Origin of the sequence: Shewanella marisflavi (genome assembly GCF_002215585.1) — a bacterium.
GTDB lineage: Bacteria > Pseudomonadota > Gammaproteobacteria > Enterobacterales > Shewanellaceae > Shewanella > Shewanella marisflavi.
Map to the genome: position 1 here is coordinate 346,030 of NZ_CP022272.1, position 115,343 is coordinate 461,372.

109 protein-coding genes and 1 tRNA gene (2 of these 110 only partly in view) are annotated in these 115,343 nt (G+C 51.3%); 76 read left to right on the forward strand and 34 right to left on the reverse strand.

Features of this window, described 5'->3' with window-relative positions; genetic code table 11:
- The 6 genes from dapF to CFF01_RS01610 form a co-directional block, all read left to right on the forward strand.
- Window positions 1-67, forward strand: the 3' end of a protein-coding gene (gene dapF / locus CFF01_RS01585) for a diaminopimelate epimerase (RefSeq protein WP_033539113.1). The gene continues 773 nt to the left of window position 1, outside the view; 67 of the gene's 840 nt are visible here — the last part of the coding sequence; its start codon lies beyond the left edge, outside the window; it ends in the stop codon at window positions 65-67.
- A complete protein-coding gene (locus CFF01_RS01590; RefSeq protein ID WP_033539112.1) occupies window positions 64-702 on the forward strand; it encodes a DUF484 family protein in 639 nt (212 codons plus the stop codon). The genes dapF and CFF01_RS01590 overlap by 4 nt, the downstream gene beginning before the upstream one ends.
- Window positions 703-709: 7 nt before the next feature.
- Window positions 710-1,603: a tyrosine recombinase XerC gene (xerC, locus tag CFF01_RS01595; RefSeq protein WP_088903626.1), complete on the forward strand. Its 894-nt coding sequence runs from the start codon at window positions 710-712 to the stop codon at window positions 1,601-1,603.
- 1 nt (window position 1,604) lies between these two features.
- Window positions 1,605-2,315 (forward strand): HAD-IA family hydrolase, encoded by a 711-nt coding sequence (locus tag CFF01_RS01600; protein WP_198387149.1) that lies wholly within the window; start codon window positions 1,605-1,607, stop codon window positions 2,313-2,315.
- 135 nt (window positions 2,316-2,450) lie between these two features.
- On the forward strand, window positions 2,451-2,915 hold the full coding sequence (locus CFF01_RS01605; protein ID WP_088903628.1) for an Sbal_3080 family lipoprotein: 465 nt from the start codon (window positions 2,451-2,453) through the stop codon (window positions 2,913-2,915).
- A gap of 137 nt (window positions 2,916-3,052) precedes the next feature.
- The gene (locus CFF01_RS01610; RefSeq protein WP_408640507.1) at window positions 3,053-3,625 is read left to right on the forward strand and encodes a HupE/UreJ family protein; all 573 of its coding nucleotides are present in this window, start codon (window positions 3,053-3,055) and stop codon (window positions 3,623-3,625) included.
- Between the two features lie 49 nt (window positions 3,626-3,674).
- Here the strand turns inward: CFF01_RS01610 and ric are convergent, their stop codons facing one another.
- The 5 genes from ric to prmA all read right to left on the reverse strand — a co-directional run bounded on the left by ric (window position 3,675) and on the right by prmA (window position 8,912).
- Window positions 3,675-4,397: an iron-sulfur cluster repair di-iron protein gene (gene ric, locus CFF01_RS01615; RefSeq protein ID WP_088905844.1), complete on the reverse strand. Its 723-nt coding sequence runs from the start codon at window positions 4,395-4,397 to the stop codon at window positions 3,675-3,677.
- 373 nt (window positions 4,398-4,770) lie between these two features.
- Window positions 4,771-6,297: a leucyl aminopeptidase gene (locus CFF01_RS01620; protein WP_088903630.1), complete on the reverse strand. Its 1,527-nt coding sequence runs from the start codon at window positions 6,295-6,297 to the stop codon at window positions 4,771-4,773.
- A gap of 290 nt (window positions 6,298-6,587) precedes the next feature.
- The gene (gene fis, locus CFF01_RS01625; protein ID WP_011864135.1) at window positions 6,588-6,893 is read right to left on the reverse strand and encodes a DNA-binding transcriptional regulator Fis; all 306 of its coding nucleotides are present in this window, start codon (window positions 6,891-6,893) and stop codon (window positions 6,588-6,590) included.
- 17 nt (window positions 6,894-6,910) lie between these two features.
- Complete coding sequence (gene dusB / locus CFF01_RS01630) at window positions 6,911-7,879, reverse strand: tRNA dihydrouridine synthase DusB (protein WP_088903631.1); 969 nt, start codon at window positions 7,877-7,879, stop codon at window positions 6,911-6,913.
- Window positions 7,880-8,030: 151 nt separating this feature from the next.
- A complete protein-coding gene (prmA, locus tag CFF01_RS01635) occupies window positions 8,031-8,912 on the reverse strand; it encodes a 50S ribosomal protein L11 methyltransferase (protein WP_033539105.1) in 882 nt (293 codons plus the stop codon).
- 355 nt (window positions 8,913-9,267) lie between these two features.
- On the opposite strand from prmA, the gene CFF01_RS01640 reads away from it, so the two are divergent.
- From CFF01_RS01640 to CFF01_RS01660, 5 genes are all read left to right on the forward strand, one after another.
- On the forward strand, window positions 9,268-9,990 hold the full coding sequence (locus CFF01_RS01640; RefSeq protein ID WP_033539104.1) for a fumarate reductase cytochrome b subunit: 723 nt from the start codon (window positions 9,268-9,270) through the stop codon (window positions 9,988-9,990).
- A gap of 153 nt (window positions 9,991-10,143) precedes the next feature.
- Complete coding sequence (locus CFF01_RS01645; RefSeq protein WP_033539103.1) at window positions 10,144-10,815, forward strand: fumarate reductase cytochrome b subunit; 672 nt, start codon at window positions 10,144-10,146, stop codon at window positions 10,813-10,815.
- Between the two features lie 46 nt (window positions 10,816-10,861).
- The gene (locus CFF01_RS01650) at window positions 10,862-12,868 is read left to right on the forward strand and encodes a fumarate reductase flavoprotein subunit (protein WP_088903632.1); all 2,007 of its coding nucleotides are present in this window, start codon (window positions 10,862-10,864) and stop codon (window positions 12,866-12,868) included.
- Window positions 12,865-13,596: a fumarate reductase iron-sulfur subunit gene (locus CFF01_RS01655; RefSeq protein ID WP_033539101.1), complete on the forward strand. Its 732-nt coding sequence runs from the start codon at window positions 12,865-12,867 to the stop codon at window positions 13,594-13,596. Before CFF01_RS01650 ends, CFF01_RS01655 begins: the two co-directional genes overlap by 4 nt.
- Window positions 13,597-13,771: 175 nt before the next feature.
- Window positions 13,772-14,683, forward strand: coding sequence for a LysR family transcriptional regulator (locus CFF01_RS01660; protein WP_088903633.1), 912 nt, complete (start codon window positions 13,772-13,774; stop codon window positions 14,681-14,683).
- A gap of 41 nt (window positions 14,684-14,724) precedes the next feature.
- Here CFF01_RS01660 and rho read toward each other — a convergent pair whose 3' ends face one another.
- Both rho and trxA read right to left on the reverse strand, forming a co-directional pair.
- Window positions 14,725-15,990, reverse strand: a complete 1,266-nt coding sequence (gene rho, locus CFF01_RS01665) for a transcription termination factor Rho (RefSeq protein ID WP_033539099.1) — start codon at window positions 15,988-15,990, stop codon at window positions 14,725-14,727.
- Window positions 15,991-16,222: 232 nt separating this feature from the next.
- The gene (gene trxA, locus CFF01_RS01670; RefSeq protein WP_088903634.1) at window positions 16,223-16,549 is read right to left on the reverse strand and encodes a thioredoxin TrxA; all 327 of its coding nucleotides are present in this window, start codon (window positions 16,547-16,549) and stop codon (window positions 16,223-16,225) included.
- A gap of 171 nt (window positions 16,550-16,720) precedes the next feature.
- On the opposite strand from trxA, the gene rhlB reads away from it, so the two are divergent.
- The 3 genes from rhlB (at window position 16,721) to CFF01_RS01685 (ending at window position 22,228) form a co-directional block, all read left to right on the forward strand.
- Window positions 16,721-18,028 (forward strand): ATP-dependent RNA helicase RhlB, encoded by a 1,308-nt coding sequence (gene rhlB / locus CFF01_RS01675; RefSeq protein WP_033539132.1) that lies wholly within the window; start codon window positions 16,721-16,723, stop codon window positions 18,026-18,028.
- Window positions 18,028-18,963: a Ppx/GppA phosphatase family protein gene (locus CFF01_RS01680; protein WP_088903635.1), complete on the forward strand. Its 936-nt coding sequence runs from the start codon at window positions 18,028-18,030 to the stop codon at window positions 18,961-18,963. Before rhlB ends, CFF01_RS01680 begins: the two co-directional genes overlap by 1 nt.
- Before the next feature lie 286 nt (window positions 18,964-19,249).
- Window positions 19,250-22,228, forward strand: a complete 2,979-nt coding sequence (locus CFF01_RS01685) for a TonB-dependent receptor (RefSeq protein WP_033539096.1) — start codon at window positions 19,250-19,252, stop codon at window positions 22,226-22,228.
- A gap of 57 nt (window positions 22,229-22,285) precedes the next feature.
- On the opposite strand, the gene CFF01_RS01690 is transcribed toward CFF01_RS01685, so the two are convergent.
- Window positions 22,286-22,822 (reverse strand): thioredoxin family protein, encoded by a 537-nt coding sequence (locus CFF01_RS01690; protein ID WP_033539095.1) that lies wholly within the window; start codon window positions 22,820-22,822, stop codon window positions 22,286-22,288.
- 253 nt (window positions 22,823-23,075) lie between these two features.
- Window positions 23,076-23,657, reverse strand: a complete 582-nt coding sequence (locus tag CFF01_RS01695; RefSeq protein ID WP_088903636.1) for a nucleoside triphosphate pyrophosphohydrolase family protein — start codon at window positions 23,655-23,657, stop codon at window positions 23,076-23,078.
- 358 nt (window positions 23,658-24,015) lie between these two features.
- Between CFF01_RS01695 and nhaC the strand changes: the two genes are divergently transcribed.
- Window positions 24,016-25,536, forward strand: coding sequence for a Na+/H+ antiporter NhaC (gene nhaC / locus CFF01_RS01700; RefSeq protein WP_088903637.1), 1,521 nt, complete (start codon window positions 24,016-24,018; stop codon window positions 25,534-25,536).
- A 107-nt stretch (window positions 25,537-25,643) separates the two neighbouring features.
- Here nhaC and CFF01_RS01705 read toward each other — a convergent pair whose 3' ends face one another.
- Genes CFF01_RS01705 through CFF01_RS01715 form a run of 3 tightly spaced genes read right to left on the reverse strand, consistent with a single transcriptional unit; the run spans window position 25,644 to window position 28,695 of the window.
- Window positions 25,644-26,264, reverse strand: a complete 621-nt coding sequence (locus CFF01_RS01705) for a TlpA family protein disulfide reductase (RefSeq protein WP_088903638.1) — start codon at window positions 26,262-26,264, stop codon at window positions 25,644-25,646.
- Window positions 26,265-26,266: 2 nt separating this feature from the next.
- Window positions 26,267-26,704, reverse strand: a complete 438-nt coding sequence (locus CFF01_RS01710; RefSeq protein ID WP_088903639.1) for a cytochrome c-type biogenesis protein — start codon at window positions 26,702-26,704, stop codon at window positions 26,267-26,269.
- A complete protein-coding gene (locus CFF01_RS01715; RefSeq protein ID WP_088903640.1) occupies window positions 26,704-28,695 on the reverse strand; it encodes a heme lyase CcmF/NrfE family subunit in 1,992 nt (663 codons plus the stop codon). The genes CFF01_RS01710 and CFF01_RS01715 overlap by 1 nt, the downstream gene beginning before the upstream one ends.
- Window positions 28,696-29,132: 437 nt before the next feature.
- Between CFF01_RS01715 and CFF01_RS01720 the strand changes: the two genes are divergently transcribed.
- From CFF01_RS01720 to CFF01_RS01770, 11 genes are all read left to right on the forward strand, one after another.
- Window positions 29,133-31,172, forward strand: a complete 2,040-nt coding sequence (locus CFF01_RS01720; RefSeq protein WP_088903641.1) for a cytochrome c3 family protein — start codon at window positions 29,133-29,135, stop codon at window positions 31,170-31,172.
- Window positions 31,173-31,259: 87 nt separating this feature from the next.
- A complete protein-coding gene (locus CFF01_RS01725) occupies window positions 31,260-31,685 on the forward strand; it encodes a rhodanese-like domain-containing protein (RefSeq protein WP_088903642.1) in 426 nt (141 codons plus the stop codon).
- 84 nt (window positions 31,686-31,769) lie between these two features.
- Window positions 31,770-32,555: an FKBP-type peptidyl-prolyl cis-trans isomerase gene (locus CFF01_RS01730; protein ID WP_232479488.1), complete on the forward strand. Its 786-nt coding sequence runs from the start codon at window positions 31,770-31,772 to the stop codon at window positions 32,553-32,555.
- Window positions 32,556-32,583: 28 nt separating this feature from the next.
- Entirely contained in the window at window positions 32,584-33,276 is a 693-nt protein-coding gene (locus CFF01_RS01735) for a tetratricopeptide repeat protein (RefSeq protein ID WP_088903644.1), read from the forward strand.
- A 60-nt stretch (window positions 33,277-33,336) separates the two neighbouring features.
- Window positions 33,337-34,041, forward strand: coding sequence for a 4Fe-4S dicluster domain-containing protein (locus CFF01_RS01740; RefSeq protein ID WP_088905845.1), 705 nt, complete (start codon window positions 33,337-33,339; stop codon window positions 34,039-34,041).
- A gap of 2 nt (window positions 34,042-34,043) precedes the next feature.
- Window positions 34,044-34,991, forward strand: coding sequence for an NrfD/PsrC family molybdoenzyme membrane anchor subunit (gene nrfD, locus CFF01_RS01745; protein WP_088903645.1), 948 nt, complete (start codon window positions 34,044-34,046; stop codon window positions 34,989-34,991).
- Window positions 34,992-35,046: 55 nt separating this feature from the next.
- The gene (locus CFF01_RS01750; protein ID WP_088903646.1) at window positions 35,047-35,535 is read left to right on the forward strand and encodes a nitrous oxide reductase accessory protein NosL; all 489 of its coding nucleotides are present in this window, start codon (window positions 35,047-35,049) and stop codon (window positions 35,533-35,535) included.
- Window positions 35,536-35,668: 133 nt separating this feature from the next.
- The gene (nosD, locus tag CFF01_RS01755; RefSeq protein ID WP_232479489.1) at window positions 35,669-36,892 is read left to right on the forward strand and encodes a nitrous oxide reductase family maturation protein NosD; all 1,224 of its coding nucleotides are present in this window, start codon (window positions 35,669-35,671) and stop codon (window positions 36,890-36,892) included.
- Entirely contained in the window at window positions 36,889-37,812 is a 924-nt protein-coding gene (locus CFF01_RS01760) for an ABC transporter ATP-binding protein (RefSeq protein ID WP_088903648.1), read from the forward strand. The genes nosD and CFF01_RS01760 overlap by 4 nt, the downstream gene beginning before the upstream one ends.
- A complete protein-coding gene (locus CFF01_RS01765) occupies window positions 37,809-38,660 on the forward strand; it encodes an ABC transporter permease (protein ID WP_088903649.1) in 852 nt (283 codons plus the stop codon). The genes CFF01_RS01760 and CFF01_RS01765 overlap by 4 nt, the downstream gene beginning before the upstream one ends.
- 181 nt (window positions 38,661-38,841) lie before the next feature.
- Window positions 38,842-40,122, forward strand: a complete 1,281-nt coding sequence (locus CFF01_RS01770; protein WP_088903650.1) for a winged helix-turn-helix domain-containing protein — start codon at window positions 38,842-38,844, stop codon at window positions 40,120-40,122.
- Window positions 40,123-40,182: 60 nt separating this feature from the next.
- Here CFF01_RS01770 and fre read toward each other — a convergent pair whose 3' ends face one another.
- Window positions 40,183-40,881, reverse strand: coding sequence for an NAD(P)H-flavin reductase (gene fre / locus CFF01_RS01775; protein WP_033539093.1), 699 nt, complete (start codon window positions 40,879-40,881; stop codon window positions 40,183-40,185).
- 134 nt (window positions 40,882-41,015) lie between these two features.
- Window positions 41,016-42,497 (reverse strand): 4-hydroxy-3-polyprenylbenzoate decarboxylase, encoded by a 1,482-nt coding sequence (gene ubiD / locus CFF01_RS01780; protein WP_088903651.1) that lies wholly within the window; start codon window positions 42,495-42,497, stop codon window positions 41,016-41,018.
- Between the two features lie 167 nt (window positions 42,498-42,664).
- On the opposite strand from ubiD, the gene CFF01_RS01785 reads away from it, so the two are divergent.
- Window positions 42,665-43,141 carry a hypothetical protein gene (locus tag CFF01_RS01785; protein WP_088903652.1) on the forward strand — a complete coding sequence of 159 codons (477 nt, stop codon included), beginning with the start codon at window positions 42,665-42,667 and terminating at the stop codon, window positions 43,139-43,141.
- 28 nt (window positions 43,142-43,169) lie between these two features.
- Here the strand turns inward: CFF01_RS01785 and lepB are convergent, their stop codons facing one another.
- On the reverse strand, window positions 43,170-43,856 hold the full coding sequence (gene lepB, locus CFF01_RS01790; RefSeq protein ID WP_088903653.1) for a signal peptidase I: 687 nt from the start codon (window positions 43,854-43,856) through the stop codon (window positions 43,170-43,172).
- Window positions 43,857-44,018: 162 nt separating this feature from the next.
- Between lepB and yjjG the strand changes: the two genes are divergently transcribed.
- Together yjjG and CFF01_RS01800 are read left to right on the forward strand one after the other, a co-directional pair.
- Window positions 44,019-44,696 (forward strand): pyrimidine 5'-nucleotidase, encoded by a 678-nt coding sequence (gene yjjG / locus CFF01_RS01795; protein ID WP_033539090.1) that lies wholly within the window; start codon window positions 44,019-44,021, stop codon window positions 44,694-44,696.
- 210 nt (window positions 44,697-44,906) lie between these two features.
- Window positions 44,907-44,997: transfer RNA gene (locus tag CFF01_RS01800), tRNA-Ser, on the forward strand.
- A gap of 536 nt (window positions 44,998-45,533) precedes the next feature.
- On the opposite strand, the gene CFF01_RS01805 is transcribed toward CFF01_RS01800, so the two are convergent.
- Entirely contained in the window at window positions 45,534-46,400 is an 867-nt protein-coding gene (locus CFF01_RS01805; protein WP_088903654.1) for an AraC family transcriptional regulator, read from the reverse strand.
- 446 nt (window positions 46,401-46,846) lie between these two features.
- Here CFF01_RS01805 and CFF01_RS01810 point away from each other — a divergent pair, with 446 nt between their 5' ends.
- Complete coding sequence (locus CFF01_RS01810; protein WP_088903655.1) at window positions 46,847-47,518, forward strand: Crp/Fnr family transcriptional regulator; 672 nt, start codon at window positions 46,847-46,849, stop codon at window positions 47,516-47,518.
- Between the two features lie 41 nt (window positions 47,519-47,559).
- Here CFF01_RS01810 and tsgA read toward each other — a convergent pair whose 3' ends face one another.
- The 6 genes from tsgA to hslV form a co-directional block, all read right to left on the reverse strand.
- On the reverse strand, window positions 47,560-48,735 hold the full coding sequence (gene tsgA / locus CFF01_RS01815; RefSeq protein ID WP_088903656.1) for an MFS transporter TsgA: 1,176 nt from the start codon (window positions 48,733-48,735) through the stop codon (window positions 47,560-47,562).
- A 79-nt stretch (window positions 48,736-48,814) separates the two neighbouring features.
- Window positions 48,815-49,519, reverse strand: coding sequence for a purine-nucleoside phosphorylase (gene deoD, locus CFF01_RS01820; protein ID WP_088903657.1), 705 nt, complete (start codon window positions 49,517-49,519; stop codon window positions 48,815-48,817).
- A 203-nt stretch (window positions 49,520-49,722) separates the two neighbouring features.
- Window positions 49,723-50,157, reverse strand: coding sequence for a DUF3859 domain-containing protein (locus CFF01_RS01825; RefSeq protein ID WP_088903658.1), 435 nt, complete (start codon window positions 50,155-50,157; stop codon window positions 49,723-49,725).
- A gap of 21 nt (window positions 50,158-50,178) precedes the next feature.
- Entirely contained in the window at window positions 50,179-50,574 is a 396-nt protein-coding gene (locus CFF01_RS01830; RefSeq protein ID WP_033539084.1) for a gamma-butyrobetaine hydroxylase-like domain-containing protein, read from the reverse strand.
- A gap of 77 nt (window positions 50,575-50,651) precedes the next feature.
- Window positions 50,652-51,977, reverse strand: a complete 1,326-nt coding sequence (hslU, locus tag CFF01_RS01835) for an HslU--HslV peptidase ATPase subunit (protein WP_033539083.1) — start codon at window positions 51,975-51,977, stop codon at window positions 50,652-50,654.
- A gap of 55 nt (window positions 51,978-52,032) precedes the next feature.
- Window positions 52,033-52,557, reverse strand: a complete 525-nt coding sequence (gene hslV, locus CFF01_RS01840) for an ATP-dependent protease subunit HslV (RefSeq protein WP_033539082.1) — start codon at window positions 52,555-52,557, stop codon at window positions 52,033-52,035.
- 577 nt (window positions 52,558-53,134) lie between these two features.
- Between hslV and CFF01_RS01845 the strand changes: the two genes are divergently transcribed.
- On the forward strand, window positions 53,135-54,829 hold the full coding sequence (locus CFF01_RS01845; protein ID WP_088903659.1) for a hypothetical protein: 1,695 nt from the start codon (window positions 53,135-53,137) through the stop codon (window positions 54,827-54,829).
- 107 nt (window positions 54,830-54,936) lie between these two features.
- Here CFF01_RS01845 and CFF01_RS01850 read toward each other — a convergent pair whose 3' ends face one another.
- The 3 genes from CFF01_RS01850 to priA form a co-directional block, all read right to left on the reverse strand.
- On the reverse strand, window positions 54,937-55,512 hold the full coding sequence (locus tag CFF01_RS01850; RefSeq protein ID WP_088903660.1) for an SPOR domain-containing protein: 576 nt from the start codon (window positions 55,510-55,512) through the stop codon (window positions 54,937-54,939).
- A gap of 14 nt (window positions 55,513-55,526) precedes the next feature.
- Entirely contained in the window at window positions 55,527-57,272 is a 1,746-nt protein-coding gene (gene argS, locus CFF01_RS01855) for an arginine--tRNA ligase (RefSeq protein ID WP_088903661.1), read from the reverse strand.
- Window positions 57,273-57,411: 139 nt separating this feature from the next.
- Window positions 57,412-59,607, reverse strand: coding sequence for a primosomal protein N' (gene priA, locus CFF01_RS01860; RefSeq protein ID WP_088903662.1), 2,196 nt, complete (start codon window positions 59,605-59,607; stop codon window positions 57,412-57,414).
- Between the two features lie 280 nt (window positions 59,608-59,887).
- On the opposite strand from priA, the gene CFF01_RS01865 reads away from it, so the two are divergent.
- The 35 genes from CFF01_RS01865 (at window position 59,888) to CFF01_RS02035 (ending at window position 98,555) form a co-directional block, all read left to right on the forward strand.
- Window positions 59,888-60,625 (forward strand): LysM peptidoglycan-binding domain-containing protein, encoded by a 738-nt coding sequence (locus CFF01_RS01865; RefSeq protein ID WP_157704921.1) that lies wholly within the window; start codon window positions 59,888-59,890, stop codon window positions 60,623-60,625.
- Between the two features lie 187 nt (window positions 60,626-60,812).
- Window positions 60,813-61,025, forward strand: a complete 213-nt coding sequence (gene rpmE, locus CFF01_RS01870) for a 50S ribosomal protein L31 (protein ID WP_088903664.1) — start codon at window positions 60,813-60,815, stop codon at window positions 61,023-61,025.
- A gap of 155 nt (window positions 61,026-61,180) precedes the next feature.
- Window positions 61,181-61,951, forward strand: coding sequence for a thermonuclease family protein (locus tag CFF01_RS01875; protein ID WP_088903665.1), 771 nt, complete (start codon window positions 61,181-61,183; stop codon window positions 61,949-61,951).
- A gap of 179 nt (window positions 61,952-62,130) precedes the next feature.
- Window positions 62,131-63,378 (forward strand): malic enzyme-like NAD(P)-binding protein, encoded by a 1,248-nt coding sequence (locus CFF01_RS01880; RefSeq protein ID WP_088903666.1) that lies wholly within the window; start codon window positions 62,131-62,133, stop codon window positions 63,376-63,378.
- 172 nt (window positions 63,379-63,550) lie between these two features.
- Window positions 63,551-65,461: an RNase E specificity factor CsrD gene (csrD, locus tag CFF01_RS01885; protein WP_088903667.1), complete on the forward strand. Its 1,911-nt coding sequence runs from the start codon at window positions 63,551-63,553 to the stop codon at window positions 65,459-65,461.
- Between the two features lie 237 nt (window positions 65,462-65,698).
- Window positions 65,699-66,580, forward strand: coding sequence for an MSHA biogenesis protein MshI (locus CFF01_RS01890; protein ID WP_088903668.1), 882 nt, complete (start codon window positions 65,699-65,701; stop codon window positions 66,578-66,580).
- Window positions 66,581-67,186, forward strand: coding sequence for a PilN domain-containing protein (locus CFF01_RS01895; RefSeq protein ID WP_088903669.1), 606 nt, complete (start codon window positions 66,581-66,583; stop codon window positions 67,184-67,186). It begins immediately after the preceding gene.
- The gene (locus tag CFF01_RS01900) at window positions 67,183-67,839 is read left to right on the forward strand and encodes an MSHA biogenesis protein MshJ (RefSeq protein WP_088903670.1); all 657 of its coding nucleotides are present in this window, start codon (window positions 67,183-67,185) and stop codon (window positions 67,837-67,839) included. Before CFF01_RS01895 ends, CFF01_RS01900 begins: the two co-directional genes overlap by 4 nt.
- The gene (locus CFF01_RS01905; RefSeq protein ID WP_198387107.1) at window positions 67,820-68,146 is read left to right on the forward strand and encodes an MSHA biogenesis protein MshK; all 327 of its coding nucleotides are present in this window, start codon (window positions 67,820-67,822) and stop codon (window positions 68,144-68,146) included. Before CFF01_RS01900 ends, CFF01_RS01905 begins: the two co-directional genes overlap by 20 nt.
- On the forward strand, window positions 68,147-69,826 hold the full coding sequence (gene mshL / locus CFF01_RS01910; RefSeq protein WP_088903671.1) for a pilus (MSHA type) biogenesis protein MshL: 1,680 nt from the start codon (window positions 68,147-68,149) through the stop codon (window positions 69,824-69,826).
- A 5-nt stretch (window positions 69,827-69,831) separates the two neighbouring features.
- Window positions 69,832-70,737 (forward strand): ExeA family protein, encoded by a 906-nt coding sequence (locus tag CFF01_RS01915; RefSeq protein WP_033539069.1) that lies wholly within the window; start codon window positions 69,832-69,834, stop codon window positions 70,735-70,737.
- The gene (locus tag CFF01_RS01920; RefSeq protein ID WP_088903672.1) at window positions 70,734-71,924 is read left to right on the forward strand and encodes a tetratricopeptide repeat protein; all 1,191 of its coding nucleotides are present in this window, start codon (window positions 70,734-70,736) and stop codon (window positions 71,922-71,924) included. The genes CFF01_RS01915 and CFF01_RS01920 overlap by 4 nt, the downstream gene beginning before the upstream one ends.
- The gene (locus tag CFF01_RS01925) at window positions 71,921-73,681 is read left to right on the forward strand and encodes a GspE/PulE family protein (protein ID WP_088903673.1); all 1,761 of its coding nucleotides are present in this window, start codon (window positions 71,921-71,923) and stop codon (window positions 73,679-73,681) included. Before CFF01_RS01920 ends, CFF01_RS01925 begins: the two co-directional genes overlap by 4 nt.
- Window positions 73,682-73,683: 2 nt before the next feature.
- Window positions 73,684-74,901, forward strand: a complete 1,218-nt coding sequence (locus tag CFF01_RS01930) for a type II secretion system F family protein (protein ID WP_088903674.1) — start codon at window positions 73,684-73,686, stop codon at window positions 74,899-74,901.
- 40 nt (window positions 74,902-74,941) lie between these two features.
- Window positions 74,942-75,433, forward strand: coding sequence for a hypothetical protein (locus CFF01_RS01935; RefSeq protein WP_088903675.1), 492 nt, complete (start codon window positions 74,942-74,944; stop codon window positions 75,431-75,433).
- A 73-nt stretch (window positions 75,434-75,506) separates the two neighbouring features.
- On the forward strand, window positions 75,507-76,142 hold the full coding sequence (locus tag CFF01_RS01940; RefSeq protein WP_198387108.1) for a type II secretion system protein: 636 nt from the start codon (window positions 75,507-75,509) through the stop codon (window positions 76,140-76,142).
- A 65-nt stretch (window positions 76,143-76,207) separates the two neighbouring features.
- Window positions 76,208-76,720, forward strand: coding sequence for a type II secretion system protein (locus CFF01_RS01945; protein WP_088903676.1), 513 nt, complete (start codon window positions 76,208-76,210; stop codon window positions 76,718-76,720).
- A 17-nt stretch (window positions 76,721-76,737) separates the two neighbouring features.
- Entirely contained in the window at window positions 76,738-77,250 is a 513-nt protein-coding gene (locus CFF01_RS01950) for a type II secretion system protein (RefSeq protein ID WP_088903677.1), read from the forward strand.
- Window positions 77,251-77,396: 146 nt separating this feature from the next.
- A complete protein-coding gene (locus CFF01_RS01955; protein ID WP_088903678.1) occupies window positions 77,397-77,846 on the forward strand; it encodes a type II secretion system protein in 450 nt (149 codons plus the stop codon).
- Window positions 77,836-78,387 carry a type II secretion system protein gene (locus CFF01_RS01960; protein ID WP_088903679.1) on the forward strand — a complete coding sequence of 184 codons (552 nt, stop codon included), beginning with the start codon at window positions 77,836-77,838 and terminating at the stop codon, window positions 78,385-78,387. The genes CFF01_RS01955 and CFF01_RS01960 overlap by 11 nt, the downstream gene beginning before the upstream one ends.
- Window positions 78,387-79,202: a PilW family protein gene (locus CFF01_RS01965; protein ID WP_088903680.1), complete on the forward strand. Its 816-nt coding sequence runs from the start codon at window positions 78,387-78,389 to the stop codon at window positions 79,200-79,202. The genes CFF01_RS01960 and CFF01_RS01965 overlap by 1 nt, the downstream gene beginning before the upstream one ends.
- Entirely contained in the window at window positions 79,192-79,629 is a 438-nt protein-coding gene (locus CFF01_RS01970; protein WP_088903681.1) for an MSHA biogenesis protein MshP, read from the forward strand. The genes CFF01_RS01965 and CFF01_RS01970 overlap by 11 nt, the downstream gene beginning before the upstream one ends.
- A 433-nt stretch (window positions 79,630-80,062) precedes the next feature.
- Complete coding sequence (locus CFF01_RS01975; protein ID WP_232479490.1) at window positions 80,063-82,333, forward strand: DUF6701 domain-containing protein; 2,271 nt, start codon at window positions 80,063-80,065, stop codon at window positions 82,331-82,333.
- Window positions 82,334-82,498: 165 nt separating this feature from the next.
- Window positions 82,499-83,548: a rod shape-determining protein gene (locus CFF01_RS01980; RefSeq protein ID WP_011864209.1), complete on the forward strand. Its 1,050-nt coding sequence runs from the start codon at window positions 82,499-82,501 to the stop codon at window positions 83,546-83,548.
- Between the two features lie 135 nt (window positions 83,549-83,683).
- On the forward strand, window positions 83,684-84,565 hold the full coding sequence (gene mreC / locus CFF01_RS01985) for a rod shape-determining protein MreC (protein WP_033539057.1): 882 nt from the start codon (window positions 83,684-83,686) through the stop codon (window positions 84,563-84,565).
- Window positions 84,562-85,050, forward strand: a complete 489-nt coding sequence (mreD, locus tag CFF01_RS01990; protein WP_033539056.1) for a rod shape-determining protein MreD — start codon at window positions 84,562-84,564, stop codon at window positions 85,048-85,050. Before mreC ends, mreD begins: the two co-directional genes overlap by 4 nt.
- 2 nt (window positions 85,051-85,052) lie before the next feature.
- Window positions 85,053-85,640 carry a Maf family protein gene (locus CFF01_RS01995; protein WP_088905848.1) on the forward strand — a complete coding sequence of 196 codons (588 nt, stop codon included), beginning with the start codon at window positions 85,053-85,055 and terminating at the stop codon, window positions 85,638-85,640.
- A gap of 99 nt (window positions 85,641-85,739) precedes the next feature.
- Window positions 85,740-87,242, forward strand: coding sequence for a ribonuclease G (gene rng, locus CFF01_RS02000; RefSeq protein WP_033539055.1), 1,503 nt, complete (start codon window positions 85,740-85,742; stop codon window positions 87,240-87,242).
- Window positions 87,242-91,483: a YhdP family protein gene (locus CFF01_RS02005; protein ID WP_088903683.1), complete on the forward strand. Its 4,242-nt coding sequence runs from the start codon at window positions 87,242-87,244 to the stop codon at window positions 91,481-91,483. Before rng ends, CFF01_RS02005 begins: the two co-directional genes overlap by 1 nt.
- Window positions 91,407-92,261, forward strand: a complete 855-nt coding sequence (locus CFF01_RS02010; RefSeq protein ID WP_088903684.1) for a carbon-nitrogen hydrolase family protein — start codon at window positions 91,407-91,409, stop codon at window positions 92,259-92,261. Before CFF01_RS02005 ends, CFF01_RS02010 begins: the two co-directional genes overlap by 77 nt.
- 31 nt (window positions 92,262-92,292) lie before the next feature.
- Window positions 92,293-93,741, forward strand: coding sequence for a metalloprotease TldD (gene tldD, locus CFF01_RS02015; RefSeq protein WP_088903685.1), 1,449 nt, complete (start codon window positions 92,293-92,295; stop codon window positions 93,739-93,741).
- Window positions 93,742-93,878: 137 nt separating this feature from the next.
- On the forward strand, window positions 93,879-95,282 hold the full coding sequence (locus tag CFF01_RS02020) for a TolC family protein (protein WP_088903686.1): 1,404 nt from the start codon (window positions 93,879-93,881) through the stop codon (window positions 95,280-95,282).
- Window positions 95,272-96,243 (forward strand): HlyD family secretion protein, encoded by a 972-nt coding sequence (locus CFF01_RS02025; protein WP_088903687.1) that lies wholly within the window; start codon window positions 95,272-95,274, stop codon window positions 96,241-96,243. Before CFF01_RS02020 ends, CFF01_RS02025 begins: the two co-directional genes overlap by 11 nt.
- Window positions 96,244-96,255: 12 nt before the next feature.
- Window positions 96,256-97,413: an ABC transporter permease gene (locus CFF01_RS02030; protein ID WP_088903688.1), complete on the forward strand. Its 1,158-nt coding sequence runs from the start codon at window positions 96,256-96,258 to the stop codon at window positions 97,411-97,413.
- Window positions 97,410-98,555, forward strand: a complete 1,146-nt coding sequence (locus CFF01_RS02035; RefSeq protein ID WP_088903689.1) for an ABC transporter permease — start codon at window positions 97,410-97,412, stop codon at window positions 98,553-98,555. Before CFF01_RS02030 ends, CFF01_RS02035 begins: the two co-directional genes overlap by 4 nt.
- Window positions 98,556-98,583: 28 nt before the next feature.
- Here the strand turns inward: CFF01_RS02035 and yjgA are convergent, their stop codons facing one another.
- Window positions 98,584-99,123, reverse strand: a complete 540-nt coding sequence (gene yjgA / locus CFF01_RS02040) for a ribosome biogenesis factor YjgA (protein ID WP_033539126.1) — start codon at window positions 99,121-99,123, stop codon at window positions 98,584-98,586.
- A 150-nt stretch (window positions 99,124-99,273) separates the two neighbouring features.
- Here yjgA and pmbA point away from each other — a divergent pair, with 150 nt between their 5' ends.
- From pmbA to CFF01_RS02080, 8 genes are all read left to right on the forward strand, one after another.
- Window positions 99,274-100,614, forward strand: a complete 1,341-nt coding sequence (pmbA, locus tag CFF01_RS02045; protein ID WP_088903690.1) for a metalloprotease PmbA — start codon at window positions 99,274-99,276, stop codon at window positions 100,612-100,614.
- A gap of 182 nt (window positions 100,615-100,796) precedes the next feature.
- A complete protein-coding gene (locus tag CFF01_RS02050; protein ID WP_088903691.1) occupies window positions 100,797-101,144 on the forward strand; it encodes a metalloregulator ArsR/SmtB family transcription factor in 348 nt (115 codons plus the stop codon).
- A 4-nt stretch (window positions 101,145-101,148) separates the two neighbouring features.
- Complete coding sequence (arsB, locus tag CFF01_RS02055; RefSeq protein ID WP_088903692.1) at window positions 101,149-102,183, forward strand: ACR3 family arsenite efflux transporter; 1,035 nt, start codon at window positions 101,149-101,151, stop codon at window positions 102,181-102,183.
- 41 nt (window positions 102,184-102,224) lie between these two features.
- On the forward strand, window positions 102,225-103,235 hold the full coding sequence (locus CFF01_RS02060; protein WP_088903693.1) for an ArsJ-associated glyceraldehyde-3-phosphate dehydrogenase: 1,011 nt from the start codon (window positions 102,225-102,227) through the stop codon (window positions 103,233-103,235).
- Between the two features lie 4 nt (window positions 103,236-103,239).
- Entirely contained in the window at window positions 103,240-104,469 is a 1,230-nt protein-coding gene (gene arsJ, locus CFF01_RS02065) for an organoarsenical effux MFS transporter ArsJ (protein ID WP_088903694.1), read from the forward strand.
- A gap of 179 nt (window positions 104,470-104,648) precedes the next feature.
- Entirely contained in the window at window positions 104,649-104,897 is a 249-nt protein-coding gene (locus tag CFF01_RS02070; protein WP_088903695.1) for a PspC domain-containing protein, read from the forward strand.
- Between the two features lie 336 nt (window positions 104,898-105,233).
- Window positions 105,234-106,760 carry a M20 family peptidase gene (locus CFF01_RS02075; protein WP_088903696.1) on the forward strand — a complete coding sequence of 509 codons (1,527 nt, stop codon included), beginning with the start codon at window positions 105,234-105,236 and terminating at the stop codon, window positions 106,758-106,760.
- Window positions 106,761-106,941: 181 nt separating this feature from the next.
- Window positions 106,942-108,315 carry an alanine/glycine:cation symporter family protein gene (locus tag CFF01_RS02080; RefSeq protein WP_088903697.1) on the forward strand — a complete coding sequence of 458 codons (1,374 nt, stop codon included), beginning with the start codon at window positions 106,942-106,944 and terminating at the stop codon, window positions 108,313-108,315.
- Window positions 108,316-108,574: 259 nt separating this feature from the next.
- Here CFF01_RS02080 and CFF01_RS19195 read toward each other — a convergent pair whose 3' ends face one another.
- The 4 genes from CFF01_RS19195 to CFF01_RS02100 form a co-directional block, all read right to left on the reverse strand.
- Window positions 108,575-108,748 carry a hypothetical protein gene (locus CFF01_RS19195; RefSeq protein WP_011864234.1) on the reverse strand — a complete coding sequence of 58 codons (174 nt, stop codon included), beginning with the start codon at window positions 108,746-108,748 and terminating at the stop codon, window positions 108,575-108,577.
- A 339-nt stretch (window positions 108,749-109,087) separates the two neighbouring features.
- Window positions 109,088-109,780 (reverse strand): TorF family putative porin, encoded by a 693-nt coding sequence (locus tag CFF01_RS02090; protein WP_033539038.1) that lies wholly within the window; start codon window positions 109,778-109,780, stop codon window positions 109,088-109,090.
- 242 nt (window positions 109,781-110,022) lie between these two features.
- On the reverse strand, window positions 110,023-110,295 hold the full coding sequence (locus CFF01_RS02095) for an HU family DNA-binding protein (protein WP_088903698.1): 273 nt from the start codon (window positions 110,293-110,295) through the stop codon (window positions 110,023-110,025).
- Window positions 110,296-110,578: 283 nt separating this feature from the next.
- On the reverse strand, window positions 110,579-110,983 hold the full coding sequence (locus CFF01_RS02100; protein WP_088905849.1) for a hypothetical protein: 405 nt from the start codon (window positions 110,981-110,983) through the stop codon (window positions 110,579-110,581).
- A gap of 190 nt (window positions 110,984-111,173) precedes the next feature.
- On the opposite strand from CFF01_RS02100, the gene CFF01_RS02105 reads away from it, so the two are divergent.
- Window positions 111,174-111,683: a DUF4240 domain-containing protein gene (locus CFF01_RS02105; RefSeq protein ID WP_088905850.1), complete on the forward strand. Its 510-nt coding sequence runs from the start codon at window positions 111,174-111,176 to the stop codon at window positions 111,681-111,683.
- A 21-nt stretch (window positions 111,684-111,704) separates the two neighbouring features.
- Here the strand turns inward: CFF01_RS02105 and CFF01_RS02110 are convergent, their stop codons facing one another.
- Both CFF01_RS02110 and CFF01_RS02115 read right to left on the reverse strand, forming a co-directional pair.
- Window positions 111,705-112,004 (reverse strand): hypothetical protein, encoded by a 300-nt coding sequence (locus CFF01_RS02110; protein WP_088903699.1) that lies wholly within the window; start codon window positions 112,002-112,004, stop codon window positions 111,705-111,707.
- Between the two features lie 198 nt (window positions 112,005-112,202).
- Window positions 112,203-112,508 carry a hypothetical protein gene (locus CFF01_RS02115; protein ID WP_088903700.1) on the reverse strand — a complete coding sequence of 102 codons (306 nt, stop codon included), beginning with the start codon at window positions 112,506-112,508 and terminating at the stop codon, window positions 112,203-112,205.
- A gap of 250 nt (window positions 112,509-112,758) precedes the next feature.
- Here CFF01_RS02115 and CFF01_RS02120 point away from each other — a divergent pair, with 250 nt between their 5' ends.
- A complete protein-coding gene (locus CFF01_RS02120; protein ID WP_088903701.1) occupies window positions 112,759-113,280 on the forward strand; it encodes a DUF3016 domain-containing protein in 522 nt (173 codons plus the stop codon).
- 16 nt (window positions 113,281-113,296) lie between these two features.
- Here the strand turns inward: CFF01_RS02120 and CFF01_RS02125 are convergent, their stop codons facing one another.
- Both CFF01_RS02125 and CFF01_RS02130 read right to left on the reverse strand, forming a co-directional pair.
- A complete protein-coding gene (locus CFF01_RS02125) occupies window positions 113,297-115,069 on the reverse strand; it encodes a bifunctional diguanylate cyclase/phosphodiesterase (protein ID WP_088903702.1) in 1,773 nt (590 codons plus the stop codon).
- Between the two features lie 76 nt (window positions 115,070-115,145).
- On the reverse strand, window positions 115,146-115,343 hold the 3' portion of the coding sequence (locus CFF01_RS02130; protein WP_033539033.1) for a hypothetical protein. 114 nt of this gene lie beyond the right edge of the window; only the last 198 of its 312 coding nucleotides appear in the window; its start codon lies off the right edge, out of view; the stop codon is at window positions 115,146-115,148.

The window sequence follows — 115,343 nt, forward strand, 5'->3', positions numbered from 1 at the left end:
CGAAGGTAAGCCCTTATGGATGACTGGGCCTGCTGAACATGTATACGATGGACAGATACAGCAATGAATGATGCGATGAATGAAAAAGCCGAGTTGCCCTTTGATGAAGTCTTGATCCGCGAGTATCTGCTGGATAACCCCGACTTCTTTGCGCGCTATCCCGAGTTGCTGTTGGCGATGCGTATTCCCCACGAGCAGCGTGGCGCCGTGTCACTGGTGGAGCGTCGTCAGGAGATGCTTCGGGCCAGGGTGACTCAACTGGAAGAGGAGATCACCTCCTTGCTGGCCATGGCATCGCGTAACGAACAGATCTACATGTTCAATACCGCACTGTCGCTCAGGTTGTTGCAGGCCGAAGATCTTGGTGATTTAAGGCAAATTCTGTCAAATGAGTTACAGCAGCAGTTTCATTTTACCCATGTCAGATTGATCACAGTGCATGATATCGACAGCGAACTGTCTAATATCTGGAGTGAGCGTTTGAAACAGGGTTACTACTTCGGTCGCCTGACACAAACTGAGTCCAAGCGTTTATTTGGCTGCGAAGTGGGGTCTGTGGCTTTGTCACGTTTGTCGCAGCAGTGTGGCCAGGTGATCTTTGCCATCGCCAGCCAAGATCCTACCCATTTTCATCCCGAAATGGATAACCTGCTGCTGGATCAGCTCAAGCAGTTACTCGACCACCTCTTACCTAAGCTGTGATCCCTGAATGTCTGCCGACTGGGCCAAAGAGTTTGAATCTTATCTCGCCAATGAGCGACAGCTTTCCCCTCATACGTTAAGAAATTACCGGTTCGAACTGAGCCGGGTAAGGGAGCTACTGCCAAATGAGATGCCTTGGGGCGAGGTGAGTGATGAGCAGCTGCAAGCCGTACTTAACAAATTACATCGTAAGGGATTGGGGCCACGCTCTATCGCCCTCACCTTGTCGGCTCTGAAGCAGTTTTTTCATTATTTGCAGCAAGAAGGCTATATCACTCAAGACCCTAGTCTGAATCTCAGCGCGCCAAAACAGCATAAACCCCTACCAAAGAATATGGATCTGGATTCGGTTACGCATCTTTTGTCTATCGAGGGAGACGATCCTTTAGCCCTGCGTGACAAGGCGATCATAGAGCTGTTTTACTCATCTGGTCTGCGTCTGGCTGAGCTGGCTGCCCTGAATACGTTAGATATCGCCAGCGGTGAGCATCAGGTAAAGGTGATGGGTAAGGGGAGTAAAGAGCGAATAGTGCCTATAGGTCGTGTGGCGCTGAGCGCGATTGCCGATTGGTTAAAGGTAAGGGCCACGCTGCCTTGCGAAGACGATGCACTGTTTGTCACCGCAAAGGGCAAGCGTCTTGCCCACAGAAGTATTCAGGCCAGATTAAATAAGTGGGGGCAACTGCAGGGGCTCAATGCCAAGGTGCACCCTCATAAGCTGCGCCACTCTTTTGCGACCCATATGTTGGAATCCAGTGCCGATCTGCGGGCGGTGCAGGAACTGCTGGGCCATGCCAACCTATCGACGACTCAGGTATATACCAGTCTGGACTTTCAACACCTTGCCAAGGTGTATGACGGAGCTCACCCCAGAGCCAAGAAGCGAGGTGGCAATGGTTAGTGTGGCGATACGACTGCGGCCTTTTCGTGCCATCAGCTTCGATCTCGACGATACCTTGTATGATAATCGCCCCATCATCATGGCCGCAGAGCAGCGGCTACTTAATTACCTCGCAGAGCACCATCCGCTTACCCAAGCCTGGGAGCTGGAGGATTGGCAAGTGCTCAAACGTCAGCTCATTGAGCAGTGTCCCTCGCTGGCTCATGATACCTCGGCGTCGCGTCTGGTGACCTTAGAGCAGGGGTTGATGACTTTAGGTTATACCAAGACCGAGGCGGCTAAAGGCGCCCAGCTGGCGTTAGCCTATTTTGTGCGCCAGCGCTCCGATTTTGTTGTCGCCGATGAGGTATTAGGCAAGCTAGAAAGACTCGCTGAACGCTATCCGCTGATCGGTATCACCAATGGTAATGTCGACGCTCACCGTATCGGTTTAGGGGGGCTATTTGAGTTTGTGCTGCATCCAGGCAATGGTACACGCATGAAGCCTTATCCTGATATGTTCTATCAGGCTTGCCATCGTCTCGACATAAGCTGTGATCAGCTCTTACATCTGGGTGACAGCTTTAAGGCCGATGTTCAGGGGGCGCGCCGCGCCGGTTGTCAGTCAGTTTGGCTTAATCCCGCTTTTGATAGAGAGCCAGCTGAGCCTGGGATGGGCTGTTTGCCTCATATCACCATCACCTCGCTATCAGACTTGTCACTTCTCATTTAATTATTGTGGTAGGTGAAGTTGTTTGCTGAGTACTGTTGTGCTCGTTTGAGTTTTATCTGTATCATAGCGCGGCAACAAAACCTTAACATTGTATAAGTAATCAGTGATTTAGAAGAGATAGCGACAGGGAGTTCCATGAAAAAAATATTTCTAGTCTTTACCGTATTAATGATGACAACCGCCTGCTCTATTAAGCAAAGGATTGACCCTGTTCAGGTTGGGCGCTCCGATGAAGTGTGTATTCAAAAAAATCCAGATGTACGTCAAGGTTTCCTCGCCGAAGTTGAGAAAGTGCTGACAGAGAAACAGATAAAATATCGTGTTTTAGAGCAGTTAGATGCTGCACAGCAATGTGAGTGGACTGCAACCTACACCGCTAACTGGGCTTGGGACTTGGCCTTATACATGGTGTATGCCGAAATCAAAGTTTTCCATCAGGGACGTCTTGATGGGGAAGCAATATATGATGCTCGTAGGGGCGGGGCCAATATGAATAAGTTTATTGATGCGGAGCCCAAAATTAGGGAGCTCATCGAAGAGTTGATAAAGCAAAAGCAAGCTTCATTGCTTTGGTCTCCGTTACAGCAAGTTGCCATTTAATTTTCGCAAGGCTCCCAGTGGGGAGCCTTTTTGTTTGTATAGCAATGAATCATGGGTTCTTTGCGCTGTATCACAACTCGACTTAATTTATTAACCTATTGTCTTTTATCTGATTTCAAGGATTGAGAGGGTAAATGATGAAAAGGTTACTGCCTGTGTTGCTCGCGGTTTGGGCGCCGTCCGTGTTTGCTCATGAGATCACTGGCGGGGCAGGCTTTATGACGGGATTCAATCACCCCGTACTCGGATTTGATCATCTGTTGGCCATGTTGAGTGTGGGTTTGTTGAGTACTCAGCTTGGGGGACGGGCGATTTGGACTGTGCCTTTAGCCTTTATGGCCTTCATGTTGTTTGGTGGGATATTGGGGCTCTATGGTGTTGCGCTGCCCTTTGTGGAGTTAGGCATTGCATTGTCTGTATTGCTACTGGGCTTGGCTATTGCTTTAGGCAGGCAGATTCCTCTGCTGCTCGCCATGGGGTTTGTCGGTCTGTTTGCTATCTTTCATGGTCATGCCCACGGCGCCGAGATGCCAGCGCTGACCAGTCCGGTGCTTTATGCCTTAGGTTTCCTCAGCGGCACCGCCGTTATCCACCTGCTGGGCGTGTCGCTTGGCTTCATCATGCAGCAACTGAGCGGTAAACTGCCCCTGCTGCGTCTTAGTGGCGGAGCCATCGCTTTAATTGGTGGCTATCTGATAGTGGGCATCTAAAGCGCTTTGTTGAGGTATTCCGATAATGGAGCACCTCATCATTCGGCGATTAAATGGCCAATGCCTTAGGGAAGAGAATGTTGTTTTCGATGTGTATGTGCTGGCGCAGATCGGCGGCAAACTCTTCCAGGGTGGCGTAACAGATACGCCAGGTGGTGCAGGCATGTGCTGGCGGCGTAAAGTCGTTGGTGAGGGTTCTTAGGCGCTCAATAATTTCACTCGCTTGGTCATGCTCATGTTCCATGGCGTTGATCGGATTACCGATATGACCGAAGCAACCGTTGACCTGTTCACCATTTGCCATAGCGCGAATGGCTGGAAAGAGGATCTGCTCCTCTTTCATCAGATGGGGCACAAGATCTTCGATCAGTGCGCGTATCCAACCTGCGAAAGGTTTAATTTCGTCATAATGCTCGCTATGGGCACGCACCATCTTCTGGCTATATTCAATTAGTAATGGAGCTTTTTCTCTGACGAAACTGTGATGGGTCGCTTCGATGTAGTCGAGCAGTTCTGATAAAGGTAACTGATCTAAACCTTGCTGCTTCTCGCCTTCGATTCCGAGTGCCATTAATGCTTCAATGAGTTGCGCTTCATCGACGTCAAAACGCTTAATTGCGCGCTCTAGAGATATCCCGCCCCCACAGCAAAAATCGATACCAAACTGGCTGAACAGATGTGCACTGCGAAAATCATTAGCAACAATTTCGCCAACGCGAGAGGCAAGTAGGTGTTCTTTAGTTTGAGGCATGTGGTGCTCCGATATTTGCATGAGTTTAAGTGACCGCTTAAAGCCGTATGTTATTTGCATATTTTGTTCGCCTCAATAATTACCTGAGTAAAATGCTCGGGTAATCACACTTTTCTCCATAAAATATCTCAATCTAGGTAGAGTCAAATGTTGCGCTTAGCATGTGCGGTTTGAACCGCCGCGACTTAACTTAGTGATGCTACCTATCTTGTATCGCATGGGGCACCAGCGCAGTGAGAGTAAGCACACTCGTCATAGGCAAGTGAGCGATGCTAGGGGAGTGTAAACCCAAGGTTAGGTATTGAAAATGCTAGCTTAAAGCTTGATAAAGAAAAGCCCTACAATGTAGGGCTTTGCTATGAGTCTTAGTAAGGGTTAACGTTATGGCTAAAGCTTACTGAGATTGACTCATGATCCAGTGGCTTAATAGACGCACACCATGGCCGGTGCCGCCAGCGGGCGTAATGCCTTCATCTTTGGCTGCGAGTGCGCTACCCGCAATATCAAGGTGTGCCCATTTGGTCTCGCCGCTAAATTGCTTTAAGAACACCGCCGCAGTGGTCGCGCCGGGGCCGCCATAGCCCGCATTTTTGAGATCGGCAATCGGGCTCTTTAACAGATCATCATAGGCCAAAGGCAAACGCCATAGCTTTTCATCAACGGCGCTACCTGAGAAAGTTAACTCATCGACTAAGGTGTCATCGTCACTAAATACCGCGGTATAACGTTTCCCTAATGCCCTTACTTTTGAGCCTGTTAAGGTGGCAATATCTACCATCACTTTAGGTTGGTAGTGTTTTCGCGCGTACCACATGCCGTCCGCAAGGATGAGTCGTCCCTCGGCATCTGTGTTGAGCACTTCTACACTGAGTCCTTCAGCCGTCATCAGTACATCACCGGGGGCAAAAGCGGTATCTGAAACCATGTTTGCCGCCATAGGCATCACGCCGACCACATTGGCTTTCGCTTTTTGCAGCGCCATCGCCTTAATCGTGCCGAGTACCGCTGCTGCGCCTGCCATGTCAGATTTCATGCGTGATATGGAGTCGCCCGTCGCTTTGATGTTGTAGCCGCCAGAATCGAAGGTGATGCCTTTGCCGACTAATGCGATAGGCGCATCGTTATTACCTTGCCAATGGGCAATGACTAAGCGCGATCCCGCTTGTGAGCCGCGACCAACTGCATGGAGTGCACCCATGCCTAATTTTTCAATTTGCTTGGCATCTAAGATGGTGATCTTGACCCCTAATCTTTTGAGTTCTTTTGCAGCGTTGGCAAAATCGACTGGCGTCATAGCACTTGGCACCTCAGAGGTGAGGTCACGTGCTAGAAATACCCCTTTTTCAATGGCGGCGAGTTGCTGGTATCTATCAGTCGCTGCGCTAGGGTTGGCAACGCTTACCGTGTAGTACTTTTCGGCAGGCTTTTTCTCGGTGAGATATTTATCGAACTGATAAGCGCGTAGGTTAATTCCGTGAGCCAGCTCGGCGGCGAAATTGGCGTTGCCCATCCCATTGCTTATGTCTGTTGTCAGTAGGTGGATATTCTCATTATCAGTGCTGCGCAAGTGAGCGGTGATCTCTGCGCCGAGTTTATTGATGTTACCAGGCTGCTTTGCTTCACCAACACCAACCACAAGTAAGCGTTTAGCCTTAATACCGTGTGGCGATAAAATTTCAACGAGTTGTTTTGCCTCGCCGGTAAAACCTTGCAGTGCTAATGCATTGGCTATCTGTTGCTTAGACAGATCATTAAGTTGTGCGAGTTGAGGGGAGGTGTGTTCACCCGCTTGAAAGGCGACTAAGGTGTCGACTGTTTCAGGCTGATGGTCGATAAACTGAAAGGTTTCAGCATTTGCAGCCCCAATATTGAGTAGGCTAAGGCATAGTACAGAGGGTAAAAGAGTTTTTTTAGTTAGCATAATTGTCTCTATGTGGGAGGTGTTTCATTTTTTTAGTAATTATTGCGAGTGATTTTCATATGCTTTGGGTGGGATAACTCGTCACCAGTCTTGTAACAAGTGAGCTAAATATCCCTAGCATGCATCACAAGGTTTGCTAGTGTACAAAATGAAAATTAGCCGAAGCTGAAGAGGTACCAAGTGCCAGGATATGTGCGGACGGTAGCGCTGGGATGGGGGAAGCTAGAAAGCAAAACGGGCTTCCCATTGCTGAGAAACCCGTTTCAATACAACATGCTAAAACGTGAGTTTTAGTTCATGCCATATTTTTTCAATTTCTTGCGCAGGGTACCACGGTTGATACCTAGCATGTTGGCAGCGCGAGTTTGGTTGCCACGGGTGTGCTGCATGATGATATCTAGTAGAGGTGCTTCAACTTCACATAACACCATTTCGTAAACTTCTTCGGCTTCCTGGCCGTCCATTTGAGCGAAAAAGTTAGTTACGGCGCGCTTAACAGCGTCACGCAGTAACTGAGGCTTGATAGTGCCGTTAGCGGTTTCGATTTTGCCTACGGTAAGCTGATGAGCTTCTGGTTGAGTTGTCTGATCAAACATTCGTATTCTGCTCTTTATTAATTCTTTACTAATTCATCAAAATAACGCTCCAACATGGAACGTTGTTCTTCAACAGTTTCCAGCCGATTGAAGTCGGCTCTGAAAGGTCTCTGCGCTTCTTGGTCCAGATACCATCCAACATGCTTTCTGGCGATACGTAACCCTTTGTACTCGCCGTACAATGCATATAAGTTTTTGAGGTGTTCCAGCATCACCTGACGCTTTTCGTCCACTTCAATGGGCGCTAGCTTTTTACCTGTTTCCAAGTAATGTTGGATCTCTCTGAATAGCCAAGGTCGTCCTTGAGCACCTCTTCCTATCATCACGGCATCTGCACCTGTATGTTCCAGCACGAAGCGTGCCTTCTCTGGGGTACAGATATCGCCATTTGCCACAACAGGAATAGAGACATTCTGTTTTATCGCGCGAATCGTGTCGTACTCGGCTTCGCCTTTGTACATGCACTGTCTCGTACGGCCATGGACCGCGAGTGAGGCAATGCCACAATCTTGTGCAATTTGGGCTATCTGAACGCCATTTCTGTGTTCAGGCGCCCAACCTGTGCGAATCTTCAGGGTCACAGGCACATCCACAGCGGCAACAACAGCCTGTAAAATCGCTTTTACTTGCTCTGGTTGCTGCAGTAGTGCTGAACCTGCCAGCTTCTTATTCACTTTCTTTGCAGGACATCCCATGTTGATATCGATGATCTGCGCGCCCTGTTGTACGTTAACAACGGCGGCATGGGCCATCATATCGGGGTCGGCACCTGCAATTTGTACTGAGCGAATCCCATCTTCACCAGCGTGTGCCATGCGCTGTCGGCTCTTGTCGGTATCCCAAACCTCGGGATTAGACGAAAGCATCTCTGATACGGCTAAGGCGGCGCCATAGCGTAGGCAGAGATTTCGGAAGGGTTGGTCGGTGACTCCTGCCATGGGAGCCACGATCAGCTGATTCTTCAGTTGATAGGGTCCAATCTGCATTTATCATCACACCTTGCGCTTCAAAGGGGCGCTATAGTACGCCTTTTTCAAGCCTGTGAAAAGGTCAATAAATGACCTGAGAGCAACTTTTTTACTTGACTTTTGTAAGCTGAGAAGTCTGTGGCGGCCTTGCGGCCGCTGGCTTTTACCGCTATTTACGTGTGCCTGTCAAGCGGCTCCAATCCTCTTTGTGAACTGGTGCGTCCATGTCAAACCACTGGGCATAATGCTGACTGATCTCGTCGGCTTGCTCCTTGAGTAGACCCGAGAGTGCCAGTAAGCCACCTGGCTGTACCTTTTCGGCAATCAGAGGTGCCAGTTCGCGCAGCGGACCTGCGAGTATGTTGGCTACTAATACTTCGGCCTTGAGGTCGGCTGGCTGATCTTCTGGTAGATAGAGTGCCAGCTTATCGGCGACCTGGTTGCGCTCGGCATTAGCCTTAGAGGCTTCGATAGCCTGATAGTCGATATCAATGCCGGTGACTTTTGAGGCCCCCAGTTTAAGTGCAGCGACCGCGAGAATGCCTGAACCGCAACCGAAATCGATCGCTTCTTTGCCTTCAAGATCGAGTCCATCTAGCCATTCTAAACACAGCGCCGTAGTTGGGTGTGTGCCGGTGCCGAAGGCGAGGCCTGGGTCTAACATTACGTTGACGGCTTGTGGGTCTGGCACTTCTCGCCAGCTTGGGCAGATCCATAGGCGACGGCCAAATTGAATAGGGTGAAAGTTGTCCATCCACTCTCTTTCCCAATCCTTGTCTTCGACCTGTTCTATCTTATGGCTAAAGTCTGCACCTAAATAAGGCTGTAGCTTGAGCATCTCAACCACGGGCGCCAGATCATAATCTGCCTCAAACAGGGCGGTGATCACTGTGTGGCTCCACAACGGGGTTTCACCTAGGTTAGGCTCGTAGATTGGGGTGTCCTTACCATCTTCATAGGTGATCGACAGTGAGCCCAGCTCCATCAGCATGTCGCTGAGTTGCTCGGCGTGTTGGTTATCTGTGTCTATCTTTAACTGGATCCAGGCCATGGGATCTTCTCTCTAAGGTCAATATAAGTTCAATAATGGCCTTATTGTAAACCAAGCATTGTACAAAGACCGAGGAATCTGCACTTAAACTGACAAACTGGGATTTAGCGACTAAATTCAATCGGTTAATCTGACGGTTTTTGTATTGATTGTATTGTTTGAAATGGCCGTTTAAATCATTGATTAATATTGGCTAATTGGTTTTACCTTTGTTTTGTTTTGGGTGATTGTTTGTGATCGGTATCAAATGTTTTGCTATGCCTGGGTGAGTTGCCTCACGCTTTTTAGGCTTATTGGTAGGCAGCTCAATTCTTGTTGGTATGGTGTAGATCCCGACACTAGGCGCAGAAAGATCATGAAGGTTAAAAGCTTGCAATATCACCACACTCATTACGCTGCTTTGGGCAGTCCCTGGTCAGCTAAGGCCGATAAAATACAGAGTGCCACCGGCATTTTGCTGGGTTGCTTTTTATTGGCGCATTTGCATTTTGAGTCGAGCATTCTCTTTGGTAAAGAGACCTTCTATCACGTAGTGCAGTTTCTCGAAGGTGGCATGTTTAGTAGCACAGGTCACGGTATGCCTATCGTTACTAAGGTGTTCTCCATCTTTATCATGCTGGTGGTGATGTTGCATGCGGCGGTGGCATTACGCCGCTTCCCGGCGCAACTCGGCCAATGGCGAGCGCTGCGCAATCATATGCAGGGGATCAAACATAAAGACAGCCATGCCTGGTTCTGGCAGTTGGTGACCGGGTTTATTCTGTTTTTCCTGGCGCCGGTGCATATTTTTACCATGATCACCAATCCAGAGATTGGTCCGCATCTGTCGGCGGAGCGTGTTTATCATGCTAATGCCTGGCTACTTTATGCGTTATTGTTACCGGCAGTAGTGATCCACGCCATGATAGGCCTGTACCGCGTAGCGGTGAAATGGGGACTAGTTCGTCAGCGTAAGGGGTTAAGAAAGGCGGTTAAAGTATTGATTGTTTACCTGATGACCCTAGGTATATTGAGTCTGGTTTCTTATATCATGATAGGTCAATCACTGACCTTGCCAGTTACACCATTTGTGCCATAACTGTGTAAGCCCTAGGTAGATTAGCAATTTATAAAATATCGGATTGTGTTTTGATCTATCTCACGGTTTTTGTTGGGTTTGTGAGCGACATTAAGGCTAGCGTTTGTCTATTTAGTCAGTCACGCCCCTTTCCCACTATTCACAGGAGTGCCTATGTCGCTGACAAAGAAAAATAATAATGTAAGCGGTTGGCTCGATATGAGTCAGAGTGTTACCGGTGTCATCTTAGCCCTGTTTCTATGGACGCATCTGATTTTAGTGTCATCTATTCTGCTTGGTGCCGATGCCATGACTTTTGTGGCCCGTACCATGGAGTTGAGTTTCCTAAGTGCTGACGGTCATGGCTATCCCTGGGTGGTGTCGGTCATTGCCATCATAGTGGCGTTATTGGCTCTGCTTCATGTGTTGGTCGCCATACATAAGATGCCGCTGAACTTGCAGCAACAAAGGGCACTCAGAAAGCAGATGAGCGTGATCCACCATGACGATACCAAGTTATGGGTATGGCAGGCGATCACAGGTGTGGGCATTTTTTTGTTGTTGCCTGTGCATTTATGGTTAATTGGTAGTGCGCCTGAAACCATAGGCCCTGTGGGTAGTGCCGATCGCATCTGGAATCAAGGGGTGTGGATGGTCTATCTGCCTCTGCTCTTGTGTGTCGAATTGCATGCCGCCATTGGCATCTATCGTGTGGCCATTAAATGGGGGGCTAGACGAGCCATCGACGCCCGCGCCCGAATTAGAAAAATAAAAACCATAGTGAGTGTGGTGTTTGTGGTGATTGGTTTGGCCTCTTTGCTGGCCTTCCTGCCCTACGCCAGTTAATCGATTTGAAAGTAATGTGATCTCTCATCCCTCGTAAGGAGCAAGTGTGAAACTGATATATACCGATTCTCTAGTCGTTGGTGCCGGATTGGCCGGACTAAGGGTCGCCATCGCGTCGAAAGAGCGCGGCTTGGATACCCTGGTACTATCGCTGATCCCCGCCAAGCGTTCGCATTCGGCCGCGGCCCAGGGAGGCATGCAGGCCAGTCTGGGGAATACCGTTAAAGGCATGGGAGATGATGAGGACGTACATTTCCAAGATACGGTAAAGGGATCGGACTGGGGCTGTGATCAGGAAGTGGCGCGCATGTTTGCACACTGCGCCCCTAAAGCGGTGCGTGAGCTGGCCAACTGGGGCGTGCCCTGGACACGTGTCACCAAGGGGCCTCGTCAGGTGGTTGTTAATGCCGAGAAGGTCACCATCGAAGAGGCAGAAGAGGCTCATGGTCTGATCAACGCCCGTGATTTTGGCGGCACCAAGAAGTGGCGCACCTGTTATACCGCAGACGGCACCGGCCACTCGCTGCTCTACGCCGTCGACAACAAGGCGATCTCTCTCGATATCCCGGTACATGAAAGGGTTGAGGCGCTGGCACTGATCCACGATGGCAAGCGTTGTCATGGAGTCGTGGCCAGATGTTTGATCACAGGTGAACTGCGTGCCTATGTTGCTAAGTCGACCACTATTGCTACCGGCGGTTATGGCCGTATTTATGAGGTCTCCACCAACGCGATCATCTGCGAAGGAATAGGGCAGGCGTTGGCGCTGGAAACTGGCGTGGCGACACTGGGGAATATGGAAGCGGTGCAGTTTCACCCAACGGCGATTGTGCCTGTGGGGATTCTGACTACCGAAGGTTGCCGTGGTGACGGCGGCTTGCTCAGAGACAAAGATGGCCACCGTTTCATGCCAGACTATGAGCCGGAGAAGAAGGAATTGGCCTCGCGTGATGTGGTGTCTCGCCGCATGACTGAGCATATGCGTAAAGGTAAAGGGGTCGATAGCCCTTATGGTCCACACCTATGGCTGGATATTACCCTGCTTGGTCGCAAACACGTGGAAACTAACCTGCGTGAAGTCAAAGAGATCTGCGAGAACTTCTTAGGCATAGATCCAGCGAAAGATTGGATCCCCGTGCGTCCGACCCAGCACTACTCTATGGGCGGTATTCGTACCGATGCCAAGGGGCAGAGCCCGCAGCTAAAGGGTCTGTTTAGCGTAGGCGAAGCGGCCTGTTGGGATATGCACGGTTTTAACCGTCTGGGGGGCAACTCGCTGGCGGAAACAGTTGTTGGCGGCATGATTATTGGTAAGTATGTGGCCGACTTCTGTGAAGAGAATACGCTCGAGATAGATACCTCACTTGCTGAGCGTTTCGTGGCTCAGGTGCGTGATGAAATTGATGGCCTGGTCGAGGGGCAGGGCACTGAATCTGCATTTGAGATCAAGCGTGAGATGCAGCGCATTATGATGGATTATGTGGGGATCTTCCGCAATGGCCCTGAGCTGACCAAGGCGGTTAAAGAGTTAGAGGCGCTGCTTATTCGCTCGCGCAACCTTGGCCTTAAGTGTAAGAAGCGTCATGCCAACCCAGAGCTGGTGGAAGCCCTTAGGGTTAAGCGCATGCTGAAGGTAGCGTTAACCGTTGCCTGCGGCGCCGAGGCCCGCACCGAGAGTCGTGGTGCCCATGCCCGTGAGGATTATCCTCAGCGTAACGATAAAGAGTGGCTTAACCGCACGCTCTCCTCCTGGCCAAGCGTTGATGCGACGCGACCAAAGCTGGATTATGAGCAGCTGGATGTGATGAAGATGGAGCTGCCACCTGGCTATCGCGGTTATGGCATCAATAACGCGATTGCGCATCCAGATACCGAGAAGCGTGAAAAGGAGATCGTTGAGATCCTCAGTAGCCTGGGTGATAACGCCGATCGCTATGAGCGTCAGCACGCCTTGATGCCATTTGAAGTACCAGAATCCCTTAGAGAGAAGAATGAGCGTTTGCATGATAAGCCGCTCGGAACTAGCAAGCAGCTTGGAGAAGAAAGCAAATGAGTCAGGGCCGTACACTAACTTTTAATATCTTTCGTTATGACCCTCAGGTGCCAGACGATAAGCCCAAGATGGTCAAGTATCAGCTGGAAGAGGCGCCGGGCATGACAGTCTTTATTGCGCTGAATATGTTGCGGGAGCAGCAAGACCCCTCTTTGCAGTTCGATTTTGTCTGCCGCGCCGGGATCTGCGGCAGCTGCGCCATGGTGATTAATGGTTATCCAACCTTGGCCTGCCGTACGCTAACCAGCAAATATCCTAAGGGTGAGATCACTTTAATGCCCCTGCCTGGCTTCGAGCTGATCGGCGACCTGTCGGTCAATACCGGTAAGTTTATGCGCGAGCTGGCGGAGCGTCTCAAGCTTTGGCTACATCCGAGAAGCGACGAGGTGGACATTCATCGTATCGAGGCGCCTATGGCGCCAGAAGAGGCCGCTAAACTTTATGAGCTGGAGCGCTGTGTCGAATGTGGCGTTTGTGTCTCGGCCTGTGCCACTAAGCAGATGCGCGACACCTTTGTCGGTGCTGTGGGCATGATGAAGATCGCCCGTTTTGAGCTCGACAGCCGTGACGCCCGTAGCGTAGAAGATTTCTACCATGTGATTGGTAATCAGGATGGGGTATTTGGTTGTATGACGCTGCTGGGCTGTCAGGACAACTGCCCTAAAGATCTGCCTCATATGCAGCAGATTGCCTATCTCAGGCGCAAGATGGCGACCGCGCTAGTATAAGTCGATAGTGCTAAGCCATTTGTGCCAACCTCTGTTAAAAAGCCTGCTTAAGCAGGCTTTTTATTGTCATTTATTTACTTTTATCAAAAATATTTTGATAAAAGTAAGGTTTTTGACCAGTCTATGCTTAATTGGGGCACAGACAGAGGACGCCTGAGACGGCGGGAATGTGGCGATGCAAGTTAATGATCTATTGTTATTTGTGCGAGTTGCCGACTGTGGCAGTTTGACCGCGGCAGCGGTGGAGTTGGAGATCTCTGCGGCGGTGGCCAGTGCTGGGCTGAAACGGTTGGAGAGGGAGCTAGATACAGTGCTTTTTATTCGTAGCACCCGAAGCCTGCGGCTGACGGATGCGGGTGAGCGCTACCTCAGTTATTGTCGCCGTGCGCTGGAGGATCTGAGGTTAGGGGAGCAAGCCCTTGCTTCTGCCAAGTCGCAGATCGCCGGTAAGCTTAGCATAGCGCTTCCTTCTGATGCCGGGCGTAACTTTATCTTGCCCTGGCTGGACAGCTTGATGGACGAATACCCCAGGTTACAGCTAAGGCTACATCTCGCAGACAGTCTGACCAATTTTTATCATGACAAGATAGATGTGGCGCTGCGTAGCGGGACGCCCAAAGATTCGAGCCTGGTCGCCTTTAAGATCTGTCCTTCACAGCGTATCTTATGTGCCTCGCCTGAGTACCTTAAGGCCCATGGTCGCCCAGAGAGCCTTAGGGATCTGGAACATCATAACTGCTTGTTCTTTATGTTAGATGAACGAACCCATGATCAATGGTGTTTCTATAAGGATGGAGAGACTCATAAGGTGCAGGTATCGGGTAACCGTACTTGCAACGATGCCGAGGTGGCACGTAAATGGGCGTTGGCGGGTAAGGGGATCGTCTATAAGTCCTCGCTGGATCTGGCTGAGGATTTGGCCGCGGGGGCCTTGGTGCCGCTAATGAGACAATATAGTGGCGAGAGTGCCGACCTGTATCTGGTGTGCCCTGGCCGGCAACATGTGACGCCTGTGGTGCTGGCCCTGCGAGATGACTTGCGGCGCCGCTGTCAGCAAAGGCTCAAGACTTTTGAGGCAGCGCTATAAAAAAAGCCGCATTAAGCGGCTTTTTTATTCTGAATATGTCTTTATGACTTCGCGCGTTTCATCGCGGTAAAGAACTCTTCATTGGTCTTGGTCATGGCTAGTTTGTCGATGAGGAATTCCATGCCGCTGACTTCATCCATAGGATTGAGGATCTTACGCAGGATCCACATCTTCTGAAGCTCTTCCGGTGTGGTCAGCTTCTCTTCGCGACGTGTACCTGAGCGGTTGAAGTCGATGGCCGGGAAGACACGCTTTTCGGCGGCCTTACGAGACAGGTGAAGTTCCTGGTTACCGGTACCCTTAAACTCTTCGTAGATCACTTCATCCATCTTAGAGCCTGTATCAACCAGTGCGGTGGCGATAATGGTTAAGCTGCCGCCGTGCTCGATGTTACGTGCTGCGCCGAAGAAGCGCTTAGGACGATGTAGGGCGTTAGCATCCACACCACCGGTAAGAACCTTACCAGATGAAGGGATCACTGTGTTGTAGGCACGCGCCAGACGGGTAATAGAGTCCAGCAGGATCACCACATCTTTCTTGTGTTCAACTAGACGCTTGGCCTTCTCGATTACCATTTCGGCAACCTGTACGTGACGGCTTGCAGGCTCGTCGAAGGTTGAGGCAACAACTTCACCTTTCACCAGACGCTGCATCTCGGTCACTTCTTCAGGACGTTCGTCGATCAGCAACACCATGAGCACAACTTCTGGGTTGTTGTAGGTGATGCTTTGAGCAATGTTTTGTAGCAGCAGGGTCTTACCGGCCTTTGGTGGCGCGACGATTAGGCCACGCTGTCCCTTACCTATAGGTGAACAGAGGTCGAGAATACGGGCGGTAATATCTTCGGTTGAACCGTTACCACGTTCCATACGGATACGTTCTTCTGCATGAAGTGGGGTTAAGTTTTCGAAGAGGATTTTGCTGCGGGAGTTTTCGGGTTTGTCGAAGTTAACTTCGTTGACTTTCAGTAGTGCGAAATATCGCTCGCCTTCTTTAGGGGGACGGATTTTACCGAAAATGGTATCACCGGTGCGCATGTTGAAGCGGCGAATCTGACTCGGTGAAACATAAATATCATCTGGTCCCGCTAGGTAAGAACCGTCTGCACTTCGCAGGAAACCAAAACCGTCTTGCAGGATTTCTAATACCCCGCCACCGAAAATATCTTCACCGCTTTTGGCGTGGGCTTTAAGGATTGCGAAAATAATGTCCTGTTTGCGGGCTCGGGCCATGTTATCGATTTTCATTTCCTGAGCCAGGATGACCAGGTCCGAAATCGACTTCTCTTTTAATTCTGATAAATTCATTGTGGTGGGTCTTGTATATTGCGAGACAAAGCTATCTATAGACTAATAGCAATTAAAGTTGTTTGGATATTAATCGAAATAGCGAGGTGTGGTTAATGAGAAAGTTTCTGGTTATTAAAGTAGCACTATCGAAGCGAGGCGTCTAGAAATTTAGCGACCCTCGACACAATTACTTGGCTAAGCTGTGTCGAGAATCACTTTCTATGACAAAAATGTCATAGTGGTCGAGGCATTATAGTTGTGCGTCGATGAACTCTTTCAGTTGAGTCTTAGAAAGCGCGCCCACTTTAGTGTCGGCCAGCTCACCGTTTTTGAAGATAAGCAGTGTTGGGATACCACGTACACCGTATTTAGCTGGTGAAGCGTTGTTTTGATCCACGTTTAGCTTAGCGATAGTTACCTTGCCTGCGTACTCGTCTGCAACGTCATCTAGGATTGGCGCAATCATTTTACAAGGGCCACACCATTCAGCCCAGAAATCAACAAGGACTGGGAGGTCTGATTTTAAAACGTCGTTTTCAAAGCTGTCGTCGCTTAAGGTAATAATTTTATCGCTCATGATGTTCTCCAGTTAGGTTGCCATTGCTGGTTTGTTAATGGCTTAAGCTGTATATTGGGTCTGAAATTCGCTTTTCAAGAGTTATTCGCGGCTTTCAACGGTCTTTTTTTATTAGCCGTTATTTCAAACGATCGAGTTCCTTATTGCAACCCTAACTGGTATGCTTGCGCTATGAGCGAAACACATTTAACAAATCAAAAGTTTGCCGACTTTTCTCTACATCCAGAGATACAACAGGCACTAATCGAAAGCGGCTTTGAATATTGCACGCCTATCCAGGCATTATCATTACCGATTTTACTCCAGCATAAAGATATCGCAGGTCAAGCACAGACAGGTACAGGTAAAACTCTGGCTTTTCTGGTCGCCACTTTCAATCATCTGCTAACCACTCCGATCCCTGAGGGACGTCAAACTAATCAGCCTAGAGCCATAGTGATGGCGCCGACTCGCGAACTGGCCATTCAGATCGCCAAGGACGCTAATTTACTGGCAAAACATACCGGCCTTAAGGTGGGTATTGTCTATGGTGGCGAGAGCTACGATGTGCAGCGCAAGGTGTTAGATAAAGGCGTTGATATCTTGATTGGTACCACGGGACGTATCATAGATTACGTGCGCCAGGGTGTCATTAACCTCAATACCATTCAGGCAGTGGTATTAGATGAGGCCGATCGCATGTTCGATCTTGGCTTTATCAAAGATATTCGCTTCCTTTTCAGACGCATGCCAGATGCCAATGCGCGTTTGAACATGTTGTTCTCGGCAACTTTATCGATGAAGGTGCAGGAGCTGGCTTATGATCATATGAATGATCCTGAGAAAGTGGAAATTGCCCCAAGCGAAAAAACCTCGAAAAATATTACTGAAGAGATCTTCTATCCTTCACAGGAAGAGAAGATGCGCTTGCTGCTGACCTTGATTGAAGAAGATTGGCCTGAAAAAGCGATTGTATTCTCTAACACTAAGCACAGCTGCGAAAATCTATGGGCGCATCTAGAAGGTGACGGTCATCGCGTTGGTTTGCTTACTGGTGATGTGCCACAGAAGAAGCGTATTCGCATTCTTGAGCAGTTCACCTCTGGCGACTTAGATATCTTAGTGGCAACCGATGTTGCGGCGCGTGGATTACATATTTCTGATGTGTCGCACGTTTACAACTATGATCTTCCAGATGATTGCGAAGATTATGTACACCGTATCGGTCGTACCGGACGTGCAGGTCAAAAAGGGGTCTCTATCAGTTTCGCTTGTGAAGAGTACGCCCTCAACCTGCCGGCTATCGAGAGTTATATTCAACATAGCATTCCTGTGACCAACTACGACAGCGAGGCGCTGCTCGATGATATTCCACCACCGGTGCGCATTCATCGTAAGCATGCCCCACGTCCTGCCGGGCGCTCTGGTAGCGGTAAACCCCAAGGTGGTCGTCCGGGCGCACGCCCAAGACGCCATGATAGGACGCGTAGACACAGTTAATGAAGCACAACTGCGTCAGCTCCTTATATGCGGCCATTACATTAGGCTCGAATAGTTTCAATATGCTGGTGGCGAAAACTCATGCCGGCAAGCCAAAAGTAGTGGCCAAGTATAAGCGTAAGGTGCGCCTTGCCGAAGGCATAGGTGCCGACGGCGTGCTATGCCCCGAGGTGTTTGAACGTGGTCTGGATTGTCTGCAGATGTTCTCGCAGATGCTAGATCATGAAGGTGTCAGTCGAGACAATATTGCCGTTATCGCTACGGCTACCCTGCGCAGTATTAGCAACGCAGAAGCCTTTTGCGATGCTGCATTACCTATACTCGGTCAACCTATAGAGATCATTTCTGGTCTGCGCGAAGCAGAGCTTATCTACCAGGGGATGGTTGCCACCACCCAGGGGGAGGGGCGACGTTTAGTGATCGATATCGGCGGTGCCAGTACTGAGTTCATCATAGGTGATGGCAGTAAGGTGCTGCTAAAGACCAGTCTGCCCATGGGCTGTGTCACCTTTAATGACAAGTTTTTCAACAGCTTTCCCTTTCAGCAACTGGATTTCGATGCGGCGCAAGGCCAGGTCGAAGCGGCGTTGGGTGACTATCGTAAGCAACTGACCGATTATGGCTGGCATGGTGTCGTAGGTGCCTCAGGCACGGTACAATCTGTGGTTGAACTGCTTAATGATCGTGGCTTGTCAGCCACCATTACTCCCCAGGTGCTAGGTCAGCTCAGGGAAGAGGTATTAGCGCAAACCGATGTCAGCATGCGCGACATTCGCGGCCTGCATAGCGAACGGGCTCCCACTTTTGCCGCTGGACTTGCCATCTTGTCAGCCCTATTTAACCTGCTCGACATTCAGTCGTTAAATCTCTCTGGCGGCGCGCTAAGAGAAGGTGTGTTACATCAACTTGCCCAGCGCGTGCAGGCAGCGCATTAAGTTTTATTCGACAATTCCTGACATCTGTTTAAACCTTGGTGATCTTACTTTCGCCGTATATCCCCCCATCGTTATCCAGTAAAATATTAATTTTCAGCCACTTATATTAATTTTTTCTCTCTCTATCTTGCCGATTACTTTCTCTAAATACATTTGTATATTGGAGATTGTATAAAATATGTATTCTGTGTTATGTTTTTGTTGCGTTCAGGGACTGTACCCATAAACCCCACAATTAATTGCCTTGGACGTCTGCAAAATAATAAAGAGAAGGGAGATAAAACTTATGTCAGGAAGTAACGCGAGTAAGCGTTTTGCGCCGAGAATGACCCTAGCGGCAATCGCTGTAGGCTCGGTGCTAATGCTATCTACGCCTGCAGTTATGGCGGCCGATGGCTTCGGTACGATCAAAGGGCATATCACCAGTTCTGTTGGCGCCGATGTCAACAATGCCAAGGTGATCATCAGACACGAAAGCAAAGGGATAGTGAAGGAGACGACCACAGGCGCCAATGGTAGTTTCTCATTGAAAGGCCTGCCAATTGGTAATTACACCATCACTATTGTTAAAGATGGCTTCTACCAGGTACAAGAGCAGCATGTGGCTGTGACTGTGGGTAATGCCCTGACCTTTGATGTGGCGCTAGATGCACAGAACAGTGAAGTGGAGCGCATCGCGGTCACAGGTGCACGTATTAGCCGTGTGGATACCTCAAGCACCACCAACTCTCAGGTGATCTCAATCGAGGAGCTGAATCAACTGCCAGTTGAGTTAGACTCAACCTCAATTGCCCTCTTAACCCCAGGTGCGGTAGCGGGTGATAACGGTTTTGGCGGCGTGGCCATTGCCGGTTCGTCGGTGGCGGAGAATGGCTACTACTTGAATGGTTTAAACATTACCGATCTGCGTAAGGGCATGGGCGATATCGATCTGCCTTGGGAAGCTATTGCGCAAACTGAGGTACAAACCGGTGGTGTGTCGGCAGAATATGGCCGATTCATCGGTGGTGTAGTCAACTTGGTGTCTAAGTCGGGTGACAATGAGTGGACGTTTGGTGCCAAGGCCGAAATTGCCCCAGATGCTCTGGCCGAGCCTATGCCACGTATGAAAGATGACGGTAGCATAGAAAAGGTATCTGATGCCTATTGGCAGGAAACCGAATATAACCTTTGGGCGTCAGGTGCGATTGTTGAGGATAAGTTGTTTTTCTACGGCCTGTGGAATCCCTATGGTGAGGAAGAGACAGCCTATAGTGAGACCACGCTGCGTGATAAAGAGTGGGATACCAACCGCTGGTTTACTAAGGTCGATTGGTTTATCCATGAAGATCACTCCCTTGGTGTGATGGCTTTTAGTAACGAAGGGGATTATGCCAGTACTCAGTATCGCCGCGCAGAAGATGGTAGCCGCGGAGAAGCGATTGGTCTGACCGAAAGCACCTACGGAGGCATCGGCTGGAACGCGCAATACACGGGTTATCTCAGTGACGATGTGACCTTATCGGCCATGTATGGTGAGATCACACAATCGACCAAGGACAACTCAGGCACGCTGGATCAATCAACCTATGAAGATTACCGCTCTGGCAGCTATCAGCGTCTTGGTGACTGGGTGGGTTATGGTTCCTCTGAAACCGAAGATAAGCGAATCACTTATCGTATCGATCTTGACTGGGTGGTCGGAGACCATACCCTGCGTGCAGGTTATGACTACGAGCGTTTAGAGATCGCCGATTTCTATACACCGAACGGCGACGGTTGGTATGAGTATTACACCGCAGGTGCCGATAACGCCTATGGCTTAGCCGAAGGGACAGAATACGCGGATCTGCGTATCTGGGGTAAGGCAAGTGAGACTGAAAACGTACACACCGCCCTCTATGTGTCAGACACCTGGATGGCAACCGATACGGTGACAGTGAACCTTGGTGTGCGTTATAGCGAGTTCAGCAATACTACCGGTTCTGGCGAGAAGTATGTTGACCTAGATGGCCAATTTGCACCGCGTCTGGGTGTGACCTGGGATGTGGTGGGTGACGGCTCAAGTAAGCTGTATGCCTCATATGGTCGATACTTCCAGCCTGTATCGCCTAACACTAACCTACGTATGGCGTCTGCTGCCTACGATTCACATATCGTGAGTCATCTTAACGGCGTAAATGCCGATGGTTCGCCGATCTTAGGTGATGAGATCTCTCGCCGCGTGGTGGCCGACGGCACTGTACCCGATGCCGACCAGTTGTTTAACAACAAGGCGGGGTCTATGTATTCGGATGAGTTTGCCCTGGGTTTCCAGCAGCAGCTTAACGATGACTGGGCCGTGGGGATCCGCGGTGTCTATCGCGACCTGAAGCAGTCGATTGAAGATGTCTCCTTTAACTACGGGATGAACCAGTGGATCAAGGAAAACTATGATTCTTCTTGGTATGCAGGTAATGGTGAGACCCGCGCCGAAGACTACTTCGTTGGTGGTTGGTTCCCGACGCTCACTAACCCCGGCATCGGCACTGAGATCAATTATGATGTGGATGGTGACGGCGTTAAAGAAACAGTTAATGTAACCGCAGATCAGATGGGCTTCCCAGAGGCGACTCGCACCTACAAGGCGATTGAGCTTAGCTTTAGCGGTAACGTGACCGAAGACTTTACCCTGAACGGTTCATATACCTGGTCTAAGAGTGAAGGTAACACAGAAGGTCTGGTGCGTTCAGATAACGAGCAGGCGGATCCGGGTTGGACGACCTCTTTCGATTACCCTGAGTTGATGGATAACGGTGAAGGTTATTTGCCAAACGACAGACGTCATAACTTTAAGCTCTACGGTGTGTATCACATCACAGATGACTTGAGTGTTGGTTTTAACTCTTACCTGCAATCTGGCCGTCCAATCAATGCCTTTGGTGTGCATCCAGCGGATCAAGGTTATTGTGTGCAGGCGATTGCCATCGATGGCACCTGTTATGGTCGTGACTGGTACGGCGCGTCATCTTTCTATGCTGATGGTGTAGCGGCACCGCGTGGCAGCATGGGACGCACAGATTGGGTCTACAACATAGATCTTAACCTGTCTTACACCATGGACTTTGAAACTGCGGGACGCCTGAACTTCAAGTTGAATGTGTATAACCTGTTCAACTTCGATGGTATTACCGGTGTGGATGAGCAGTATGAACTCGACAGTGGCGATAAGAACATTCGCTACGGTTATGCCGATAGCTTCCAGAGCCCAAGGTATGTTCGTGCATCAATACGTTACGATTTCTAATCGTTATGGATAGCAAAAAGGCCGCATTTGCGGCCTTTTTTATGTCATGAAGCGGGATTACTTAAGGATCTTCGCTAAATCCACTTCTAAAGAGATCTCCGGACGTTCAACGATGCGGCCAATCTCTTTGCCATCTTGCTTAACGATGAAGGTTGGAATGCGGGTAAAGTCATACTTGGCCGCCAGACCTTCAGGGTCTTGCTTCTTACGGTCTACCCCAATGTAACTCACCTTGATGTTAGGGTTGTTAAGCGCTTCAATGATGCGGATAAAGCGTGGGGTTTCTCGGTGACAATCTGGGCACCAGGTACCTATGATGACCACAATCTCAGTTGGTGTTTGCAGCTGCTTTAGTGGTTCGATCGCCTTAGTGTCGACCTGATACTCAGCGTAGCCTTGAACGAAATCTTCTAGTTCAGTGACTAAGGTTTGGGCTTGAACTTCGCCGGTTAGTATCACTTCCTGTTTCTCCTCACTGCAGGTGGCGATAAAGCCTTCCTGCTTTTCATCGAATGCACAGCCATTATTTGCCAGTGCCTGAGTGCTAAAGAATAGCGCTGTAGTGGCAAGTAATGCTTTAATATTTTTGGTCATAGATAGTACCTCAGGCCAGTAGACAAAAACCAGAATCGATAATCAAATTCATCTTGTCTCTATTCAATCATCTAAGTGGCACCGAGAGTAGCATCAATGCGGCTAGCTGTTAACTGGATCACGCCAAGGAGATAAGCTTGCTGCTAGGGTTCACACCTTTGTAATGCAAATTATTGTATTTCATGCAATTAACAACAAGCTATTAACTTGGGCAGATTGAGGCTTCGGCAGTTGCCGACGCCTCACGCTAGGTTTATGTGTTGCTCACCAGTTTGCTAAGGTCGGCAGGGCGGTAGTAGACAGATTTGAGCACCTTACCCTGGCGCACGACTTTACCGGCCATCTCCACATCCTTAGCACATTTGGCGATGATGAAATCGCCCTTGCGGCTGCCGACAATCTCTACTCCCTGCTTGGCGTAGTGAGCGATAGTCTCTTCCAGCTCTTGCTCGTTACGGCAAACCTTACTCATGTTGCTCGAGTGCACCTCGTCCCAACAACGGATGAAGTCGATGTCACGATTCTTGGCCACGTGGAGCAGGAGATCGATCACATAGCTGATCTCCAGGCGATCATTAACTTGCTTGGCACCGAGATGCACCAGGCGGCCCATGAGTACATAAACCGAATCGACAATCGCGTCAGCCTGTTCAACGCGGCAGTCGGCTTCGGCCAGTTCGGTCAATTCTTCGATGGCGAGCGAGGTGTGCAGTGTATCGGCCTGTTCATCCAGAGTGCTTGCATCTTCGATAGGCAGATCGAACGTTGCGCGGAACTGGTGAATGTCGCGGTAAAGGTGGTCGTATAGGGGCTGATCGAGTGCGGTCAGTTTCATCGCTGGGCCTTAAGTGTCAGTTTGAGTGGCGGCAATTTTAATTTAATGGGCGGCCAATTGAAAGGTGATGTCCAGTGAGCAACAGGTGCAAGGGCGTGAAGTTTTTTACCTTGTGCTGAAATAGAGAGATATGTGGTTTTCCTGCATAACTAGCCTGTAATTAACTGATGAGATGAATGGTTACGCTCGCTTATGCTTAATCTCTGTGTTAAAGCCTGAGTAAACGCCCTTTGTGGTCTGGACTGAATTGTTAAAAATGTGTAACTATGTTCGGCCCCTGTGGTGAATACACCGCTTTGGCTTATTTACACCTGGGGTGAAAAATTGGGAAAAACCATAATTATAATAAGGACTAACCATGACTTCTCATCAGCAGTCGCCAGGCTCTCATGGCAGAGATGCGAGTAACGCTCCCACAGGTAAACACAAGCAGCCGACGCTTCTCGATGCCTTGATCCCCATCATCGCCTTAGTGTGCATGCTCACCGCGTCTGTGTATCTGTTCTCGTCTGACAGCTCCTACGGCGCCAACCAGATAGCCCTCATCATGGCAGCCTGTATTACCTTGGTTATCGGGGTGAAAAATGGCTACAGCTGGAAGGAGATGGAAGCGGGTATCGTTAAGAGTGTCTCCTTAGCCACCGGCGCCCTGTTGATCCTGTTCTCGGTCGGCTCGCTGATCGGTACCTGGATCTTATCGGGTACTGTGCCCACCATGATCTTCTATGGCATGAAGATCTTAAACCCAGAGTATTTCTATGCCGCTTCCTGCCTACTGTGCGCCGTGGTGGCCCTGAGTATAGGTAGTTCCTGGACGGTGGCCGGTACCTTAGGTATCGCCTTAATTGGTGTGGCTGGTGCCATGGGGCTCAGCGTCGAGATCACCGCAGGGGCGATTATCAGTGGTGCCTATTTTGGTGACAAGATGTCGCCCATGTCTGACACCACTAACCTGGCACCAGCCGTTGCTGGCACTGAGTTGTTTAGCCATATTCGGCATATGGTGTGGACCACTACGCCCAGCATATTGTTGGCATTGATAGGCTTCCTGTTTATCGGTCTTAACAGTGACAGTAGCGGCGCAGTGACGGATCTGGCCGCGACCATGTCGCGCATCGAAGCTCAGTATAATCCTGGCCTGCATCTGCTACTGCCCTTGCTGGTGGTCTTAGTGTTGGCCTACAAGAAGTTGCCCGCTTTTCCGACAGTTATCTTGGGGACTTTGGCCGGTGCCATCTGCGCGGCACTGTTTCAGTTCGATGGAGTGATCAAGTTTGTCAACGATGACAGCCTGCCCACTATGGTCGCATTAGTAAAAGGCATATGGGTGGCTATGTTTGATGGCTATACCGCCGATACGGGAGATAAGACGCTCGATAGTCTGCTGAGCCGTGGCGGCATGAGCAGTATGGTCAATACCGTCTGGTTGATACTCTGCGCCATGGCCTTTGGTGGCGTGATGGAAAAAACCGGTCTGTTACAGCGTCTACTGCAAGGGGTATTAGGCTTAGTAAAATCCAGCGGTAGTCTGATTATTACTACCTTGGCCAGCTGTATCGGCGCGAACCTGATCACAGGTGATCAGTTTATCGCTATCTTGCTGCCGGGTCGTATGCTCAAGGTCGAGTATGAGAAGCATGGTCTGGCGCCGGTTAACCTGAGCCGGGCTCTGGAAGACTCGGCCACCATCACCAGCCCTTTGGTACCTTGGAATACCTGCGGTGCCTACATGGCGAGCACCCTAGGGGTTGCGACCATCGCCTATCTGCCCTTTGCCTTCTTTAACTTAGTCTGTCCCTTTATCAGCGCGGCGTATGCCTATTATGATTTCAAGATTGAACGACTAGAGGAGAATGAAGGCATGGAGGCCGTGGTTTAAATTAGCCCTTGGCGTCGGGACAAAAAAATCCGCCCGGTGAAATTACTGGCATAGTGCCGGGCGGGAGCAATAAAGTGATGGTTGGCGGCGCTTAAGGGCGCCATTGCTTAATGAATGCTTTTAGCTTTGTTCGGCTTGGCATATTTGGCGGTGAGCTGTTCCAGATAGGGTTGTACCGCCTTGTCGCCCCAGTCCAGATAGCCTCTTAGAAAACCTATCAAATTGCCTTCGCCATCGAAGGCGTAAGTGGCTGGGACTATGTTGGCGGGTAGCATCTTTTCCACCTGCTTCTGGGGATCGATCAGCGTGGGGTAACCCGTTAGCTGGTGTCGAGCTAGGAAGGCTCCCACCTCATCGTGGGCCTCATCGATGGACAAAGGCAGTACCACCAGATCTTTGTCGAGATTATCCTGTCTTATCTTATCCATCATGGGGATCTCCTTGATGCAGGGAGCGCACCAGGTTGCCCATAGATTGATTAAGACGAGCTTGCCCCGGTAGTCGCTCAATTTGACCTGATCACCACTCAGACTCTCGAATGTGGCCTCGTCGACTTTACGGGCGCTGGTCATCTCCACGAAGCGCGACATAATCATTGGCTTGGGTAAGTTTTCGCCTGTGTCATACACCTTGGCGCTTGGCATGACGGCAAGTGCGCTGCTTGTCGGTGTCATTAGGGCCAGTGCTGTTAGAGTGATAGCGAGCAGGGGAAGCAGTCGTTTTTTCATGGTCATTGTTCCTGGAGGCTGTGAATCGGAGCGCGTCTGCGAACCTGCCTGAGATACCACAAAATAACGACACCGAGCAGGCCTAGCGGCGCAAAAAAGAGGAGGGCTGTACCGATACTTAGGTTAGGCATATAGCGAATACGTTCGCCATAACGGGCCACCATGAAGTCGATAATTTCATCGGGCGTCTTGCCCTGCTCCAGCTGCAGATAGATCTCCGCTTTAAGCTCATTGGCGATTGGGCTTTGTGAGTCCTGCAGGCTTTGATTGGTGGCCATGGGGCAGCGCAAGACGGCTGCAATCGCAATCGCTTGTCGCTTGAGCTGTGCGGGCGTGTTCCAAGATGTTGCCTCTTCAGCTGGTACTCGTGCCTGAGTGGCGCCAAGGAGATTGGTTAGCGCGATCACAAGGAGCAGTAACATATTTATTCTTGACATCATCAGACTCCTTTCGCCGCCAGTTGGGGTGAGTGGGTTCGTGATAATTGACGAGCCTTGTGCGGCAGTAGCAGGCTTAAGCCTGCAAACATCATGATAAGGGCACCTATCCATATCCAGCCAATCAAGGGTTTGTAGCTGATGCGGATTAGAAACTCCTCTTCGCTTAGTCGATTGCCCATGGAGATGTAGAGATCGGCAAATAGGCTGCGATGGATCCCGGCGGCAGATATCTGCATGGCGTTGCTGTTAAAGGTTTGGCGCTGGGGATAGAGGTAGGCCAGATGCTGGTCGAGTCTGTCTCTTACCTCTATCTTGGCTTGGAGCGCACTGTAACTTGTGTGTGAAACCGTTTCTGTTGCGTGGTAGATAAAGGTATAGCCCGCCACCTCTTTGCCTTGGCCCGGCCCCATCCTGAGCAGCTCCTCCTGCTGAAAATAGCTGGAGCAGGTGGCGCCCAGTATGCTTAGGGCAACCCCTAGGTGAGCAAAGCACATGGCGTAGCTGCGCCTGTTACCGCTAGTGGCTGTGAGTACGCTTAGACGTCTATGTAGGTAGAGGCCCGTACAGCCGAACAGCCAGAGGCTGGCGAAACTGCCAAACAGAAAGTGAGCGGCAAAATCTGTCAGCAAAAGATAGTTAAGGGCGAGGCTCACAAGCAGGCTGACAAATGCGAGCAGTGCTAATTGTCTCAGAAGTCCTAGGGTAGGCTCTTGCCAACGCATTAGAGGCGCAGCGCCCATCAGCAGACTAATAAGCCAGGTCAGCGGAATGAAGAGGCTATTAAAGTAGGGGGCACCTACAGAGATGCTCTGTTGGGTGATTACCTCATAGAGGAGTGGATAACAGGTGCCCAGTAAGACGGATATCGCGGCAACCAGCAACAGGAGATTGCCCAGCTGCATCAAACTTTCCCGGCTCAGCGCGTTAATGTTTATCTCTCTGGTCAGGCGGGGCAGCTGGTGAAGCAGCAAGGTAAATCCGCAGATAGAGACCAGAGCGAACAGAGTTAACATGGCGCCGCCGCGTAGGGGGTCGGCGGCAAAGGCATGTACCGACTGCACCACGCCAGAGCGTACCAAGAAGGTCCCCAGCAGACAGAGGCTAAAGCCTAATATCGCCAGAAACAGGCTAGTACCATGAAACTTGTCTCGTCGCGCGCCCAAGATTAATGAGTGCATCAGTGCCGTGGCAACCAGCCAGGGAATAAAGGAGGCATTCTCAACTGGATCCCAAAACCACCACCCACCCCAACCCAGTTCGTTGTAAGCCCACCAGGATCCAAAGGCATTGCCGCCGGTCAACATGGTCCAGGCCAGTATTGCCCAGGGGCGCATCTGCTTGCAGTGGTGCTTCAAGGGTTGACTGTCATCCAGTAGGGCAGCGATGGCCGCGGCGAAACAAACCGCCAGTCCCACATAACCGATAAATAGTAGCGGCGGATGCAGGATAAGACCTATATCTTGCAATATGGGGTTGAGATCGCGCCCCTCTACTGGGATGCCAGGTAAGAGTCTGGCGAATGGGTTTGAGCCTATAAGCAAAAATGCGATTAGTCCGGCCTGGATGGCTCCAAGGACGGCGTAGAAGTAGTGAAAAAATGGCCCAGTGTTGCAGACCTTTAGGCTGATCACACAACTCCAGATGCTGATGGCGGTTATCCAAAATAGCATGGAGCCTTCATGGCCGCCCCAGACGGCGGCGATCTTGTAAAGGCTGGCCAGCTGCGTATTAGAGTTGTTTGCCACATAGCTTACGGAAAAATCGTTATTGAGAAACAGGCATATCAACATAAATAGGCTAGCCAACAGTGCCAGGGCGTTTAGCTTAATAAAGAGAGGCTGGTAGCTTTCCAGCGTTAGTCTGGCGCGGCAGGCAAGCATGACGGGGCTCATGGCCGTGAGAAAATTCAGGGTTAAGGAGATAATAAGAAGTAGTAAGCCAATTTCTGCGGTCATGGTCTCGCCTTCAGCCAATGGATCCAACTTACTCATCAACTCATTTCTGATGGATAAGTTTGTTCTGTTTCTGTTTTGGCTTCACCTTAGGCGAACTTGTGGGCGGATTCTGTGAGCTATCGCAGGGTCTTTTTTACCTGTTTTTCCTCTCAATATTTTTCATAATTCAAAAAGCCGCTTGAGCTTTTTTGAGATCTAAAAATCCCTGTTTTAAAACTAAAAAATCACATTGGCGAGATGATTAAGTCTATGTTTTATATGGTTTTACATCTAATCATAACTCATGAAGATTTCCCTGTGCGCCAGCTCAATTTTTTTCTCTTTTGTCTGTGAAGAATACTGAAATTGCTCAGTTGTATAAGTCGTTCGGTTAACGATTAGGTTTATTCCAATTAATTCCCGCCAGCGAAAAGGATGAGCTGATTTGGAATTAAACATAAACAGATAAAACTAAAAATATTTAGGAGTGAATGATGAGACGATGGAAACACAAGGTAGCCTTAAGTGCGCTATTTTGTTTCGGTGCCATTGCCAATGTGAATGCCGCTGGTGGTAAATACAACAGCGTGCCCGAGATGGGCAAGACCGCCAAAGAGGCGATAGCAAACTATCAGGGCACGGAACAAGTTAATGGTGTCAAAACCCTTCAAGACTATATTGTTCAAGAAGCCGAGTTGTTTGATTTCCTGTTTGAAAACCACCCTATGTTCAAATATCAGGAAGCGGGCAATTTGGTAGGCGACTATCACATTAGTGACCGGGGGGAAGAGTATCTGGATACGGGTCACAGCCCGGATTACAGCAAGAAGGCGGGCAAACCCAGGGCAGTACAGTACAGGCTGGGGGCCAAGTCGATTCTGGACTATCCCAACAACTTCGTAGGCCCAGAAAAGTGCGCCGAATGTCACGCGACTCAGTATGAGAAGTGGAGCCGTTCTCGCCATGCCAAGACGATTCGTTTCCCAGGGGATCACCCTGAGGTAGATAACGATCTCAACAAGACAATGTACGGCACTAAGGACACATCAATTCTACCCGACGGCATCACGCCGGATGTGATCTATGCGACCGTAGGTACCCCCAGAACCAAGTATGGTTTTATCGATGCTTGGTTGGTGCGTGGTTCTTACCATATCGAGGGTGGTTTGCTAAAGGATGGTACGGGCAAGATGGTCGCCGGTGCTAACCAGTTCTCGCGGGGGTGGGCCGAGTGGCTTACGCCTGAGATGGCCAAGAAGATCAATGCCGTGATCCCTGAATTCCCAACCACACTGGAAGCCTATGGCGGTTCGGGTTCTCACCAGTGGGGCATGAGCTCCTACGGTGCCAAGTATCGTAAGGAGATGCTGTTCCAACCCGCCAGCTCTTACTGTGAGGTTTGCCATACCTTTAAGTTCGACTTTAAGACCAAGCAGGAATATTTCGACGCCCTAGGTGATCCTAAGAAGCTACAGGAACACACCATCAGCAAAGGGATTGCCTGTGAAGAGTGTCACGGCGCTGGCGGTCACTTAGATGGCGGTACCGGAGGCATGCAGTCTAATTGCGAACGCTGTCACCAACGTTTCCAGTATGACCCAGTCATGGCCGAGACCCCGGCTGCCCAGGAAAAACCAGAGTTGGCCTTTGGCGTGAAGATGAAGTCGCTCTGTCCTTCTTGTGGGACCGAAGGTTCGCAGATGTATGGCTCTGCGCACTATGAAAAAGGGATGCGTTGTACTACCTGTCACGATCCGCACGAGGTCACCGACGGTACCTGGATGTCGGGTATCACCAAGCCTAAGTTGAAGAAAGACTGTAAGGACTGCCACGAGGCGCAGACTGTGATTGCCAGCAACACAGACACCCACGCTAATCAGACCTGTCAGAGCTGTCACATGCCTAACATGGGTAGTTGTGAAAACTTCAAGGCAATGCAGTTCCCCGATCAGGCCGGCTTCGATGCGGTGCGTAAGTCGCATATGTGGAAGATCGACGTCGACCCTGAGCGTAAGACACTCAATCCGCCGGAAGGTCAGCCAAGAATCCAAGGACCTAAGGGGGCCAAGGGCTGGACAGTGGCCAAGAACGAAGAGGGTCGTACCTACCTGGATCTCATGTGGTCTTGTGCTCGCACCTCAATCTCAGATCACGACGTGGTGGAAAACAAGGGTTGTCATAGCCAGTTCCAGTCTGAACTCGAGACAGGCTTGCACTACAAGGATCAACTTGAGATCTACGGCGAAGTGATGAAGTGGCAGAAGCCGATCAAAGAGGTCTTTGGTCAGGTAGAGCAGGCGCTGGTGCGTATCGACCAGTTGCTTGAGGTCACTAAGTTGTCCACCGAAGACAAGACTCAGGTGCTGATGCTGGCAGAAAAGGCCCAGTCCACTGTTGATCTGATCAAGCAAGACGGTTCTTGGGGGGTCCATGGCTTCCGTTACAGCCAGAAACGCCTTGATGCGGCTCTCACTTATGTGACTCAGGCGCAGAAGATCTTAGATGGCAGCGGCTATTCGGCCAAGGCTCACTAAGTCTCTAACACCGATGAGATTGATTTTTCGGTGATTCACTAACCACTCGGCGCCTCGCCAGGCGCCGAGTATCAGGGGAGAGAGAAGATGAAATCGAAACTAGGAGTGTCACTGGCCCTGCTGCTGGGTCTGACCCCGCTATGTAGCATCGCGGGCGGCGGCGCCGAAATGGCACCGGCTCACAGGTACGAGCATAGCCTGCATACCATTAGCCTAGCACAGGCAGAAGCCTTGCTGGCGCAGGGAGATGTCTATTTCTTTGACGTCAACACCTTGGAACTGTGGGCTGAGGGGTATATCCCAGGGGCCGTCTACTTCAATGTCGATAACTGGAAAACCTTGCTGCCTGAGAATAAGGCGGCGCGCATGGTGTTTTACTGTGCCAATCGCCTCTGCAATGCCAGCGAAATCGCGGCCCATCAGGTGATGAAGCTGGGCTACACCAATGTGATGCAGATGCACGATGGGATCTATGGCTGGCGCCTGTCGGGTAGAACCATTGAAAAACCATAATAAACAGCGTCTTGCCTAATATTTTGAGCGATAGGCATTTTGAACAAAAGACATTTTGAGCAATAGATGATTGAGAGTGTGAATATGAAAGCGAATCTACTGAAATCTTGTCGTGTCACCACCTTAGCCCTGGCCTGCACCTGGTCATTCTTTGCCGTGGCTAGCGAGTCGTCCCAGGAGGTTGAAGATGCCTCCTATGCATTAGGTGCATCTGTCGGTCATTACATCTCCGGCAAGATCTATAACCAGATAGACCTAGGTGCTGAAGTCAAGGTAGAGACAGTGATCCAGGGGGTTATTGATGCCCTCAAGGGTGAAGGCAAGATGTCTAACGAAGAGATACTGACCCATCTTAATGCCCGGGCCGAGTGGCTCAACAATGCCAAGGCCGCCAGACTCGAAGCCTTGGCCAGCAAGCATCTGGCCGAGGGGCAAGCCTATCTGGCGGCCAATCAAGCCAAGGCTGGGGTTAAAGTGACTGAGTCGGGCCTGCAGTATGAGGTGATCAAGCAGGGTGAAGGCCCTAAGCCGGTCGAGTCCGATGTCGTCACCGTGCACTATGTAGGTAAGCTGCTCGATGGCACCGAATTTGATAACTCATACGAGCGGGACGAGCCCAATCGTTTCGCTCTGTTGTCGGTGATCGACGGCTGGAAAGAGGGGATTGCTTTGATGAATGTGGGCTCTACCTATCGCCTGACAATTCCTGCCGAACTTGCCTATGGCAAGGAGCTGGTAGGTGTGATCCCGCCAGGCTCTACCCTGATTTTCGATGTCGAACTGCTTAAGGTGGAAGCCCCTGGCGAAAACGCCCACGGCATGGGCCTGAGCGGTATGGGCATGGGCGGCATGATGGGTATGGGTCACTAGTTTAGGTTATCGGCAGTAGGTGCTTGTTATGAATAGTTTAGTGTTCGTCATGGCGGTAACTCTGGTCTGTTTTATTGTGCCCATTTGGCGCCACTATTTCATTCAAGAGGCTAACGCACAGGCTGGCGATGCGACCATCCCTGCTAGGAAGCAGACCCTGACACCTATTGTGGTGACAGGCATGCTACTGCTGATACCACTCACCCTCTATGGCCAACTGGGTCGTTTTAACGACTGGCATACAGGCCAGATAGACGAAAACATAGATTATTTGATCGCCGCCGACATCAACAAGAATGCGCGCATCTTGAATGATACCCCCTTAGATAGGCTGGCCTTGCTCAATCTGGCCAATGCCTATGCCGAAGGCGGCCGCTACGGCGAGGCGGTAGATGCGCTAGATAAATTACTGGTCATAGCACCCGATGCCGAGCTGTATGGCATGAAGGCGACGGCGCTCTATTACCGTGATAACCGCGCCATGAGTCTGGAGGTCTCCCTTGCGATATCTCAGGCACTGGCGCTCGATCCTAAGGAAGTGCAGTCACTGCTGCTTTTGGCGACCCACGCTTATTTGAATAGGGATTTTCAACAAGCGATCGTCTATTGGCGTCAGTTACTGGACAGCGATAACCCCAACATAAACCGAGCATCGATTAATAGTGCGATTGTCAACGCTGAGCAGAAGATGGCTAACCGTACCGTGACTGCATCTGAGTAAAAGTCACCAAAATGAAAGATTCAATGAGGTCGGCATGAGTGCCGACGGATGGAGGATGCTGTGAGTGAAAATATAGAGAGACGGAGGTTCCTGAAATGCTTAGGAGCCGGCTCTTTGATGTTGGCGCCCTTGGGGTGCAGCGTTAAGGAGCAGACTGACCAAGCCGAATCGCCGCACTATGTGATGGTGTTCGATCAAAACAAATGTGTGGGGTGTGGCGGCTGCAAGGAGGCCTGTAACAAGGCCAATAACCTGCCTGAGGGACGTTCGCGGGTGATACTGGAGCAGCAGTCCTCTGCCGTTGCCGGTCAGGCTTGCCCCCATTGTGGTAAGACGGATTGTGACTGTCAGCGCAAGTATGTGCGGGTCTCCTGTCAGCAATGCAAGAACGCCCCCTGTGTTTCTGTGTGTCCTACAGGTGCGGCCCATAGAGATCCCAACACAGGCATAGTCACCATGGATGCCAGCAAGTGCGCTGGCTGTAAATACTGTATCGCCGCCTGTCCCTATAACGCCCGCTATATCAATAGCGAGACGGATGTGGCCGATAACTGTGACTTCTGCCTGCAGAGCAAGTTGGCCAAGGGAGAATTGCCGGCCTGCGTGCAGGAGTGTCGCTACGACGCCCTGATCTTTGGCGACGCTAACGATCCTAATTCCTATGTGAGCCGCCTGCTTGCGGTGAAGGATTCGGTACGGGTCAAAGCCCATCTAGGGACTGAACCGAGCCTGCGTTACATACCTATCGTGAAGTTGGGGGTATAGAGATGGACGGAACACTCGAATTTACCATAGGCCTCTCGGAAGGGGTCGCCTGGCCCTGGCCTATCGCCGTTTACCTGTTCTTTGCAGGTATCTCGGGGGGGGCGTTATCCGTCGCCCTGTTTATCCGCTTTTATAAGCAGCAAAGCGAGAATACTCCCTTCCTGAAGGCATCGGCGCTGATCGCCTTTATTACCATCGCCTTGGGCATGCTCTGTCTGGTGTTGGATCTGACCAATCCGCTGTTTTTCTGGCGTATCCTGGTCTATTACAACCTGAACTCAGTCATGTCGGTCGGGGTGATCGCCCTGTCCGCTTATATTCCGCTGGTGGCCTTAATCGCCCTTTTCGCGCTTGAGGAGGAGATTAGGCGATTACCAATATTGGCGGCGCTCGTTCCCCTCGTCGACCGGCTCAAACCCTGGCGTCGTCATAGTGAGGCTGTAGTACTGGTGTTGGCGCTAGCGGTATGTGCCTACACGGGCTTCTTGATCTCGGCGCTGATCCGCTTCCCCATCATCAACACTTCTGTGTTACCGGCTTTGTTTGTGGCCTCCGGTCTGTCGGCCGGTGCGGCGGCGGCCAAGATGCTGGCTGTGGGGCTGTTTAAGGAAGATAGGCACAGTAGCGATATGCAGATCTTGCATGGCGCCGAGTGGCCAATCATGTTTGCCGAAGCCTTGTTCCTCTTCATGATCATCATGTCGCTGGTGACAGGCAACGCTGGTGCCCAGAGCGCCTTTGAGGCCTTCCAAACCGGCAGCTGGGCAATAGTCTTCTGGCTAGGGGTTGTAGGTGTTGGATTCGGCGGCCCTTTGCTGCTGAACTTTGCCACTGGTAAGCGTTATAGCCATTCGGCCCAGGCCTTCTACCTCTCAGGCCTGTGCGCCGTGAGCGGCATGATGTGTCTGCGGATGTTTATCCTCTATGCTGGTCAGAACTTTGGCATCTGATCGCATCAATCGGCCCCTGTGTGACAGGGGCTGATTCCCAGATATAGGAGTCACAATGAGAGCCGTTATTTTTATCTTTATCTGTACCCTATTGATGTCGGGGTGTGGCGCTGCCGAAATCGACACTCATAACCATGATGGCTTAGTGATAGGTAATCATGAGCGCTGCCACATGTGCGGCATGATGGTGAAGCAATACCCGGGGCCTAAGGGCAGTCTGTACCTTAAGGGTAAGGAGATGCAGCCCAAGTTCTGCTCGACCCGGGATATGTTTATGTTTGCCTTGCAGCCCGAGAATCGCCGCCAGGTTGAAGCCCTCTGGGTGCACGATATGGCCGCAACCGATTGGCAGCATCCCGAGGATGAGCATTTCATCGACGGGACTCAGGCCTGGTATGTCTATGGCTCTAATCGCAAGGCGGTGATGGGCGTTGCCGTAGCGCCTTTTTCTACTCTTGCCGCGGCCGAGGCTTTTGCTGACCAATATGGCGGCGCGGTATTTGAATATGACGAGATCAACCTTGAGTTACTGTCCGCAAAATAGCCTGCGCCTGTCGCATGGGCTATCTCGACGCCTATGGCTGACGACAGAACAGATTTTAAGCTTGTGCCTCTTCTGCCTGCTGTGTTCAGTGTCTCTTTTGGCGTGGCCATCGGATGCGCCTCGGGTGATCCGGGTGGCAAATAGTGAGGCGCTGCGCTCAGCATTGAAAACCATGCCTAGGGATAGTGAGATACGACTGCTGCCGGGGCGTTATCTGGGCCGCTTCGAACTCGACAAGCCGCTGACGCTGCGAGGTGAATCCGGCGCTATTATCGATGCCCAGGGAGAAGGTTCGGCGCTGGTCGTTAGCGCGGCGGGGGGGACTATTACCCAGCTGAGCATTCTCAACTGGGGGCGGGATCTCTATCAGAAAGACGCCGCCATTCGCTTGCTGCCCGGTGCAAACGACGTGGCCGTTATCGCCAATGAGTTGAGCGGTCCCGGATTTGGCATCTACGCCAGTGAGGTCAGTAATCTTAAGCTGCAGGACAATCAGATCCAGGGGGAGGCCGAATCCTTCTTGCTGGATAGGGGGGATGGCATTCACCTGCTAAAGGTGAACGCTCCTCTCATCAAAGGCAATCGCATCCGCAATGTGCGTGACGGTATCTATTTAGAGTCAGGCGTTGGTAGCCGCGTCTATGGCAATCACCTGTCCGAGCTTCAGTATGGTCTGCACTATATGTATACCAAGCAGGATGAGGCCATGGACAACCTGGCGAGTCGGGTTAGTGGTGGCTACGCCCTGATGAACTCGGAAGGTATTCGACTGGTGTTTAATCGTGTGCGTGATGCCCTGGAGTTTGGGGTGTTGCTCAATCTTACTCATGACGCCGAGATCCAGGCCAATCTGATTGAAGCGACTCAGATGCCCAATAGTGTGGCGGGGGATCTCTTTAGCGAGGGGAAGGGATTGTTTGTTTATGGCGCGAAACGCAATCAGATCAGCGGCAACTATATTGCTGGCTGTCAGATAGGTATCGCGATGGCGCTGGGCGGTGAGGATAACTTTGTTTATCAAAACCATTTTTTGGCTAATGCTACTCAAGTGCGCTATGTGGGCGAGCAGAGAGTCGAGTGGAGTTTTCAGGGACGGGGAAATTATTGGAGCGACTACCAAGGCTGGGATCTCGATGGTGATGGCATAGGCGATAGCCTGCATCTGCCCAACGACAGTTTGGATCGCCTCTTTTGGCTGTATCCAGAGGCAAGATTTTTAATGGAAAGTCCGATAGTGAAATTATTGAAGTGGCTGGATAGCCAGTTGCAAGGTGAGCATTCGGCTGGCGTGGTCGATAGCTATCCCGTGATGACGCCACCACGTCACGCTGCGCCTGCCGCTTGGGAGGCACTATGAGTCAGACGGCGGTGACCTTTAAACAGGTGAGTCACTATTTCGATGAGCTACGAGCCTTGAATGCTCTTAGCTTCTCTTTGCCAAAGGGTAAGCTGATGGCGCTGCTGGGCCATAACGGTGCTGGCAAGTCGACGCTGATCAAGATGATTCTCGGTCTGCTGCATCCCACAATTGGGGAAGTAAGCGTGCTGGGAAGCGGCATAGCATCAAAGAGAGTCGCGACGGACATAGGCTACCTGCCAGAGAATATTAGTTTCTACGATAAGTTAACCGGCCATGAGGTGCTGAGCTATTTCGCCGCGCTAAAGGGACTCTCAGCACGGATGGTTGGCCCGCTGCTGGAAGAGTTTGGTCTGGCCTATGCCCAGCATAAGGCGGTGAAGGGCTACTCCAAAGGGATGAAGCAGCGTCTAGGGTTTGCTCAGGCGATTCTGGCGCAGCCTAAGCTACTGTTATTGGATGAGCCAACAGTGGGGCTGGACCCCCAGGCATCACAGTTTATCTATCACAAGCTTAAGCTGCTTACGGCCCAGGGCTGTACGGTAATTGTGTGTACCCACGAGTTACAGTTGGTGGAGCAGCAGCTGGATCTGGCCCTATTGCTGGGTAGAGGCAAGAGACTGGCCTTCGGTACGCTCGATGAGCTAGTGACAAGTTGCGATTTGGGCGTACGTATGGAGCATCCGGCCCTGTCCAGTCTGGTAGCGACGCACCCCTTACTGCAATTATTTTACTTAGACGGAGGCTTGTATTGTCCCGTCTCACAACGCGAGGTGTTGATGAAGTACTTGATCGTAGAGTGCCAACTGTTTGATGTAAAAGTAGATTGCCCGGATTTGGCCCAAGTGTACCATGCCAAGATGGTACAGATGCAGGCCATGAGTGAGCTGGGGCTGAGCCTTACCCCGGGAGACCTATGATGTTGGTGATAGCAAAGCGGTTTGGTTTGGGCCTCATCAGGGTGATCGCTGCCAAGGAGATGAAGGACAGCGTACGAAATCGCTGGGTGATGGTAGTGTTTGCCATCTTCTGGCTGTTAGCCCTTTGCATGACCTTTGCCGGCAGCGCCGTGAGCGGCACCTTGTCGCTGCCAAGCTTGAACAGTGTGGTGGCCTCTTTGACCACTATCTCGGTATTTATCATTCCTCTGGCGGCTATATTGCTCAGTTATGATGCCTTCGTAGGAGAGGAGGAGGCGGGCACTCTCCAGCTGCTGCTTACCTATCCGGTAAGCAAGTCAGAGATCCTCACCGGTAAACTACTGGCCCATTGTGGGGTGATCTTCACTGCTATCGCCAGCAGTTATGGGACGAGTGCCGCCATGCTGATCTTGTTTGGGCGCGGTGATGCCTGGAGTGAGGTTCTGCAGGCGTTCTTACTGCTGATCGTCAGCAGCTGTCTGCTGGCGGTGATCTTCATTCTGATCAGCTACTTGGTCAGTCTGAAGTCGGCGGAGAAGGCCAGGGCCGTAGGCAGTTTGTTAGCCCTCTGGTTTGCGCTGGTGCTTATCTATGATCTGCTGTTGTTGATCCTCTTGGTAGCCGATCTCGGTAATGTGGGTCAGTGGCTGGTGAATTTGCTGATTATGTTGAATCCCACCGATCTCTACCGAGCTATCAATATGCTCGCCGGTAGTGCCCCACTTGGTAGTTTAGGCCTGCTGGCTCAGTATGAATGGAGCCTGCCACTATTGTTGACAGCCTGTGCAACCTGGTTCTTTTTGCTGTTCTATTGGACTCGTCGTGTGTTTATTCACAAGCTGGTGTAGCTCTGGCCTTGAGACTTGGACGCGGGGATTTGGGCGCTAGTTCACACTCTGGGCAGGCGTCTGGAATCCTGGCCTGGGATTTGAGTGAGTAATCACGGTAATTTTGGAGTAATGTTAATAAAATGCCAATGATAACAATAAGATGTTTCTAATTAATCATTAGGAACTATTGAGGTGTCAGGTGTTAAAAATTACGCCATATCTTGAGTTCGATGAAGAAGCGCACCAACTACACGATCGTACCTGTGGCGCTACGATAGGACTGAGTTTTTCGGAGTCAGCAATATTGGCGCATCTGTTGTCACAGCCCGATGCCATCTGTGACAAGGAAGCCTTGATCGCCGTGGGGTGGCCCGACCGTGTGGTGGCGGCTACCTCTCTAACACAGTGCATCAGCATCCTGCGTAAGAAGCTGGAACCATTTCCCGAAGTCCAACTGAAAACCGTTGCCCGACGTGGCTATCAGTTGCATGTCTCACCCAAGTCTCACGTGACCATGTTGGCGGTCAATGATGCCGGGTCGATAAAAGATGCGCTTATCGATGTCTCCCTGATGGTCAAGGTTAGCGGTATTCTGATCTTACTGGGGATAGTGGCGATGCTCTGGTATCAGAGTGATTATCATCAGGTAATGAAACATGCAGCCAAATTGGCATCTAACAAAGAGATAGATATTAATCTCGGTGGCAGTCAGCGGCCTTTGACCCTGATACATCCCAAGGGGGTCAGTAGCCTACACCCCTCTATGTGGCAAAAGCATATTGCGCCGGAAAGCAACATCATAACCGGATTCGATAATTTCAGCGGTTTTGCCTTTACCGATGGTAATCACTACTCGATGGCGGTTTGCGATCTGGATGAAGATGGTGAGTGTCGCCGGGATAAGATAATCAATCTAACGGCAATCGATTTGGCGCCTGCAGGGCTCAATATGCAGGAATTTACCGAGCTGAGTAAGCGGATGGAAGAGCGGATACGCTACAACCGCATCTTGATCCCCCCCAGTGAAACTGTCGGCGACCTGGTGGAGCATCACTACAATGGTGATGTTTATTTCCCCGTGGCTGACGAGTTACTGGTGCGAGCCGACATAGGGATCTCTCTAGTGTATGAGCAACCCTTAAGCGGCAAGTTTTACTCCCGTGCTTGTATTACAGATCAGGACTGCCTGACGACGCCTATCAAGTATCAGATCCGCGGTGAGTTCGAGCAGTATCGCCAGAAGCTCGGAGAGTTGGAGGTTGATGTCTTCCATGTGAAAGTCAGGCAGAAAGATCTTATCATGCCAGATGTAGTAAGCGCTTCGGCGATGCATTTCTATCGCGAGATCCGCAAGCATAACATTCGCGACGAGGAGTTATTTTATCTGCGTGTGCATGCCGAAAATGGCACGGCAGTCTGGGTGGTGCCTCTGCTAGGCAACCTAGTGGCTTGGACCAAATATGAGAAGGTGGCCCTATAGCCGCGCTAAAGTCATAGTTAAATTTAGCCCTGACTAAGTGTCAGGGCTAAATTGAGTGTGCTATTTGATAAAGGCGAAGGCGTCACCATAGAGATGCTGCTCTTCGACGCCTATTTCACGAAACACTTCGCGGGCGGCGCCAACCATGTCGAAACGTCCGGCGATATAGATGTCATAGCCGTTGAGGCTGACGTAGTCCTGTTTTATCTGGGCCAGCAGGTTGGCTGTCTTACCCTGCCACTCGGGTGTCGATTCTTCAACCACAGGGACAAAGTTCAGCCAAGCGTTATCTTGGTGCCATTGGCGGGCCAATGATTCGTAGTACATGGCGTCCTGGTTACGACAGCCCCAGTAGAGAGTGGTTTCTACTTTCTGCCCTAAGGCGATCATCTGCTCGACGATGCTCTTGATGTAAGAGAAGCCAGTGCCACCGGCGATCAGTAGACGGGGTCTGTGGCTTTCGCTACGCAGGAAGGCTTCGCCGCCCGGAGCCTCAATGTCGATATACTCGCTCTGTTGCAAGCGTTCAACTACCTGCATGGGGTAGCTCTCGCTGACCGCTGCGCCGATATGCAGTTCGATTTGATCGCTGCCTGGCGCCGAGGCGATAGAGAAGGGACGTTTATCTTTTTCACCCATTACGACGCAAAGGTACTGACCAGCCTGAAATTCGAAGCTGGTTTCTGGGGTTAATGCTACCTGATAAACGGCATCATTAAAGGCGGTAACATGTTCAACTTTACAGCGTATGGTGTTCATTGGTTTTCCTTTCAGCCCCTCTCTGTGGAGGTTTAGCACCTTTGAATACCTGATTAATTTGTTCAAGTATTCAAAGGGTTAACTTTTTTAATTTGTTTTTTAAATTCAGATGATTAGTTTACGTCTGATATTGATTATAGTGTCGGTGCATCATCTATGCCCAAGGCATCCCAGATCTCATCGACACGTTGTTTGACGGATTCATCCATCACAATGGGGGTACCCCATTCACGGTCGGTTTCCCCTTCCCACTTGTTGGTGGCATCCATTCCCATCTTAGAGCCAAGACCTGCCACCGGGGAGGCGAAGTCCAGATAGTCGATAGGAGTGTTGTCTATCATGACGGTATCTCGCTTAGGATCCATCCGGGTCGTAATAGCCCAGATGACATCGTTCCAGTCGCGGCAGTTAACATCCTCATCCACTATGATGATGAACTTGGTGTACATGAACTGGCGCAGGAAGGACCATGCACCCATCATTACCCGTTTGGCATGTCCAGGATACTGCTTGCGAATGGAGATCACCGCCATGCGGTAGGAGCAGCCTTCTGGTGGCAGATAGAAGTCGACAATCTCCGGGTATTGCTTACGCAGAATAGGCACGAACACTTCGTTCAGTGCCACACCTAACATAGCTGGCTCATCGGGTGGCCTGCCGGTATAGGTACTGTGGTAGATGGCATCGCGTCTATGGCTGATATGGGTCACGGTAAAGACTGGGAATTCATCGGTTTCGTTGTAGTAACCCGTGTGGTCGCCATAAGGCCCTTCTTCGGCCATTTCACCAGGCTCAATATAGCCTTCCAGAATGATCTCGCTGGTGGCTGGTACCTCTAGATCACAGGTCAGTGCCTTACATACCTCGGTGCGTTCACCGCGCAGCAGGCCGGCAAAGGCATACTCGCTCATGGCGTCGGGCACTGGGGTGACGGCGCCTAAGATGGTGACGGGATCGGCGCCCAGCGCCACCACCACAGGATAGCGTTCGCCTGGGTGTTGTTCCTTAAAGTCTTTGAAGTCCAGCGCACCGCCGCGATGATCTAGCCAGCGCATGATCAGCTTGTTCTTACCCAGCAATTGTTGGCGGTAGATGCCGAGATTTTGTCTTTTCTGCCTCGGCCCTTTGGTGATGGTTAATCCCCAGGTGACCAGTGGCGCAACATCGCCTGGCCAGCAGTGCTGAATAGGTAATTGGGTCAGATCCACATCATCGCCGCTGATCACTACCTCCTGGCAAGGAGCGTTGCGCACCGTCTTAGGGGGCATATTCAGGGCTTGTTTGAACATGGGGATCTTGGAGATGGCATCTTTAAAGCCGCGAGGTGGCTCGGGCTCCTTGAGGAAGGCCAGCAGCTCGCCCACATCGCGTAGGGCTAGCGGGTCTTCTTTGCCCAGGGCCATAGCTACGCGTTTAGGGGTGCCAAACAAGTTTGCAAGCACAGGCATTGTCTTTCCGACAGGATTTTCAAACAGCAGCGCCGGGCCTTTTGCCCGCAATACACGATCGGCAATCTCTGTCATCTCCAGATGGGGATCCACAGGGTGAGCGATGCGCTTTAGTTCGCCATTGGTTTCGAGGTGATCGATAAAACTGCGTAAATCCTTAAAACTCATGTGGAAATACTCGTGCTAAGAAAAATGTGATATGGCGCGCACTATACCATTTATGGGCGTTATTCCCAAATAGCTTACATCGGCTTTGCGACCCTAATGCGGCGAGATTTGCAGTGATTATAATTAAGGCTAAGATGTCGATGTTGTTCTTAAGATGAGGTGGCAATATGAAGCACAAGATAAGGCCTTTGTTGTTAGTCAAGGGAGCGCTGTTGCTGAGCCTGTTGCCGCTAAGCCTAATGCCTGCCTGGGCGCTTAAGATAGATGACCAATTTCATGTCAGTTCTGATTTCGGCGTCAATGCCGGTTGGGAATATCGTCACGATTGGGATAGAGGCTACTATGACCCTTGGCGCTGGCGTATCGGCATAGGCACTGGTTTTCCCTATTGGCGTCATAATCACTATGGCTATTGGCGTGACCGCTGGCGTTACCCTTATCGTTACGAGCCGAGAAAATATCGTAAGCCAAAACCTATTGCACCGCCGCAGCAAGTCACCACCAGTCTTACTCAGAGTGATGCCATTAAGAGCTTGCCTGCCAATGCTAGGGTGAGAATCAAAGAGGGCAGGACGGTTTACGAATGGCAAGGGGTAGAGTATGTCTACGATTGGAATAGTGACAGCTACGTAAAGCTTGAGTAGCTGCCAACTTGATGATTCTCTTTCGTGACTATATGGGCATTAGCCAGCGCTCGTTCCTAAACCAATAATAGTGCTCGGGAGCGTTTGAAAAAGCCACCCTGTGAGCCTTACCTGTGATCTCTTCGCGCGGGATGAAGCCGATAACACGGGAGTCGGCGCTGGCGTCGCGATTATCCCCAAGTGTCAGGTAGTGCCCCTGGGGGACAGTCACAGGGCCAAAATTGGCCAGCCTTGAGGGGGAAGCATTTAATCTTATGGCGTGGGGCTTGCCGGGCAAGGCCTCTTGTATATCGCTAAAGGCTTTTCGCTCGTCGCTAAAGGCGTCTCGCCAGTCGGTCACGGTTTGCAATGATGCTTCATAGTTTACAGCCTGACCATTGAGGTAGAGGCGATTATTGCGCATCGACACAGTATCGCCAGGCAGGCCTATGATGCGCTTGACTAGCTTCTTGTCGGACACCGCCGAGTCGAAGGTGATGATGTCGCCGCGTTCGGGCTCGGCTAGCTTAACTAAGGTGATATGGGTGAAGGGAAGGCGCAGATCGTAGGCCATTTTATTCACCAGTATGCGGTCGCCCTGCACTATGGTGGGCAGCATAGAACCACTAGGCACATGGTTCCAGTCGGCGACGGCGCTGCGAAACACCAACATCAGGCCGATAAAAAGAATGAACTGGCGGTGTTGTTTCACTTGTCGCATCACTTTTTTTAGCATAACCACTCCTTGGAAAATTCAGTGTCTTACCATCAGACGCTTCACCGTCCAAGAGGTTCCTGCTGCGTTATCCCATAAGCGTAAGCAAATATTTTTGCTCAGCTAAGCTTGGCATTGATATAGTGCTGCCCCTTGTCCTGAGGTCATAACCATGGAGAGAGAATGAAGTACCAGTGGATATTGTTTGATGCCGATGAAACTCTGTTTCATTTCGATGCCTTTAAAGGATTACAGCTGATGTTTTCGCGCTTCGGTGTAGAGTTCACCCTTGCCGATTTCCAAGAATATCAAACAGTGAACTTACCCCTTTGGGTAGACTATCAAGATGGCAAGATCAGTGCCCGTCATCTGCAGGTGACCCGTTTCGAGCGCTGGGCTGAGAAGCTGTCTGTGACTGCCGAGCATCTCAACGCTGCTTTTCTCACGGCGATGGCCGATATCTGTACTCTACTGCCCGGTGCTGCAGAGCTGGTCGATGCCCTCTATGGCAAGGTACAAATGGGGATCATCACCAATGGCTTTACGGATCTTCAGAAGGTGCGTTTAGAGCGTACCGGCCTGCTGCATGCCTTTTCACCTGTGGTGATCTCCGAAGAGGTGGGGGTGGCTAAACCCGATGTAGCGATTTTTGAGCACGCGCTGTCGCAGATGGCTCATCCACCCAGAGAGCATGTATTGATGGTGGGGGATAATCCCCATTCAGATATTCAGGGGGGTATCAATGCCGGATTCGATACCTGTTGGCTAAACCATGCCAGTCAACCAGCGCCAGAGGGAATTACACCACATTATCAGGTGGCCTCACTCAGCGAGTTGCAACAGTTGCTGACCAAGGGGTGATGTTTATAGGGGGCTTACATCGACAATCTTAAAGGGCATTTTGTGCATATAAGTACACTCGGCATGGGTGTTTTAGCGCCCAAATATCACTAAAAAGGTTGTTTTTAACGCATTTGTCATCGAAAAATGCCTTAATGGATTATTTGTTGCTCAGTTAGTGAAATTTAGGCTTTACATTTAAAGTCCATTTCCTTACTATTCTCGGCGTTCGGAGAGATGGCAGAGTGGTCGAATGCACCGGTCTTGAAAACCGGCACGGGTTTATAGCCCGTCTAGGGTTCAAATCCCTATCTCTCCGCCACATTAACAAAGCCCGCTTTTTAGCGGGCTTTGTGCTATCTAGCATATAGCATTTGAGTCATAGCCGGGTTCCTAATATTTAAATCTGGCTATCTCTCTATCAAATTAAGAAAAAGGGCTTCCAGAAATGGAAGCCTTTTTTCGTTTTGGCTGGCCATTATCTAAAGTCTGGTCATAGGGATTATTTGAACCCAGGGTTCCTAATGTTTAGATCTAGCTATGACTTAGCCTCATTAACAAAGCCCGCTTTATAGGGGGCTTTGTGCTATCTGGCATATAGCATTTGAGTCATAGCCGGGTTCCTAATATTTTAAACCCAGCTATCTCTTCGCTGTATTAAGAGAAGAGGCTTCCAGAAATGGAAGCCCTTTTTCGTTCTAGCTCTAGTTAAGTGCTACTTAAGATACTAAGCAAACATAAGTACTTTGAACCCAGGGTTCCTAATATTTAAACCCAGCTATCTCTTCGCTGTATTAAGAGAAAAGGCTTCTAGAAATGGAAGCCTTTTTCGTTATATTGTCTCGTCCTGAAATGAGCTTAGACTAGCGAGAAATAGATATCGGTGATTAGCTCATGCTCCGCCACTTCGGGGAAGAAGTTGTGGTACTCGAAGTAGAGGGGAAAGTCTCTTAGCTCCTCACCACTCTGGGGCAGCCAATCGCGATAGAATTGATAGATCTTATTGTCCATCTGATCGTGTGGTCCCTGGTGGCGGATCACGGCGCAGCGACCACCGGGAATCGTCTTGGTGATCACCCCATAGTCATTGGCTTCGACATCAGTCGTGACCGAGCCGCAAATGTCGAAATGAAATGCCTCGGGTTCCACAGCATTAGGGTCGTTAAAGGGGACGCCCAATGTCAGGCTGCTGGTGACTGGCGATTCGCCGCTTTGCTTGCGCCAGCTGATAAATTGTTGAATCGAGTCGTTAAGTGAGGCCGGGCTACCTCTGTGTTCCAGCACGGCGACCTTGATGTCGTCTCTTTCAGTAATATTAATTTGCACTGTCTCTCTCCTGATAGGTTTCATCTTGGCATACTCTCGACTCCATCGCTCCCATTGAGGCGTTAACCTAAATTGCGACGGTGTCTGGGCAAATACCTGCTTAAAGGCACGCGAAAAGGATTCGCCGTTCTCAAATCCCGCATCGAGGGCGATATCGGTGATCTTGAGCTCCGGATGAAACACCAATCGGTATGAGGCCCGCTTCAGCCTGAGTAGACTGATGTATTTACCTAAAGTTATGCCGGTATACACCTGAAACTGGCGATGAAAATGATACTTGGAGAAGTACGCCTTCTGGCTGAGTTGTTCCAGCGTCAGGGGCTGGTCCAGATGTTTGCCAATATAGTCACAAACCGCCTGGATTCGTTGACTATAGGTTTGATGAGCTTCTCTGTTCATATGCATCTCTGTTCAAGTGAGAGGCTATTGTGAATCTTGGTCGTTAGCGTTACCTGACCGATATTGCTTAATGCAAAATTTATCCAACCCATTAGCTGTAATGCTAGTATTTCAGTCAGCTGCCTTTATCCCAAAGGAGCGAGTTATAGTAGGTTAAAAAGCTTGATAGAACAAAGGGCATAGTGTCATATCGTCAATCATTAGTTAGCTTTGTCTGAATGAGCCATTATGACCGAAGACCTGTGCTGGCTTAATCTTTTACGCTAGTCGCGCAGTTTGGTTTGCCCCTGTTGGATGGCGCTTATCCTGTCTTGCAAAGTGGTAAGTGAAAGGCGTAAATTGAGTTTTATCTGGTGGGGAGTGAGCCTGCTCTATCTATAGACGGCGGCGTGGAGCGTTATGAAGAGTAAGTTAGGGCAAATTGACTTTGATTTATCGGATCTATTATGCAGTTAAAACCACTGGATAAAGGTCGCTTTCGGTCTATGTGGCAACAGGAGCATGATGCCATCGAAAGCGTAATGAGAGAGTGTATTAGCGAAACGAAAACGGTCGCTCCTCAGCATAAATTAATGCAGCAAGGCCAGAAGCTTGATGCACTGATTTTAGTGCCTCGAGGGCGAATATCTATGGGCTACACAGCAAGAAATGGCCGTAGTTTTCAGCTTGGCACTATGAATTGTGACTCTCAGTTATTTGGTGAAATGGAGTTTTTTACCGATTACCTTTGCCAACTCGACATTATTGCCGAGGAGTCTTTAGAAATAGCGATTATTAATGGTGATAAGTTGCATCAGGCGCTGCTTAAAACCCCAAGGTTTGCACTATTTTTTGCCAGTGCCATTGCTATCGATTACCAAGATACTATGGATATTTTGACTCGCAGAATGCTCTATCCTATCGCCTACAACATCGCCTATGATCTTTATCATCAACATCTAAAAGATCAACCTGTAGAGGGGTTTACTAAGTGTTACTTAGAGGCTGAGCGTTTTGCAACAACGGATAGAGTGTATCGTCGGGCCGTGAAAAGTTTAGAGGAACAAGGGCTAATTAAACGCGATAAAGAGGGCTTGGTGATTTGCGACTTAGCAGGTCTAAAGGCATTTATCGAATAGGCCCCAAATGCGAGTTCAGGGCCTTCGAGGTTAATCAAGCATTAAGACTGATTTGCCTGGACGGTTAGGCCTACTCGTTGCCGGTTTGAGATGACGAGCATTGTGATGATTAAGGCATAAATCACAGGAATTGCATACATGACGCTTTGCAGACCTATGATGCTCTCAAATAGTGAGCTGATGGCAGGGCTAAACATGGCACCTGCGCTACCGCTGATCAATATATATGACACGTTGCGGCTACTGGCTGTTTTGACAAATGAGACACCATAAGCAATGAAGGCGTTATACAAGGCGGCACAGGCAAAGCCATAACCGTATGTCAGATAGCCGATGGACTCTAAGTTGTCTGTGGTCACAATCAGACTGGTAATGATCAGCGCCAGACTTATCATCCCCATCACGAAATGTTGGATTTTAACTCGTGACACTATCACTGTTGAGACCAAGGCACCTATCAGTGCGGCAGACCAATATTGGGTAATGATGTTGCCAGCGTCTTCGAAGGGGATGTCGAATTTTGTTTTAACAAACATTGGTGCCCAAGTGAGGAAGGTATAAAGCGCTAACATCCCCAGAAACAAGCCGACACCGCCACTAATAATGCCGAGATTCCATTCCGACTCATCTTTCGTCGTCAGCGTCTCTCGGCGTGTTTCACACAATGAAAAGTTGGTGAGTAGGGCGATTAGCGCGGTTCCCAGAGCAACAACACCTACAGTTAGATAGCTGTAACTCCATGATAATGCGTTGCTTAGTGCGTATGTGGTGATCAGAGGGAATACGACACCAGCCACATTAAATGTTGCATCTTGCACGACAAGCATAGTGCTTTGAATTTTGTCTTTCCAAACGGAGACGACAATGGTGCCGGCGATACATAATCCCACGCCGCCACATAAACCGATCAGCGTCATGGCGAGCATCACAATGCTTAATGAGTCAGTGAAATGCATGGCTCCAGCGCTGGCAGCGATCACTAAATAACTGACTAAGGTCATACGTTTTACGCCAATTTTCTCAATTAAGAAAAAGGCCGCGATGGTACCGGCGAGCGCGCCACCATTCAACAGAGAAAAGATAGAGGCAACTTCGTTAACGTTAGCTGAGTACTTTTCAGCTATCGGTTCAATCAACATGCCAAACTGGGTTGCGAAGCCTGCCATGACAAAGTTGGCTAAAAAGCTGAGCAAGGTTAAGGAGATTTTATTCTTCATTTTCTACATCCTAATTTGCTAATGCCGCTCATCAAGAGCGATCTCAAGAGGCATGATCAATAACTCATGCCTAGTGCTATTACTGATGAGCAGTTTCGAGCGCTAGTTCAATCATCTGATTAAACGTGTACTGGCGCGCCTCCGCAGTGGTCTCTTCACCGGTTAAACAGTGATCCGATACTGTTAAAATGGCCAATGATTCGATGCCTAGGTGATGGGCTAAGCCATATAAGCCGGCGGCTTCCATATCTATGCCTAAAACGCCAAAGCGCTCCAGTGCCGGGATCATATCCTCATCGGGGTCGTAATACATGTCACCACTGAAGATGTTGCCCACTTTGATGCTGATCTGTTTCTCTTGGGCGATAGTGTAGGCTCTGTGGAGTAGCTCAAATGTGGCCGAGGTCGCCATTTGGTAACCGCTGCTACGTTTGGCATTGGTAGGAGAGTCTGTGCCAGCAGCTTGTGCCAGAATCACATCGTTAATCTTAACCTTGTGTTGAGTCGCTCCCAGGCTACCCACACGAATAATGCGCTTAACATTGAACTGAGTGATTAGTTCATGGGCATAAAGCACCATCGAGGGGATGCCCATACCGTGCCCCATGACAGAGATGCGCTGGCCTTTATAAAAACCGGTGTAGCCTAACATGTTGCGAATATTAGTGATCTCTTGTGCGTCATCGAGATAGTGCTCTGCGATATACTTTGCGCGTAACGGATCCCCTGGCATTATGATGGTTTCAGCAAAATCGCCTGCTTGACCATTGATATGTGCAGTCATAAATTATCCTCTGTGTCAGATTTATCCCGATAGTAATTGGTGTTTGGGAGTGACGAGAGGACATAAGTCCGCATGGTGTGATTTTATAGGTAAAATTTTTCGTTCGCGTCACGCTACAGAGAGTTGTTACCTAAGTGACGGGGTGGTTGCTCCTTTATAGTCAATGGGTTGTTTAAAAAGGTTCTGTTTGTAAAGATAAATGGTTAAAAGCCCCTGCGTTTCCAGAAGTTGGCCACCTGACTCTCCTCATCGTTAAGATGTACGTTAAAGGTCTTCTCGGCAACTACCTTGTCCCCCAGAGACAGAGTCATACGCCACTTACCTACCTTGTCATGCTCAGGCGCCCAGATGGTATCGCCCAGATAGAATTTCCAGTCGTTGGATTCGACGAACAGCTCGCCTTCGAAGGGCGGGCGAATATTGCCTTGTTCATCGGGAATGTTGGGGTGATAGATACAGTAATTTAGCCGCCGATTCTTGGCTTTGCGGATACGGGCGATGAAACCAAATTCTATGTCTATTTCGGCCGGTACATGCACTGTGGCCTTGAGAAATTTAGGCAGGTCTGGACTCTCTTCATCCCAACGGCTAAAGAGTCCGGCCTGCAGTATGGTGACATCGGCTTTGAGCTTAGACAAAGAAGGTTGGTCGTTGACTGACTAGGTGTGATACTTCACTGCCATGTCGATCAATGGCTCGCGACTGGCTTTGGCGGCGCGTAATCTCGCCAGATAGTTTTCCCATAACTCCACCTGATTGGTGGCCAGGTCATAGAGCACCTTCCAGGAGTAAAGGCCGGTATCGTGGCCGTCGTCGAACACTAGCTTAACCGCATAGTTGCCAACAGGTGTGATGGCGTTGATGTTGACGTTTTTCTTATGGGTCACCAATACAGGATTGCCGTGACCATGCACCTCGGCCGAGGGCGAGTAGACCCGTAACAGCTCGCAGCTGAGGGTATAGCTCTGACCATTGTCGAAACTCACCTCCAGCAGACGAGATTTACGTTTCAGTTTTAGTCCGGTGACCTTTGGGGTGTCGCTTTGAGGAGTCATAGCTTTGCCTTTTGCTGGGACGCTAGCGTGTTAGGTTAAAAAGAGGGCCCGCAGGGGAACTGACGGGCCCTTTAAGTTTACAGGATGAAGCGGCTGAGATCTTCGTCCTGTACTAAATTATCGAGATGAGCGTTGACATAGTCGGCATCGATCAAGGTCGTGCTACCAGACTTGTCAGAGGCCTCGAATGAAAGATCTTCCATCAGGCGCTCCATCACGGTATGCAGGCGGCGGGCACCAATGTTTTCGGTGCGCTCGTTTACCTGCCAGGCGGCTTGGGCGATGCGGTCAATCCCAGATTCGCTAAACTCTACCTTAACGCCTTCGGTGCCCATCAGCGCCACATACTGCTCGGTGAGCGAGGCGTGGGGCTCAGTCAGAATACGCTTAAAGTCATCGGCAGACAGGGCTTCCAATTCGACGCGGATCGGTAGACGACCCTGTAGCTCAGGGATGAGATCCGATGGCTTAGACATCTGGAACGCGCCCGAGGCGATAAACAGGATATGGTCTGTTTTAACCATGCCATGCTTGGTATTAACCGTACAGCCTTCCACCAGAGGAAGTAGATCGCGTTGAACCCCTTCACGAGAAACGTCTGGACCTGAGGTGTCACCACGCTTACAGATCTTATCTATCTCGTCTAAGAAGACGATGCCGTGCTGCTCAACCAGCTCGATGGCCTGCTCTTTGAGATCGTCAGGGTTAACCAGCTTAGCGGCTTCCTCTTCGATCAAAACTTTGTAGGCCTCTTTGATGGTCATCTTGCGGCGCTTGCTGGCACCAGGGCCCATGTTTTGGAACATGCTCTGCAGCTGATTGGTCATCTCTTCCATGCCTGGAGGCGACATGATTTCGATACCCACCTGAGGGGCTGCGATATCTATCTCTATCTCTTTGTCGTCTAACTGGCCTTCGCGCAGCTTCTTACGAAACACCTGGCGAGTGTTGGTGTCATCTTTTTTTTCAGTGTCCCAATCTTCCTTGGGTTTCGGTAGGAGCGCGTCGAGAATACGCTCTTCGGCCGCTTCTTCGGCCCTAAACTTACACTTGGCCATCTGTTCTTCGCGGGTCAGCTTGATGGCGGCGTCGGTCAGGTCGCGGATGATCTGTTCGACCTCCTTACCCACATAACCCACTTCGGTAAACTTGGTGGCTTCGACCTTGATGAAAGGTGCCTTGGCCAGTTTAGCCAATCGGCGGGCGATCTCTGTCTTACCTACACCCGTTGGGCCTATCATTAGAATATTTTTTGGGGTGACTTCTTGGCGCAGATCGGCGTCAAGTTGCATGCGGCGCCAGCGGTTACGCAGGGCGATGGCGACCGAACGCTTAGCGTTCTGTTGGCCTATGATGTGACTGTCCAGCTCGTGAACAATTTCCCGTGGAGTCATCTCAGACATAAGTATCCCTTAATGCTTGGGTGCATACGTTTGTTAACAGTGAGCGAGCTCAGTGCTAGTAGTTCAGTTCTTCGATCGTCTTGAATTGGTTGGTGAATACACAGATGTCACCGGCAATGGTCAAAGACTTTTCGGCGATCTCTTTGGCGCTGAGATCGGTATTTTCCAGTAGTGCCGTGGCCGCGGCCTGGGCAAAGTTACCCCCAGAGCCTATGGCTATGAGATCGTTCTCTGGCTGCACTACGTCACCGTTACCTGTGATGATCAGGCTGCACTCGGTATCGGCTACTGCCAGTAGGGCTTCGAGTTTGCGCAGCACTTTATCTGAGCGCCAATCTTTGGCCATTTCGACGGCGGCGCGCATCAGATGCCCCTGGTGCATCTCTAATTTGGCTTCGAAACGTTCAAACAGGGTAAAGGCATCGGCGGTACCGCCGGCAAAGCCCGCGAGGACCTTGTTGTGATATAGGCGTCGAACCTTTTTAGCGTTTCCTTTCATCACTGTGTTTCCCAGTGATACCTGGCCGTCACCGGCGATGACAACTTGATTGTTGCGACGTACTGAAACGATTGTGGTCACGATATTTCCTCTTCTCTAGCCGAGGGGTAGGAAACCCATCGGTGGACAATAGTCTAGATATGGGGATGGCATTTTGTTTTTCAAGGGAGGTCGTCAGTCGCTTTCCTGCGCTGGAGGGGAAAAATAGCCTCTCATGCAGTATCGATTAAAAAGCTAAGCATTTTTATTGGCTTACCCTTTGAGTATGACAAAGCGGCTAATACTAAAGAGGGGGAGTAGCGGTGCAAAACTAGCCTCCTGGGGTTGGGCTTTCATACCTTAGCTGGACGATGATGGGATGGCATCTTTGCATACTCTTGCCTGCTGGCTATGGCTGGCGCTTGTTTCCAAACATGTGGATGAAAGGAAAATCGTTCACTGTGTAAGAGTCGATAGACAACTATTTGCACAGTGACGCTTACCTTAACCTTCGCAGGACGCGCCGACAGATGGATATGGGCGATGAAGGTTGAGTCTCTGGTCATCGCAGTTTCATGTTACTGCTGAAACTTGCATAGGACGACATCACTTAGGGTGATGCTTACCGGGCGGTTGCCGCTTACCGCCTGATTGACATATTTAGTAAAGGATATTACTCATGACAAAGCTACTTCCACTGGCCGCCGCCATTGCGATGACAATAGGCACTGCTCACGCTGCCGACAGCACAGCCATTACGTCACAAAATGGTTCAGGTAACATTGCTACAACCGTGCAGACGGGCACTAACCATAGCGCAACTATCAATACTGCCTTGGGTTTTGACAGCTCGGCGAGTATTGACCAAGCCGGTGATGCGCAAACGGCAATCATTAACCAGGTGGGTGGCGTCGCTAACTCAAGCGCCATGGTGACTCAGTCTGTGGCATCAAACACTGCCACCATCAACCAGGAGCATATGGTCAACACCCAGGCGACTGTGACTCAAGCTGGTGAGGGTAACAATGCAGATGTTAACCAGCTGCATGTTGATGATTCCCAAGCGACAGTTCAGCAGCAAGGTAACGCCAACCTAGCCGATATCAGGCAGTATGGTTTTGGTATCCACAACCCAGCCGGTTCAACCATTGTGCAGACAGGTAACAACAACACTGCGACCTCGGATCAAGATACCTCGACCGATGCACTGTCGACTATCGTGCAGACTGGCGCCAACAATATCGCCAACGTTAACCAGATGAACAATGCCGAGCAATCTGAAGTCGTGGTTAACCAGATCACTAATGGATCTCTGGCCAACGCGACTCAGGATGGCTCTGCCGACTCGATTATCACCATCAATCAGCTTAACGGTTCCATCGGCATCGCCAACGTAACCCAAAGCAGCGGCGTTGAGAATATGGCGAACGTGACTCAGGATGATAACAGCCTGAATGTTTCGGCGATCGTGGCGCAAACCGGCAGCTACAACCAGGTGACCACACTACAGCAGCATGCTATCAATACCAGCTTGAGCGTGATGCAAAACGGTGAGTCTAACATCGCCTCTGTCAACCAAGAGCATGTGAACGACAGCGAGGCGATCGTGAATGTGACCGGTGATTCTAACACTACCACAGTGCGTCAGTATGGCTTCGGTTTCCATGAGCCGGCATCGGCGACTGTGACGACTGTGGGTAATCTTAACAACGTCAACATTAACCAAGATACTTCGTATCTGGCAGAGGCCAGCGTTAACCAGGCCGGTAACGGCAATATTGCGCTGGTGAGTCAGCTTAATGAATCAGACAATGCCATGGTGTTTGTCGATCAAATCGATGGTAGCGAAAGCGGTAATGTTGTCGTGGCGCAGAACCAAGCCGCCAACTCTACTGCGACTGTGATGCAGTCTAGTGTTAATGGTTCGGCGGTGTTTGTAGCCCAGGGCCCAGGTAGTCAGTTAAACGCCGACGTAAACCAAACTGCTAGCGTGGATGGTATCGTGAACATCAATCAAGATGGTGTGGATCAAGGCGCTGTGGTGAGCCAAAGCGGTACAGAAAACATGGCCGATGTTTATCAGACGGCGTCGCTGAACCGCGTGACTGTGGCTCAGATGGGCGACTTTGGTGCGGCCGATATCGACCAGACTGGCAACAACAACGAAGGTTGGGTTAACCAGAGCGGTGGTGAGTACAATGATGCTGTGCTGCTGCAACAAGGCGATGATAACTACGCCATGATAGAGCAATCAGGTCTGGGTCAGTATGGCGCACATAACCTAGCGACCATCAACCAGTTCGGCATGAATGACAACGCCACTATCGTTCAAGCCGGTGGTTTTGGCAACTCGGCAACTATTACTCAAAACTAAGCTTTGATTAACGCTTAAAGCAGACAACAAAAAGCCAGCATCTTGCTGGCTTTTTGTTGTCTGCGTAGATCACAAACGGGCTCAGGCCCATTTTTTTGGGGCTGAGGTTAACCCCCTTCCCAGAACCAGATCTGACAGCCGTTGAGGCCGCCGCGCTGTAGGATGTGGCGATGTTTCTCGGCAAGGCGTTTACGCTCGTAGGGGCCTAAGACCACCTTGTACCAAGTACCGTTGCTACCGCTGACCTTACGCACCTGAGCCTCTAAGCCCTGGAAGGCGATCACCGCCTTCATCTCGTTGGCCTGAGCCTCTTTTCTAAAGGAGCCACATTGCATCTGATAGGGGCGAGTAGGTGCAGTATTTTCCGGAATGTCCACCTCGACCTGTTTGTTCTCCAGCTCCTGTTGGTAGGTCCACTCCTCTTTAGGTTTTGGCGGCAGCGCGTTGGGGTCTTTCTTGACCACAGGCTTTTTGACCGCTTCAACCTCAGGTTGAGGCTCAACCTTGTCGGCACTGTCGTTGATGCTCCAGAGGAAGTAGCCGAAACCACCGACTAAGCCCAAGGTCACCAGCGAGAGGAGAACCGGAAATCGACGAGGCGCCGGAGCGGCTTTTCGCCGGCCTCCGGTGCTTTTACGTCCCTTAGACGCGGGTTTTCTATTGGCGTAATCGCGATTGCTCATCTTACCGCCCTAAATTACATGCGCTCTAAGGTTTCGATACCCAGTAGATCCAGACCCTGTTTCAAGGTCTTAGCGGTAAGCTGTGCCAACAGCAAACGGCTCTTCTTCTCATCTTCTGAGTCGGCCGCCAGTACCGGGCAGGCCTCATAGAAGCTCGAGAAGGCACCGGCCAGTTCGAACAGGTAACCACACAGGGCGTGGGGCTGCCCCTTGGTCACCATACGGCTTAGCACTTCACCAAACTGCGCCAGTTTATTGCCCAACTCTTTTTCTTTATCATGCTCAAGCTTAATACTGGCACCTGTTAGGTCGACATCGGCCGCTCGCTTAAAGATACCGGCAACACGAGTGTAGGCGTACAGCAGATAAGGGGCGGTATTGCCCTCGAAGCTCAGCATCTGCTCGAAGCTGAAGATGTAGTCGCTGGCGCGGTTCTTCGACAGGTCAGCATATTTCACCGAGGCTATGCCCACCACTTTGGCGATCTTATCTAGCTCGGCTTCATCCATATCTGGGTTCTTGCTGCGAACCAGATCGAGTGCACGAGTTTCGGCTTCGCTGAGCAGGTCAACCAGTTTCACCACACCGCCTGAGCGGGTTTTGAATGGGCGACCATCTTCACCATTCATGGTGCCAAAACCCATGTGCTCCAGGCTCATGTCAGGGCGAACGAAGTTAGCGGTGCGCGCCAGGCTAAATACCTGCTGGAAGTGCAGAGCTTGACGCAGATCGACGAAGTAGAGCGCGCGATCGGCCTTCAGCACGTTTGAGCGATAACGCATCGCCGCCAGATCGCTGGTGGCATAGAGGAAACCGCCGTCGGCTTTTTGGATGATCACCGGCAGAGGCTCACCCTCTTTGGTTTGAAACTCATCCTGGAAGACCACCTTGGCGCCGTTGCTTTCAGACAACAGGCCTTGGGCATCCAGATCTTGTACTACCTGCTCAAGGTCATCGTTGTAGGCGCTCTCGCCGCGCACATCGGCACGGGTCAGGCTTACGCCCAAGCGCTCATAGACTTCATGGCAGTGGCTAAGTGAAATATCGTTAAACTCGCGCCACAGCTTGTTGCAGTATTCGTCGCCCGATTGCAGCTCGACCACGAGTTGGCGAGCGCGGGTAGCAAACTCTTCAGACTCATCGAAACGTACCTTGGCGGCGCGGTAGAAGCTCTCGAGATCAGACAGCTCTACCTGAGCCTGTTCGCCATGCTGGGCACGTAGTTCTTCCATATAGGCCAGCAACATGCCGAACTGGGTGCCCCAGTCGCCAACATGGTTTTGACGGATCACCTTGTGGCCCTGGAATTCGAGGGCGCGTACCACGCTGTCGCCGATAATAGTTGAACGTAGGTGACCTACGTGCATCTCTTTGGCCAGGTTAGGCGAGGAGTAATCGACCACAACTGTTTGTGGCGTTGGTAGCGTAACGCCTAGATGATCATCATTGAGTGCGGCCATCAGTTGATTGGTTAGGGCGTTTTCATCGATGAAGAAGTTAATAAATCCTGGGCCGGCAATCTCGACCTTAGCCACTTGGCTATCTTGTGGCAGGCTATCGATTATCAGCTGTGCTATCTCACGAGGATTCTTGCGGGCCACCTTGGTCAGCATCATGGCCAGGTTGGTGGCAAAATCACCGTGGGTCTTGTCTTTGGTTCGGTCTACCTGAATACGAGCCTCAAAATCCGCAGGCACTATCTCCTGCTGTTTTAGAGTATTAATGGCTTGTTCGAGCAAAGATTGAATATGTGATTTCATTGGCGTTTAATCGATAGTTGCTAGGGTCAAAAGACCCTAAATATGAAAGATTCAGGGATAACCGCGTATTTTAGCCGCTTGTGGTGACTAATTGCTATCCTCTGGACGGATTTTTCTACGCTATTCTCACTTTTTTTGCTTACAGCAGATCCTGTGGGTCGCGATCTAGACTCCAGCGACACTTCTTGGCCAGCGGCAGGGCTTCAATCTGCGGCTGAGCCTGTTCAAACGCCTGCTGTAACTGGCTGCGGGTCTTGGTTTGAAACATCAGCTGACGTCTGAACTTGCCCGCCTTCTTGTCCATGGGGGCGGGCATTGGGCCTATCACTTCACAGGTTTCGTTTTGGGGCAGTAGAGCGGCGACCTGGGTCAGGAAACTGTCGGCATCTTCGGCCCGGTGGGCCTCGGCGCGCAGCAGCAACATATGCCAGGCCGGTGGCAGCAGGGCTTGTTTACGCTCCTCCAGCTGACCACGGGCAAACTCGCCATAGCCCTTATGCATCAACTCGCGCAAAATCGGATTGTCGCACTGATGGGTCTGTAGCAGCACAGTTCCCGCCTTACGCGCCCTGCCGGCACGGCCTGAGACCTGGGTATAGAGCTGGCCGAAACGTTCGGGGGCGCGAAAATCGGCGCTGAACAAGGCGCCATCCACATCCAGCAGTCCCACTAAGGTGACGTCGGGGAAATGGTGCCCTTTGGCCAGCATCTGGGTGCCGACCAAGATCTTGTACTCGCCTTTATGGATGGCATTGAGGTGACCTTCCAGCGCCCCTTTGCGGCTGGTGGTGTCACGATCGATGCGCACCACAGGATAGTTGGGAAACTCCTTGGTCAGCGCCTCAGCCAACTGCTCGGTACCCACTCCTTGGCCCATCAGCATGGTGCTACCACATTGGTGGCACTGTTTGGGGATAGCGTATTGATTGCCACAGTGGTGGCAGCGGATCTCGCCCAGGGATTGATGCACGGTGAAGAAGGCGTCGCAGCGATCGCACTCATGCAGATGACCGCACTCGTGGCAGAGCAGCGCCGGGGCAAAGCCGCGGCGATTGAGAAACAGCAGCACCTGATTGCCTGCATCCAGATGGATGCGCATCTCGTTGAGTAAGGCGTGAGATAAGCCATTTTTTAGGGGCTGGTTGCGGATATCGATGATCCCCTGACGCACCTTTTCGGCGGCCCCGGCCCGCTTGCCCAGGCTCAGGTGTTGATAACGGCCCGCCAAGGCATTTTGCAAGGTTTCCAGTGAGGGTGTTGCACTGCCTAGCAGCACAGGGATCTTCTCCAAGTGGCCGCGCATCACCGCCAGATCTCGGGCGTGATAGCCAACGCCCTCCTGCTGTTTAAAGCTACTGTCGTGTTCCTCATCTAAGATGATGATGCCGGGGTAGCGCATGGGGGTAAATAGCGCCGAGCGGGTGCCTATGATGATGGCCGCCTCGCCGCTTCTGGCCTGGCGCCAGGCGCTCAGGCGTTGGTTGTCTGTCAGCCCCGAATGGATCACCGCGACCTGTACCTTGAAGCGGCGTTTGAAGCGGCTAATCGTCTGGGGTGTCAGGCCAATTTCAGGCACTAAGATGAGGGCCTGTTTACCCTGTTTGAGCACGGTTTCCAGCAGGGCCAGATAGACTTCGGTCTTGCCCGAGCCAGTGATCCCCTCCAGTAGCGAACAAGTATAACCCTGTTGTTGATTCAGGGTGGCTACGGCGATCGCCTGTTCGGGATTGAGTTGGTGGGGCGCCTCGCCAAGTTCAAGGCTATCGCGCCAGCTAAGGTCGGTCTCGCAGCGCTTCTCGATACACTCGATCCAGCCTCGCTCGGCTAATGTCTTAAGTGCCGTCTTGCTCAGATCCAGGGCATTGATCTCCTCCTGGCTGAGGGACGTTTCAAGTAGGGCATGTAGCAGTTTGCGCTGGGCGGGGGCGCGTTTAAGCGTGTCTATATCCGCGGCTTGACCTTGGGGGGACACCTGCCAGATCTTCAGTTGCTGCGCTTCAACCTCGGCGCCTTTGCGCAGCGCCACAGGAAGCGCTTGGGAGAGCATCTGCCCCAGGCTACAAAAATAGTAACGCGCGGCCCATTGGGTCAACTTGTAGAGCGAGGGGGGCAGCACTGCTTGGTCGTCGAGGAAGGCGATGACAGATTTTATCTGAGTCGGTGCCAGGTCGCACTGACTCGAGAGTCCGGTGACCAGGCCGATAAGTTGCTGCCGACCGAAAGGGACACGCACCCTGACACCTATATCGGCTTTGGCCATATCTGTCTCTTTGACACGATAGCTAAAGGCTTGGCGCATGGGGACGGGCAGGGCAACTTCGACAAACAGGGACATAAATTCGGTCGGGACTCGGCTGGCTTCTAGAACTGTAGAGCAAGTGTACCCAGACTCATGGGTGAGGGCTACCATAATCTCTCACAAAGATGGCTGAGCAAAAGCCGGTGCTTTTGGGGCCACTAGATGTGACAAAATTGTTGAAACATCAAGGAGCTTGGTGCTTAATAGCAGAAACCCCCAAAGAAGAGTTGCGCTGGCGCAAGCCGAGTAAGGCGGCGTAGGGATAAGCATCTTTTCATCAGGGGAATCCACCTCAAAAAGGGATAAGAAGGTTGCGATGAGAAGAGCGCTATTTCTAGTCATGCTGGGATTGATGTTTGCGAGTCAGGGGGCTTGGGCCCAGTTGAGCCATGTCAGTATCAATCAGCGATTGTCGGGCCTGGGGCAGAACCCTAGCCTGAGAGTCAATATCGTCGCGCAATCGGTGAACCTGGATAAAGTGCAGTTTATCGTCGAGCAGAAGTCAGGCCGCGAACGTTTGATGGTCAAACCCATGAATACTTATATGCTACTGCTCAGTGGGGTGGAGGATGTGGAAGATCGCGATGCCCAGTTAGTGATACAGGAATATCAGATCAATCGCTGGCAGGAGATCAAACGCATACCTCTGTTTGAGGGGGGAGCTCGTGTCGCGGCCAAGGCAGAGGTTAAGCCGCAGATACCTGCCCAGCAGCCAGCACATTCTCAAGTTAGCACTGCAGCTGGGCAAACTAAAGTGCCTGTGGGCAGTGCGCTTGTTACAAATGACGCACTGGTGACGTCAAATTGTCAGCTTGACTATCAGCCGCCTCAGACACTGTGGCGCCTAGGCTCAGCCTATGCGGCGAGTTGGGAGCTCTCGACCTATGGCGCCATGCTGGCCATTTTTGACGCCAACCCCAAAGCCTTTAATGGCGGCAAAATCAATGGACTAAGAGCCGATGTCAAGCTCAGTTGTCCGTCTGAATCACTCAAGCAGAGCTATCGCGACGCCAAGCGTGCCAGAGAAACCTTCGAGTCGTTACAGGCCGAATAATGTCCTTGGGCTGGCGTCTCAGCCTGCTGGCGGTTATTTTTGATAAAGGGGGTGAATAGTTGCCGGGGATGCTTGTATCTATAGCTGCTATCCTGTACTATCTCGCGCCTAAATATTTTATTAACTGCATGTGGTGTCCGACTTCGGGTTGGAAGTGCGACATGGCCTTAAACTTGAGGTAATCCCAATGAAACCAGGCATTCATCCTGAATATGCTGAAATCACTGCAACTTGTACTTGTGGTAACGTTATCAAAGTAAACTCAACTGTAGGTAAGCCACTGCACTTGGACGTATGTGGTGCATGTCACCCATTCTACACTGGTACCCAGAAAGTTATGGATACCGGCGGACGTATCGACAAGTTCAACAAGCGTTTCGGTATGCTTGGCAAGAAGTAATTCTTCTGCAAAGAACTCTGAAAAAGGCGCCTATATGGCGCCTTTTTTGTTGTCTGTGACTTTATCTTGTCGATCGGCACGAGAAGAATGCTCATTGATACTAAGGTTATGATATAACTGGTTACTAAGCCGTTAATCTAGGGAAGCGATTAATTATGGGTAAGACTCTGGCACTCTCTCTTTACCTCTGGTCGAGCCTGACCGCCGCTAGCACAAGTGTATGCGCTCCTACCCATTACGACGAGACAGTGGTGTTTAAGTCGGTGATCGATGGCGATACTTTAATGCTGGAAGATGAGCGTAAGCTCAGGCTTATCGGCATCGACTCTCCTGAAATCGATACTCATTACCCTGAATTGTCGGAGCCCTTTGCCGATCAGGCGAGAAATTTTCTGGCAGAACGCCTAGTACCTGGTCAGAAACTCCTGTTGTCTTATGATCGTAAGCGACTGGACCCACAAGGAAAGACACTTGCCTATGTCTATACCGAGTCGGGAGAGCATCTGCAGGAGATCATGCTCAGTCAGGGGTATGCCAAGGCGCGGGTTTATCAAAATGACTATTTCTGGCAGTGTCTGGCCAATATCGAGCTTCAGGCCCGTCAGCAGAAGCGTGGATTATGGAGCCATGAAAGTTATCAGGCCAAATCGCCCAATGAGCTCGATCGCGATGATCGTAATCGCTGGCGAGAGGTCAGAGGAGTGGTGACAGGTTTTGAAAGAAAAGGTCAGCATTTGTGGCTGATTATCGATGAAAGTTTTTATGTGGGTATACCTAGAGAAGAATCTGGTAAATTTAGCAACATTTTGACCCTAAACCTGCTTGAAAGTCCGGTAATAGTGCGTGGTGAGTTGTATTATTCCTACAAAAAGTGGCAGGTGATTGCCCATCATCCCTCACAGATAAGTTTGCAAAATAAGCCTTAGACCTTTTAGCTTCATAATAAACTGAAATTTTCTAATATCTTGTTTAAAAATCGTCTAATTTCGAGTATCTTAGCGCCCTAATGGCTCGTGTCGTTTTTCTCGGTCTATGAGGGAGCGAGACGGGGCAAATAAGACCTTACTCTGAATACACTTGTCGCATTTTTTGCAGGATTACTAAAATGGCCGATTTCCGTCAGCAAGCCCTTGACTATCATGAGTTCCCCGTACCAGGTAAAACCGCCGTTAGCTTGACTAAGCCCGCCGAGACCAGCATGGATCTGGCGCTTGCCTATAGTCCGGGTGTGGCAGAACCTGTACGTGAGATCGCCGCCAATCCAGACGATGCCTATCGTTATACCGCTAAAGGGAATACGGTTGCCGTTATCTCTAACGGAACGGCCATCTTAGGTCTGGGTAACCTGGGGCCATTGGCTTCTAAGCCTGTGATGGAAGGCAAGGCATTGCTGTTCAAGCATTTTGCCAATATTGATGCCACAGATATCGAAGTGAAGCACCGCACCGCTGAAGAGTTTATCAACACGGTTGAGGCAATTGCCGATACCTTTGGTGGTATCAACTTAGAAGATATCAAGGCGCCCGAGTGTTTCGAGATTGAGAAGGCACTGATTGAGCGTTGTAACGTACCAGTGTTTCACGACGATCAGCACGGTACGGCTATTGTTACCGCAGCGGGTATGATCAATGCCTTAGAGATCCAGGGCAAGAAGTTGGAAGACGCGGTATTTGTCTGTATGGGCGCCGGTGCGGCCGCTATCGCCTGTATGACTATGCTGGTCAAGTGTGGCGTGCAGCGTGAGAACGTCTATATGCTGGATCGTAAGGGCGTTATTCACACCCGCCGCGAAGATATCAACGAGTATAAGGCGCTGTTTGCTAACAACACTGACAAGCGTACCCTGCAAGATGTGATCAAGGGCGCCGACGCTTTCCTAGGTCTGTCGGGTCCAGACGTATTAAGTGCTGAAGATGTAGCCCTGATGGCCGACAAGCCGGTGATCTTCGCCTGTTCAAACCCAGATCCTGAGATCAAGCCTGAGCTGGCGCACGATGTGCGTAAGGATCTCATCATGGGCACCGGTCGTAGTGATTACCCGAACCAGGTCAACAACGTACTCTGTTTCCCCTTCATCTTCCGTGGCGCCCTAGATGTTCGCGCCTCGCAGATCAACGATGAGATGAAGATTGCCGCGGTACATGCCATCGCTTCCTTGGCGAAAGAGCCTGTTCCTGCCGAAGTGTTGGCGGCTTATCCAGATGTGTCTGAGCTGAAGTTCGGCCCAGACTATGTGATCCCTAAGCCAATGGATCCACGTCTATTATCAAATGTGGCGAAAGCCGTGGCACAAGCTGCCATCGAATCGGGTGTGGCGGCATTGCCTACACTGCCTGAGCATTACATGGCCTAATCAGGTCATAGCGATAAGAAAAGGGCCTTAGGGCCCTTTTTTATTGTGCCTTTACCGCTTTATTTGTATGGTAAGTGATGTTACTCAGCTTCGCAGCTAAAGCCTTTTGTTATCCTTGAAGTTAAAGCGGTTTCAGTCGTAAAAAATAATAATAATCCTGCAGGAAGCGGAAATGAAATTAACACAACTCCTCACTAAGAAGTTAACTGGCTTTTGGCTGCTTTCCCTTGCTGCGGTGGCGTTTATCTTTCTGTTGACCGCCCTGGTCAGTTTTATTCAGCTCACCTATAAGTTTCAACAGCAGCAGATCAGCGAGCTTGAAGAGATGTTGCTGCAACATCAGGTGCGACATGAACTTCAACACTTAGATATCTGGCTACCTCAGATCTTGGCTGCCTACGATGCACAAACATTTACCCTGATCCGCGGCGATGAGACCTTGTACCGTTTCGATAGAGGTGATCATCAGCAGAGCGTCGTCAACTACGACAGGGTGCTGAGTGAACCTTTACAACTAAGATTTCAGATCAGCCTGCTCAAGCCTTTCCTGCTGCATAACATCAGTTGGCATGGCGGCCTGGTCTTTTTGCTGGGCTGTATCGCCGTAACCCTGCTAGTGAGGCGAGGCTACCTCTGGCTGGCCCAGCAGCTGCAAGGCATAGAAGATCTGGCCAAGCGCAGCCATCTCATTCTCTCGGGGGATTATGATAAGGCGCTGGCGGAGACAGGTCATGGCCGACCAAGACTGATCAACCGAGCCCTGACACAGATGCTGCTTGAACTGGACGATGCACAGAAACAGCGCGCCAGGTTCGATCAGTTTATCCGCTCCAACACCTTCCTCGATCCCGAATCTGGCATAGGTAATCGCCTGTTTCTCAAGAATCGTCTCGATGCGCTGAGCAACAAGGATGGCATGATGGCCCCTGGGGTGCTCTTGCTGCTGGAGATGGAAGATCTGGATCTGCTACAGCAGGAGGCCGATGAGTTTAGCATCCAGGAACTGCTCAGCCAGACGATTGCCGGTATCAGTCATCTGCTGGATAGTCAGGCCAACAGTATTTTCTCCCGTCGTTCCTACAATCAGTTTGCCATCGTGGTGCCGCAGATCTCTTTGGCTGACGCCGAAAAGCTGGCCGCCCGATTGCTGAAGGTATGCCTGAGTCAACCTCTTGAAGGGGTGAATAACCGTGACGACTTTTTCCATATCGGCGTGGCCTACTTTAAGGTTGGCGAGAGCAAAGAGCAGCTGATCGAAGAGGCAGAGATGGCGCTGCGTGCGGCGCAGTTCCAGGGTAATAGCGGTTGGTTTATGTATGACAAGGGCGCGGTGGATGAGGAGTTTGCCCGAGGCTCTGTGCGCTGGCGCAGTTTTCTCGAATATGCCTTAGTCAATAAACGTGTGGTGCCCTTTACTCAGTCTGTACTGGACAGCGATGGTGAGGAGCATCATAGCGAAGTCTCATGTCGGCTGCGTGACAATAATGGCAATCTGGTGCGGGCCACGCTGTTTTTACCCATGGCGATCAAGTGCGGTCTGATCCCTCAGATTGAGCGTCAGGTGATCGAGGCCGTGTTATTCGATCTGTTACCGCGCTCCCCCAAGGATGGTCGCCAATACAGTATTAATCTCTCTTTGGATACCTTAACCAGCCGAGCCTTTATCCGTTGGCTGAAAACCACTTTACTGGAGTATCGTCATCTGACACCTCGGCTGATCTTCGAGATCAATGAAGATATCTTGGTGAACAACCTGACTAAGTTGAAGGCGCCGCTGGATATGATCGCCAAGATGGGCGCCAGCCTGTGTGTCGACCGGGTAGGCCAGCAGGTGGTGAGCACTCAGTATATTCAGTCTTGTCGTTTCGATCTGATCAAGCTACATCGTTCTATCGTGCGTCAGATACACTTACGTCAAGAAAATCAGTTGTTTGTAAGAAGTCTTATCGGTGGGCTATACCGCAGTGAAGTGCAGGTTTTTGCCGAGGGAATAGAGTCGTTTGAAGAGTGGCAGACCCTAAAAATTCTAGGGGTGAGTGCCGGTCAGGGCAGCTTTTTTAGTGAGCCCATGGAAGTGGGGTGATTTTGTTACCGCCTTGCAGGGCTTGATAAAGGCTTGTTAGTGCTGGGTTACTGTTCTATGTTTATCCAAGTGTATCTAATTGATATTTGTTTTTTTCTATAAAATTAGGCGATTAGTCGCTACAATAACGCTATTATTTTGACGCTTTCCTCGAGGCAATATCGGCCCTCGTTTTGAGGTAGAGCGATTTGGGACACTCATGGCGCGTGAGTATCAAATTGATGGATATGCCTTAAAATGGAAAACAGTCTTTTGAGTAAGTTTGCCTTTTGGCAAAAAAAACACGATAGAGCCAATTTGGGCGTCTACATAAACGCCGCTACTGTTACCTTTTTTCAACGCGATGGCGATGCTATCCCTTTCTCTCTAGCCATCGATGGCAATAACTGGTCTGCGTTATTCAAGGCATTGACCGACAAGATCCCCGCTCCGCATCTGCAACTTGTGCTCAGTGAAGACTTTTACCAACTGCTGGTGGTCGACAAACCTATGGTCGAACCCGAGGAGTTGCATCAGGCGTTGGTGTGGTCGATCAAGGATATGGTGTCTGAGCCAGTTGAACTGCTGCATCTGGATTATTTTGAGGCTCCTGAGTCGACCACCAATAAGGTGACCGTCGTGGTGGTGAACCGCGCTTGGCTTCAGGAGCTGGTCAAGGCGGCGGCACAGCATGATGTGACGATAGCCGGGATCAGTATCGAAGAGATGGCCATTAGCAACTATGGCGCCGAGGACAAGTTGGCGCACATGGTGCTGTGCCATAAGCCAGGTAGCGAACTCTTGCTGACAGTGGTCAAGCAGGGCCAGCTCTATATGCAGCGTCGTATTCGTGGATTTAGCCAGATAGACAAGGTGTCGAGCCAAGATCTGCAGCTAGGTGTGGCCGATAATCTTAGCCTAGAGCTACAGCGCTCCATGGACTATTTCGAGAGTCAGCTACGCCAGGCGCCCGTGGCGTCCATTGGACTCCTGATGGGCGGAGAGCATCAGCTATTAGCCCAATTGCTGGCGAAAAATTTTGATCAAGGGGTCGAGGTGATCGCCTGCGACAGGGTGCAGGATAAATTGGCTCAGTGGGCGCTCAATGAGCTTGAAGGCCAAACGGAGGAGTTAGCTTAGATGAATCCGAAACTGCGAGTTAACCTCTATAACGCTTCTTTGTTGCCTCCGGCGCAGCGCCTCTCCTTTGCGCGTCTAACACAGTTGGCTCTAGGCCTGTTGGTGCTGATGTTGACGGCCAACTTGCTGGCCTATTTCAATCTTAACAGCCTGGAAAGCGACAAGGCTCAGCTGCTTGAACACAAACGCGCTTTTGACCAGCAAAAGGCGCAGCTTGAACAGGCTATTGCTAAGCGCCGCGCCTCGGCCGAGTTGGTGCAAGAGGTGGATTTACTGTCGCAGCAGGTCGAGCTAAAGCGGTTGCTGCTTGGTGAGTTATCTCAGGTAGAAAGTTTGACCAGCAAAGGCTATTCGCCACTGCTTATTGGGCTGGCACAGGTGACCGACGATCAGCTCTGGCTGAGCCGTATTCAGGTGAAACAAGATCAGTTTGTCTTTGAAGGCTTTAGCGCGGCGCCAAATGCCGTGCCGCTTTGGCTTGCACGTCTGCAAGGGGTCGAGCCGCTCAAAGGGCAAGCCTTTAGCACGCTGACCATGAATCGTGGTGACAAGCAGCCGCTGGGCTTTGTGCTGCGCAGTCAGCGTGATGAGGAGCCGATGAAATGAAGCAGCTGATGACACGTTGGGGTGAAGCATTTAATCAGTTAAGCCAGCGGGAGCGAGTGATGATCGCTTTGGCGGTCGTGGTGGTGATTGGCATGCTTCTCTATCTGCCGCTGGAGTCTCAGCTGGAGAAAAGGGGCCGTTTGCAGACCAATATCAACACCTTAAATGCTGAGAATAAGATCTCTCAGCAACAGATAGCCCTGTATCAGGAGACCCTGGCAAAAGACCCAGATCAAGAGTACCGCCAACGTCTGGCCAGTTTGCAACAGCAGATGGCAGATATCGACCAACAGTTGTCGTTTCAGATGGTTGATATGGTCCCGGCCGACAAGATGCCGACCATGCTAGGTGAGTTGTTAGGACGAGTAAAAGGGATCGAGCTACAGGGGTTTGAATCTTTAGCACCCACGCCGTTACTGGCTCTGGGCGATGAGCAGAAGCTCAATCTCTATAGCCATGGGATTAGGCTTGAATTTGTTGGCGACTATTTTGCCACGCTCAAGTTCATTCAGGCAGTCGAGTCTATGCCAAGCAAACTTTACTGGCGTCATCTGGATTATGTCGTGGGCGACTACCCCAAGGCGAAGGTGATGTTAGAGGTCTACACCCTCAGTATCAATAAGGATTTTATCAGTGTTGCGAATCAAGAGTAATGTGTGGCTGGCGGTGCTTCTCTGCCTTAGCGTGACTCAAGTGTCGGCGCAGACCCTGAGGGACCCGACTCGCCCCGGCGCTGGGGTGACAAGCGCTGGCTTGGGGCAGGGTGGACAGCCATTGGTATTAAACAGCCTAATGATCACCAACCAGTCGGCGACGGCCATTATTAATAACAAGACGTTCACCACAGGTGACAGGGTAGCCGGTGTGAGGATCACTCGCATCACTCAGCAGGGAGTCTGGCTTGCCGACGGCCGTCAGCTCAAGCTCTACCCAGAAGTAACAGCGACTAAGGGACAATAAATGACTGCGATGAAAACCATAACACCTCTGATCGTGCTGATGTTAGCCGCCTGTCAGACTACGGATCGTCCCCAGCCAGTCGAGTCAAAGTCGGCTATCGATAATTCGATTGCAGCGGCGCAGACTAAACCTAAAACACCGCCGCCAGCGGCAGTGATGCCTGATTCGGTGCAGCGAGAATTACAGTCATCAGCCTTGTTGACTTCTCTCTCGCCTAGCCAACCCAGTGAGCGTCGTTTCGATGTGTCGGCTAAAGATGTGGATGCCAAGGTCTTTTTCCCAAGTCTGGTACAGGGTACGCCCCTGAGTGTGGCAGTGCATCCGAATGTGACCGGCACAGTGTCCCTGTCGCTTAAGGGAGTCACCCTGAGTGAGGCGCTGCAGGTGGTTGAGGATATCTATGGTTATGAGGTGAGCCGCGAAGGACGCATTTTACGGATTTTTCCCGCAGGTATGCGCACCGAGACTATTCCGCTGAACTATCTCTACATGGAGCGTCAAGGCCTGTCGTTGACCTCGGTAAATTCCGGACGGATCTCAGACAACAACAATAGTAATAGCAATAACAATGGCAACAACGGCAATAATTACAACAATAACTCGAACAACAGCAACGACAGCAGTAACAACAATAGTAACGAGACCACCAACGGTACCTTTATTCGCTCAAAGACTAAGACAGATTTTTGGGGGGAACTGAAGGATACCCTGGAATCGATAATCGGCAGTACCGGCGATGGTCGACAGGTGGTGGTCAGCCCACAGGCGGGTTTGGTCACCATCAGAGCCTACCCCAATGAACTGCGGCAGGTGAAGACCTTTATCAAGACCGCCGAGAGTCATCTGCAGCGTCAGGTGATCCTCGAAGCCAAGGTGCTTGAGGTTACCCTGTCTGACGGTTATCAGCAGGGGATCCATTGGGAAAGCGTATTGGGTCAAAGCGGTAACAACAGTGTAGAGTTCGGCACTTCGCCCTCTCCTGATGGATTGGGTGATGTGATCACTTCAGCCATTGGCGGTATTACGTCTCTACAGGTGAAGGGCAAAGACTTTAGCACCATGATTAATCTGCTCGATACCCAGGGCGATGTCGATGTGCTCTCCAGCCCCAGGGTCACGGCATCGAACAACCAGAAAGCGGTGATCAAGGTAGGCCGCGACGAGTACTTCGTAACCGATGTCTCCTCGACCACAGTGGCAGGCACCACACCTGTGACCACGCCCGAAGTGGAACTGACTCCCTTCTTTTCGGGTATCGCCCTGGATGTGACGCCGCAGATCGACGAAGAGGGCAATGTGCTGCTACATATCCATCCTTCGGTGATCGACATCAAGGAACAGAACAAGTCGATCAAGGTGTCAGACAACACACTCGAGCTTCCCCTGGCACAAAGCGAGATCCGCGAGTCAGATACCGTCATCAAGGCCAATACCGGCGATGTCGTGGTGATCGGCGGCCTGATGAAGAGCGAGAATATAGAGTTGGTTTCTAAGGTACCTTTATTGGGGGACATCCCGTTTCTGGGCGAAGCCTTCACCAACCGCTCTAATTCACTACGCAAGACTGAGCTGGTGATCCTGCTTAAGCCTACGGTAGTGGGCGCCGATACCTGGCAGACCGAGTTGCAGCGATCTAAGGCGTTGTTGGATCGCTGGTACCCAGAAGAGAAGCAGGAGTAAAGGCTGTGTACCTGCAGCACTTTAACCTCATTGAGGCGCCGTTTTCGTTGACGCCCAATACCGGATTCTTTTTCGGTTTGGCGCCCCATGTCGAGGCGCTGCAAGTGCTGCAAACGGCCCTGCAGACAGGAGAAGGTTTTATCAAGGTGACCGGCGAGGTGGGTACAGGTAAAACATTGATCTGCAGAAAGTTACTTAACGATATTCCCGAGCGTTTTCACTGTGCCTATCTGCCCAATCCCTATTTGAGCCCCAGCGAGCTACGCTGGGCCGTGGCGCTGGAGCTTGGGCTGAAATATAACGCCGAGCTTGATCAGCAGCGATTAACCACTCTGATCCAGCAGCAACTGATTGCGCTGAGCGCCCATGGTCATTCAATCGTCTTAGTGCTCGATGAGGCCCAGGCCTTGCCAGACGAGAGCCTTGAGGCGCTGAGGTTGTTTACCAACCTGGAAACCGAGAGCCGCAAGCTGTTGCAGGTTGTGCTATTTGGGCAGCCAGAGCTGGATAATCGTCTGCAGCAGGCTAATTTTCGCCAGCTAAGGCAGCGGATCACCTTTAGCTATAACCTCAGGCCGATGACCAGCGATGAGACTCGCGCCTATCAGGCCCATAGACTTCAGGTGGCCGGCTATCGCGGCCCGGACCTGTTTGGTCATCGAGAGAGTCGGCTTATTGCCCGCGCCGCCAGAGGAATTCCACGGCTCATCAATATCTTGTCCCATAAATCTCTGCTGCTGACCTATGGCGAAGGGGCGCAGCAGGTGACAACTAGCCATGTGAAGGCGGCGATTGCCGATACCCAGGATGCCGCAAAAAGCAGTTTAGCCAGCTGGTGGTTGGGCACCGCAGGAGCGCTGTCGCTGTGTGGTGGCGCGCTCTGGTTTTGGTTGACTAGGGGGCTGGCATGAGCGTCATCAATACCATGCTTAAAGATTTGGATAAGCGCCAGCAGTCCCATGGCCTGGATGAGCTGCCTGTGCCGCCATTGCAATATCGTCAGGCGCCGCAGTCGCGTCTGCCCTGGTTGCTGCTCTTGCTGCTATCACTCTCGTTACTGGTCTTGGGTTATTTTGCCTGGGCACGATTTGGCGCGTTAGAGCGAACCAATCTGGCACTGCAGCAGGACAATCAAGCGCTGACCCAGGAGATCGCCGCCGGTAATAACAACTTTGTGGTGGGGGAAGAGGCTCTAGCATCAAGTGGAGTTGAGCCCTTAGCTCAGGAAGAGCCTTCAGCTAATAAAGAGCCTTCAGCTAATAAAGATCCTTCAGCTCAGGAAGAGCCCTCAGCTAATAAAGAGCCCTTAGCTAAGGAAGAGTCTTCAGCTCATGAACAGCCCTCAAAATCAAGCGTAAATGCAGCTCTAGGTGAAGAGCCTCTGCTGCCAGCACAGGCATCCTTAGATACTCGGTCTGACAATAGAGGCGAAACCATCAAGGCCAGCCCTAAGCATGAGGCTGAGCCCAACACAGTCAAACCCGCTGGCACCATGGCGGTGACCGAGGTGCAGCTGTCGCCAGAGGCAATGGCCGAGAAACGCCTTAGTCAGGCCAAGCTGGCCCAAGAGGGTGGAAACTTGTCTCAGGCCGCAGGTGATTTTACCGAGGTGCTGCGTCTTAATCCCGCGCTGCATGAGGCGCGGCAACATCTGGCGGCGCTCTACTATGGTCAGGGGCGTTTCGACCAGGCTGAATCTGTGCTGGCGCAGGGGCTGGCTCTTTATCCACAAGAGTTTGATTATGCGCTCCTGCTGGCTCGAGTGCTGGCAGACAAGGGCGATGATGCCGGGGCGCTAGCAGCACTTGGAAAAATCCCCGACCAGCACTTGCTCGCCAAACAGAAGTGGGTAATGCAGAGTCATCTGGCCCAGAAGAGTGGAGCATATGCCTTGGCTGAAGAGAGTTATCGACACTTGGTAAGCGTCGAGCCTCGTCAGGCCAAGTGGTGGATGGGGCAGGCCTACGCCTTGGATTCCCAGCAAAAGTATGCCAGTGCCAAGCAGGCTTATGGTCAGGCGCTGGCCTTACCCGGCTTGTCAGAGCAGGCGAGCGCCTTCGTTCAGCAGCGACTGACCCAGTTAGGAGATATTGAGTGAAACCCAAGTTAAAGATGCGCCTCGGCGACTTATTGGTACAGGAAGCGATCATCAGCGAAGCGCAGCTGGGTCAGGCTCTGGCCGAGCAGCGAAATACAGGCAAAAAGCTTGGGCGAACCCTTATTGATCTCTCGTGCATCACAGAAGAGCAGTTGCTTAAGTTTTTGTCGCAGCAGCTTAATATTCCCTTCCTGGATATCAGCCGCCGGGCGATACCGCCGCAGGTGGTGAATCTTCTGCCCGAGGTGCAGGCCCGTCGCTATCGCGCGCTGGCGGTCGAAGATAATGGCGACCATGTGTTGGTGGCCATGAGTGATCCGGCCGATCTACAGGCGATGGATAATATCGAGGTCTTGCTGGCGCCTAAGGCGATCAAGATTGCGGTGGTCACCGAGACTCAGCTGCTGGAGGCCTTCGATAATCTTTATCGCCGCACCGGTGAGATCGCGCAGATCGCCGGAAGGCTTGAAGAGGAATATGCCGCCGACGATCAGTTCGATCTGGCTAGCCTGACCGATGCCGACAGCGATAACGAAACCACAGTGGTTAAGCTGCTGCAGTCGATCTTTGAAGATGCGGTGCAGATGCGCGCCTCGGATATTCATATTGAGCCGGGTGACAAGGTGCTGCGGATCCGTCAGCGTATCGACGGCCAGCTTCAGGAGAACACTCTGCAGGAGGTGAATATCGCCTCGGCGCTGGTATTGCGTCTTAAGTTGATGGCGGGGCTGGATATCTCCGAGAAGCGACTGCCCCAGGATGGTCGCTTCCACATGGAGATCAAGGGCCACAAGATAGATGTGCGTATGTCGACTATGCCTATCTATCACGGCGAGTCAGTGGTGATGCGTCTGTTGGATCAATCTGCGGGCTTGTTGACCTTAGATGAAACAGGCATGCCAGCCGAGATGCTGGCGCGGGTGCGCAAACAGATCAAACGCCCTCACGGCATGCTTCTAGTCACTGGCCCTACGGGTAGCGGTAAGACCACGACGCTTTATGGCGTGCTGAGCGAGCTTAACACCGCCGATCGTAAGATCATCACGGTGGAAGACCCGGTGGAATATCAACTGCCGCGTATCAACCAGGTACAAGTTAACCATAAAATAGGCCTGGATTTTTCCAATGTGCTGCGCACCACCTTGCGTCAGGACCCGGACATCATCATGGTCGGTGAGATGCGTGACCAGGAAACGGTCGAGATCGGCCTTAGAGGCGCGCTCACGGGCCACTTTGTGCTATCAACTCTGCATACCAATGATGCGGTCACCAGTGCCTTGCGTCTTTTAGATATGGGCGCTGCCAGCTACCTGGTGGCCAGTGCCCTAAGAGTGATCATCGCCCAGCGTCTGGTGCGCCGCGTGTGTCACAACTGCGCGCAGCCCCATCAATTGAGCCCTGCGGATCAGGTTTGGCTGCGCAGCATCAGCGAGCGTGATTTTAGCCAGGCGAAATTCAGCATAGGCACGGGTTGTCAGAGCTGTAACGGTAGCGGCTATCGTGGCCGTATCGGGGTGTTTGAGATCCTGGAGCTGGATGAGTCGATGATTGAAGCGATGCGTAGCGGCAATCCACAGGCGTTTGCCAAGGCGGCTTATCAGAGTCCTAACTTTACGCCGCTGGCCGAGTCGGCGTTGCAATATTTGGCCGAGGGAATGACGACTATCGAAGAGGTGGCCAAGCTTATTGAAGATGCCAGCGATGCCCAGATCCCGCTGTCCCAGGAGATGATCCACCAACATGAGATTGAGGGCTAACTATGCCTGTATACCAGTACAAGGGTCGTGATGCGCAGGGCAAGGCGGTGACGGGGCGTGTCGATGCGACCACCCAGAGCGCCGCAGCCGATCAGCTGCTTTCTCGCGCCGTGATCCCTCTGGAACTGGTGGAGGCTAAGGCCGCGCGGGAATTTCAGTTAGCTAGCCTGTTCAAGAGCAAGGTGGGCCTGGATGAGCTGCAAATTTTTACCCGGCAGATGTATTCGCTGACCCGTTCTGGCATTCCCATTCTGCGCGCTATCGCCGGCCTGTCGGAGAGCTCTCACTCTAAAAGGATGAAGGAGGCCCTGAATGACATTTCAGATCAGCTGATCTCGGGGCGGCCACTGTCGTCGGCGATGAACCATCATCCCGATGTGTTTGATGCCTTGTTTGTCTCCATGATCCACGTAGGTGAAAACACGGGTAAGTTGGAAGATGCCTTTATTCAGCTGTCGGGTTATATAGAGCGTGAGCAGGAGACCCGTCGGCGCATCAAGGCCGCGATGCGTTACCCCATTTTTGTACTGATCGCGGTGGCGCTGGCCATGGTGGTGCTCAATATCATGGTTATTCCTAAGTTTGCCGACCTATTTGCCCGTTTTGGCGCCGATCTACCCTGGGCTACCAAGCTGTTGATCGGTACCTCTAACTTCTTCGTCAACTACTGGTACTTGCTACTTGCGATGCTGGTGGCGGGCTTCGTGGGGATCCGTTATTGGTATAACACAGAGAAGGGCGAGAAGCAGTGGGATAGATGGAAGCTTAAGATCCCGGCTGTGGGCAGCATCATAGAGCGCTCGACCCTGTCGCGATATTGCCGCAGCTTCTCCATGATGCTGAGTGCGGGCGTGCCCATGACCCAGGCATTGAGCTTGGTGGCCGATGCCGTGGATAACGCTTATATGCATGATCGCATTGTGGCTATGCGCCGGGGGATAGAGTCCGGCGAGTCTATGCTGAGGGTGTCGAACCAGAGTCAGCTGTTCACCCCGTTGGTGCTGCAGATGGTGGCAGTTGGTGAAGAGACGGGCCAGATAGATCAACTGCTTAACGATGCTGCTGATTTTTATGAGGGTGAGGTCGATTATGACCTCAAGAATCTGACCGCCAAGCTCGAACCGATTTTGATCGGTATCGTGGCGGTGATCGTCTTGATCCTGGCGCTGGGTATTTACCTACCTATGTGGGACATGCTCAACGTTGTGAAAGGTGGTTAGCCATGATGGCCTTAAGCCTTTTATTTGCTGAGAATTGCTGATGAAAAATCAACAGCGAGTCGATGGAGAGCTAATGCAGGCCTATGGCAAGGTAGTGGCAATCTTGGTGCTCTTGTTGATCTTAGGCGGGCTGGGTTATGGCTATTTCGCTAAGGTGGATCAGGTGTCATCTCAGGGGCTTAGGTTTGAGCATAATCGCTTGTTGAATGTGTTGGCTATGGTACGTTCTCAGTGGTTGGTGCAGGGACGCCCCAAAGAGATGCGTCTCGATTGGTCGACGGCTATCGATCTGGGAGACGGCCAACAGCCATTGATTAAGATGAGCGACCAAGGTTGGCCAACCTTAAGCAAAGTGACTCAAGAAGGGTGTAAAACACTCTGGTGGCAACTCCTGGGTGGACGAAACGAGTTATCTAAAATTATTACCCAGGCGGATGAAGCCGGAGAGGTTTGTAGTTATATTGCTAATAATGGTGATCGATTGAGTTATCAGCTCCGCTCCGGGCAAGTTATTTTTTTGACGGATCGTTGAATTTAATCATGTCTAAGGTTTTATAGTTTGATGTAAATGCTAGAATTATCAGGATTATCTAAGGGAGATTTTTATGAACATGCGAGCCCGCAATAAGGCAGCCAATCAGAGTGGTTTCTCTCTGATCGAGCTAGTGATTGTGATAGTGATTCTGGGGATTTTAGCGGCAACGGCCATTCCACGTTTTTTGAATGTGACCGATGATGCCGAAGATGCTAGCGTAGATGGTGTCGCGGGCGGTTTGGCCACGGCGGTTAGCTTCGTGCGTTCGCAGTGGGAAGTCGATGGGCGTAACAATGCTAACGTGGTCTTGGATGGTACCCAGATCTCTCTCGATACCCGCTTTGGTTTTCCTACAGGGTCAACCTCAGGCAGTGGTATCGTTAGCGCTACAGGTATGACAGACGCCGCCTGCCAGGAGGTTTTCCAGAATATTTTGCAGGGCGCGCCGCGTAATGTGTTGTTCAATCAAGATGCCCGTAATCAGCGCTTTACCGCACGGGTATTAGATGGCGCTGGTGGCAATGGCGTGGCGATCGATGGTACCCAGGTGACCAACTTAGACCTCTGTGTTTATCATCAGGTGACTTCCCTGGTGTTAAATACCACTACAGGTGTGCCGACACCCGCGCCGGATCTGGATACGGCCAATGCCAAAGGGATCCTTTATAACCCGGGTACCGGCCAGGTGTTGAGTTTTACGAATTAATTTTGAGCCTTGCCCCGGGTGAGGCTAACAACATTTACTGCAAGAGCGCATAACAAGGAAAAGCAATGAAGAAGCAAAACGGCTTTACACTGATCGAGTTAGTGGTCGTGATCATCATCTTAGGGATTCTGGCCGTGACCGCAGCGCCTAAGTTTATTAACTTACAGAGTGATGCGCGCTTGTCTGCGTTAGCCGGGATGAAAGCCTCGATTCAAGGTGCCAACTCTTTAGTTTATTCCAAAGCCGCGATTGCCGGGAAGGAGAAGGGTGACGCTAATGGCGCGGCGACTTTGGATATAGGCCTAGGTACCGGAAATGATATTAATATCGTTTATGGTTACATGAAAGCGACTGAAGCCGATTTCGAGAAAGGGTTAGACGTTTCTTTTGCTGCAGGTTCTGATGGACAACCGACCAATACGTCTGCAACCGATGAGTGGATTATCAAAGAAGAAACCTCAAAGGTGACTATTTGGCAAAAAGGTGCTCCAGCTGGCTGTAAATTGGAATATACCCAAGCGACAAGCTCCAGTGCTGGCCCTACATTTGCAGCCATGCCGACGACTTCAAATTGTTAAAAAATTAGGAATATCAAATGAATAAACAAAATGGTTTTACACTAATTGAATTAGTGGTCGTTATTATTATTTTAGGGATTCTGGCGGTGACCGCGGCGCCAAAGTTTATCAACCTACAAAGTGATGCTCGTAAATCAACCGTCTCAGGATTGGAAGCCGCTATAAAAGGCGCCGATAGCCTAGTGCAATCTAAATCATTGATTGCCGGCAACGAGGCTGTTGGTAGTGATTATAATCCAACGGTGACTATAGATGCTGCTGGTACAACAGTGGCATTGAATTATGGTCATGCTAAGGCTGTTTGGGCGGGTAGCTTGGCAAATGCCTTAGACATTAATGCATCGGAATCTGATAACAGTACAGAATGGTTATATGTTGAAGATTCGGCTACGAAAAGCATTTATTTCTACCCTCAAGGTCAGACTAGCCCTAAAGCTACCCAAAATCCTGGTACTTGCTATGTGCAGTATGTCAATGCATTAGAGGCATACGGATCTATAACGGTAAATACAGTCGTTACGGGTTGTTAAGCCTGTCTCATTTCCAAAGGCCTGCAATGCAGGCCTTTTTTGTCTTAGGCCAAGAGACTAATTACTGAAATCGATGGCAATATTTGCCATACTCTGTAGGTTATTAGAAAGTTTAACGCTATCAGCGTGTTGCGGCTGGGGTGTCGATGAATAAACAACAAGGTTTTACCCTTGTGGAGCTGGTTACAACCATCATCTTGATTGCCATTCTTTCTGTGGTGGTCTTGCCGCGCTTCTTTACCGCCTCGAGTTACAGTGCCTATACCCTGAGAGATGAACTGATTAGTGAGTTGAGAAGGGTGCAGCTGATGGCGCTTAATAATCTGGATCGTTGCTACAAGGTGAGCGTGACAGAAGCGGCCTATCGGGCCGACATCTACGGCGCCGACTGTAGCAGCCTGTTGGTCACAGGAACGCCTCAGTCACTGCCCCGTCAGACTAGCTTAAGCTTAGGTGGGCTGAACAGTTTTACCCTGCAGTTCGATCGCGATGGTAGGGTGGCGGGGAGTTGTACGGTGGGTTGCAATATAAAGGTGGCCGCCGATGACACCTTAGATCTCATCATAGAGAGTCAGGGGTATATTCATGGACGCTAGCAGATTAAAGGTATCTCGGCGCGCTTCAGGCTTTACTTTGGTTGAGCTGGTCGTGGGTATGATAGTGCTGGGGATAGCCCTGACCATGTTGACGACTTTGTTGTTTCCCCAAGCGGATCGCGCCGCCGAGACGCTGCACAGGGTGCGCTCTGCCGAGCTGGCTCACTCGTTGCTTAATGAGATTTGGGGTAAGCGTTATGATCAAAATGCTAACCCCAATGGCGGTGTGCCTGCCTGCAGTGCGGCGGCGCGGCCAGACCTAGGTTTGCCTGCTGGACTTCCCTGTACCGACGAGGCCAACTTTGGCCCGGGCGGCCTTGCACGTAACGCCTATCGCGATGTGGATGACTATCATGGCCTGACTCAGGCCAGCAAGATGCTCAACTCGGATCGCACCTATGCCCAGGAGTACCTCAACTACCAACTGTCGGTCAGCGTTACCTATCCCGGTAGCGATAAGAGCAGCAAGCTGGTGGCGATCAATGTGACCACCCCAAGTGGTGAGGTGATCACCTACCATGCCCTGCGGAGTAATTATTGATGCGCCAGTCACCGAAGACGAGCAGGCAAGGTAATAGGGGCTTTACTCTGGTAGAGATGGTGACCGTTATCATCATTCTCGGTATCTTAGTCGTCGGGGTGAGCAGCTTCGTTATCTTGGGAACCCGTATTTTCGTTGAATCCAGCTCTGTGGATCAGGTGCTCAGTCAGAGCCGATTTGTGATTGAGCGGATGACCCGTGAGCTGCGTAATGCTTTGCCAAACAGCATTCGGGTAGGGAGCTCAAGCAATGCACAATGCATAGAGTTTATGCCTATCACCGCCAGCGCCAGCTATATCAGCTTGCCAATTGCGCCGGATAGTGCGGCAAGCAGCGGCAGTGTGATGCTCCCGGCTCAGGGCGTTAATCTAAATCATAAAATAGTGGTTTATCCGCTATCGCCAGGGCAGATCTATCAAGACACGCCTTCGACGACTCAAGGGCGCATCTTCAATGTTAAACAGTTGAGCGGCAATCAACTTGAGTTTGATAATCCGCTGCGTTTCGATGAGGCCTCGCCCCAGCGGCGTTATTTTATGGTCAATGGTGCCGTGAGTTACTGCTTCTTAGGCAGCGGTGATATCAGGCGCTACGACGGCTATGGGGTTCAGAACAGCCAGCCGACACCTTCGCAGATGGGGGCGGGCGCCCTGATGGGCCAGCATGTGGTCAACAATCTGAGCAGTGAGGCACCAATCCATTACACGCCGGGCACCTTGACTAATAATGCCGTGGTACAGTTGTCGCCCCGTTTTGAAGTGAATGGCCAGACCTTTCAATATCAACATCAGGTACAGGTGATCAATGTTCCCTAATCGAGCCAGGCAGCAAGGCAGCGCCCTAGTGATAGGTATCTTCATCATTACCGTGATGTTTTTAATGGCGGCGGCACTCGTCAATATCGTCAGTGATGCCGATGAGGGGGTGAATCTGGAGGTTCTGGCGACCCGCGCCTTTGCCGCAGCCAATAGCGGCGCCGATGCCGCCCTGGCGCAGCTGTTTCCCTTAAGCGGGGCCGTGGTGGGGTGCGCTAGTGTGTCATCGAGCTGGACGCCGCCCGATGTCGTGGGTTTTCATGGCTGCAGCGTGGTGTTAACTTGTAGTCAGACTTCTGTCGGGGCGGGGAGCGACATGGTGACCCAGTATCTTATCGGCAGTGAGGCGACCTGCGCCGTGGGCGACTGTGACGGCGACGCCTGTCTGCGTGTCAATCGCAAGGTGGAGGTCGAAGCCCGTGAATAAGTTCCCCCTGTCTCTGCTTTGTGGAGTACTTTTCTTGGTGTTCTCTGTCACAGTATTTGCCGTACCTCGATGTGATGAGATCTTTACCGATCCACCAAGCGGAAATCATAACCCAGGCCTGGTGCCGCCCGACGATATCGGGGCATATCGGGGGAACCTGATCTGTACAACACAAGGGTGGAAAAGGAGTTGCTCATCAAGTGATTCCTTTAGCGCGGGAGATTACAATTTCGGCGAGGGTGATTTTAAACAGGGGAGCTATGTTTTTACCAATAATGCCTCTACTCGGCTTTATTTCAATAACTTATCTATTAATAATTCAGCTATAAATGACTCAGGCAACGCCGAAAATCTGATTATTTATGTCAGAGGTGAGTTAAGGCTATCGGGACATATTTCGATTAACGCGATTGTTTATGTCGCGGGAAGCGTAATGGTAGAGCCCCACACTTTCATTGATGGCGCCTTTGCCTCTGGGGGGAACCTAGGTATACATCAAAACGGTGGCATTGATGTCGATCTCGATGCGGTGGACAACGCCGACTTCGGCGGCATGTGCGAGAACGGGCCTGTCGTTGTTGACCATTACCGCCTTGAGTTCACTTCAGATGCACTAAGCTGCGCGGCCAAAGATATCCTGCTGCGTGCCTGTGTTAATGATGATTGCTCCACTCAGGCAACTATCTCTTCCAGCGTCCAGCTGACAAAGAATGGTGTGAAATATGCCGATGTTGGTTTTACCGGTTCGACTCAGACTCAGATGTCGCACCCTGATGGCGGCAGTGTGCTCCTTGGGCTTGGCACCACGGCGCCTTCCGCGCCCTATCGTTGTTATATCGACGGCGCCTTGGTGGCTAATTCTCAGTGTTTGCTTAACTTTGAAGACACGGGTTTCTATTTCGATGTGCCCGACAGCACAGCCTGTAAGACGGGTAGCAGTTTTAACCTATTCGCGGTGACCAAAGATACCCAGACGCAGCAATGTAAGCCCCTGTTTGCTAATCAGACTAAGACTGTTAACTTCGGATTCGATTATCTGCGCCCGGCCGTGGTCAACAACCCAGCTCAGCTTACCCTGAACAGCCTGTTAACCCCGGCGGATACGGTAGCGATTGAAGGCGGCAGCGTTCAGGCGCTTGAGGTACATTTCAACGCTGATGGTGTGGCGAGCCTGTCGGCCAATTATCCCGAGGCGGGCGTGGTGAAGCTTAGCGCCGAACATAACCACACGGTTTCGCAGCCTACGGGCGGCACTGAGACCCTGATTCTCTCCCACAGCGACAGCTTTACCTCGGCGCCGGCGGGATTTCATTTTGCCAATGTCAGTGCCAATGGGCGCTGTGATGCCAGCGATCCCTATGGCGCAGGCTGTAAGGTACTGGCCGCCGCGGGTAAGCCCTTTAGCATGCAGGTGACCGCGGCCTGTTGGCAGAGCGATGATGACAAAGACTTCAGTGACAACAGTGCACTGCAAAATTTCGTGCATGGTGGCCTGTCTGTGGTGTCACAGGTAGTGCAGCCTGATGCCGGGGTCAATGGCGTGTTAGGCCGTGATAGTCTGGCGTTTTCGCTATCATCTGGCGCCAGTGCTCAGATCATCGATGATCAAAGCTGGAGTGAGGTAGGTACAATGCAGGTGGCGCTTGGAGCGGATGTCAGCTTTGAGGGCGTAACCATTTCTGCCAGCCAGTCCAGCAGTGATGTATTTGGCCGCTTCACGCCTGCTTATTTGGATGTGACGGCTAATAGCCCTGAGGCACTCGCAAGTTGCGGCGCCTTCACCTATCTTGAGCAGCCCTTTGGTTTTACCACAGGTCTGGAGCCGCGTATTCAGGTGGCCGGTTTCAATGCCGACGATAAGGTGACCACCAACTATCAGCTAGGCGATTGGTGGCGCTATAAGCACAGGGATGAGGCTGAGCGCAATCAGTGGGCAGAGCGTAGTTATCAGGACAGCACAGGATTGGCGGCGATTGCCGATAGTCAGGCGCCCGCACTCTCGGGTCAGGTCAATTATCTTAGCTCCCCCAACATCGCCGAGTTGATCGGTGCCGAGCCCAGTTATCAGCGTACCCAAACGCCACTGGCGCCTTTCGATGCCAAGTTTGATCTGGTTTTGTCAGCGCTGGATGTCAGCGATGAAGATGGTATCTGTTATCGAGATAATGCCTCGGCCAGTTGCCAGGAATTTAGTTTCAGTGATATTGGGGACGGTAAAGCCTTTGAACTTCGCTATGGCCGTCTGGTGTTGGAAAACGGCTATGGGCCTCAGTCGGAGAGTCTGCGTCTGCCGCTACGCAGCGAATATGTTTCAAGCGTGACCGCTGGCGTGCCCACCTGGACATTAAACGGCGACGATAGCTGCTCTGTCTTTAATACTCAGACCTCCTTAGATGCTGGCGAGAGTGCAACGACCGGCCTGTACCGCACACTACCCACGGATTTTCCCGATCTACAGGCCTATAGCAACGCCGCTTTGTCATTGCGCAGTGGCGCTCTGATGAATGGTGTGGGCAATCTCTATTTTTCGATCCCTAACCAGGCGGGCGAGGTGCCGCTTAAACTGCATGTTTCGCCATGGCTCAAGGGATATTGGAATTATCCGGGAGACGCCGCGAATACCCTGTTTGATCCCAGAGCAAACGCATATTTTGGTACCTATCGTGGGCACGATAAGATTATCTTTTGGCGTGAAGTGAAATAGTCGGCCTAATAATTGCTGAGCGAGTGTTCACTCAGGCTGACAGGCCCTGTAATGATGAACAGATATTTATCTTGGGATCATCATAATATCCTTGTGGAATCCGGGGGTCATTGATAAAGTTACCTGATTTTTATTTTTCCGACTCCACTGAGACAGGCTGGTTACATGTTCAAGAAGCTGCGTGGCATTTTTTCTAACGATCTATCGATCGATTTGGGTACGGCTAACACCTTAATTTACGTTCGCGAAGAGGGCATAGTGCTAAATGAGCCTTCGGTTGTTGCAATTCGAGGCGAACGGGGCAGCGGCGGGCAAAAATCGGTTGCCGCCGTGGGCACTGAAGCTAAGCAGATGTTGGGTCGTACGCCGGGTAACATCCAGGCAATTCGTCCTATGAAAGATGGCGTGATCGCCGATTTCTATGTGACCGAGAAAATGCTACAGCATTTCATCAAGCAGGTGCACAACAACAGCGTTTTCCGTCCAAGCCCACGCGTATTGGTGTGTGTGCCAGTGGGCGCGACACAGGTTGAGCGCCGTGCAATTCGTGAATCGGCTATGGGTGCCGGTGCTCGCGAAGTGTATCTGATTGAAGAACCTATGGCGGCCGCTATCGGTGCTGGATTGCCTGTATCTGAAGCAACGGGTTCTATGGTGGTCGATATCGGTGGGGGTACCACTGAAGTTGCCATCATCTCGCTAAATGGCGTGGTCTACTCCTCTTCTGTTCGTATCGGTGGTGATAAGTTTGACGATGCCATCATCAACTATGTACGTCGTAACTACGGCAGTTTGATCGGTGAAGCCACGGCAGAGCGCATCAAGCACACCATAGGTACTGCCTATCCTGGTGATGAAGTGCTGGAGATCGAAGTGCGCGGCCGTAACTTGGCCGAAGGGGTACCACGTAGCTTTACCCTGAACAGCAACGAGATCTTAGAAGCACTGCAAGAGCCATTATCTGGCATCGTCAGTGCCGTCATGGTAGCACTGGAGCAGTCTCCGCCAGAATTGGCGTCTGATATCTCTGAGCGCGGCATGGTGCTTACCGGTGGTGGCGCATTGCTGCGTGACCTCGACCGTCTGTTGATGCAAGAGACCGGCATTCCAGTGATGGTTGCCGACGACCCGCTGACTTGTGTGGCTCGTGGTGGCGGAAAGGCACTAGAGATGATCGACATGCATGGTGGCGACCTCTTCTCTGACGAAAACTAATTCGGCCCAAATAAATAGGCAGCAAGACTTTGGTTTGACCCCGGGCGAGACATCGACTTAGATGGTTCGCCGCCCAGATACCGCAAGGTGTTTGTGTAAAAAGCGGGCACCGGGTGTCGCTGCCTTAAGTGTTTTATGAAACCTATTTTTGCCCGCGGTATTTCGAATCAATTCAGGCTCACATTGGCAATTATTTTGTCGGTGATCTTACTGGTGGCCAACGATAGGCTGGAACCAGTGCGTCAATCTATCTCCTCTGTGCTTAGCCCATTGCAATATGTTGCGAATATTCCGGGCGCCGTGCTCGATTGGTCGGCCGAGAGCATCGCCACGCGCAACATGCTGGCCAAGCAAAATAAACAACTGCTTAGACAACAACTCCTGATGAGCGAGCGTCTGCAACGTTTCGAACACCTGAGACAGGAAAACGATCGTCTGCGTGCCTTGCTGGGCTCTCCTGTGCACATGGACTCGAAGAAGGTGGTCGCCGAGGTGATGGAGGTGGCCAGCGATCCTTTTCGTCACTATGTGGTGTTAAACCATGGTGCCCGCAGCGGTGTTTTTGTCGGCCAACCTGTGGTCGATGCCCACGGCGTTGTCGGTCAGGTGGTTGAAATCAGTGAGTTGACCAGCCGTGTGTTGCTGATCTCGGATGTGACCCACGCCATCCCTGTGCGGGTGACCCGTAACGACGTGCGTCTGGTGGCACAGGGAACCGGTGAGCTTGATGAACTCGAGCTACGCCATGTGGCCAAGAGTACCGACCTGAGAGTGGGCGACCTTCTCGTATCGTCCGGTTTAGGCATGCGTTTCCCTGAGGGCTATCCTGTGGCGCGCATCATGAAGGTGGAGCGCGACGACGGTCAGAGTTACGCCACAGTGACGGCGCAGCCATTGGCAGCATTGGATCGAATCCGCTATCTCTTGCTGATCTGGCCCGAAACCAATCAGCAGGAGCAAGCCGAGCCTGTCGAAGCCGAGCCTGATGCCGAGCCGAAAACCGAGGAGACGCCATGAGCATGCATATTCCCCACGGACGTTGGGTAGTCTGGCTGAGTTTCCTACTGGCCATGTTATTTCAGATCATGCCTTTGCCTGGCATCGTAGAGCCGTGGCGCCCGGACTGGTTGCTGCTGGTGATGATCTACTGGGCGATGGCACTGCCGCATCGCTACAACATACTGTCGGCCTGGTTGTTGGGGGTGATGTTGGATATTTTGTTGGGGGCGCACCTTGGCATTAGAGCGCTTTCCATGTCACTGGTGATCTATGTGGTCGTACTGCACTTTCAGCGGATGCGTAATTTCCCCATGTGGCAACAGGCATTAATGGTGGCCAGTTTAGTCTGTTTGCATCATCTGCTGGTGTTCTGGATACAGTTTGTGGTGAACGTGGCTAGCTTCGAGGCTAGTCTATTTCTGCCAGCCCTGTCGAGCTTGGTCATTTGGCCCTGGGTGTTTTGGATATTGCGGCGTATTCGTCGAATTTATAAAGTGAGATAATGATGCAGCTGGTATTAGCCTCTTCTTCGCCCCGTCGTCGTGAACTCTTAGCTCAGGTGGGCTTTGGCGATCCTGAGTTTGGTTTCGAGGTCTTAGCCGCCGATATCGATGAAAGCCATAGGGCAGGAGAAACTGCCGAAGATTTTGTGGTGCGCTTGGCAATTGAGAAAGCCTGTGCAGGCTTGGCGCTTTGGGGAAAGCCAGATGCTGTGGTGCTCGGCTCAGATACCATAGTCGTATTGGATGGTGAAATCTTAGGAAAGCCTAAGGATGAGCTTGATGCCAAGCAGATGCTTAGTGCCTTGTCGGGCCAGTGCCATAGCGTGATGACGGCGGTGGCCGTGACTGATGGTAAGCAAACCCTGTCGCGATTAGTTGAAACTAAAGTGCAATTTTGCGGCCTAACAGAACAAGATATCTTGGCCTATATTGCCACGGGTGAACCCATGGATAAGGCCGGTGCATACGGTATTCAAGGACTAGGCGGTTGTTTTGTCGAGTCTATCGATGGCAGTTATTCAGCGGTGGTCGGCTTGCCTTTAGTGGAGACCCGAAACCTGCTCGACAAGATCAAGGTAGCAGCGATTTAGGCCTGGCTCTGAAGAGTGAGCCGTTTAGGTGTAAGCTATATCTATGATTAACGGTCCGTTTGGGCCGTTAATGCATTAATCCTATTTAAGTGAGTAAGCATGAGTCACATAGTCAAAAACAAAGTACAGAAAAAGATAGGTTCTGAGCTATTGATCAATGTGACGCCGACCGAGGCCCGTGTTGCTCTGGTGGAATACGGTATCTTGCAAGAGGTGCATATCGAGCGGCGCATGAAGCGCGGCCTGGTAGGCAACATCTATAAAGGCAAGGTCAGCCGGGTGTTACCAGGCATGCAGGCTGCCTTTGTCGATATCGGTCTGGATAAGGCGGCGTTTCTGCACGCCTCAGATATTGTGCCTCATACCGAGTGTGTGGCCGATGTCGAGAAGGGCAACTTTGTGGTGCGCGATATCGGTGAGTTAGTGCGTCAAGGCCAGGACATCATGGTGCAGGTGGTCAAAGATCCGCTGGGTACTAAGGGTGCGCGTCTTACCACAGATATTACCCTGCCTTCTCGTTATCTGGTGTTTATGCCAGGCTCCAGCCATGTCGGCGTGTCGCAGCGCATCGAATCTGAAGAGGTACGTGCGCGGCTTAAGGGACTGACCGAACCTTTTGTCGACGAAGATGGTGGCTTTATTATTCGCACTGCCGCCGAAAATGCTGGCGAGCAGGAACTGGTACAGGATGCGGCTTTCCTTCGCCGAGTTTGGGCTAAGGTGTGTGAACGCCGTAAGCGCCCAGGCGTCTCGCTGTTATATCAAGACCTTGCCCTGCCGGTACGTATAGTGCGTGACTTTGTCGGTACAGAGCTGGACCAAATTCAGGTGGATTCGGGGCAAACCTATGAGGAGCTACTGCAGTTCACTCAAGAGTTTATGCCCGAGATCGCCGATAAGATAGAACACTATTCGGGCCGAGTGCCCATCTTCGATCTCTATGATGTGGAGAACGAGGTGCAGCGCGCCTTGGGACGTAAGGTAGAACTTAAATCTGGCGGCTACCTCATCATAGATCAGACCGAAGCCATGACCACGGTCGATATCAATACCGGTGCCTTTGTTGGTCACCGTAACTTAGAAGAGACCATCTTCAACACTAACCTGGAGGCGACCCACGCCATCGCCCGTCAGTTGCGCCTGCGTAACCTAGGCGGGATCATCATTATCGACTTTATCGATATGCTGAATGAAGATCATAAGAAGCGTGTGCTGAGCACCTTAGAGGCTGCGCTGGCCAACGACAGGGTGAAAACCAATGTCAGTGGTTTCTCCGGCTTGGGGCTGGTTGAGATGACACGTAAGCGCACCCGCGAAAGTCTCGAGCATGTGCTGTGCGGCGAATGCCCCGCGTGTTTGGGGACGGGCACCTTGAAGACGGTCGAGACAGTCTCCTATGAGATCTTCCGCGAGATCATCCGCCTCAATCGAGGTTATGATGCCGATGAGTTTTTGGTTTACTGCGCGCCGGCTGTATATAACAGCCTGACCGGAGAAGAGAGTCATCTGGTAGCGGAACTGGGTGCCTATATTGGCAAGCGTGTACGTCTGCAGAACGAGCCTATGTATGCACAAAATAAATTTGATGTGGTGATAATGTAGTGTCACGCCCATTTTGCCCTCGCACCTTTGGCCGTCTCTGCTGGCAGACGATCGCCATCATAGTGGTGATCTTTGCCCTGAGCGTGAGTCTGTTTAGGGGACTGCTGCCCAAGCTAGACCAAGTACGCCAGGAATTGGTTAACTATATCTACCAAGAATATCAGGTGAAGGTTGAGGTGGGTGAACTCACCGCCGAGTGGCAGGCATTTGGCCCTGCGGTGACGGTCAAAAATCTGGTATTACCCGTGCAGGAAAACCTGCCGGTCACCTTCATTATAGACAATGTTCATCTTAAGTTGGATTTTTGGGACACCTTAGTGTCTGTCTCGCCGCAGATTGAAAATGTGATTTTCGAAGGGGTTAAGGTCGCCCTGGATATGGATCGCATTCATCGCCAGGAGCAGACCAGCGATGCGCCCGTTGTGGAGCAAAACACCGACTGGATCTACTCCCTGCTACTGGAGCAGTTTGAGCGCTTTGCTATCACAGATGTGACCATGCAACTGATCAGCAAGCATCACAAGTTCCGTCCTATTCATATCAAGAATCTGCGTTGGTATAACCTTAATGACAGTCACCGCGCCGAGGGGGCCTTGTATCTTGATGAAGATGCCTCGGAGGTTGAGCGCCTGTTATTGGGGGTCGATATTCGCGGCGATGGATACAGCCCTGAGTCTTTGACCGGCCAGTTCTATCTGTCGGCAAACGCCCTGGATCTCGGGAAGTGGGCCTCACGGCAGGAAAATCCTTATGATTCGAGCAAGAAACTCCCCCTAGAAGGCGTGGTTAACTTGCAGGCGTGGGCTGAATTTAGCCATCGGCAGTTCAATGCAGCCACAGTGGCCTTTAAGCCCAGTTGGTTGCAATGGCAGCTTAATGGCGAGCAGCAAAAATTTGAGATCCAGGGAGGACAGTTTAATTGGGCTCCTCAGGCATCGGGCTGGCAAGTCAGTAGTTCAAACCTTGCCTTTGTCACTAATGAGCAGAGCTGGCCTGAGCTGGATATTGGAGCCCTGAGTCGTGATGGTCGGCTAAGCGCCTATATCAATCAGCTCGATGTGCAGATGTTACCTCCGCTATTGCCACTCGTGCCAGCCATGGAATTAAACGCTCTTAATCACTGGCAGACGATGCAGCCCAAGGGAAATATCAAGCAACTTAAGTTTGGTTATAACACACAGGAAGGCTTTGCCCTGTCGGCTCAGTTAGCGCAGGTCTCCTGGCAAGGGGTTAAAGCGATTCCAGGATCTGAGCCTATCGATCTGACTCTCGGCATACAGGGCGATAACCTCTATCTGTCTGCACCAGAGCAACAATATTTATTGGATTTCAACGGAGGTTTCGAGGAGCCTTTGTCGCTGGCGGGGGACGCTTTTACGGTCAAATATGCCCTAAGCCAAGCCGCCCTCTTTGCACCTAAGCTGCATTTTTACAATGATGATTTAGATCTGGATGCTGCCATGCAGTTCAGCTTTGCCGATGAGGCAAGTTTGAACCTGCTGGCCGATGTGCAGATTAAAGATGCCGCCAGAGCCAGATATTATTTTCCCAAGCGTGGCATGAGCGCCTCGCTCATTGCCTATCTTAGTGGCGCCCTTAAGGCCGGACAGAGCCAGAATGCCAAGGTGGTATGGAATGGCCCCTTGAGTCATTTCCCTTATGACGACAACACAGGTGTATTTCAGGCCGGTTTCACTTTAGAACAGGCGCGCTATGAGTTTCAGCCGACTTGGCCTGAGGTGACTCAGCTTAGTCTTGATGCCCTGTTTGAAAATGCCGCCATGGATATCTGGGTCAACAAGGGGATGTTAATGGACGTCCCGGCCGATGGCGCTCATGTGGCGATTCCACGCATGAATCATCAGAGCCTGCTGACGGTTAAGGCGGATCTTCGTACTCAAGGCGAAGCCGCCAAGCAGGTGTTGCTGCGCTCGCCGCTGGCTAAAACGGTGGGAGCCACCCTTAAAGTGGTACAGGTGCAGGGCGAGGTCTCGGGTAAACTGGATCTCACGATCCCTTTGTATCAAGGGGGGAAGGAGCAGATTCTCGGTCAGGTGACATTTGACGATACCCCTGTGTATATCAGTGAGCCGGGTGTGCAGCTCGCGGGTGTTAGTGGTGAGGTTTATTTTGCCAATGAGGTTGTGACGGGTGAGGGGATCAAGGCCCAATTATTTGAACAGCCGGTGACTTTTACCTTTGATACCGGTAGGAGCAATAAGCATTATGGCCTTAACCTGGATATGCAGGGGCTGTGGGATCTGCAACAGTTGCCCGATGCCCTCAATAATCCACTAAGCGATTATTACCAAGGACAATTGGACTGGCAGGGAGCGATGACGCTGATCTTTGATGAGCTGGGTTACCGTATTCAGGCACAAGTAAAGAGCGACATGCAGGGCGTGGAGCTTAGCCTGCCGGGTAAGTTTGCTAAGGCCGCCGACAGTAAGAGGGCGCTTTCCTTCGAGCTGATTGGTGACAACAAGCAGGCTTCTTTAGGGGCAAAGCTTGGCGATCAGATGGAGTTTTGGGGGGGATTCGATGAGCAGTCCGGGGATCACCTGGCTCATTTCGATCTACTGCTGGGACGCCTGTTTAAGCCGGGCGATCAGCTAAAGCGTCAGGCAGGACATCTGCAACTGGATATGCCTAATACCGAGTTTGGGCCTTGGTTGCCGATCATCAAGGGTTTTATGGGTAAGCAGCAGCTCGAGTCATCATTGGATCTGGCCATGCGTCAGGTGCTAGCTGAGCAGTCATCTGAGACGCCCATGATAGACACAGTTGCCGAAGTTGAATCGAATGGCTTCTTCCCGCCGCTGATCTCGGTAGAGGGACAGATACAGCAGCTCAATCTTTATGGTCAACCACTTAGCGAGCTGAACCTGGAGGCTTATCCCACAGAACATGGTTGGCGGTTTGAGGGGAATGCCCAGGAGTTTAGCGGTCGGGTGGACTTTTACCCAGATTGGTCGACACAAGGGCTTAAGCTGGTGGCCAGCCGCTTTAATTTGACGCCCCTGAGTGAGACACCGGATGCCGAAGCGGTTAGCAATCATGAGGTGCTCAATCATCTGCCCCCCTTGGCGGTGGATGTTGATCAGTTTAGTGCCTATGGTAAGTCGCTTGGGCATCTAGTGTTGCAGGCAACGCCAAACAATGGCGATTATCAGATCCAGACGCTGACCCTCACCACGCCTGGGATCACACTTAAAGGCAAGGGAGCCTGGTCGAACAGCGAAGGGCAGAATTTGACCGAGTTACAATTCGATCTTAATGCCAAGCAGTTTGACGAGGTGTCAGAGCGTTTAGGGATAGACCCTGGCCTCAAGGAAGCGCCGCTGGATCTGCAGGCCCAGCTTGCTTGGCATGGTGCCCCATATGCATTCTCGCTCGAAACCTTAAATGGCCAGATAAACTATAAGTTGGGCAAAGGCCATCTGTCTGAGGTGAGCGATAAGGGCGCGCGTATCTTCTCTCTGTTCAGTCTGGATTCCTTGCTGCGTAAGTTGTCGCTGGATTTCTCGGATGTGTTTGGTAAGGGGCTTTACTTCAACTCCTTTACAGGTACCTTGAAACTGGACAACGGCGTAGTGAAAACTACAGATTCTGAAATGGACGCCGTGGCTGGCAATATGAAGGTGCGGGGCTATACCGACCTCACCACAGAAAGCCTTAACTATGACATACGCTTCGTGCCCCAACTTGCTTCTAGCGTGCCGACAGTAGTGCTACTCAGCACAGGTGGTTGGACGCTCGGCTTAGGCGCCTTTGCCTTAACCAAGGTGTTAGAGCCGGTGATCGAAGTGATCTCTGAAATCCGTTTCAGGCTGACAGGTACCATGTCAGAGCCTAAGCTTGAAGAATTGGAGCGTAAGAGCAAGGAGATAGAGATCCCTGAGTCTGTCTTGCCACGTCAACCGGCGCAGCCAGAGCTACAACCAGAGTCACAACCAGAGTTACAACCAGACTCACAGCCTGAGCCTGAGTTAAAGTCAGAGCCTATTGAGCAGGTGATGCCTTCAGGCGTTGAGATCCCCAAGCCTGCTGTTGAAGCTATGCCAGACTTTAAGGAAAACCGTCCTCAGCAGGAAATGCCCAAGTCGCAGGAAATGCCAAGTAAGCCAGAGTCACAAGACAAGCCAGTGCAGAAGGAGTCGGTCGATGCAGGTCAGCTTATTACAATGTCAGAGTGGTCGCGATGTCGAGGAGAACCTCAGCTTTATTCGCGAGCAGCTTGACGCATTAACTATAGGGGAGGCGCCACATCTGGTGGTGTTGCCCGAGTGCTGTTTACTGTTTGGCGGCCACGAGAGCCAGCAGTTGGCCCATGCCGGTGATGATGCAGCGAGTGAGTTGAAACAGGCGCTGGCCGCGATGGCGAAGCAATATGGCATCTATTTAGTGGCCGGAACCATTCCCATCTTAGCCGATGACGGACGAGTCTATAGCCGTAGTTACCTGTTTAACGACAAAGGGGAGACTCTGGGCCATTATGACAAGTTGCATCTGTTTGATGTTGACGTCGATGATGGCACTAAATCCTACCGAGAAAGTGATACCTTTTGTCCCGGTGAAAACATAACCGTGGTCGATACGCCTTTCGGTAAGGTCGGGATGGCGATATGCTATGACATTCGATTTGCCGATCTGTTTCGTGCCATGCGGCTGCAAGGTGCAGAGATCATCGTTCTACCGGCGGCCTTTACACGAGTGACCGGACGCGTCCACTGGTTACCCTTGCTGCAGGCGAGAGCGATTGAAACTCAATGTTTTGTATTGGCCGCTGCCCAGTGGGGCGAGCATAATCAAGGGCGGCGTGAGACCTGGGGACATTCTTGTGTCATCGACCCTTGGGGCGAACTGGTCGCGGTAAAACCTGAGGGATGTGGCTGGTTGTCGACAGAGATAAGCTTAGACGCTATCGAAAAGATCCGCCGTAACATACCTGTGGTTGAACATAATCGTTTTGCAGCGCCGACATTGCAAGCGGCCCGCCAGAAAGAGACTATAAAATAGCGCCATGTAGCGCTTCAAAGAGAGAGAATTAATGCCATTTTTAACCCAAGTAGAACAGAGCCTTTTGCAAGATGGATTGTCGCTGGATCAGTTGCAAGGCTATATCAATAGCATTCATCAGCATCAGGTGGATTTTTCCGATCTCTATTTTCAGGGAAGCCGTCATGAGTCTTGGGTGTTAGAAGATGGCATAGTTAAAGAGGGCAGCTTTCATATCGAGCGCGGTGTGGGCGTGCGTGCGATCAGTGGCGAGAAGACAGGTTTTGCCTATGCCGATGAGATCACGCCAGTGGCGCTGAGCGCAGCAGTCGAAGCGGCTCGCGGCATCTCCATGGCGGGTAATAGTGGCCGTGTTCAGGCCTGGAAGCAACAAAAGGCGACGCCTTTGTATCAGAGTGCCGATCCCATTGCCGCCATGGAAGAGGTCAAGAAGATCGAGCTGCTTAAGCAGGCCGATGCCTATGTGCGTAGCTTAGATACACGCATCATCCAGGTGGTGATCAGCTTATCAGGCGTACATGAGGAAATTTTAGTGGCGGCGAGCGACGGTACGCTGGCAGCCGATATTCGTCCGCTCGTGCGTTTTAATTGTAGCGTAGTGCTAGAGCAAGATGGCAAGCGTGAGCGCGGCGCCAGCGGCGGCGGTGGCCGTCATGATTATCAAGTCTTTTTCGAGTCGGGCGACGATGGTTTGCCAAGCTGTTTTGCCTTTGCCCGCGAAGCGGTGCGCCAAGCTTCTGTTAACCTGACGGCTATCGATGCACCAGCAGGTGAGATGCCAGTCGTATTAGGTGCAGGCTGGCCAGGTGTCTTATTGCATGAGGCCGTGGGCCATGGCCTGGAAGGTGACTTTAACCGTAAGGGCAGCAGTGCCTTTAGCGGTCTTGTCGGACAGCAAGTCGCCTCTAGTTTGGTCACCGTTGTCGATGACGGTACCCTGGTTAATCGCCGCGGTTCGCTGAGCATAGACGACGAAGGCGTGCTAACACAAAAGACGGTATTGATCGAAAACGGCATCTTGAAAGGCTATATGCAAGATAAGCTCAACGGCCGTCTCATGGGTCAGGCATCTACGGGTAATGGTCGCCGTGAGTCTTATGCGCACCTGCCGATGCCACGCATGACCAATACTTATATGGAAGCGGGCGACAGCTCACCTGAAGATATCATCAAGTCGGTGGATAAGGGGATCTACGCCCCTAACTTTGGCGGTGGGCAGGTGGATATCACCTCTGGCAAGTTTGTCTTCTCGGCATCAGAAGCCTATCTTATCGAGAAGGGCGAGATCACCCAGGCGATCAAGGGAGCGACCCTGATCGGTAACGGCCCTGAGGCCATGGGGCAGATCTCTATGGTGGGTAACGACTTGGCGCTCGATAAGGGCGTTGGTGTCTGTGGCAAAGATGGGCAAAGTGTGCCCGTAGGAGTGGGTCAGCCGAGCCTGAAGCTCGACAGGCTGACAGTGGGGGGAACGGCCTAGCAAGTGGCTGCGGCGTGTCTGCTGAGACGCCGCGATTGATGAGGGTTTTTGCCCTTAATTGCCAGGTCATCTTTTCAACACTCCCTTAGGGTGTTAACATTCGCCAAGGAAATAGAGTAATAACTCTAGAGGTATTAATGAAATATTTGTATACGATCTGGCTGTCCTTGGTGGTCCTGGGGGCGCAGGCCGCTCATGGCCAAGAGCTTGCCTTTGGCGAGGCGTGGCAGCAGCTATTGCAGGTGAGTGATAAGCTGCAGGCCAGTCAGCAAGAGGTTAATCGTGCCCTGGCGGAGAAAGACGCTGGGGATGACCTTAATCTGCCCTCGCTGTCGATTAATGGCAGCTATACACGCTTGGAGAAGCCACTAGAACTGGACTTAAGGGATCTCAATCCCTTAGCGACTCTCGATCCTGCAAGTTTACCCCCAGCCCTTGGCGCTGCCTTGGGGGCGATTCCCGGCTCACTGTTTATCACTCCTTTTACCGAGCAAGATATCTTCCGCTCTAGCTTGCAGGCGATGTGGCCCATCTATACAGGTGGTCGTATCAGCGCCGCCCAGGGCATACATGAGGCTCAGGTGGCCGAGAAGGAGCAGCAACATCAGCTATCGACGCGGGATCTCTTCGTCCAGCTGGTGGACAGATACTATGGTGTGGCGGTAAGCCATGCCCTGATGGCGACAAGAAGCCAGCTGGTCGATGCACTGACCGAGCATGCCGATCATGCCGTTAAGCTCGAGCAGCAGGGACAGATCGCCAAGGTGGAGCGTCTTAACGCTCAGGTGGCATTGGAAAATGCCAGAGTGGATTATGCCAGCGCCCAACGTCAGCTGGAGATGAGTCAGATTGCCCTGTCACGCATGTTGCATCAGCCCAATGTCGATACTGTCTCTAAGTTGTTTCTTCTGCAAACTCCGCCTTCTATGGGTCAGCTGAGTCAACTGACGCTTTCTAGCCATCCGGCCCTTAAGTTGCTGGAGGCTAAAGAGCTTCAGGCCAATGGCCTTATCGATGTGGAAAAGGGCAGCTATTACCCTACCGTCTTTCTTTACGGCAACTATACCCTGTATGAAGACGATTCCCTGCTAGCCAAGATGGAGCCTGACTGGATGGTCGGCGTTGGGGTGAAGATTCCGCTTATCAGTCGCGACGGTCGCAGTGGTAAGGTCGAGGCCGCCCGTAGCGCCCTGTTGCAGGCGCGTTATACCAAGGCCCAGACTCAGCAAGATCTCAGTCTCTTGCTGGATCAGAGCTATCGTCAGCTGCAGCAGGCTAGAGAGGAGACAGAGTCGTTAAACCTCTCCTTGTCTCTCGCTAAGGAAAACAAACGCCTGCGGGATCTCGCCTTCAGTCAGGGACTGTCTACGTCGATTGAGAAGGTGGATGCCGAGCTTAAGCTAAGCGGAGTGCAGACCCAGCAGTTGGCTGCTCAGTACCGTTATGTACAGGCCTACGCCAGATTGATGGCCATCAGCGGTCAGTTAGATGAATTTATCGGTCGTTCACGCACCGCCCAGGAGAGAGCAGATGCGCACTAACAGAATCTTAGCCCTTGTAGCCCTAGTCGCCTTGATTGTCATCTTGGCCTATGGACTCCATTTGGCTCACACTCCTAAGGTCACGCGTTTGCAGGGACAGATCGAGGCCAGAGAATATAATGTTTCCTCCAAGGTGCCCGGGCGGGTTGCTCAGGTCATGGTTCGCCGAGGTGACCAGGTGGCCGAAGGCGATCTACTGTTTGCTATCGACAGTCCTGAACTCAATGCCAAGTTAATGCAGGCACAAGGGGGGCGTGATGCCGCCAAGGCGTTGCAGCAAGAGGCGGATAATGGCGCCCGTAAACAACAGGTATCGGCGGCGAGAGAGCAGTGGTTAAAGGCAAAAGCGGCGGCCACCTTGGCCGAGACCACCTATAACCGGGTAGAAGCCCTGTTCAGTGAGGGTGTGCTGGCGCGTCAAAAGCGTGATGAAGCCTTTACCCAGTGGCAGGCAGCCAAGTATACCGAGCAGGCGGCCTATGCCATGTATCAGATGGCGGAAGAGGGAGCCCGTGAAGAAACCAAGGCGGCGGCCGAGGGTAATGCCCGCATGGCCGAAGGGGCCGTTAAAGAGGTCAGTGCCATCTTGGCTGACAGTCAAATGCGCTCGCCTAAATCGGGTGAGGTTAGCGAGGTGCTTCTGCAAGCTGGCGAACTGGCGCCTAGCGGTTTTCCTGTGGTGAGTGTGATCGACATGCAGGATGCCTGGGCAGTGTTCCAGGTTCGAGAAGATCAGCTTAAAGACTTTAAGGTAGGCGATACGCTAGAGGTGGAGCTCCCTGCGCTCGGCCAACGTTTTCCCTTTAAAGTGGCGCACATTAGCGTCATGGGACACTTTGCCACCTGGCGCTCTACCGAGAGTGGCCACGACTTTGATATGCGCACCTTCGAGATGGAGCTAAGACCAATGGAGCCCATTGCCGACTTAAGGGTGGGTATGACCAGCTTACTGGTGCCTTAAGCCTTGGCTTCCATGGTCAATCTTATAAAGCGAGAGCTCAGGCGACTATGGCAGTCGCCCTGGCAACTCGCCCTGGTCAGCTATCTGCCTCTGCTGGGCACGCTAGTGCTTTGGTGGTTGTTTAGCGCAGGATTGCCGACCGCACTGCCAGTGGCGGTTGTGGATCAGGATCAGAGTCAGCTAAGCCGTATGCTGGTACGTCAGTTAGCGGCCAATTCGGTTGTTAAACCCATTATTTATCAAGATATAGGTCAAGCCCAAGCGGCTATGGAGAAGGCCGATGTCTATGCCGTGATGATATTGCCATTTCAGCTTAACCGTAAGCTAGTGCTTGGCCATCAACCCACGATAGATATTCGTTACAACGCCCAGTTTTTACTGGTGGGAAAATTGCTCTCCAGTCAGATACAGATGAGCCTGGCCGACGGTCTTAAACAGAAGGCAAGACTGAAAATGCTGGCCTCTGGCGTGTCCCCCGAGCAGGCCAATATCAATCTGAACATGATAAAGACTCAGAGCAGTGCACTCTACAACGCCAATAACAACTATGTCGCCTTCCTGGTACCACCTATTTTGATCGCCTTGGTGCAGATAGTGGCCATGTTGGTGTTTGCCAATGCTTTGTCTGATGAGCTAAGACACAATACCTTGCCCGAGTGGTTTGCCTTAGGTACTTACAAGGTGCTTTGGGCTAAGGTGCTGGTTTATACGCCGCTGCTGATGTTACAGATGGGGGTGATATATGCTTGGCTCTATGGTTATCTCGGCCTGCCGCTAAGCAGTGGTCTGGGTCAGTTGTTTGCCGCACAGGTGATGATGTTGCTAGTGGTATGGTTGATCGTGTTGACCATTTTTGCTGTGCTGCAGGACGGTGCAAGGGTGATCAGTCTCTGCACCGCTCTGTTTGCGCCATCATTTGCCTTTATGGGCGTCACTTTCCCCACCCATGAGATGCCTATGTTGGCTCAGTGGTGGCGGAAGATCATGCCTTCCAGTCACTATGTCGATACCCATATCGGTGTGATCGCCTATGACCAAGGCATTGACGCGTTATTGCTGCAACTCTTTAGCTATTGGGGCTTTTTGCTGCTGATCCCCGTGATAGCCTTGTTACTGACAAAGATCCGTCGAGACCAGGCTAAAGAGCAGATGGCGGAGGTGCAGGGATGAACTTTTTCAGCCTGATGTTTGAGGAGTTCAAGGCCATAGTCTCAGACAAGGCTATTGCTATTACTTTGTTTGGTGGTGTGCTTTTTTATTCCGTGCTCTACCCTTTGCCTTATCTCAATGAGGTACCAACAAAGCAGCAAATTGTCGTGGTCGATGGTGATAATTCCACCTTGAGTCGCTTGGTGATTCGTCACGCGCAGGCGAGTCCTAAACTTGATGTCGTCGCTCATGTGGCTAACTTGACCCAAGCGCAGGCGGCCGTCAATGCCGGGGAGGCTCATGGTTATCTGGTTATCCCTGAAGGATTCCGTCACAATCTGCTGCGCCAGCAAGGCGTTACCTTAGCTTATGGCGGCGACGCCAACTATTTTCTGGTCTACTCGGCCATTCTAGAAGGGCTGGTTTCGGTCGGCATAGAAGCGGGTAAATATATACAGTTTACCGGTCTACTTGCCATGGGAGAGACGGCCAAGCAGGTACAGCTTGAGCTGGATCCTATCCACCTTAACAGTGTGCCAGCCTTCAACCCGAGTTTGGGTTATACCTCCTATGTGGTGCCCGGCGTGCTCTTGCTAGTGCTGCACCAGACCTTGTTAATCGGTACTGGGATCCTCGGGGCAGGCCAATGGCAGCGCAAGGGCTATTGGAATCAGGTAAGCTTAGGCCAGCTTCTGTGTGCTAGGGTGGCGACCTTTTCGGTTATCTACAGTATTTTTACTGCCTTCTACATAGGCTTTTGCCATTACTGGTATCAGGTGGGAGTACAGGGCGAACTCGGGCAAGTGTGTTTGTTTCTGCTGCCCTTTATTCTGTCGACCAGTCTGGCAGGTGTCGCCTACAGCAGCCTGTTTGTTCGACGGGATCTGCCGACACAGGTGGCACTGCTTATCTCTATGCCGATCCTGTTTGCGTCGGGCTTTGTCTGGCCGGTGGAGTTGATCCCCGTGCCATTGCAGGCCGTATCACAGCTGATCCCTGGTGTGGTGACCATTAAGGGGATGTTACAGCTTAATCAGATGGGTGCAGACTGGAGTGATATCGCCCCCATGTGGTGGCAGTTGTGGGTGTTGGCCCTGTTCTACCTTCTGCTGGCCTATCTGGGGATGCGCATTAGGCTTAAGGCAACAAAAAGCCCGCACTAGTGGCGGGCTGTTTCGGCGAGGCACAGGCTTATTCGGCGGTCTCGGCGCGCAGATACTTGACCAGTTCTGTTGCGGATTTAGAGGCTTGTTCAGGTTGCTTAGATAGCTCCTTGTTGGCCTGCCTCACCAGTTGGCGAAGCTTCTGGCGCTCAAGGTTAGGATACTGTTCAAGCAGGGCCTGAATGGCATCATCACCGCCACTTAGCAGTTGATCTTTGTGCTTCTCGGCAACATTGAGCTTGGAGCTTTCGTTGCGATTTTGATTGAGCACGTTTTTCAACTTGGCCTGCACTTCTTCGATATCGACGTTACGCATCAGCTTACCAACATAATGCAGTTGACGGCGATGGGCCTCGCTGTTGATGCGAATCGTCTTGGCCTTCAAGATGTTGTCATGAAGTAATTCATCCAGCTCTAGTTTCTTGAGCTGGCTCTTGCTGAGGGCAACTAGCTGCTTACCTAGTTCCTGGTAAACGGCGATCTCGCGCTTTATATCGGCTCTGCTGACGTAATCATCGTCATGATCGAAGGGCTGTTTAAAGTGTTCTGAGTCACCAACAATATTCATATTCAAAAAAATCTCTTGGGTCCAAGCCATAACTACGCTAATCATAACATTTCCGGCCAATATCGCCTACGAAACGACTCAGTTATTTAATGTGAAAGCCCAGCGGGTTTGCTATGCTACGGCCACGATTGACAACAAAAGAGTAGATTTGTGCCTTCTCCTAGCATCGAAACCGAATTGAATTCATTGAAAGACGCCGTGTCTATGGCATTGGAATATGCTGCCAAATTAGGCACCTCGGGGGCCGAAGTGGCCATCAGCAAGCAGCAGGGGCTCTCAGTCTCGACACGCTTGAAAGAGGTAGAGACCGTTGAGTTTAATAAAGATGGTGCGTTGGGGATCACCTTGTTTAGAGATGGGTGCAAGGGTAGCTCTTCCACCTCAGATCTGAGCCCAGAGGCCATTCGCCGTGCCGTAAAGGCCGCGGATGATATCGCGCGCTTCACTTCGGAAGACCCCTTCAACGGCCTGGCCGATGCCGAGCTGATGGCTAAGCAGATCGAAGATCTCGAGCTCTACTATCCCCACGAGACCACGCCGGCCGAGTTAGAAGCCTTGGCGGCGAGCGCCGAAGCTGCTGCGTTAGATAGCGATGTGCGTATTAAAAATTCCGATGGTGCCAGTGCCAACGCCCATACAGGTGCCAAGGTGTATGGCAACAGCCATGGTTTCTTAAACGGTTATGTCAGTTCGCGCTACAGCCTGAGCTGTGTCGTGATCGGCGAGCAAGATGGCCATATGCAGCGTGACTATGACTATACGGTGGCTCGCAATTTCAGCGACCTTTGGACGCCAGAGGCGGTGGGCCTGAAGGCTGCCCAGAAGACCCTGAGTCGCCTAGGGGCGCGTAAGATAGCGACTACCAAGTTACCTATTCTGTTTGCACCTGACGTAGCGACCGGCCTGATGGGACATCTGGTGGGGGCCATCAGTGGTAGCAGCCTGTATCGCAAGTCGAGCTTCCTACTCGATGCCATAGATACCCAGATCTTCCCCGAGTGGTTTTCGATTGCTGAGCAGCCACACCTCAAGGGCGCACTGGCCAGTGCCTGTTATGATAGCGAAGGGGTGGCCACCATAGATCGCAACATCATCGATAGCGGAATCCTCTCCACTTATTTGCTGACCAGCTATTCGGCGCGTAAGTTAGGCCTGATTAACACAGGCCATGCCGGTGGTATCTACAACTGGACGCTATCTCATACCGGACAGACCTTCGATGAGCTAGTGAAGCAGATGGATACAGGCCTTATCGTCACAGAGGTGATGGGGCAAGGCGTGAATGGCGTGACCGGTGATTACTCACGCGGCGCAGCGGGTTTCTATGTGGAGAAGGGCGAGATCCTCTATCCGGTCGAAGAGATCACCATTGCCGGAAACCTTAAAGAGATGTACCGCAGCATGGTGGCCGTGGGCAAAGAGCGAGATCTGCGTTCCTCTATCCGTACCGGTGCCATTTTGCTCGATGAGATGAAGATTGCCGGTAATTGATCCTGAGGGCTTTGCCTAACTCAGCGTTACCTGACTTAGCGATACCTAATTGAAAGAAAGCGAACCTTAACCGGTTCGCTTTTTTTATGTTTGCAGCACACAAGAGAACTTGTATATATGAAAATTCATATATATGCTTATCCATATGTTCAAGCGCCCATATTTTTGAGAGTAACAAGCCAATGGCCGTCGCAATCTTTAAAGCCCTTTCCGATGAAACACGTCTGCTCAGCCTGCTGCTGATTAAGGCTGAGGGTGAGCTGTGTGTGTGTGAGTTAATGGCGGCACTGGACGAGAGTCAGCCAAAGGTTTCGCGCCACTTAGCACAGCTGCGTAAGGCTGAGCTGCTGAGTGATCGCCGTCAGGGACAATGGGTGTTCTACCGGATCAATCCCGAATTGCCTGTCTGGGCGGCGGAGGTGATCGAAAGGACGCTGGCGGGCAATGCCGAGCTACTGGAGCAGGCCAAGGCGCGTCTGGGTGAGATGGGGCAGCGCCCCGAGCGGGTACAAGTTTGTTGTAAAGGATAGAGCCATGGGATTATTTGAACGTTTTCTGAGTGTCTGGGTGGGGCTGGCCATAGTTGCAGGGGTTGCCTTGGGTTATCTGTTGCCGGAGCAGTTTGCTCAGATCGCTTCTTTTGAGTATGCCAGTGTCAATCTGCTAATAGCTGTGCTTATCTGGGTAATGATCTACCCCATGATGGTGCAGATCGATTTCTCGGCAGTAAAAGATGTGGGCAAGCGTCCTAAGGGCTTGTTGCTGACTCTGGTGGTGAACTGGCTGATTAAGCCCTTTACCATGGCACTGCTAGGTTGGCTCTTCTTCCGTGTGCTGTTTGCCTCCTGGGTGGATGCGCAAACCGCCAGCGAGTATATCGCCGGCATGATCTTACTGGGCGTTGCGCCCTGTACTGCTATGGTGTTTGTCTGGAGTCAGCTCACCAAGGGCAATCCTAACTACACTCTGGTGCAAGTATCGGTGAACGACATCATCATGGTGTTTGCCTTCGCGCCTATCTGTGCCTTCCTTTTGGGGGTGAGTGATATTCAGGTGCCCTGGCAGACCCTGTTGATCTCTGTGGTGCTCTATGTGGTGCTGCCGCTGGTGGCGGGTATTGTGACGCGCAGGGCATTAAATAAAAAGGGCCATCTTCTGAGTGTTGAGGCCTTTGTCGCCCGCCTCAAGCCCTGGTCTATCTTGGGCCTGCTGGCCACAGTTGTGCTGCTGTTTGGCCTGCAGGCCAATACTATATTGGAACAGCCGCAAAATATCTTGCTGATCGCCATTCCTTTGCTGATTCAGACCTATGGCATCTTCTTTATCGCCTATCTGGCGGCCAAACGATTGAAGCTAGAGCAGGATGTAGCGGCGCCCGCCTGTATGATCGCCACCTCTAATTTCTTCGAGCTGGCGGTAGCCGTGGCTATCTCACTGTTTGGTCTGCATTCAGGAGCGGCGCTGGCGACTGTGGTAGGCGTATTAGTGGAGGTGCCAGTAATGCTTTCCCTAGTGGCTTTTGTTAATCGGGATAAATCCAATTATTTACGCGGTCTGGGCAAGGCCTAAGCCGCAACAGAAACAGCGAATCTAAAGCATAGGACGATAAGATGACAATCAAAGTGGGAATTAACGGCTTTGGCCGTATGGGACGCCTGGCGCTGCGCGCCGCCTGGGAGTGGGACGATATCGAGTTTGTGCAGATCAACGATCCGGCGGGTGATGCCGCTACGCTGGCGCATCTGCTGACTTTCGATTCTATACATGGTCGCTGGGCCCATGAGGCAGTCGCCGAAGGCGAGCAGATAGTGATAGGTGATAAGCGTATCGATACCAGTGCCAACCGCGCCATCGGCGATACCGACTGGTCTGGCTGCGATCTGGTGATCGAGGCCTCAGGGGTGATGAAATCTAAGGCGCTGCTGCAAGCCTATCTCGACCAAGGGGTGAAGCGTGTAGTGGTGACCGCGCCAGTGAAAGAGGAAGGCGTGCTCAACATCGTCATGGGGGTTAACCATCATCTGTATGACAAGGATAAATACCCCATAGTCACGGCGGCCTCTTGCACCACCAACTGCCTAGCGCCTGTGGTGAAGGTGCTTCATGAGCAGATAGGTATCAAGCATGGCTCCATGACCACGATTCATGACATCACCAATACCCAGACTATCTTAGATGCGCCCCATAAGGATCTGCGCCGCGCCCGCGCCTGCGGTCAGTCGTTGATCCCGACCACCACGGGCTCGGCCACCGCCATCACCCACATCTTCCCTGAGCTTAAGGGTAAGCTGAACGGTCATGCGGTGCGTGTGCCTCTGGCCAACGCTTCGATTACGGACTGTGTGTTCGAGATGCAACGCCCTGTCACCGAACAGGAGGTTAACGCCCTGTTTAAGGCGGCTGCAGCCGGTGAGCTGCAGGACATTCTCGGCTACGAGGAGCGCCCGCTGGTCTCGGTGGATTACAAGACAGATCCCCGCTCCAGCATAATCGATGCCCTGTCGACCATGGTGATCAACGGCACTCAGCTTAAGCTTTACGTTTGGTACGACAACGAGTGGGGCTATGCTAACCGCACCGCCGAATTGGCGCGTATGGTCGGCCGTATGGATAAGGCCTAATATTATGCTTGCCAGCCTGCGCGCCCTGCCAAGCGAGATGCGCCAGTATCTCTTGGTGACGGGCAACTATTGGGCCTTCACTCTTACTGACGGCGCGCTGCGCATGCTGGTGGTGCTCCATTTTCACCAGCTTGGCTATTCGCCTTTGTCGATTGCCATGCTGTTTCTCTTCTATGAGATCTTCGGTGTGGTCACCAACCTGGTGGGCGGCTATCTGGGGGCTCGCCTTGGACTCAATCGCACCATGAATATCGGCCTAGGGCTGCAGGTGGTGGCGTTGGCTATGTTGTTGGTGCCAAGTAGCTGGCTTGTCGTGCCTTGGGTGATGGCGGCCCAGGCGTTGTCGGGCATTGCCAAAGATCTCAATAAGATGAGTGCCAAGAGCAGTGTGAAGATGCTGGTAGCCAAGGGGGAAGAGGGCAGGCTGTACAAGTATATCGCCGTGTTGACCGGCTCTAAAAATGCCCTTAAAGGGGCGGGCTTCTTCCTCGGTGGCGCCTTGCTTGCCCTGATGGGCTTTAAGGGGGCGATAGGTTTGATGGCGGCCCTGCTCTGTGTCGTCTGGCTAGTTAGTGTTATCAAGCTCAAACAAGATCTGGGCAAGGCGAAAAATAAGCCTAAATTTACCGAGATTTTTTCAAAGAGCCGTTCAATCAATATATTGTCAGCGGCGCGTATGTGCCTGTTTGCCGCCCGTGATGTCTGGTTTGTGGTGGCGCTGCCCGTCTATCTTGCCAGTCAGTTCGGCTGGGATCACTATCAGGTGGGCGGTTTTCTGGCCCTGTGGATTATCGGTTATGGTGCGGTGCAAAGCATCGCCCCTAAGATCACCGGAAGAGCCAGCGGTGTGGTGCCGGACGGTCGCAGTGCCATGTGGTGGGCCAGTGTTCTTACCTTAATTCCAGCGCTGATCGCTTATTTGATGAGTGGTGAGCTGGCGGCAGCATCCCCTGACGCTAATCAAGGCATACTCTTAGTGGGGCTGATGTTGTTTGGCGCCCTGTTTGCCATCAACTCTTCTCTGCATAGTTACCTTATTGTGAGCTATGCCTGTGACGATGGCGTCTCCTTGGATGTGGGCTTCTATTACATGGCCAATGCTATGGGGCGTCTGCTGGGGACGATACTGTCGGGCTGGGTGTATCAGGCCTATGGACTGGGGGCTTGCCTGTGGATCTCAACTGTGTTGCTGGGGCTGACCGCGTTGATTAGCGTGGGGTTGCCGAGGCGCTAGCCTTGGAATGTAAAGCTTTGGCTGTATTGAATATTCTAGTGACTGTGGAAATAGTTTAAGAGCTCATATACCAAGACTTAGACTCTTGGTGTAACAAAATCAAGAGAATTTGGTTATAGTGACTCTAGGTTCGACACTAATTGTTTGTCAATAGCAATCTGAATTAAAAAGGGATTTTTATGAAAGACTTAGAAAAGATCAAGATTTTAACCCGGGGTGAGAAGGGCGTTGTCGCCGGCGTGTGCGCTGGGTTGGCTGACTATTTCGGTTGGCGAGTCAACGGACTGCGTGTCACTTTTGTCTTAATGAGTCTATTCTTTTTCCTTCCTGTCTTAGCTTATTTGGTGTGTTGGTTGATATTGCCGCAATACCCCACGACTCAGGCGATGCGACGCCAGTTGCAACGTAAGGCTGCTCTCCCGCGCTGATTTCAATTTTTTGGAGTTCGATGGGACTAGCGGATTAAAAATGTTATATGCCTTTAATTAATTGATAAAAAATAAATTTGTAATTTTAGCGACTATTTTTATTGAAATCTTTTTAACTCTAATGTTTTAGCTTAATGTGTGAAAAATTTATTATTTAAAAAGATTGCTTATTAAGTCTATGGGTCCTAGATTTGAGAGGGCTGAAGTAACTCTGTCTCTTGGATGATTTTATATAAAGCAGCTAGTTATGGTGTGGCGCTGAATTGGTAGGGGGATCTCCCTATATAAAAAGGTAAATAGAATAAATTTGTTGTTTGTTCATTAAGGAAAGTGATTATGACAAAATATTTGAAGTATATGGCGACTGTTGTTCAGGTGGCTGTAGTAAGTACCAGTATGTCGGTTGCGGCGGCTGAAAAAGCCGATTTTTCATCGATGCAGATGAAAGGAGTGGAGCAGATATCGGTGAAGGTTGAGCTTGAGCCAGCGATCGAGCGATTATCGAAAGCGGTACAGTTTCGAACTATCTCGAATCAAGACAGAAATGATTTCGATGAGAAAGCCTTTAGTGATTATCACACGTTCTTAGAAACCTCCTATCCCAATGTCCATAAGACCCTCAAGCGCGAGGTATTAGGTTCACCTCGTCCTTTCAGTCTCTTATATACCTGGAAAGGTAAAGACCCCTCTTTGCCGCCAGCACTTTTTTACGCTCACCAAGATGTGGTTCCCGTTCCGAACGAGTCTCGAGATCAGTGGGAGGTTGACCCCTTTGCCGGTACCGTAAAAGATGGCTATATCTGGGGCCGTGGCGTGTTAGATGATAAAAATCAGATCCACGGCATTTTAGAAGCGGCCGAGATGAAAATTAAAGAGGGTTGGCAGCCATCACGCACCCTTTATTTTGTTTTTGGTCAAGATGAAGAGGTGGGCGGGCCTGAAGGTGCCAAGCATATTGCCGATGTGTTAGAGCAGCGCGGTATTAAAAAGTTTGCCTTCATCATTGATGAGTCGGCGCCTTTAACGCCGGGTATTTTTCCTGGCATTCCAGACAATACGGCGTTGATTGGGATTGCCCAAAAAGGTTTTATCAGTCTTGAGCTGGCGATGAATGGTATTGGGGGGCACTCATCTCAGCCGCCTGAAGAGTCCAATATCGGTATTTTGGCTAAAGCAATCACCAAGCTGGAGGCCGCTCAGTTCCCTTATCGTATTCATGAGGCTGTACGACATCAGTATCGCTACATGGGCCCAGAGTTGAGTGAAGAGAAGAAGCCAATGTATGCGGCAGTGGCTTTTGGTAAGGATGACGAGATCACCCCATTGGAGCAGAAGTTCATTGATGAGATGACGAGCCAGCAGGTCACTCGAGCAATGATGCATACCACCATTGCGGTGACCATGTTTAATGCTGGCATTAAAGATAATGTCTTACCGCCTTCCGCTACGGCAGTGGTAAATTTCAGACCCATGCCGGGTGATACCCCTGAGGTGATTATTGCCCACGTGAAAAAAGCCATAGGTGATGAACGCATTACGGTCAGAGATATTTCGGCTTCAACTCCTGCAACCAGTGTGGCCGACCCGACCAGTAAGAGTTATCAGCAGCTTGAAAAGACCATACGTCAGATCTATGGAAATGATCTTATTGTGTCACCTTTCTTCGTGATAGGGGGATCCGACTCTAAGCATTTTCAAGCGCGTAAGTTTGCGCCCGATGTCTATACCATTACTGGCTTACAACTGGATTCGTTGAAAGAGTTTGCCGGTTTCCATGGTGTGAATGAGCGCATCAAGGTCAAGGAGTTCGGCCGCACAATCGGATTCTTCTATAAGCTAATGGATAATTTAGAGGATCTATAGAGCTCTCCCCAATGTGCCTGGCCTAGCCAGGCACATTGCTATCTCAGTCTTACCTATCTATCTGTTTCAATTCGTTAACAATCGCTGCTTTCATTTTGAACGCTTTTCGTTGTACTCTGGAATGTAATCAACAAAGCGTGGCGAAGATCACCAAAATAACGATAAAAATGACGAGGTTTGAATGGAAGGTATTACTGAATTTGTCAGTATGATCAACGGATTTGTATGGGGTACTCCCATGCTCGTGATGATCTTAGGTGTGGGTCTCTTTCTCTCTTTTGGCTTGCGGTTAATGCCGATTCTTAAACTGGGGACAGGCTTTAAGCTGCTCTGGTCGGGACGCATTCCCGATAAAGATAAACAGATGAAAGGGGAGATCAGCCCTTTCAATGCCTTGATGACCTCGCTATCGGCCACCATAGGTACGGGTAATATTGCCGGGGTGGCGACTGCCATCTTTATCGGCGGCCCAGGAGCTCTGTTCTGGATGTGGTGTACCGCTTTGGTGGGGATGGCGACCAAATTTGCTGAGGCCGTGCTGGCGGTGAAATACCGTGAAGTCGACGATAACGGTAATCATATCGGTGGCCCCATGTACTACATCAAGAATGGTCTTGGTAGTAAGTGGGCCTGGTTGGGAACCGCCTTTGCTTTGTTTGGTTCATTCGCTGGTTTCGGTATCGGCAATACGGTACAGGCCAACTCGGTCGCCGATGCCCTAAGAAGTAATTTTGATGTGCCAACCTGGGTCACTGGTGTGGTACTTATGGTGCTGGTGGGCGCCGTGCTCATGGGCGGTATCAAGCGTATCGCCGATGTGGCAGGAAAGTTGGTGCCGCTGATGACAGTATTCTATATCGCCGCAGGACTGTCGGTGATTGTGGTCAATGCGGCAGAGATCCCAGATGCTATCGCGCTTATCGTTCACAGCGCCTTTAATCCAGTGGCGGCTCAGGGCGGCTTTGCCGGTGCTGCTGTTTGGGCGGCGGTGCGTTTTGGTGTGGCTCGCGGCGTATTCTCTAACGAGGCGGGTTTGGGGAGTGCGCCCATTGCCCATGCGGCGGCGCAGACCAATAACCCGGTCGCTCAGGGCTTAGTGGCCATGCTAGGGACCTTCATCGATACCCTGGTGGTGTGTACCATTACGGGCTTGGCGATTGTTGTCTCCGGTGCCTGGACTTCTGGTGAGAATGGTGCCGCGCTGACTTCCTATGCTTTCTCGCATGCTTTACCTATGGGTAATTATATTGTGGCTATCGCCCTCTCTATTTTTGCCTTTACCACTATCTTGGGCTGGAGCGTCTATAGCGAGAAGTGTGTGCAGTATCTGTTTGGTGTGCGTGCGGTGAAGCCGTTTAGAGCCATCTGGGTCTTAGTTGTCCCGTTAGGGGCTGTCAGTTCACTCGACTTCATATGGCTGCTTGCCGATACCCTGAATGCCATGATGGCAATCCCTAACTTGATCGCCTTGGCACTGCTTAGCCCTGTAGTCTTCGGGTTAACCCGTGAGTACTTCATCAAGAAGCGCCAGCAGGAGGCCGAGGCTAAGAGTTAAGCGCTAAGAGTTAGCCTTGATATATGACAAAAAGCGCCCTTGGGCGCTTTTTTTGTGTTGCGAACTCTGTCGCTAGTGAAAATGCTAGTCGAGGCGCTTGGTGAAGCGCAGTGAGGCGACTAGGATGCCGACCAGGGTGAAACCGATCAACCAGAGGGCATCAAATGGCATGTCGCTCAGGGCACTACCGCGCAGCAAATAGATTCCGCTGCATGGAGCCTGGCCCCATGCAGCCTTTGATGAGCAGTTGCGGGGGAGTTCAGTAGAAGTCGCCTCCCATGGCTCGTTTTAGCGCCGCCTCTTCGAGTAGCTCCTCCAAGCGGCGTTTAACTTCGCGTCTGTGTTGTAATTCGCAGGCGGCTTTAGGGTTCTTAGGTGCTGTGATCGCTTCGATTTCAGCATCGTTCGGAATAACATCGAGTAACTGAGCCATAGTGAAATCCTCGTCAAATAAAGTGCTTGAGCATTCATTTGGTGCTACTTAGCACTGATTCGATTTAACATAAAGTCAACTGAGTCAAAGTGTTAGCCTTTTGGTCTCCCAAGGTGTCATCTGAGTTCAGAGCACATTAGCGAGCGCTAATGAGAAAAGTAGCAGGGGATTTTGGTTTTTTGTTTGATCGAGTTAACACAATTGCATTTGTCGGTGTTTACGATAAAAACTGTGCAGTTTAACCGAGAGGGCTAGGTTAATAATCTGTTTTTAATAGATTTATTTTTTAGGGGATGGTGAGTTGCCAGCTAAATTAGTGGCAACTCATCTAAATTTGGATCACAAATCGAAACTATAGCTGTAGCTCACCAGTACTTTTGGGTCGTCATCATCAAGGTCGGTATCGCTGACCATGAATGAGAAGGTGCCAAATTCGCTTTCTTTATCCAGTGACACTGAATAGTCCGCGTAGTTGTCTGTGTCGAACCAAGCATTGACGACATCACCGCTTGAGTAACCATAGTGAACATTTAGCGACAGGCTCTCTGATATCGGGAAGCTGATGCCAGCATTGATATATTGGAGATCTTTTTCGTCATAGGGATCTGAGGCGACATCGCTATCGGCATTCACGACATGGGAATAGGAGAGACTCAACCATTTCCAGCTTATGCCCACGGAAATTTCGCCAAAGTCTATGCTCGAATCGCTGTCGGGATAGGCGTAGTAGAGGTAGCCGATATCATAACCAAAGTCCTCGCCAACGCTGCCGGCATAGCCACCGTAGAAATCGATCTCATAGGTGGTGTCGTCGCCAAAATCGACATTAGAGGCCCAGGTGCCCAGGTAAAGGCCGCTGTCATGCTCATAGTCGATACCGCCTTGTATTGCGGCGGCGTCACCGGTTTGTGTGGCACCTCGCCATAAGTAGTTAGAGGTGGCGCCTATGTTGCCTGTTACGCTAGCGCTGGCTGGTAAGGCAACCATTAAGGTTCCCGCAAGGATGCTAAGGGTTCGCAATGCTTGTTTCATACTCATTCCTTTTATTGGTCTATGGGAGCGGCTCTGCCTGTTGTTATGAGTATTGTCAGGCCGCGTACAAGTTAAAGCGAAGAGTGTGCCAAGTATTTATTTGTTATTTTTCATGAGGTTATTTTGTTTGCATCATATTTAAGCAATAAGGTGGTGAAAAATGATGCATAAAATGCACTAGAAAAGTGCATAAAAAAACCTCCAAGTGGAGGCTTTTTCTTTGCGAGTAAAAAAGTAGCGATTTAGTTTACGCTGTCTTTTAACGTCTTACCGGCTTTAAACTTAGGTACTATGGCCGCTGGGATCTGAATTTCTTTGCCCGTCTGTGGGTTGCGGCCTGTACGTGCTGCGCGGCTAGTGGTCTCGAAAGAGCCAAAACCTACAATAGAGATTTTTTCGCCGTTCTTCATCGCTTCCGCTACCGTTTCTTCGAAAGATTTTAAGGCGCGAGCAGCTTCAGCTTTAGTAAGTTCAGCGCTTTCCGCTATTTTTGCAACAAGTTCAGTTTTATTCATTTGGATAGTCTCTTCTTTCCGTAGATTTAGTAATACCAATTACATTAGATACTTGCAATTGCTGGACTTAACATGCCACAAGCATCCCTATAATGAAAGCGGTTTTATGCACTTATACGAGGCTTTAGTCAAAATCAGTAAAAAATTAATTGCCATCTAGGGCAAGAAGGCAATCTGGACTTAGCGGCTTTGTCAGTCAGACGACTTAGATGATTTAACTACCTAAATAAAGTGGGCCATTGAGTAAGGCCCACTAGGTGGGATTTAGAGGTTGGACTGAAATTTATGCCTTTTCACCGGTATCTACAGGAGCGGCCAGGTAGTGCTTTAACCCCTTAGAGAAGGCCATATACCACTGAAAACTCAGCAGTATGAGCACGACCATGGCGATAGCCCAGATGGGAAGTTCCTGGCCGCGAACGACGACCTTAACGTCTTCTGGAGTGATCTGATAGGCGATGATGGCCGTGGCGCCCAGTGCCGTAAACCCAAGCGTCTGAATGCCGATATAGATTTTTAATACCAGGCTGGCCCAAGCGGTTCTGGCTATCAGACCTATCAACACGGGAATTACTCCTAGCGTAAAGAGATCAAAGGTCTGGCTTTCCAGTGCGCGCCAACCGGCGAGAATGGCGATGACAATATAGAGGGCGATCAGTAGCAATATGCTGGATGTCGGTCGATTCATCTTAATTAGTGTGCGGTTAATCATTTGCACCGCAGTGTAGAAAAATGGCGCAGCTTAGTCCAATGCTTTACCCAATTTAACCGCTAATGCTGCCTAGGCGCCTTGCTTAAGGTAATATGTCGCCCAAGTTGATAGGGTAACAGCAGTGAGCGGTTATCCACTGAGCGCCACGCCTTATGATGAGAAGAGCATGAAAGAAATTGAATTTTGGCAGTTAGTCACCCGCAGTCAGCCGCAGCAAGATCAAGAGAGCCTGGCCGCAGACTTGAAAGGGAAGCTTATGCTGCTGAGTGACGAAGAGCTTGCGGCTTTTGACAAGATCTTTTCCCAACAGATGCGCCGAGCCTATTTGTGGTCGCTCTGGGGGGCGGCGTATATCGTGACAGGTTGTGACAGCGAGTATGGCTTTGCCGAATTTCGCTGTTTCCTGATCTCTCTGGGTCAGGAGTGGTTTGAGAAAGTGTTGGTCGACCCTGATCAGTTGGCGCAGCTACCAGCTTGGCCGGAGAAAGATGGCTATGCCTATCCTTTTGTGGACGAGTATGACCTGATCGCTGGTCAGATCTATGAGGATCGCACAGGACAGGAGCTACCCTTTGTGCCCTCGGGTCAGGCAACGCCTCAGGGCAAGAAATTCTCACATAAGAAAAAACAGCTGAAGGCGACTTACCCTCAGCTGTTTCAGTTGTTTCCTTTTTAGTGACAGCGCAGCAGCCTGGGTTTAAAAGCAAACCTGGGTATTGCTGTCGAACTGCAATTCATGCTCGGCACAGGCGCCTTCCATGAACTTTTCTTCGGCCTGTTCTAACTGGGCGTCGAGATCAGACTGGAAGGTATCTAATACCTGATTTTCATTCTCTTCCTGATGCTGATCCAGGATCTGGTAATGCTGCTCAACCGCGGCGCGTTCGCTGTCGGTTAACTCATTGGCGTTGGCGCCTGAAATGAAGGCGAATCCCAGGATGAAGGTGGCCAATAGGGCAATTCTGCCTGAGAATGTTGGACGGATTAGCTTGCTCATGCTCTTAGTTCCAGTCGGTGTCTTAAATTAAATGGTTGCCGGTATCAGCACCTGCTTGTGCCGTGTTGCACTGGTGGTAGGGCGCTGCCGTTTGCGTGGCGCCTATTTTAACGGCGATTTCTTGAACCTTAGCTGAACAAAAAAGCAACGATTAGCTTTTGTTCAATTAGCTAAATGCAGTCAACCATTTAGAGGGCGTTAGTGATTTTGCATGGCATCGCACTGGAAGCCCTGACGGCTGTTGTCGAAGCGGCATCTGAGTCCACATTCCCATAAGACATCTCCCAGCGTTTTAGATTGCTCTATGGCAAAGGTCTTACAACTTTCATAGTCGTCAAAGTCATCGGTTTTTTTGTAGCGGCCCGAGTTATAGCCATGGGCATAGACAAAGGCTGACCAGGTTTCGGGTTGTTGCTGGGTTTCTTCTGCAGTGATCCAGTAGATGACACCTGCCAGCAGAGCGAAGAGTATGAAGACAAAGAGAATGGGAGTACGATTTTCCATGATTAACCTTGTGTAAAGCATTCACTTGATGAGTTTACCCCAGGCACGCAGCAAATTGATACAAACAGGGTTAAAACCTGTTTGCTCGGGAGAAAAGGGACCCTCCCACTTGTCCAAAAGGTAACGAGGCGATGAAAAGACTCGCGAGCATTTTGTATTAAGCCTATATTCAGGTTAGCTTTTGTACACTGATGGCAATAGGAAACCCTAACCTGTGACCCTTTGCTTGGGCGATTAAGGAGGCGTAATTATGAAGTTTCAATCTCTACTCTTGGTGGGGGCATTGGTGTCGTTAAACCTTGCTGCCGAAGAAGCCAAAGAGAACCCAGTTACCGAGACGGGTGTGGTTAAGATCACCTGGCAAGATGTGGATAGCTATCGCGATGTGAAAGCCGTGGGAGATATTCAGTCCCGCTACGAGCTGCGCGTGTTTGAGACCTTGACCAAAAATCTCAACAAGTCGGCAGAAAAAACACTTAAGCCCAACCAAAAACTGGAAATGGTGGTGACTGATCTCGACTTGGCTGGTGATGTGAGGCCGACCTTTGGCGCCACACCAAATGACATTCGCCTTATTGAAGATATCTACCCGCCGCGAATGACCTTTAGTTATCAGGTATTAGAGGGCGATCAAGTCATTATCGCTGGTGATGAGAAACTCAGAGACATGAGTTTTATGCACACAGTTGGCACCATGAACGATAGACCCCTCAGATATGAGTCTAAGATGCTGAGCAACTGGCTGAAAAAGTCGGTGGAGCCCAAACTTTAGTGCGCTGACCCATGGGTTAAGCAAACTTAAGCGGTCGATACATGGCGATCGCAGCGTCGTTGGGCGCAGGTGTAAACAGGCTAAAGCCAGTGATAGTGGCTTTGGCCTGTTTTTTTGCCGCTGCGCTGTAGGCTGACAGCCCCTGCTCGTCGCAAAAACGCGTGACTTCCGGCGGCAGTAGTCCGACACAAAGGCTGATTAAGGGATGAGCCTTTAATTGACCCTGTCTGTCTTCGGCCATCATCTGCTGACGTTGCCAGTCGGCCTGATGATAAAACTGCTGCTTATTAGCGTTGAAGCGGTTTAGCAGGTTGCGGCATTGCTCGACAAAGCCATCGCTTGTGCTGATCACCACAAAATCATCGCCGCCAACATGTCCGACAAAATGGTCATCGCCCAGCATTTGTTGCAGGTACAGGGCCAAAGATTGAATCACCTCATCTCCACGGCAGAAACCATAGATATCGTTATAGGGTTTAAAGTGACACAGGTCGAAATAGGCGAGATAAAAGGCGCGATCCTGCAGACGAAGGCGTTGTAACTCCTCCTGGATGGGAATATTGCCCGGCAAGCCGCTCAAGGGGTTGGCATGTCTGGCCATCTTGATGCGTTGTTCTGTGATCTGTTGTAGGAGATCTTTGGTGTGTCCTATGCCTAACAGGCGTTGATCGCGCATCACGATAAAATGCGGGGCCACAGTGCCGTGCTCGGCGGTCAGACGTTGACTCACTTCAGAGATTGGCGTGCAGGCTGCTACACGGAGCACTTTATCGTTCATCACTTTCACTACAGGACAATTCTCGTGCAACGCCCTGCCATAGGGCGTGCTGAACAGCTCCATCAGTTGCGCCCGGTCGATGACCCCAAGGGGTTGCTGCTGCGCATCGATAATGGCCACTACCTGCAGATGTGGTGAGCGGGTGAAGCGGTTACTCAGCGCCTTGAGTTTAGCCTCGGGCGTGACTGATATGGTGCGGGTTGCCAGGCTCTCAGCCGATTCGGCGTAGCGCGTTTGGCGCTGCTTGATCTCCAAAGGGGCGATTTTCGCCAAGTCTTGAATTGGCTGGGTTTGTGGGCGCCCCAGCAGATATCCCTGACAATAGACTATGCCAAGCTGGGTAAGCAGTGCCAGTTCGGCAGGTGTCTCTATGCCTTCGGCGATCACCTTACAACTCAGGCTTTGACAGAGATCTATGATGGAGCGAACAAACTCTTGCTTGACCGGTGATTGATCGATTTGATGGATAAAGTGTCTATCGATTTTCACATAATCTGGTGCCAGTTCAGACCAGAGTCTCAGCCCTGAGTAGCCAGTACCGAGATCGTCGATGGCGGTAAGAAATCCCTGACTACGGTAGTGGTTGAGGCAATCTTTTAAAAGGTCGATATCATCGGCGGGATACTGCTCCGACAGCTCAATCACTATCTGATCCGGCGACAGTCCCAGCTCCTGCACCAGGCTAAGGGTTAGGCCTTTGGCGTGACTGGGTTCCAGCAGTGCCTTGGGGGAGATGTTGATAAACAGCTTGCCCGGTAGCTCGCGGGCATCGAATTGCCTGATTGAGTGACGACGGCAGATCTCTTCAAGCTCAGACAGGCGCCCCTCGTGGGCCGCAGTTTGAAACAGGGGCACAGGGGAGAAGAGGGCGCTATGTTCAGGGCCTCGGCTCAGGGCCTCGAAGCCGTGCAGACGTTGGCTGTTTATATTGAAGATGGGCTGAAACAGTACATGGATCTTCTCATTCTCGATGATCTTATCCAGTTCACTGCTCAGGTCGATTGCTGTCATGTGGGGCCGCCTCATATTAAACTTACGGCGATTCTATGACCATGCCATGACAGCAATATGACACTAAAGAATGAGCTTACTTGGCCTGACTCTTAAAGGCTTGCAGGGTCTGCAGCAGTACACCGAGTTTACGCACAAAGCTTTCCAGCGCTGGGGCCAGAGCTTCAGCATCGGTGGGAAGCTGGGTCATCTCGTCAGCCAGCTCCTGTACATAGGGGCCGAAGCGGTTGCTACGTGCCTTAAAGCCTTCATCTTGGGTAAAGATGGTGGTGAA

Bases quoted from the DNA above. Each gene is read 5' to 3' on its own strand.
- ubiD (WP_088903651.1), bottom strand. From the start codon at position 42,497: ATGAGTTTTAAGGATTTACGCAGTTTTATCGATCACCTCGAAACCAAT.
- rng (WP_033539055.1), top strand. From the start codon at position 85,740: ATGAGTCACATAGTCAAAAACAAAGTACAGAAAAAGATAGGTTCTGAG.
- CFF01_RS19195 (WP_011864234.1), bottom strand. From the start codon at position 108,748: ATGGCTCAGTTACTCGATGTTATTCCGAACGATGCTGAAATCGAAGCG.
- CFF01_RS01920 (WP_088903672.1), top strand. From the start codon at position 70,734: ATGAGCGTCATCAATACCATGCTTAAAGATTTGGATAAGCGCCAGCAG.
- CFF01_RS01690 (WP_033539095.1), bottom strand. From the start codon at position 22,822: ATGACCAAAAATATTAAAGCATTACTTGCCACTACAGCGCTATTCTTT.
- CFF01_RS02025 (WP_088903687.1), top strand. From the start codon at position 95,272: ATGCGCACTAACAGAATCTTAGCCCTTGTAGCCCTAGTCGCCTTGATT.
- CFF01_RS02070 (WP_088903695.1), top strand. From the start codon at position 104,649: ATGAAAGACTTAGAAAAGATCAAGATTTTAACCCGGGGTGAGAAGGGC.
- CFF01_RS02050 (WP_088903691.1), top strand. From the start codon at position 100,797: ATGGCCGTCGCAATCTTTAAAGCCCTTTCCGATGAAACACGTCTGCTC.
- CFF01_RS01760 (WP_088903648.1), top strand. From the start codon at position 36,889: ATGAGTCAGACGGCGGTGACCTTTAAACAGGTGAGTCACTATTTCGAT.
- rhlB (WP_033539132.1), top strand. From the start codon at position 16,721: ATGAGCGAAACACATTTAACAAATCAAAAGTTTGCCGACTTTTCTCTA.
- CFF01_RS02010 (WP_088903684.1), top strand. From the start codon at position 91,407: ATGCAGGTCAGCTTATTACAATGTCAGAGTGGTCGCGATGTCGAGGAG.
- CFF01_RS01750 (WP_088903646.1), top strand. From the start codon at position 35,047: ATGAGAGCCGTTATTTTTATCTTTATCTGTACCCTATTGATGTCGGGG.
- CFF01_RS01890 (WP_088903668.1), top strand. From the start codon at position 65,699: ATGGAAAACAGTCTTTTGAGTAAGTTTGCCTTTTGGCAAAAAAAACAC.
- tldD (WP_088903685.1), top strand. From the start codon at position 92,293: ATGCCATTTTTAACCCAAGTAGAACAGAGCCTTTTGCAAGATGGATTG.
- CFF01_RS02080 (WP_088903697.1), top strand. From the start codon at position 106,942: ATGGAAGGTATTACTGAATTTGTCAGTATGATCAACGGATTTGTATGG.
- nrfD (WP_088903645.1), top strand. From the start codon at position 34,044: ATGGACGGAACACTCGAATTTACCATAGGCCTCTCGGAAGGGGTCGCC.
- CFF01_RS01850 (WP_088903660.1), bottom strand. From the start codon at position 55,512: ATGAGCAATCGCGATTACGCCAATAGAAAACCCGCGTCTAAGGGACGT.
- CFF01_RS01945 (WP_088903676.1), top strand. From the start codon at position 76,208: ATGAAGAAGCAAAACGGCTTTACACTGATCGAGTTAGTGGTCGTGATC.
- CFF01_RS01785 (WP_088903652.1), top strand. From the start codon at position 42,665: ATGAAGCACAAGATAAGGCCTTTGTTGTTAGTCAAGGGAGCGCTGTTG.
- xerC (WP_088903626.1), top strand. From the start codon at position 710: ATGTCTGCCGACTGGGCCAAAGAGTTTGAATCTTATCTCGCCAATGAG.
- CFF01_RS02020 (WP_088903686.1), top strand. From the start codon at position 93,879: ATGAAATATTTGTATACGATCTGGCTGTCCTTGGTGGTCCTGGGGGCG.
- lepB (WP_088903653.1), bottom strand. From the start codon at position 43,856: ATGCTAAAAAAAGTGATGCGACAAGTGAAACAACACCGCCAGTTCATT.
- CFF01_RS02035 (WP_088903689.1), top strand. From the start codon at position 97,410: ATGAACTTTTTCAGCCTGATGTTTGAGGAGTTCAAGGCCATAGTCTCA.
- CFF01_RS01730 (WP_232479488.1), top strand. From the start codon at position 31,770: ATGAAAGCGAATCTACTGAAATCTTGTCGTGTCACCACCTTAGCCCTG.
- argS (WP_088903661.1), bottom strand. From the start codon at position 57,272: ATGAAATCACATATTCAATCTTTGCTCGAACAAGCCATTAATACTCTA.
- CFF01_RS01950 (WP_088903677.1), top strand. From the start codon at position 76,738: ATGAATAAACAAAATGGTTTTACACTAATTGAATTAGTGGTCGTTATT.
- CFF01_RS02115 (WP_088903700.1), bottom strand. From the start codon at position 112,508: ATGGAAAATCGTACTCCCATTCTCTTTGTCTTCATACTCTTCGCTCTG.
- CFF01_RS01935 (WP_088903675.1), top strand. From the start codon at position 74,942: ATGAAAAATCAACAGCGAGTCGATGGAGAGCTAATGCAGGCCTATGGC.
- CFF01_RS02095 (WP_088903698.1), bottom strand. From the start codon at position 110,295: ATGAATAAAACTGAACTTGTTGCAAAAATAGCGGAAAGCGCTGAACTT.
- CFF01_RS02090 (WP_033539038.1), bottom strand. From the start codon at position 109,780: ATGAAACAAGCATTGCGAACCCTTAGCATCCTTGCGGGAACCTTAATG.
- CFF01_RS01810 (WP_088903655.1), top strand. From the start codon at position 46,847: ATGCAGTTAAAACCACTGGATAAAGGTCGCTTTCGGTCTATGTGGCAA.
- prmA (WP_033539105.1), bottom strand. From the start codon at position 8,912: ATGGCCTGGATCCAGTTAAAGATAGACACAGATAACCAACACGCCGAG.
- yjjG (WP_033539090.1), top strand. From the start codon at position 44,019: ATGAAGTACCAGTGGATATTGTTTGATGCCGATGAAACTCTGTTTCAT.
- ric (WP_088905844.1), bottom strand. From the start codon at position 4,397: ATGCAAATATCGGAGCACCACATGCCTCAAACTAAAGAACACCTACTT.
- CFF01_RS01900 (WP_088903670.1), top strand. From the start codon at position 67,183: ATGAAGCAGCTGATGACACGTTGGGGTGAAGCATTTAATCAGTTAAGC.
- CFF01_RS02110 (WP_088903699.1), bottom strand. From the start codon at position 112,004: ATGAGCAAGCTAATCCGTCCAACATTCTCAGGCAGAATTGCCCTATTG.
- CFF01_RS02060 (WP_088903693.1), top strand. From the start codon at position 102,225: ATGACAATCAAAGTGGGAATTAACGGCTTTGGCCGTATGGGACGCCTG.
- deoD (WP_088903657.1), bottom strand. From the start codon at position 49,519: ATGACTGCACATATCAATGGTCAAGCAGGCGATTTTGCTGAAACCATC.
- yjgA (WP_033539126.1), bottom strand. From the start codon at position 99,123: ATGAATATTGTTGGTGACTCAGAACACTTTAAACAGCCCTTCGATCAT.
- CFF01_RS01725 (WP_088903642.1), top strand. From the start codon at position 31,260: ATGAAATCGAAACTAGGAGTGTCACTGGCCCTGCTGCTGGGTCTGACC.
- CFF01_RS01765 (WP_088903649.1), top strand. From the start codon at position 37,809: ATGATGTTGGTGATAGCAAAGCGGTTTGGTTTGGGCCTCATCAGGGTG.
- rho (WP_033539099.1), bottom strand. From the start codon at position 15,990: ATGAATTTATCAGAATTAAAAGAGAAGTCGATTTCGGACCTGGTCATC.
- trxA (WP_088903634.1), bottom strand. From the start codon at position 16,549: ATGAGCGATAAAATTATTACCTTAAGCGACGACAGCTTTGAAAACGAC.
- CFF01_RS01620 (WP_088903630.1), bottom strand. From the start codon at position 6,297: ATGCTAACTAAAAAAACTCTTTTACCCTCTGTACTATGCCTTAGCCTA.
- CFF01_RS02105 (WP_088905850.1), top strand. From the start codon at position 111,174: ATGAAAGAAATTGAATTTTGGCAGTTAGTCACCCGCAGTCAGCCGCAG.
- CFF01_RS01940 (WP_198387108.1), top strand. From the start codon at position 75,507: ATGAACATGCGAGCCCGCAATAAGGCAGCCAATCAGAGTGGTTTCTCT.
- CFF01_RS02100 (WP_088905849.1), bottom strand. From the start codon at position 110,983: ATGAATCGACCGACATCCAGCATATTGCTACTGATCGCCCTCTATATT.
- CFF01_RS01995 (WP_088905848.1), top strand. From the start codon at position 85,053: ATGCAGCTGGTATTAGCCTCTTCTTCGCCCCGTCGTCGTGAACTCTTA.
- CFF01_RS01685 (WP_033539096.1), top strand. From the start codon at position 19,250: ATGTCAGGAAGTAACGCGAGTAAGCGTTTTGCGCCGAGAATGACCCTA.
- CFF01_RS01865 (WP_157704921.1), top strand. From the start codon at position 59,888: ATGAGAAGAGCGCTATTTCTAGTCATGCTGGGATTGATGTTTGCGAGT.
- CFF01_RS01735 (WP_088903644.1), top strand. From the start codon at position 32,584: ATGAATAGTTTAGTGTTCGTCATGGCGGTAACTCTGGTCTGTTTTATT.
- CFF01_RS01845 (WP_088903659.1), top strand. From the start codon at position 53,135: ATGACAAAGCTACTTCCACTGGCCGCCGCCATTGCGATGACAATAGGC.
- CFF01_RS01655 (WP_033539101.1), top strand. From the start codon at position 12,865: ATGAGTCAGGGCCGTACACTAACTTTTAATATCTTTCGTTATGACCCT.
- fis (WP_011864135.1), bottom strand. From the start codon at position 6,893: ATGTTTGATCAGACAACTCAACCAGAAGCTCATCAGCTTACCGTAGGC.
- arsB (WP_088903692.1), top strand. From the start codon at position 101,149: ATGGGATTATTTGAACGTTTTCTGAGTGTCTGGGTGGGGCTGGCCATA.
- CFF01_RS01705 (WP_088903638.1), bottom strand. From the start codon at position 26,264: ATGAAAAAACGACTGCTTCCCCTGCTCGCTATCACTCTAACAGCACTG.
- dusB (WP_088903631.1), bottom strand. From the start codon at position 7,879: ATGCAGATTGGACCCTATCAACTGAAGAATCAGCTGATCGTGGCTCCC.
- CFF01_RS02120 (WP_088903701.1), top strand. From the start codon at position 112,759: ATGAAGTTTCAATCTCTACTCTTGGTGGGGGCATTGGTGTCGTTAAAC.
- CFF01_RS01975 (WP_232479490.1), top strand. From the start codon at position 80,063: ATGGTAGAGCCCCACACTTTCATTGATGGCGCCTTTGCCTCTGGGGGG.
- CFF01_RS01695 (WP_088903636.1), bottom strand. From the start codon at position 23,657: ATGAAACTGACCGCACTCGATCAGCCCCTATACGACCACCTTTACCGC.
- nhaC (WP_088903637.1), top strand. From the start codon at position 24,016: ATGACTTCTCATCAGCAGTCGCCAGGCTCTCATGGCAGAGATGCGAGT.
- priA (WP_088903662.1), bottom strand. From the start codon at position 59,607: ATGTCCCTGTTTGTCGAAGTTGCCCTGCCCGTCCCCATGCGCCAAGCC.
- CFF01_RS01805 (WP_088903654.1), bottom strand. From the start codon at position 46,400: ATGAACAGAGAAGCTCATCAAACCTATAGTCAACGAATCCAGGCGGTT.
- CFF01_RS01710 (WP_088903639.1), bottom strand. From the start codon at position 26,704: ATGATGTCAAGAATAAATATGTTACTGCTCCTTGTGATCGCGCTAACC.
- CFF01_RS01930 (WP_088903674.1), top strand. From the start codon at position 73,684: ATGCCTGTATACCAGTACAAGGGTCGTGATGCGCAGGGCAAGGCGGTG.
- CFF01_RS01590 (WP_033539112.1), top strand. From the start codon at position 64: ATGAATGATGCGATGAATGAAAAAGCCGAGTTGCCCTTTGATGAAGTC.
- mreC (WP_033539057.1), top strand. From the start codon at position 83,684: ATGAAACCTATTTTTGCCCGCGGTATTTCGAATCAATTCAGGCTCACA.
- CFF01_RS01720 (WP_088903641.1), top strand. From the start codon at position 29,133: ATGAGACGATGGAAACACAAGGTAGCCTTAAGTGCGCTATTTTGTTTC.
- hslU (WP_033539083.1), bottom strand. From the start codon at position 51,977: ATGTCTGAGATGACTCCACGGGAAATTGTTCACGAGCTGGACAGTCAC.
- csrD (WP_088903667.1), top strand. From the start codon at position 63,551: ATGAAATTAACACAACTCCTCACTAAGAAGTTAACTGGCTTTTGGCTG.
- CFF01_RS01605 (WP_088903628.1), top strand. From the start codon at position 2,451: ATGAAAAAAATATTTCTAGTCTTTACCGTATTAATGATGACAACCGCC.
- CFF01_RS01965 (WP_088903680.1), top strand. From the start codon at position 78,387: ATGCGCCAGTCACCGAAGACGAGCAGGCAAGGTAATAGGGGCTTTACT.
- CFF01_RS01715 (WP_088903640.1), bottom strand. From the start codon at position 28,695: ATGAGTAAGTTGGATCCATTGGCTGAAGGCGAGACCATGACCGCAGAA.
- CFF01_RS01880 (WP_088903666.1), top strand. From the start codon at position 62,131: ATGGCCGATTTCCGTCAGCAAGCCCTTGACTATCATGAGTTCCCCGTA.
- CFF01_RS01960 (WP_088903679.1), top strand. From the start codon at position 77,836: ATGGACGCTAGCAGATTAAAGGTATCTCGGCGCGCTTCAGGCTTTACT.
- CFF01_RS01970 (WP_088903681.1), top strand. From the start codon at position 79,192: ATGTTCCCTAATCGAGCCAGGCAGCAAGGCAGCGCCCTAGTGATAGGT.
- arsJ (WP_088903694.1), top strand. From the start codon at position 103,240: ATGCTTGCCAGCCTGCGCGCCCTGCCAAGCGAGATGCGCCAGTATCTC.
- CFF01_RS01660 (WP_088903633.1), top strand. From the start codon at position 13,772: ATGCAAGTTAATGATCTATTGTTATTTGTGCGAGTTGCCGACTGTGGC.
- rpmE (WP_088903664.1), top strand. From the start codon at position 60,813: ATGAAACCAGGCATTCATCCTGAATATGCTGAAATCACTGCAACTTGT.
- CFF01_RS01830 (WP_033539084.1), bottom strand. From the start codon at position 50,574: ATGACTCCTCAAAGCGACACCCCAAAGGTCACCGGACTAAAACTGAAA.
- CFF01_RS01980 (WP_011864209.1), top strand. From the start codon at position 82,499: ATGTTCAAGAAGCTGCGTGGCATTTTTTCTAACGATCTATCGATCGAT.
- CFF01_RS02125 (WP_088903702.1), bottom strand. From the start codon at position 115,069: ATGACAGCAATCGACCTGAGCAGTGAACTGGATAAGATCATCGAGAAT.
- CFF01_RS01680 (WP_088903635.1), top strand. From the start codon at position 18,028: ATGAAGCACAACTGCGTCAGCTCCTTATATGCGGCCATTACATTAGGC.
- CFF01_RS01955 (WP_088903678.1), top strand. From the start codon at position 77,397: ATGAATAAACAACAAGGTTTTACCCTTGTGGAGCTGGTTACAACCATC.
- tsgA (WP_088903656.1), bottom strand. From the start codon at position 48,735: ATGAAGAATAAAATCTCCTTAACCTTGCTCAGCTTTTTAGCCAACTTT.
- fre (WP_033539093.1), bottom strand. From the start codon at position 40,881: ATGAACACCATACGCTGTAAAGTTGAACATGTTACCGCCTTTAATGAT.
- CFF01_RS01645 (WP_033539103.1), top strand. From the start codon at position 10,144: ATGTCGCTGACAAAGAAAAATAATAATGTAAGCGGTTGGCTCGATATG.
- CFF01_RS01875 (WP_088903665.1), top strand. From the start codon at position 61,181: ATGGGTAAGACTCTGGCACTCTCTCTTTACCTCTGGTCGAGCCTGACC.
- CFF01_RS01895 (WP_088903669.1), top strand. From the start codon at position 66,581: ATGAATCCGAAACTGCGAGTTAACCTCTATAACGCTTCTTTGTTGCCT.
- CFF01_RS02030 (WP_088903688.1), top strand. From the start codon at position 96,256: ATGGTCAATCTTATAAAGCGAGAGCTCAGGCGACTATGGCAGTCGCCC.
- mreD (WP_033539056.1), top strand. From the start codon at position 84,562: ATGAGCATGCATATTCCCCACGGACGTTGGGTAGTCTGGCTGAGTTTC.
- CFF01_RS01610 (WP_408640507.1), top strand. From the start codon at position 3,053: ATGAAAAGGTTACTGCCTGTGTTGCTCGCGGTTTGGGCGCCGTCCGTG.
- CFF01_RS02075 (WP_088903696.1), top strand. From the start codon at position 105,234: ATGACAAAATATTTGAAGTATATGGCGACTGTTGTTCAGGTGGCTGTA.
- CFF01_RS01640 (WP_033539104.1), top strand. From the start codon at position 9,268: ATGAAGGTTAAAAGCTTGCAATATCACCACACTCATTACGCTGCTTTG.
- mshL (WP_088903671.1), top strand. From the start codon at position 68,147: ATGACTGCGATGAAAACCATAACACCTCTGATCGTGCTGATGTTAGCC.